Origin of the sequence: uncultured Fibrella sp., from assembly GCF_964250085.1 — a bacterium.
Lineage (GTDB): Bacteria > Bacteroidota > Bacteroidia > Cytophagales > Spirosomataceae > Fibrella.
Map to the genome: position 1 here is coordinate 980,418 of NZ_CAXUEC010000001.1, position 115,343 is coordinate 1,095,760.

A 115,343-nucleotide genomic window follows, 5' to 3' on the forward strand; every position below is an offset into this window, starting at 1 on the left:
AGTTCAGCCATTTCCCTCGTTAGCCTCTCGGCCATTGGCTGGCGTTCGGCCATCAACTCCTTCATTTGTTTGGTGAGCAGCTCAAGTTGCTGCTGAACCGCCCGAAGCCGGGAGGTGTCACCCCTAGTGCTGGAATTGCCTTGCGGACTTGCATATTGAGCTACAAGGTTGATCGATCTACCGTTCACCTTTATGGAATCAATAATCTCTGGCTTAATCGTCGTATCGGGAAGAGCGGGCTTGCCATCAACTCTGGTATTCGAATAGTCAATCCGGGCCATTCCTTCGCTGAGTGCTTTCATACCCGCATCGAAGGCTACGTTCTTCTCGATAATTGTGAGCAAAATGTCGTGGCTTGGTTGTTTCACCACATCCAGCGAAAGCTGTCCGGCCATAACCAGATCGAGTTGGCGTTGCAGGCTGGCCACGCGGGCAGTGGTGAGTTTCTGGCCCTTCCAGATAACGTACCCAATGCGGCGACTGTCGATCATACCGTATTCACTGTCGATGCTCACCGTATGCCGCCGGGTTACTTTAGGCCAGCTAGCCCGAACAGGCGTTGGCTGGTCAACGGGCTGAATGGCATAGACAGACACACTGATCAACAGCATGGTAATCAGCGTCAGACCCACCAAATTGCCGTTCGATACCAGGGGACTTGTGGGAACGCCCAGCATGCGCCGAACGCGCTGGAGCAGTAATTGCCGTTTGCTGGCGAAGGCCACGGCCAGGGTTGGCGCGGTTGCCATGTCACGCTGCCATTCTTCCACACGAGCCAGTGCACGAGCCAATATGCGGGCATCGCCGATGACGGAAACGGCCAGATCGTCGCAGCAATGTTCGCGCTCTTCCCGTATCCGTGCCGATAGCCACCACAACGCCGGATGGAAGAAATACAGCGCTTCCACGGTCGATTGCAGCACATTGAAGAGGTAGTCATGTCGTTGAATATGGGCCAGTTCATGGGCCAGAATAGCGTCTACATCGCCCGCGCTCAGGCCTGCCAGCAGGCCAACCGGCCATAGAACCACCGGTTTCAATATGCCCACAACGAGCGGGCCTGTTAGTTGTGATGTTACCTGTATACGGGCAGCGATGTTCATTTTTCGGGAAATTCGGGCCGTACCGTCCACTAGCAGGGCTGGAACGGGCAGCGTAGCCATGTGTTGTAGGCGTTGCACGTAGGCCAAGCCACCGATAAGCCTGATTCCAAAAACACTAACCCCAAGGAGCCACACCCAAACGACTTCAGACAGGTGTGTAGTCAGGAATGCCTGCATGGCCATCAGCCACGAGTCGTTGGCAGTGCTGAGCAACGGTGCAGGTACGTTGCCGAGCGAATGCGCTACCCTGACCGGACCAGCCACCGAACGCGGATCGTAGTACCAGGCGAACGTACCCAGCGAAGCCAGCACCTGTATGAACAGGCCACTCATGCCAATCCGGTAACGCAGAGCGGCCCGGCTCCGGCGCGCAACGTGCAACAACACGGCGATGGCCAATACCACCGCAAAGCCCTGCCAGAGGGCGTGAATCAGCGTCCAGCCGAGGGCTTCGGCCGTGGGGCTGCTGAGCCAGTTAGTCAGCATCATGTTCCAGGTTATTTAGCAGTTTCTTGATTTCGTCCAGTTCATCGGCACTGGCTCTGTGCCGCCCCAGCACTTGCATGACCAGTTGCGAGGCCGACCCCCGAAACGTAGTTTCCAGAAAGCGGTCGATCATCGTTTGCCGGGCCTCCTGTTCACCCAGTGCCGCCGTATACACGTGCGATTTGGCTTCTTCAGAGCGGGTCAACAGCCCTTTTTCGTGCATAATCTGCATCAGCTTCAGCGTGGTCGTGTAGCCAATCTCACGTTGCTGACTCAGCTCGTCGTTCACTTGCCGTACCGTGCGCGGGCCTTGTTTCCAAAGCACATGCAGGATCTCTAATTCGGAGTCGGTTGGTCGCATAATTTATCTACGAATAATTTCGTAGTAAACCTATACGAATTATTTCGTAGATGCAAGTCGTGCGTAAATTTTTTCGTAGAGGCGCACCCTTGCGTCTCATCTACTGCCATGCATTAGTACACTGATTTGAAAATTACCGCGTTCGATGCGTCACCATAGCCCCATTGTTCCGGGCCGCTATCAGCAACGTACCTGGCTTAGATAGGCCCGTGGCGGTCGGAATGGCCATCAGCCGACGGATGTCGCCGGTTAAGTAAAGGCCGCTTTCGAGGGCGGGTACAGGTACGTAGTTGCCCTTTCCGTCGCCTTTAAGCAGCAGACCCTGACCAGCGTCGCAACGGCCTTGCTGTACGCGAAGGGGGAAATAATTACCGGCCAGCAACACGTCTTCGATTCCATCGCCGGTAAAATCCTGCACCACAAAGCCCTGCACCGGGGCTATTTGCGCCTCGACGGGTAATGGCTTTAGCCTGAACACACCCCGCCCCAGGTTTTCCAACAGACTGCTGTTGAGTGTGTTAACTGTCAGCTCCTCCGCTCTCGCCAACGTACCTGCATCGAACATGGTCTCGACGTTGGCTTTGGCATAATCGGCGTAGCGGACGTACTTTTTGCGCAGCCCGTTGATCTGGTCCAGCAGTTCATCGCGCGAGGCCAGGGGAATATGAACGCCGTCGATACGCTGGCAGATAATCGGGTCAATTCGGCCATCATCGTTGAAGTCGGCGGCGAGTAGGGTCAGGGTGGTGTCGCCTCTGGCTTTCCATTGCACGTTGGTGCCAAGGTTGCCCAGCAGAAAATCGGTATCGCCATCGTGGTCGAGGTCGTTCGGAACGATGCACGTCCAGAGGCCACCGGTTTGGGCGAGGCCCATTGCCTGGGCGTTTGTTGGGGAAAGCTGGTTATTCTGATTCATGAATAACGTTACAGGCATCCAGTCGCCCACGAGCAGTAGGTCAGGTACGTTGTTGCGGTCAACGTCTAGCCAACTGGCTCCGGTCACCATGCCCGGCGATAGCGTCTGGACGACGGTAAAGCCGCCTTTTCCGTTGTTCTTGAGCAAATACGATGGAGCTGCCTTTGGAAATTGACCCGGAATAGCCCGGCCACCAACGAACAGATCGAGGTCGCCGTCGCGGTCGTAATCGGCCGCCGCTACGCAACTGCCGGGACTAGTTTCAACAGGTAACGCACTAGCCGGGGCAAGTGTAAACCGGCCGGCGTTATTCAGGAAAAGCTGGTCCTGATAAGCAGGTGAGCCGGGAGCATATTCATTGCCGCCACGCACAACATACAGGTCCTGATCCCGATCGCCATCGGCGTCGAAAAAGAGGGCGGCGACGGCATCGGCGGGTGGATTCAGGCCTGTTTCGCCCGCATTCCAGCCCAGCGATGGTACAAATTGCCCGTTGGGTTGTTGCAGGAACAACTGCGACACCTGACCGGTTGCGCCGCCTACAAACACGTCTATTAGTCTATCCCCGTTCACATCAGCGCTGGCCAACGCCGGTCCCTGTTTCGACAGTTGGTACGGAATCAGTGGTTCCTGCTTAAAATCGACGTACGGATTTTCTGTATGCACAAACGGAATGATCACATCGGAAACCGGCCTGAACAGGGCGTTTTCCCCCGCTTCAGCAGTATCGTTTAGCGCATCCGGTGGTCGTGCTGTAGCCTGTTGAACCGTCAAAGAACTATTTGGCTGAACCGGCCCAGGTACGTTACTGATTCGGCCGTCGGGCCAACGTACCTGAACCGTGATCGGCCCTGCCAACGACGACGTACCCAGCCCGAAGGTCAGCACCGGGGCCATGGCCGACTGGAATCCGCGCGTAGGTACAAGCTCCTGCGTTTGCGTGAGGTCACCGCGCGTCACCGTCACCAGCGCGCCTACCCCAAACCGGTTGCCGCCATCACCCGCGAGTTTGATGGTCAGGTGCTGGTTTTGCGTCTGTGTTTCGGCGTTATTTTGGTATAGCGAGGCGGGTTCGTTGGTGTTGTTCACCACCAGGTCCAGATCGCCATCATTGTCGAGGTCACCATAAGCGGCCCCGGTCGACACGGCTCCTTCGGCCAGACCCCAGCGGCTGGTGACGTCGTCGAATTGCAGACCATTGCGGTTGCGAAAGGCTACGTTGTCCGTTTTCGTAGCGGGTAGTTTGGCAATCAGTTCAGCCGTTGGCAGGTTGTTTTTAATATCGTCATCGGTGGTCATCGGTTTTCCCTGCGTTGCCAGTTTCGCTTTCGCTTCCTCGACATCATATTTCAGAAAATCCATACTCGTAAAATCGCGCACGATGCCGTTGGTGACGTATAGATCCTTCCGCCCGTCGTTGTCGAAGTCGGCCAGCAGCGCCGCCCAACTCCAATCTGTATTTGAGATACCCGCCAGTTGACCAACCTCCGCGAAGTATGGCAACTGGCGCGGGGGGTGGGGCTTAGGGCCTGGGGTTGCTTTGCTGAGGGATGCCCCTTGCCCTATGCCCCCGGCCCCCGGCCCCTTGTTTATATGCAGCATGTTCCGCATGTGCTGGTAGCCGAAACCACTGTCGACCATGAGGCGGAACCGGTCGTATTCGTCGGGGCCTTTCAGCAATTTCTGCCGTTCCCAGGAGGCGGGCAGCATATCCATCGTAACCACGTCGGGTAGCGCGTCGTTGTTCACATCGGCAATATCGATGCCCATCGTGTTGCGCGACTGGTGGGCAAACGACGCTTCCGTCGACTCGACAAAGTGGCCTTGCTGGTCGTTGACGTAGAAATAATCCTGCTCTTCGTAATCGTTGGCCACATACAGATCGGGCCAGCCATCGCCGGTCAGGTCGCTAACGGCCACGCCCAACCCGAAATTGATACCCCCACCGTGAATACCCGCTTCTTCCGACACGTCGGTGAAGTGAGCCCCTACTCCTTCAGGGAGGGGAACATTCCCGGAAGATGCTGAATCTGTTCGCCTCCCTAAGTGGGTGAGGTTAGGGGCGGGGTGATTTCCGTCATTCCGATACAGCCTGTTTCCGAAATACGGATGTCGTTTGTTGCGGAGTTTGCTGGTATTGAAAAACGGCGAATAGAACATGTTGCCATGATTGACCAGAAACATATCGAGGTCGCCGTCGCGGTCGTAATCGAAGAAGCTGGCCTGGGTGGAGAACGTACCTGGCGCGTCGAGACCATACTCGGCGGCGCGTTCGGTAAACGTGGGTACACCTGGCTTTGCGTTGTTGATAAACAGTTGGTTGGCTCGTGCGGCTGGGTCTTTCAGCGCGGAATAACACACGTAGATATCCAGCCAGCCATCGCCGTTGACGTCGGCGATAGTCACGCCGGTTTTCCAGTGCCCCGGCCGACCCGCTACGCCTGCGGCTTCGGTAATGTCATCGAAAACAAGCTGGCCCGATCCTGCTTTTCCTTTGTTGAGATACAGCTTGTTGGGTACCTGATTTCCCGTGAAATACACATCGGCCAGTCCGTCGTTGTTCAGGTCGCCGATGGCCACGCCGCCGCCGTTGTAAGTGTATTCGTACTGTAACACATTCTGATCGGCCGTTTCGGTGATGGTATTGGCAAAGGTGATGTGCGTCTGGTCGGCGTCAAGGGCCGTGAACAGCGTAGGTTCCGTGTTCCGGCAACTGGCGAATAGAACAATAGCAACAAGAAAGAACGGTAGGCGCATTACGGTTTAGGGCGGAGGATACGCCGCCATCTGAAAACTGAAACTTGAAACCTGATACTTAAATTCATCCCGCGTCATATACCACTTCGTGCGCGTTCCATCGACCGGAATTTTCCATTTCTCACCTCATGCCGGGCCGTCTGCTATTAGTGCCGAGTGGTGCTGGTTCAGGGCGATTCGGCGGGCGGCAAACACGCCAGATGGTAATGTGAAAAGTAAACCACCGTACCTACTATGACTGAATGACTGTATCAAGTATTGAACACCCCAAAAGCTCCGCTGACTATTCAGCAGGCAATGATGATTTTGAACAACGAGAACGAAAAACGTCGCGCCTTCTATGAATGGCTCGACAACGACATGAAGGCAGAGTTCATCAACGGCTAGGTTGTGGTACATTCCCCGCGCTGGATCGCCAAACAGAAGCGGTGATGAACCTCTGTATGCTACTCAACGTGTTTGTCACGAAGAGGGATTTAGGTCTTGTTCGGATGGAAAAAGCGTTGGTGGAGTTGAGCCGCAACAGCTACGAACCGGATATTTGTTTTTGGGGCACTGCTAAGGCTGCGACCATTCAGCCCGATCAACTTTACTATCCGGCTCCTGATCTGGTGGTTGAAGTGCTGTCGAAAAGCACCCAGAAGCACGACCGGGAAACCAAATTTATCGATTATGCTGTGCATGGCGTTGTCGAGTACTGGCTTGTCGATCCGCTCCGCCAGCAGATCGAGTCATTTGCGGTCGATGCCGATACGGATGAATAGGCGGCGGCAGGTACGTATACGATCAAACGAACCATCGTCAGCCGGGCGGTAGCTGGTTTCGCAATTCCTGTTCGGGCCGTTTTTGATAAGCCCACCAACATGGCCGTGCTGCAGTAATTGCTTATACAGTGGCCGTTTTCGGGGCGGTAGAATAGAAAGGGTGAAGGGCTTAGAACAAAGTGAGACAGAGCGGGTTAATTGGGCAATTACCGGGATTCGGTCAATTGTTCATTACACCAAACCAGTCAACGTATATGAAAACGCTTCTTCGCTTCGCTCCAGTGGCCTTTCTGGCCGTATTCTTCACGCTGTTTATGACCAGTTGCGCGGCCATCGGCGATATTTTCAAGGCGGGGGCCTATACCGGTATCATCGGCGTGATCGTCGTTATTGCGGTAGCTATCTGGCTAATTTCCAAGTTGTTCGGCGGTGGCGGTCGAAATAGCTAGATCAGTAGCCTGCCTGTCCAATACAAAGCCGGAATCCTGCGCGGGTTCCGGCTTTGTATTGGACAGGCAGGCTACTGATCAGTGATAAAGGCCCGTTAGTCATGTGTAGCCGACAGGTGGGGCTGTGGTGGATGTACGGGCGAAATTCGGTCTTTTTTGGTCAGAAATCGCCATACGTCAGTTGCCAGCGCCGGGTACACCGTCACGCCAATGCTGTAGTACATGCCGTTAAAATTCTGGTCAATATCGGTCTGGAAAATGGAGTACCGGTAGCCGATCTGAACACTCAGGCCCGCCCAGCGCGTGGCTTTCCAGTTGGTGTACGCACCCACTTGCAACGGGACGAAAAAGCTGCGCTGCGTCCGGTCGATCTGGATGTCCTGCCTGAGGGCATGGGGAATGGCGTAGGCCACACCGCCGCCTACCTCCATCGGGAAACTGACCATCCAGTGCCGATTGTTGGTGATATTCATCCAATACTGAGCGTTTACAAACCACAGATCGGTACGGGTGTAGTAGTTGAGGTTAACCAGCTTGGCGGCGTCGCGGTGCCAGTCGATCAGGCGCAGGTACGTGGCGTAGCTCAACCAGTAGTAACCGAGGGTAAGCTGATGCCGCTTGTGGCCGAACTCAATGCCCGCGTTTACACCCCAGACGTTTACGTGCTGGCGTTCGAGAAACGAGTCCCGAAAGTCGAGATTAAAGGCAAAGGTGGTTTTTGCCCGGCCAGAACGCAGCGTGTCGGCAGGTAGTATGCTGTCGATTGGGGTAGTAAGCAGCAGGGCCGATAGAGCAAGCGCGATCATACTTGCAGACAACAAGCAAAGTGAACCGTAGGTTACGGAAAGAGACTGACAGGCGGCAGATCACGTCAAAACCCTGAAAGCACCGTCAGGCTACAAGATCGCGTTGAGGGTTAGTACGCCAAGTAAACCCACCACGCCAACGATGGTTTCCATGACCGTCCAGGTACGTAGGGTATCGTTGATGCTGAGGTTGAAATACTCTTTGAACAGCCAGAAGCCAGCATCGTTGATATGCGACAGCATAAGACTGCCGGCCCCAATGGCCAGCACCATCAGCTCGGGATGAACACCCGTCTGGCTTTGCAACAGCGGTAGCATAATACCGGCGGTGGTGAGTCCGGCAATGGTGGCCGACCCCACACAGACGCGGATGAGCGCGGCCATCACCCAGCCCAGCACCAGCGGCGGCATGTTCAGTCCGGCGAGTTGCTGGCCGATGTAAACGCTTGTGCCCGAGTCGTTGAAGATTTGTTTCAGTGCCCCTGCCCCGGCAATAACCAGCAGAATGGGCGATGCCGCTTTGATGGCTTCTTCCAGATGTTTCATGGCTTTTTTCATGGGTACGTGCCGGCGTAACATCAGTGCATACACGGCGACCAGCACCGAAATCAGCATGCCCATATACGGTTCACCCAGCAACGTCAGGATCTTGCCACCCAGCGTCTGGCTAAGGCCCTGGGTTTTAATATACCCCCGCAACGGGCCGAAAACAGTCAGCATGATTACGGGGAGCAGGGCCACAAAAAAGCTGATGCCGATACCCGGCAGATCGGTGGCGGGGACTTCGGCCGCATCGAACACCTCGCGGTCGGGTTTGGGGTTGAACCGGCCCAGTGTTTTGCCGAAAATGGGGCCAGCCAGCACAATGGCGGGAATGGCAACGATGATACCGTAGAACAGCGTTTTACCCAGATCGGCCCCCAGTTGCCCCACCAGCGCGGCGGGGGATGGGTGCGGCGGTAAATAACCGTGTGCTACCGACAGGGCCGACAGCATTGGAATCGCTACGGTCAGCATGGGAAGTTTGGTGGAGGCGGCAATGGTGAAAATGAGCGGCACCACAATGATGAAACCAGCATTGTAGAATAGCGGAATGCCGATGATGAAGCCCGCCAGCGCCATGCCCCACCGGATGTTTTTTACGCCAAAGAGGTCGACCAGCATGTTGGTGATGCGGCGGGCGGCACCACTTTCGGCCACCACCCGACCCAGCATGGCACCAAAGCCGATGATGAGTACCAGTTCACCCAGCGTGTTGCCAATACCGGTCTGAATGGATTTACCTACCGCAGGTACGTCCATGCCCGCCGCCAGCCCAATACCGATGGCGACCAGGATGAAGGCGATGAAGGTGTCGAGGTGGAAATAGGCAATAAGGAGTATCAGCGCCAGAATACCGGCAACGGTTAGCAGAAGAGGCATAAAGGAGGAATCGGTTTAGGAGCCCTTAAGATAGGGAGCTTTCGCGAATGCTTGACCTTACTCCCAGCCTCTCTCCTGCTGAGAGGAGAGAAATGTTCCGCAGATTTTACGGTAAAGCTGCTCCCCTCTCAGTAGGAGAGTGTTGTCCCGCGTCCGGGCTGGGGATGGATGAAATGAGTGAGGTACTCCAGCAGCGTTGCAATCTCCTCGTTTAGTGGTTTATCGAGGTCGAACGGGACGACACGGAGGCGAAGGCTGGCATCGTAGCCGAAGAGTTGGAGTGGCTCGCGAAATTGGCTGTGAGCCGGGTAAATCAGCACTAGTTCAGTGGCGTCGTACTTTTTGCCATAGGCGTAGAGTTGATACAAATCGGCCTGCTCAATGCCATAATGCCCCGATTGATCGGTGGCATCCAGCGTTTTCCACTTCGTGTCGAGTACGATTGTACGCTCATCATGCCGTAACAGCAAGTCGGGCCGGAGCCTGAAACGTGGCGTACCATTATGGTCATCGATGAGCCAGGCCGACGATTGCTGAACCTGCACATCGACCCCCGCCCGTTTGAAACCGGCGGCGACGTATTGCTCGAATATACGTTCCATCGGAAACAGCAGGCAGTGCGCCACGTTCGGCCCCGCACACAAACCCGGCCCTTGCCCACGTAAGAGCCAGTTGGCCCAGCGCAGAGCGGGTTCGTAGGTTTTTAAGAGGCGGGTGCTGGTCTGGGTACGTTGCAGGTCAACGGCCAGATTCGTTGGCTCCGAGACGTCGGCGAGGGTAGTCAACAACTGGCGGCAGCGGGTCTGGCTGGCCGTTGCCTGGGTATGTGCCGCCACTAGCTGCAGCGCCTTTTTGAGCACCCGATTCGCGGGTATGTCGGGCGTGTGTTCGTCGTAAGAAACCGCCAGCCGGTCGGGGCGGGGGTAGGGTTGGCGCAGTTGATCCGTCACGCGCAGTTTTCCGCGTAAAGTAGGCAGCGTATCATCGTGCGTCACGTAGTCGCGCGCCAGTCCATGACGGAGCGCCTGGGCTGTTTCCCGCAGAAACGCATTGATAAATAGCTCCCAGATGGGTAGTTGTTGCGCCCCGAATAGCCCCGTATCAAGGTGCCGGAAAGCCAGTTCAGGCAGGTAGCGAAGCAGCGTCGGCAGGTGTCCGGCCTGTGGACGAACTTCTAGTGACAGGCCATTGGTGAAGGCCAGTAACCCCACGTAATTACGCCACATGATTCGTTCGCGGCCCCGGTACAGGTTGTAGGTCAACAGCGCGTCGGCCGTAGTGCTGTCTGTTCGGGTGGCGAGTTGCTTTACGGTGTCGAAATCGGCATCAGGCAACAGCACATCATCGGGTGTCGAAGCCTGATCGGGGAAGTCACTGGCCCGGTGTAACGTACCCCGTTCCGACAGCGTGTAGGTACGTTGCATAGGAGCAAGTTAGGCAAAAAGGCTACAAATGGCTCACCTGAATTTTAACGGGCGATATAACGCGTTGCCCATCGGCTTTCCGTAGGTCAACGCTATAGACGCCAGGTTTGGTCTTTTGCTGATCGAAGTAGAACTGGACATAATCCGGGCTGTATCGGTCGTAGTTTAGCGTTAACTCAACCGGAACGGTGCTGCCAGCCAGCGTTGCATAAATCCGGTAATCGTGCGGATTCCCATCGTACAAATTATTGACCGGCAATTTGACCAGATAAGTCTGATAATAGGTTAGGTTGATCGCCATCGTATCCTTTAGCGCAGGAATTGACTCGAACCGCACAGGACCAGCCGCTTTAAGCTGCAACCGGTACTCTTTGTACAGAGCGGTAGACGAATTCTGATCACGAACCAGCATGCGGAGAGGCTTACTGTTGTCGTATGCCATGACATCAATAGTCACCTGCTTGTCAAGGGGTTGTGTGTCAGTACTATTCACAGGCACCAGAACTGTGTTTGGGCTGGTCTGGAAATGGATGGTCATCACATTACTTCTGATCCAGTTGGGCCTAGCCGAAGCAGGGTATACCGTAACCGTACCAGTGGCGTGATTAATGTCGAAAGTGGTTGCCGGATCGGCTGGCACGGAAGCTTGTAAAATCTGTACCTGTTGATCGGAGTCGACCCCATTCTGATGACAAGCTGTGAAGGGGGCCATCACCAGGCCGAGAAAAATAAGGCTCTTTCTCATAAACATTTTTGTTCTGGTAAGCAAAAATGAATCGCTCATTAATCAACCATCAGTAGCTACTTGACCTTGCTGGTTGAAGCCGTTTCGGGCGTTTCTGTACGGAATGTCATTACGTACTCGCCATTGGCCAGAAGCGTCAGGCGGTCTTTACCAATGCGAAACAGGCTGGCCTGGCCCAGTGCCGACAGGTAGTCATCTTCAAACGGATTGACACATTTTTTCGACGTGGTAGTTCGGATAACAAACTGAACGTGATCGCCATCGGCCTGCACGTCGCCCTTTATTTTGTTGCAGCCGGTTGTGCCTTCCAGCGAGTTATCGCTCAGATTGATCGTGATCTGCGGTAGTTCATGACTTGGAAATTGCCCCGCCCGAACGCGTTGTCCACGTAGGGTTTCAAGTGTCCAGGTGCCGTTGAGCCGGTCGCTGCCTTTAATAAACGCGCCATGCCCGACGTATTTTCGGCCACCCGTTTCAACGCGTACCGTGTAGGCGTAGGTACGTCCCGTCTGGTTGTCGCGCGAGACTACGGGCTCGATATAGACCTTCACACCGCCGGCGCGGGTGGCATATGCTTTTTTGCTTGTCGAGGCCACCAGTGCTCCTGCTTCATTCCGCACCGAACGTGGCCCAACATCAAGCAATACGCCGCTGCTGGCTGAACCAATAGGCTTCGGTTTGGGCATGCTGGCAATAAGAGCAGAGCCACTTAACGGTTTGAAAATGATCTGTTTAGAGAAATCTATATCCATCGACCAGTCGGCTGGCGCGTTACCTGCTGCTACAAAGTCGATGCCTTGCTGTCGCTTCCCACGCCACATCTCTGACTCGGGTAAGGGCGCTACCCGGCTGCGATTGGTAGCCGTTGTACCGGCCGTAGATGCAGGTACAGATGCCCGTTGGCAACTTGTAAAGGATAGGATCGACGCACCTAGCAGACCCAGGAATAATGCTTTTTTCATACGCATTCCCTACAACGTTTATAGAGTGAGTGGTAGTATGACATAAAACCGGGCGTTGGGCGTCATTGTTGGATACCACTTAACAAACACATGATTTTGAGGCCAACCTTTTAGCCTGTTTTGTGTGTTGTGGAGTGAGCCGCTTCACAATGCGGCCTGGCGCATGAAAATTGGTATAGTCTGTTACCCTACATTCGGGGGGAGTGGCGTAGTCGCTACTGAGTTAGGCAAGGCCCTTGCCAAAAATGGGCATCAGGTACATTTTATCACTTACCAGCAGCCCCCGCGCCTCGATTTTTTCAACGAGAACGTATTCTACCACGAGGTCAATATTCCTTCCTATCCACTGTTTCAATATGCCCCCTACGAGTCGGCATTGACGAGTGCGATGGTGAATGTAGTGCTCAACGAAAACGTGGACCTGCTGCATGTTCACTATGCTATTCCGCATGCGTCGGCGGCGTACATGGCCAAAATGGTGCTGAAAACGCGCGGCCGAAACACGCCCGTCGTCACCACGCTGCACGGTACCGACGTGACGCTGGTGGGGAAAGATGCCTCTTACGAACCCGTGGTGACCTTTAGTATCAACGAATCGGATGGGGTGACGGCCGTATCGGAGAACCTGCGGCAGGAAACGTTTCAGCATTTCGACATCAAACGAGAAATCGAAGTCATTCCTAATTTCATTGACCTCTCCCGGTTTCAGCGGCAGCAGAAAGACCATTTTAAGATGGCCATATGCCCCAACGGCGAAAAACTGATTGTACACACGTCTAATTTCCGGCGTGTAAAACGGATCGACGATGCCGTAATGACGTTTTTTCATATTCGCCAAACCATGCCGGTGAAGCTGTTGCTGGTTGGCGATGGCCCCGAACGCGCCCGGATTCAACAGCTTTGCCGCGAGCTGAACATTATGGACGATGTTCGTTTTCTGGGTAAACTGGATGCGGTTGAGGAAGTACTGTCGGTAGCCGATCTGTTTCTGATGCCGTCTGAAAATGAAAGTTTTGGCTTGGCGGCGCTGGAGGCGATGGCGTGCGAAGTGCCCGTTATTTCGACCAACGTGGGGGGCTTGCCCGAACTGAACGTGCAGGGTGTGACCGGTTTCCTGAGTAACCTCGGCGACGTACCTGACATGGTGAAAAATGCCCTCTATGTACTGGATGATGCGCATTTGCCTCAATTCAAAGCCAATGCGCTGGATCGCGCCAAACAATTCGAGATTTCAACGATTCTCCCTCTGTACGAAGCCCACTACGAGCGGGTACTCCAGTCAGTTAACAACGATCAATTATCAATCAATAAGTACTAGTTGCTCTGGCGGTGCTACATTGTGTTGCGGTAAAGAGCAGGAATTGATAACTGATCATTGTTAATTGATAATTGAAAACGGGCCTATGAATCCAAATATTCCTCAAACAGATCGGAAACGCGTAGTCATTGTGGGCGCCGGTTTTGGTGGCCTGAACCTAGCGCGCGATCTGGCTCATCGTAGTGAATTTCAGGTTGTTCTGGTCAATAAATACAATTACCACGAATTTCAGCCGCTCTACTACCAGGTGGCTACGGCCGGTCTGGAAGCCAACTCGATCCTGTTTCCCTTGCGGGCTGCTTTGGGCGATAACCCAAACGTACACATCCGCGTAACGGGCATGACCGGCGTACGTCCCGCCGACAAAGCGATCGACACCGAGATTGGCCCGATCACCTACGACTACCTGGTGCTGGCTATGGGAGCCGATACCAATTTTTTCGGGCAGCAGGCATTTATCGACCGGGCCTTACCCATGAAGTCGGTGCAGGAGGCTATCGCTATGCGGAACCGGCTGCTTCAGAATTTCGAGGAAGCCCTCAGCGTAGAAACCGACGACGAGCTGACCGGCCTGATGGACGTGGTTGTGGTGGGGGGCGGCCCAACCGGCGTGGAACTCTGCGGTACACTAGCCGAATTGCGCAAGACCGTATTACCCCGCGATTACCCCGAACTCGATTTTAAAGGCATGGACATTCACCTCATCGAGTCGGGGGCTGAGTTGCTGGGGCCTATGTCTGTGCAGGCGCAGAAACATTCGCTCGACTATTTGCAGGAACTAGGGGTGCATGTGCGGCTGAAAACCCGCGTTAAGGATTTCGATGGGCGCACCGTATTTATGAATGATGGTACCACCATCCGAACCAATAACCTGATCTGGGCGGCGGGCGTACGGGCCAACACGCCCCTTGGCTTACCGGCCGAAACCGTTGGCCGTGGCGGTCGGTTAATCGTGAACCGGTTTAATCAGGTGCAGGGCTTTACCGATATTTTTGCCATTGGCGACCTTGCCTTAATGGCCGAAGGGGACGTATGGCCGGAAGGGCACCCGCAGGTAGCGCAACCCGCCATTCAGCAGGGGCGGTTACTGGCCAAAAACCTGACGCTCCTTACGCGTGGCGGGCAACCCGTACCATTCACCTACCACGATCTGGGCTCAATGGCCACTATTGGGCGGGGATTAGCCGTGGTTGATTTGTCATTTATCAAATTCAGTGGCTTTTTTGCGTGGCTCACCTGGTTGTTCGTCCACTTGATGGCTATCTTGGGCGTAAAAAACCGGTTGCTTATTTTCATCAACTGGATGTGGAATTACTTAACATACAATCAATCGCTACGGTTGATTATAAAACCGAAGTTACCCAAGGCACCATTGGACGTTCCAAAGGAACGATTAAACGATTCGGTGGAAGTTGCCAAAACTCCGGCTATTTAGTCAATTTGGTTGACCGTTTGGAACATTGAAAAACCAAAATGGGTTATTTTTGCCAGACCCCAATGACTCACATTATGCAACTTGAGGAATACAAAGCCATACACAGCCGTCCTAAAAACAACGGCACCAAGAAGCTGTTCGACAATCCCATTCTGGAGTATTTGTCGCGGACGCACATTTCAGTACCTATTACCATGTGGTTAACCTTGTCGGCGTTTCTGGGTTGGTACTCCTTTACGTATACAGACATGAGCACAGGCCGAATTGCCGGTCTATTTGCCACGGGCTTATTCGTTTTCACCATTTTTGAATACGTTCTGCACCGGTATCTGTACCATCTGGCACCTACCACGCCGCAACGGGCCAAGATTCAGTATACCTTTCACGGTGTACATCACGAATATCCGAAAGACAAAACCCGGCTGGCGATGCCTCCGGCCCTGGCCATATTGGTTGCCGGTGCTTTCTTTACCTTGTTCTTTCTGATGATGGGTGAGGCCGCCTACGCGTTCTTCCCTGGTTTTATGGTGGGCTACACCGGTTATCTGGCGGTACATTTTATCGTACACGCCTACCCGCCGCCGAAGAACTTCTTCAAGCAGCTCTGGATTAATCACAGCATACACCACTACAAAAATCCTGAAAGCAACTACGGTGTTTCGTCACCCGTGTGGGACTATATCTTCAACTCCTTTCAGAAGTAGGGGTAAATAAAATAGGTACGTACCTATTTTTGTACTATATCCTCGATGTCGATATCGTAGGCGCAGCGGAAATGGCCCAGGGGGCAGGTTTTGCGGCCGTGCAGGTTGCAGGGGCGGCACTCGATCAACTCGCGGATTTCGGCAATGCGCGAGTTGTCGGATAGAGGCCCAAAACCGAATCCCGGAACAGTGGAACAGAATACGGCCGTGGTAGGCGCATTCATTGCTGAACAGAGATGCATCGGGGCCGAATCGTTGACGTAGTTCATGCGGGCGCCCTGCATCAACGCTGCCGACTGCAACAACGTTAGCTTCCCGGCCAGATTGACTACTCTGTCGTAGCCTGCTTCGACCCGAATATGTTCGCAGGCACCGACATCGCCCGGCGCACCCAGCAGATACACTCGCGTGGTTGGCAGTTGCTGAATCACCTTGATCCAACCGGAGGCTGGAAATTGTTTGGTGAACCAGACCGAAGTGGGAGCAATGCAGACGTAAGGCTCGTTTTGCCAGTGCGCCACAGTGGCATAATCGGCTGGCGAGGGATATAATTTTGGCCGCAATTTGCTGAAACCGGCTATTGCCAGGGGAGTAAGCAGGTCGTTATTTCGATCAACTTCGTGGCGCATTCCGTGGCGGTGTGGACCAATCAGATGCGGAATTCGGTGACTGAACCAGGCCGAAAACGGATTTTTGTCGAAACCAATGGTCATGGAGGCTCCCGAAAGAGCGGTCAGCAATCCGGTGGCACCAAAGCGCTGAAGGTTTAGTACAGCCTTATAAGGCGTGGCCCGGATTTGACGGAGTAACTGCCATAAGCTCTGGTATTTGCCCGTCTTCTTTTCCCAAATAAGTAGCTGATTTATAAAGGGATGGCCCGAGAAGAGTGTTTCGTTGCCCCGCCTCACCAGCAGGTCGATCTGGGCAGTGGGCCAGGCTTTGTGGAGGTCTTCAAGGAGGGCTGTTGCCAGAATGGCGTCGCCAATAAAAGCAGTCTGAATGATTAGGAACCGGGCTGGCATGGATGGGGTTAATTAACGGCACAAAGTTGTGCTTTTTTTCGCTGAATTTGCCTTTTGGAAGACTATCGCCTGCACACCCTGCCCAACGGCATTCGCATTGCCCACAAGCAGGTTCCGCATACACAGATTGCCCACGTTGGCCTGATGCTCGACATTGGGAGCCGTGATGAACTGCCACATCAGCAGGGAATCGCTCACTTCTGGGAACACATGGCCTTTAAGGGAACTACCCGCCGACAGGCCCATCATATCATCAACCGTTTAGAAAACGTTGGTGGCGAACTCAACGCATATACTACTAAAGAAAAGGTTTGCTTTCACGCCTCGGTTCTGGGAGTTCATGCCGAAAAAGCCATTGAACTCCTGGCCGACATTGCGTTTCACTCAACGTTTCCGGAAAAGCAGATCGAGCGCGAACGAGGCGTCATTCTGGAAGAGATGTCGATGTATTACGACTCGCCGGAAGATGCCATACAGGACGACTTCGACCAACTGGTGTTTCCCAATCATCCGCTTGGGTATAATATTCTGGGGACGGCCGACACAGTACGGTCGTTTACGAAAGAAGCGCTGGAAACCTTTATTCACGACAACCTTGATACCAGCCGCATTGTGTTTGCCTCGGTCAGTAATATGCCATTCGAGAAGGTCGTGAAAATGGCGGAGAAGTACCTGCGCGACGTACCTGAGACCCATTCGGACCGGAAACGACAGGCACCTGTACACTATGCACCGACTCACGAGCGCATGCCCCGGCCCATTACGCAGGCGCAGGTAGCGCTTGGGTTGCCCGCCTACAGCCTTAACGATCCTAAACGACTGCCGTTTTTCATGCTCGTGAATCTACTGGGCGGCCCCGGCATGAACTCGCGACTGAACATGAACCTCCGCGAGCGCTACGGTCTGGTGTACTCCATCGACGCCGGCTACACGCCCTATCTGGATACAGGCTACCTTGGCATTTATTTCGGCACCGACCCCAAGCAGATTGACCGTAGCCTGGCCCTGACCTACCGCGAGTTTAAAAATCTCCGCGAAAATGTGCTGACCACTACGCAACTGCACAACACCAAAGAGCAGTTGATGGGCCAGTTGGCGATGTCGGAAGAGGGCAACAACAGTTTCATGCTGATGATGGCCAAAAGCCTGCTCGACATTGACCGCGTAGAACCACTGACCGACATTTTCAAGGATATTCAGGCAATTACTGCCCGGCAACTTCAGGATGTAGCCGTTGAGATGCTCAATGAACAACGGTTCAGTACCTTGTTTTTTACACCAGAGAAGTAAACAAGTTTGTGGTTTGTCGTTTGCGGTTTGTAGTTGCGCTGCTGATGAACCACACCGCAGATTAGCCGCGCAACCACAAACCGGAAACGACAAACCACAAACCAATTTCATGACACTTCGCAACGCGCAGGATACGGTCGATGACTGGATCAAAACGATTGGGGTTCGCTATTTTGGTGAACTAACCAACATGGCTATCCTGACCGAAGAAGTTGGTGAACTGGCCCGTATTATAGCCCGTCGGTATGGCGAGCAATCAGAAAAAGAATCGGATAAGAACCGCGACCTGGGCGATGAAATGGCCGATGTGCTGTGGGTGCTCATCTGCCTGGCCAACCAGACCGGCATTGACCTGACCGAAGCCTTCGCCAAAAACCTGGAGAAAAAAAACACCCGCGACGCTACAAGGCATCTGGATAACGAAAAGCTGAAATAGTTTACAGTTTTCTGTTGCGCCGATTCGCTCGGGCCGTACTCAGGTACGTTACATTGGTAGCGCAACAGAAGACAGTAAACTGAAGAATCTATTCATAGTTCAGGTACGTTACCTGTGGGCAAACATGGCAGGCGGCGGCACCCTCCTGCATAAACCAACGGCACGATGGTCGAATGCCGCAACTGGGCAGAATTGCTTCCTGTGCCGCCTGAATACGTTTCAGCGCACCCGCAACAACACTGCATCCGCCAGCCCCCCACTTGGCGCAGCCTTTCTCAACGCATTTATTGACGAATCGAAATCGCTCTTCGGCGGGACCGGCCGCAGTAGCGGCTTCCACAAAGTCGGGCGTAACGGCAATCGGTTCAGCCAGTAGGCTAATGCCTCCATCGGGCTTTACAAGGCCCAGTAGCTGCGACCCTTCATAGAGTGGGGCCGACGGGCATAGCGGCCGGGAATCGGCCGACAGAGGCCCGTTTTGTGGCCGCGCGCTCATCCGCCAAACTGCTGTTTGTTCAACGGTTCGATACCGGCCCCAAGCACCAGTTTGTTTTCCAGGCTTTTCTGGAAAATAGTGCCAAAGTCGCGGCGGCTAACGAGGCGCATGATTTCGCCACCGTCGATGCGGATTACTTTGCCGAAGAGACTACCACCGCCGGCGGCTTCGGTGGCTTTACCTGTCAGGTTCACTTCGCCCAGTTTACGCATCAGCGTAGCGTTAAGGGCCAGGCTGATGTCTTCCCGAATAGCGTCGGGTAAGTCAAGGCCCTTCACCTCAAGGGTGAAGGTGGCTGGTTTCATATCCATGTTGGTTGTGGTTTAGGATACGGGTCCTACTCGATTAAAGGATTTTCGGATGCTCCTTGCCAACGGCTGCTACCATTGACGAAGACAAACGTACCGGCTTTAGCTGCCGCCTTTTAGCGTAAAAAAACGCCTTCTTGCGAAAGGCGTTTTCAGGTAATTCAGGAAGGTCGGCCGCGTACTTGTACGGGCCAGCGTACTACGTGTAAAAAAGGGGTTCAACACAAAGAAACAGAGATAACTGAGTTGTCATTCGATTACTAAAATGTCTCTGTGCGTTCTCTGTGACTCTGTGTTAAAACCTTTTTACATCGATTTTTTTCGATTCCAGTAGAAGTAGAAGGGGATGCCCGTTGCCATCAGACCGAGGCCGACGAGCGCTTCTTCGGGGCGGTTGATGAGCGTGTTAATCACCAGATAAGCGCAGAAGGCGATAAACAGGCCCGGTACTACGGGGTAGCCAATGACCCGGTAGGGCCGCTCGGCGTTTGGCATGCGGCGACGTAACACGAAAACGCCTACCGTCGTGGCACCGTAGAAAATGAAGGCGGCGAAGATGAGCATATCCGTCAGCGTATCGAACGAGCCAGACAGGACCATCAGTGTGGTCCAAACGGCTTGCAGCACCAGCGAGCGTGAAGGCGTCTGGAATTTCGGATGCAGGTAGTCGACGCGGCTAAAGAACTGCCCATCTTTCGACATGGCGTAGAACAGGCGCGAGGCCATCAGAATGGTGATGCTGCAACAGTTGAAGGTGGTTACAAGCAGCAGGCAGGAAATGAGCAACGAGCCTACTTTACCGCCCATCAGCCCGGCTACCGATACGGCAGCAATGCTGTTGGGGCTCAGTTTCAGAGCAGCCAGATCATGCACCGGCATTACATACAGGTACACCAGGTTCATCAGCAGATACAACCCCATAATAGACAACGTACCTATGGTTAACGCCCAGGGCAGGTTGCGCGACGGCTTTTCGATCTCTCCACCAATGTATCCTACTGTATTCCAGCCTTCGTATGGCCAGAAAGCGCTCAAGCAGGCCAAGGCCATAGCACTGATCAATGATTTGCCGGTCAGGCCCGTATCCACGGGTTGCAGGTTAACCACACTGCCCACGCTTGAAAACAAACCGAAAACGATGAAGCCCAGCATCACCGTAATCATGATGGCGGTCAGGAATCGGCTGATCGCTTCACCGGTTTTTAAGCCCCGGATATTAAAGGCGGTTTGGCCCCAGACCAGCAGAATGGCCAGCAGCTTCACGCTCAGGTTGTCGAGCGGATGCAGACCCAGCACGTTTATATCGGCCCAGGATGTGGGCGTGACGGGTAGCGCCACCAGCGAATTTACCGACTGCGCGAAGACGTAGGCAATGGAAGCGATAGAGGCCGTGCGAATAACGGCGAAGTTGGTCCAGCCGAAGAAGAAGGCAAAAAAGCGGTTATAAATAACCCGGAAATAAACGTACTCACCTCCTTCGCTCGCCAGCATACTGGCCACTTCAGCGTTGCTCAACGTACCTGCGAGGCTAACCAGCCCGGCGATGAGCCAGGCTGCCAGAACCAGCGTTGGCGAGCCCAGTTCGGCCGACATCGGCACCACTTTTTTGAATACCCCCGTTCCAACCACAGAGCTGATAACGAAGATAATGGCCGACAGTAACCCGATTTTAGGACGGACTAAGGTGGTCGCTGCCGGTTCGGGCGCGGGGGATGAAGAGGTCGTCATGGGTTAAAGATACGTGTAGAGACGCATACTTGCGTCTCATCCGGCGTCAGCAATTTGTAGTAGTACAAAAGATTGCTGACGCCGGATGAGACGCAAGTATGCGTCTCTACACGTATCTTAATTCACCGCACTCAGCACCGTTTCTTTCAGGTCGCTAAAGCTACTTTTGGCTTTAGCTGTCAGGTCGTCTGTTGCGTTACTGGCTTTACTTGTCAGGTTGTCTGTTACGCTACTAATCGCGTCAGCCACGCTGTCTTTCAGGTTGTTGGCTTTGTGGCGGTAGCGCGCTTTCGTATACGATTTTTCTACAGGATTGTAGTTTCTCCAGGCCGACAGTACCACCAGACCAGCAATGGCCAACGCGGCAATGCCCAGGCTCATAGCGATGCTGTGTGATTCTTCTTCGTTGGTGCTCTTCATGTCGCTTCGCGATGAACTGGTTACTGCCGAGTCGGGCAGGAGGTGGGCCATCGCTACGGAGGCTTTGTTGGCCACGCCATGAACCACTTTGTCTTTGCCGCTCATCAGGGCGTCGTAGCCCGTTTTGGCCACGTCGGCAGGTGATGTTTCGCGGGCTTTTTCCTGCGCTTTGGTGTTCGAAGCACCTGCTTTGTTGAAGAAATCCGTGTCGGTTGCGCCGGGCATTAATACCGTCAGTGTGACGTTGGTATCTTTAATTTCGTTGCGGAGTGCTTCCGAAAACGAATAAATGAACGACTTGGTGGCACCGTAAACAGCCATTAGCGGGTTTGGAATAACCGAGGCTACTGACCCCAGCATCAGGATTTTACCCTCGTTGCGCTGCACCATGTCTTTCAGGAATAACTTGGTCAGCTTCACTAACGCAATCACGTTGATGTGAATGATGTCGATCTCTTTTTGCAGGTCGGTTTCAGTAGCAAACAGGCCATATTCGCCCATACCTGCGTTGTTCACCAGCACATCGACCTGGAGGCCCTGCTGTTTCACCTCGTCATATACTTGCTGTCCGGCATCATCGCTGGCCAGGTCTTTGGCAATGAGCGTCGTTTTAATGCCGAACTGATGTTCGTAGCTTTGGGCAAGCTGCTGAAGGCTTTCATCGCTGCGGGCTACCAGAATGAGATTATAGCCGTCTTTAGCAAAAAGGTTAGCGAGTTCGCGGCCAATACCGCTGGTGGCACCCGTGACGAGGGCTGTCTTACCGTTCTTTGTTTCCATTGTTGAGGTTTTTTGATTGCTCAACTAAAACAACAGCCTGCACCGGAAAGGGTTTTTTCAATTATCAATGAACAATGAACAATAGTCAATAGCTCCGCCGTCGACGTACCTGAGCTGAGGCCTTGACTATTGTTCATTGTTCATTGATAATTGAGCCCGGATCTTCGCGGCTGTTTCGGCCAGTTCTTCCTGGCTGGGGCTGATCTTGTGGTTGAAATTCATGTCGGCCAGTGAGTTCATCGGAATCAGGTGAATGTGCGCATGAGGAACTTCCAACCCGATGACCGCTACGCCAATTCGCTTGCAGGGCACGGCTTTTTCGATGGCTGGCGCTACTTTTTTTGCAAAAGCCATCAGGCCAGTGTAAAGGTCATCATCGAGGTTGAAGAGGTAGTCAACTTCTTGTTTAGGAATCACCAGGGTATGCCCCAGTGTGGTTGGCATTACGTCGAGAAAAGCCAGAAACTGGTCTGTTTCGGCTATTTTATGGGCGGGAATTTCACCGGCAACAATACGCGAGAAGATAGAGGCCATAGGGCGAAAAGGTCAGTTGGTTCCTGCAAATATGGGGCAACAATTTCCGAAATTTTGATAGAATGCTGCTGAATCGATAAGCAACTACGCATTGTGAATTGTTCATTATGTATTCAACAGTAGTTTTGCCTTTTCCTTCTAACGAACCGACTATGCGACTTCACCGCGAAGGCACGACCATTATGCTGACCACAGCACTGGTATTGCTGGGACTTAATCTATCTGCTTACTATTTTTTATTTCGCGAAAACACCACCGCCATGTGGTTGCTGGGCCTGGTAAGCCTGGTACTGTTTGTGCTGATTGTGCAGTTCTTTCGCATTCCTAAACGGACACACACGCTCGACGAAAAACTGGTCATCGCACCTGCCGATGGCACTGTGGTGGTTATTGAAGAAACCGTAGAAAGTGAATATTTTAAAGACAAACGGCGGCAGGTATCCATCTTCATGTCGCCCCTGAACGTGCATGTTAACCGCAATCCGTTATCGGGCATTGTGAGTTATTTCCGCTATTACCCCGGCAAATACCTGGTGGCCTGGCACCCAAAATCGAGCACCGATAATGAGCGGACAACCGTCGTTATCAAACAGGAAAACGGCATTGAGGTGCTGATGCGGCAAATCGCCGGTGCCTTGGCCCGCCGGATCATCTGGTACGTGAACGAAGGCGATACGGTGAAACAAACTGAAGAGATGGGCTTCATCAAGTTCGGTTCGCGCGTTGATCTGTACCTGCCGTTGGACGCTAAAATTAATGTGACGATGGGCCAGAAAACGAAAGGCGGTGTAACCGTTGTGGCCGAGTTGAAGTAATAAGTTTATTGTCTGTAGAGTGGTAATAAAAGTAGAGCCACGGCGCGTCTGGATCAGGAACTCCAGACGCGCCGTGGCTCTACTTTTACTACTACCTTCATTCATATTATGCATTTTATTGTCATTTTTGTGCATAAAATGCAGATACCTATGAAGAATCGATTACGTTTATTTGCCTGGTTAGGCTTATTTCTCAGCGTTAATGAAATACAGGCGCAACAGGTTATGTTGCAGGGTTTTTACTGGGATTTCCCCAAACCACCCCACGGACGTACCTGGGCTGATACACTCAGGCTAAAAGCGAATGCCCTTGCGCAGGCCGGATTTACCCACGTCTGGTACCCGCCCTTTGCTGGCAATGGAGCGTATAGCGGTGGCTACGATCCCCGCGATCTGTACATCGGCCCAGACAATACGGTGACCAATGCCGGTACTAAGTTGCAGTTGAAAGCGATGGTCGATGAAATGACGACACGGGGCATTACTCCCGTAGCCGACATGGTGTATAACCACCGCGATGGCGGGGCGCCTGAAGCTAACCCCGCTGTAAAAGATTATATGACCACATATGTGAGCGGCAATAGTGCGTCGTGCGGTTTCAAGCGGCCATTTCCGTCAGACCGTGTACAAATGGTGTTGCCCATTGGCGGTAGTACTGGACTGGGCGCAGGTACGTATACGATTCAGATGCGATCGAAGGGTAACATTTTCAACGGAGCTCAGTATATGTTCTATGCCACCACCAACGTCATTGGTGGCTCGCGCTGGTCGCCGGTAAATGGGAATGTCGTAGACCTGACGACCGATCCGGCTAATCCGTATACGATCGAACTGGGCCGAAACTACCAGACGGTAGTCAACAGCAATGGTGATGTAGATGAGTACACGTTTGTGCTGGCGGCCAACCAGTTTACGGCCGGTGGTGACCGGATTCTCCTCCAGGCGATTAACTACAATTCGGAGTATTCGGATCATCTGCCCATCAGCATTACCTATGATTCGGATGGCGCTGGCCCTATTGCGCCAGTTGAACTGGCCAACTACCTCGATCCGTTTGGGGCTGGCTATAAACTGGAATTTCAGACCTACACCGATTTTACGGCCATGCCCAGCGGACAAGGGGCGTTGAACTGGGACGGTTTTCGGCCAAACTTCGACGGCAGCAGTCTGGCGGGCTGGTCGCAAACCACTTGCCTGGGGCCGGAGTACTCGATGCAAAGTCTCGACTATTTCTACGATTATGACCACAACCGCCCCAGCACCCGCACCGCCCTGGTAGACTGGACTGCTTGGGCGTATGATTACCTGCAATCGAAAGGGTTACGGCTCGACGCGGTGAAGCATTTTGAACCGGAGTTTGTGGCCCATTTGATTCAGCAGATGATATCGAAGGGTAAAACGCCGAACCTGCTGGTTGGCGAATGGTACGGCGAAAACCTGGACGAGTTGAAAGGGTGGGTCGATGCCGTACAGGCCAGTCTGTCGTCGAAAGGGGTGTCTGGTTTCAGCGTGAAGGTGTTCGACTTTTCGTTGCGGGCAGCGTTGAAAGGGGCACTGGATCGGAATGAGAGTCCGCGTCAGGTGATTTTTACCGGGCTAAAAAATGGTAAGGGCGTTAGTGGTTTCAACATTGTTACCTTTTTGAACAACCACGATTTTCGGGAAGAAGGGAATTCAAGTTATAACAGCGCGCTGGTCAATAAAAACCGTGATCTGGCCTATGCGTACCTGCTGACCAACAATCAGTTAGGGGTTCCGCTTGTGTTTTACCCCGATTATTACGGCTACCCCGCACCCAATACAGTGTATAACGGTACTACGATTGGCTACGGCTGGCATCCACAACTGGCGGCCGACCGGGCGGGCCATAAAAATCAGATCGACCAGTTGCTGCAAGTGCTGAAAACGTATATCAATGGGTCGCAGAGTGTAGCGTACCTGAACCATTACGGCGGGCTGGGAAATGGCCCCGGCTCACCCAATAACTTTATCAATGGCTCCGACTACACAAAACTGCTACTCTACCAGCTTAGTGGAACGGGTGCTGCGGGCGGTAAAGATGTGATTGTCGCCATCAATTTTGGCACCAGCCGTATGCAGGTCGACCATGCCATTGCGATTCAAAATGGCATTACGCAGGGAACAACCTTTACCGATATTCTGGGTAATTCAGCTTTTCCAATGGCGGTAGTTGATGGGCAGAGCCGGATCTATATCGACTTGCCGGCCAAAAGCTATTCGGTCTGGGTACGTGGTACGAATCCGCTTATTGCGCTGCCCGTTACGCTGGTCAATTTTCAGGCTAAAGCAGGGCCAACTAAGGTTCAATTAAGCTGGCGGGCCTCCGACGAAACAAAATTTAAGGCCTATATAGTGCAGCGTAGCCTTGATGCCCGTTCGTTCACCAACCGGCAGACGGTGCTTCCCAAAGGAACTGCCAGTGGTCCTGCTGACTATACGGCCGATGACGTACTGGCTGATGATGCCAGTCGGCAACGCTCAGGTACGTTCTACTATCGCCTTCAACTGACGGATCTGGATGGGGCCATCACATATTCGAAAATCGAAGCCGTGACCATCGATCCGCAGGCCATGTACCTGAATGTGACACCCAATCCGGTACATGATACTATTCACGGCGACATCAGCACACCGGACGACACTACGATCGACCTGACGCTGACGGATGCAAGTGGCCGGGCCGTTCGTCGGCAGAGCCTGTCGGCCAGAAGAGGACAGAATGCATTCGAGATGCCGGTTGCCAACCTGCCCACCGGTGCATATATACTGCGTGCGTCTGATGGCGTTCGGCAGGTAACCGAACGAGTGCTGGTGCAGTAACGATTCGCGCCGTCGGTCTCGCGTGGTCGAAGGGCCAACAGCGCGAAATGAATAAAACAGTTATTTACAACTTCCCAACGAATTGATCCAGAAAGGCTTTGCCGAAATCGGAGGCTCTCAGGTCTTTCTGGAGTTTCGGGTTAGTTCTGAAGAAGTCGAATTTGGCGTAGAATGGTCGGCTAAGGTCTTGTGAGTTGGCCAGGATGATGAATGTCAGGTCTTTTTCCGGAACCTTCACCAGCAACGACGAATTACCGGTCCACCAGCCGGTATGCCATAGCAACTTAACGCCTTTTTGGTGTTGCACAAACCAGCCCAGGCCGTAGGGCAGCGTTTTTCCTTTGGGCGAAACGGTAGCGGTAAACATACGATCCCAGGTCTCGGGCTTAAGAAATAGCTTATTGTCGATGGCGTTCGAATAAGCCGCCAGATCGAGTACACACGACATCAACCCCGCCGAGGGGCCAAAATAAGTAGGATAGTCTACAGAGACAAGCTGGTTATGTTGCCAGTCGTAGGCCCTGGCGACTCGCTTCCCAAAATCTGTACGGTTGTAGCCCATGCGGGCAAAATCAGCGGTATCGGCCAGATTGGGCGCTGTGTATTGCAACCGAAGCGGGAGTAGCACATTCTGGGTCAGTAGTTGGCCGAATGGCTGGCCTGACCCCTGCTCAATAACCTGTTTCAACTGACCATACATATCGCCGTTGTACATGAAGCTGTAGCCGGGTTTATAGCCGTTTAGTGCGTTACCCTGGGCGGTGTGGGTCAGTAGATGCCGTACCTTGATGCGCGGATCATTACCCCAGCGAGCGCCCAGGTTGATGCCGTATTTCGTCACCGGATCGTCTAAACTCACCTTGCCCGCTTCAACCAGTTGCATCAGAATAATAGCTCCGAAGGTCTTGGTAACCGACGCCAGATGATACACTGTGTGCTCATCGGGGACTATTTTGTTGACTATATCGGCATAGCCCAGCCCTTTGTGCCAGACTAATCTCTTGCCATGTACGATGCCTATCGATAGCGACGGAATGTGATAGCGCTGACGCAGCCGATCCAGTTTCGCCGCAAAAACGGTCGTATCTGATAAGTCGATAGCCGTAACCTGCGCCGAAGTAGGGATTGAAGCCATCAGCCCACAGACAAGGATCAGTAAACAGGCTGATGTCTTCATACGTGACTTGTTCTATACGGTTACCACCCGAATGCTATTTTTTGCGGTTTCGGCCTTTTCACGCAGCGCCTTCAGCGAGGAATCCAGAATGGTGATGTGGCCCATTTTTCGGCCAGGGCGGGTTTGCGCTTTGCCGTAGAAAAACGGCGATACGCCCGGCATGGCCAGCAACGTACCCAGCCCTTCGTAATGCGCCGGTCCGGTATGGCCGGGTTCGCCCAGCAGATTGACCATGGCGGCGGGGCCGTGGGCCGTAGTGTCGCCGAGCGGCAGGTCGAGGATGGCCCGCCAGTGTTGCTCGAACTGCGACGTCCGGTTAGCCCGAATGGTATGATGGCCGCTGTTGTGCGGGCGCGGAGCCACTTCGTTGATCAGTACAGTACCTTCTTTGTCCAGGAAAAGTTCGACTGCCAGCAAGCCCACAATTCCGTAGGCGTCGGCTACTTGTCGGGCAATTGTTTGTGCCTGTTCTTCCACCTCGGCCGAAATATCGGCGGGGGCAAAGAGGTACTCGACTAGATTCAGTTCGGGGTGAAACACCATCTCGACGGTTGGGAAGGTACGTACCTCGCCGCTGGCGTTGCGAGCCACAATGACGGCCAGCTCTTTCTCGAAATCAACCGCTTTTTCCAGCATGCCCGGTGCTTCGAACGCTTTATTGGCATCAGCCGCCGTGGCAATTCGCTGCACACCGCGACCGTCGTACCCGTCGCGGCCCAGTTTATGAAAAGCGGGCAAAAAGTCCGGCTGTTCGGCCACAATGCGGGCCACGTCGGCGCGGTTATCGGTCAGGATAAAGTCGGCGGTGGGGAGGTTATGGTTGCGGTAGAACTGCTTCTGGGTACGTTTGTCCTGGATTTGCCGAATCACCGATGGTTGCGGATAGACCCGTTTGCCTTCACGTTCCAACGTTTCCAGCGCCTCAACGTTTACTTTCTCGATCTCGATCGTCAGCACATCAACGCCCTGCCCAAACTGGTAAACAGTGTCGTAATCCGTCAGCGAGCCAACGGTAAATTGTGTGCAGATGTCTTTGCAGGAAGCTTGCGGATCCGGGTCGAGGCAGTGGATAACGAGGTTCCAGTCAATGCCCGCCTGAATAAGCATCAGGCCCAACTGCCCTCCGCCGAGAATACCAATTTTTTGTGTCATTTTCAGCATTGTCCAATGTCTAAGGTTCGGAGTCTAAAGTTGCGTCGCTAATTGGTGGAACAACTTTAGACTCTGAACCTTAGACATTGGACTTACTTTAAATTATCAATATTATAATGCAGCCCCCGGTTATCGCGGCGAGCCATTGCGGCTTTGATCACCAGGTACGCTACTTCGATCATGTTGCGAAGTTCGGTAATGGGTACCGACACTTTCGATTGCCGGTACAATTCTTCATGCTCGATGTAGAGCAGTTCCAGCCGGTCCATCGCCCGTTTCAGACGCCGATTGGAGCGCACAATACCCACGTAGTTAGACATGATTGATTCCAGTTCGCGCTTGATCTCCGTCACCAGCACCAACTCTTCGGGGTGCGTGGTGCCCAGGTCGTTCCAGGCTGGAATGTCTTCGTGAATCGTGGTTTGCTCAAATTCGGTAATCGATTTCAGGTACGCCCGGTGGCCGAATACGATGGCTTCGAGCAGTGAATTAGACGCCAGCCGGTTCGCGCCGTGCAGGCCCGTGCAGGCACATTCGCCCACGGCGTAGAGGTGATGGATATTCGTCCGCCCAAATTCGTCGACCCGCACGCCGCCGCACATGTAATGCTGGGCGGGCACAACGGGAATAAAATCTTTCCGAATGTCGATGCCGAGCTTGTCTTTGCAATAGGCCGTGATGTTCGGAAAATGCTCGATAAACTTCTCGTAATTGCAGTGCGTCACGTCGATATAGACATGCTGTGAACCGGATTTCTTCATCTCCGAGTCAATCGCACGGGCCACAATATCACGCGGAGCCAGCGACAGACGCGGGTCGTAATGCTCCATAAAGGTTTCGCCCTTTATGTTTTTCAGGATACCCCCGAAGCCGCGTACTGCTTCGGAAATCAGGAAGTTAGGCTTTTTGCCGGGCTCATACAGCGCCGTGGGGTGGAACTGGATAAACTCCATATCCTTACAAATTCCCTTCGACCGGTAGGTCATCGCAATGCCGTCGCCGGTGGCGATAACCGGGTTGGTCGTATTGGCATATACCTGACCGATTCCGCCCGTTGCCACCATCGTGGTACGCGCCAGAAACCGCTCTACCTGGCCGGTATTCGTATCCAGCACATACGCGCCGAAGCACTCGTTGTTGCTGTCGTAGCGGTGTACGGTTTCGCCCAGGTGGTGGCGCGTGATGAGGTCGACGGCGAAATAATGCGTGAAAATTTCGATGCTTGGGTACTTCTTCACCGCGTCGAGCAGGGCGCGTTCAATCTCGGCACCGGTCACGTCTTTGAAGTGCAGAATCCGAAAATCGGAGTGCCCACCTTCTTTCGCCAGATCGTAATCGCCGTCGTCTTCCTTGTCGAAGCGGGTGCCATAGTCGATCAACTCCTGAATGCGTTCGGGAGCTTCGCGTACCACGATCTCCACGATCTTCGGGTCGCTCAGGAAATCACCGGCCACCATCGTATCATCGATGTGTTTCTCGAACGTATCGTCTTTCGACCACACGCCCGCAATGCCACCCTGGGCGTATTTGGTGTTGGTTTCGTCGGCCTGCACTTTCGTGATCACACCGATGCGGATGGGGTGGTTCTGCTCGTCGTAGTAACGGGCCAGTTTGGTAGCGTAGCTAAGCCCCGCAATGCCGGAGCCGATAATAAGGTAGTCGAATTGATGGGGCATAGGGTACTAGAGTCCAGCGTTTCTTAATCGTTGTTCAATTGTTTTGTCCGTGAGTGTATCGAACTCGCTCTTATCGTAAACAGCAACTAAAAAGACCTCCTCATCAATTATTTTGACACAAGTGATTACTCTGGCTCCTCCGCTTTTACCTTTTTTCTTCGCACGAATGGCAATCCGAACGTTGAAACAATCCTTTCCGAGTGGTTCTCCCTGCTGAGGGTTCTCTTCTGACGAACTGATGAGCGCCTCTAAATCCAGCTTGAACGAGGGATACTTTTTAACTAATTGTTTTACGTCTCGCTTCGCATCCGGGATAATGCTTACGTCAAAACTCATTTAGAAAATCCCTTGCGGATTGAAGTTTCTTTTCACCTTTCAAGTGCGCTTTAACGTCCTCGGAACGACGGTCAAAACTGTCCAGAAATTCACGTTCTTTCTTCTGCTTTGATGTTTCTTTCTCAACGGTTGCCTTGATATTCAATGTTTTGGCCAACTGTTTGATCAAGCGCATTTCCTGATCATTGTGCGGTTGTAACGTGATCTGCTGCATGGCTTTAGGGAAAGAGAGCCCTATAAGGTTTTAAACGGGGGCACCTGGTCCTTACAGGTCTGAGTAATTATTTTGACATCTCCAGCATCCGCAACACCGACGCTTCGGCTTTTACGCGGACATCCTCAGGTACCTGAATTTCGGGGAGTTCGTAGTACAACGTGTTGAACAGCTTTTCGAGCGTGTTCATTTTCATGTACGGGCACTCCGAGCAGGCGCAGGTGTTGTTCTCATTGGCCGGGGCCGGAATGATCTTTTTGTTCGGAACCGCCTGCCGCATCTTATGCAGAATACCCGCTTCGGTACCCACGATAAACTCCGTTTCGGGCTGTTCCACCACGTAGTTCAACAGGGCGGTAGTTGACCCCACATAGTCGGCGTGGATCAAAATGTGCTCCTGGCATTCGGGGTGGGCAATGAACTTGGCGTTGGGATATTTGGCCCGCAGATCGTTCAGCTTTTCGAGCGAAATGTCGATGTGCACGATACAGGCACCATCCCAGAGCACCATATCGCGGCCGGTCTTTTTCGACACGAAACGGCCCAGATTGGCGTCGGGTGCGAAGATGATCTTCTGGTCGGCGGGCAGGCTCTGCACGATCTTCAGCGCGTTCGACGACGTCACGATAATATCAGATAGCGCCTTGATCTCGGCCGAACAGTTGATGTACGACAGCACGATATGATCCGGGTACTGCGCCTTGAACTCGGCGAACTTGTCGGCCGGAGCTGAGTCGGCGAGTGAACAGCCCGCGTTCATGTCGGGGATAACCACTTTCTTGTGCGGCGACAGAATTTTGGCGGTTTCGCCCATGAAATGTACGCCGCAAAACACGATCATCTCGGCTTCGGTAGCGGCCGCCTGCTGGCTCAGGCCCAGGCTGTCGCCCACAAAATCGGCCAGATCCTGAATGTCCTCGTCGACGTAATAGTGAGCCAGGATGACAGCGTTTTTCTCCTGCTTCATCCGCCGGATACCGTCGATCAGTTCCTGTTTATCTTTTGGTGCCGACCGGCTAACGTACCCGATCTGCTTTACTTCTTCTTCAATAGTGAGTGGCATTGTCATGGTCTGACGAATGGATAGTGATCAATGTATGATGGCGCTCCTGCTAAGCTAGTAAAGCACGGAGCGCAACCCCTTTAGCTTGAGAATCGAAAATGGCCTTAACAGGAATAGTGAACTCAGGTAATACAAGGCTGCTGACCGACTGACCCACTTTGAACGTACCCAGGGCGGCGTATTCCTTTGTATCGGCATCAATGCCAAACGTTTCAACAGTTTGGCGTGTCGGATCAATAATCCAGTATTCTTCTACGCCGTGGGCAGCATAATCCTCGAATTTGATGTTCCGATCGTTCTTTTTTGTGCTTTCCGATAATACTTCAACAATTAAATCGGGAGCCGGGTAGTATAGCAGTTCAGGCGTAAGGCCTCCCGCCCTTTCTAGCCCGAAATAGCAGAGGTCGGGTTCGTAACTATTTCGGGTTAGCTCGACCAACGCTTTTTCGATAACTACAACCCCTTCGTTAGAAGTATTAACATAAGTATTCAATAATGTACCTAGCGAAATAACTGCTGCATTGTGGCGGTGTAGAGCTGGTGCATGCATGATGATTTCTCCGTTAATGAACTCAGCCTTTTTACTGTTGCCCATCCATTCATAAAACGACCGGCGACGGTTTTGTTCTTCGTTCAGAATCGCCTGCACCTGTTGGATAATCCGTGGTGCCTGCGACGATTCCAGTAATTGAGCAGCGAGTTCGGTCATGGCAGTAAGGTAATGTACAGTAAACAATGTACCACGGACTTTAGTCCGTTTTCTACTAGTCAAAAAACGGACTGAAGTCCGTGGTACATCAATACGCCTTCAAACTTAGATCCAGACTCTTTACGTGGTGCGTCAGCGCGCCCGACGAAATGTAATCGACACCGGTTTCGGCGTAGGCGCGGAGATTGTCCATGTTGATGCCACCCGACGCTTCGGTAATGACCCGCCCGTTGATGAGCCGAACCATATCACGGAGGTCGGCTGGGGCAAAGTTGTCGAGCAACATCCGGGTGAGGTGACCCACGGCCAGGGCTTCATCTACCTCGGCGCGGTTCCGAACTTCTACTTCGATCGGTAAACTACGGCCCGTTTCGGCCAGGTACGTTACGGCTTGCTCAACGGCTTTGGTGAGGCTACCGGCATAATCGACGTGGTTGTCTTTGATCAGGATCATGTCGTAGAGTCCGAACCGGTGATTGACGCCGCCACCAATTTTTACCGCCATTTTCTCGCAAATGCGGAAGTTAGGCGTGGTTTTGCGGGTGTCGAGCAACTTGCAGCGTGTCCCCTCCAGTACCTGCACCATCTGCCGCGTTTGGGTGGCAATGCCGCTCATCCGCTGCATGCAGTTCAGTACCAGCCGCTCGGCCGTCAGGATATTGCGGGCGTTACCAGCCACCGTCAGCACAATGTCGCCGGGTTTGATGGGGTCGCCGTCGCGCATCAGCACATCGACCTGAAAAGCGGGGTCTACTTCCTGAAAAATAGCGAGTGCCACCTCCACGCCAGCCAGAATACCAGCTTCTTTCACCAGCAACCGGGCGCGCTTCTGCGCATCGGCGGGGATTGTACTCAGTGAGGTGTGGTCACCATCGCCAATATCTTCGGCCAGCGCCAGACGTATAAATTCGGATAGATTCATGGAAGGAAGTTTGTGGTTTGTCGTCTGTAGTTTGTGGTTGCTCTGCCTATCTACGAATAGCATAATGAGCGGAGCAACCACAAACTACAGACGACAAACCACAAACTGATTTTTCCGCCAAATTACGGTTTCAGTACGACTTTAATTAATCCTTTCTCTTTTGCCTGTAGCCGGTTGAACCAGTCGGCCCCTTCGGTCAAGGGTGCTTCGGCGCTCAGGATCGCTTCGACATTGATGCGACCGCTGGCAATGAGCGACAGGGCAGCTTCATATTCGCCGTTGATGGCGCAGGAGCCCTGTAGCCGTAACTGCTGTGTAACGATGGCCTGCAACGGGATTTCGATCTTGGGACTCAGGTTGCCAACCAATGTAACGGTCGCGCCCTTCCGAACGCAACTGATGGCCGTTTGTACAGTAGGCCCAATCCCCACCACCTCAAAGGCTACGTCGGCGCCACGGCCATGCGTAAGTGCCTGAACCTGGCCAGGTACGTTGTCAGAATCGGCGCGGAAAATGTGGGTGGCGCCGAGTTTTTGGGCAAGAGCCAGCCGGTCGTCGTCGAGGTCGATGGCGATGATCTGGCCACAACCGGCAAGTTTCAGCGCCTGAATCACGAACAAGCCAATCATGCCCGCGCCCACCACTACGGCCGAATCATTCACCTGAATCGGCGTAAGGCTCAACGCATGCAACGCCACCGCTACGGGTTCGACCAGGGCCGCCTGTGTGAAACTAACGCCTTCGGGAATGGCGTAAAGAATGTGCTGCGGTACGGTTACGAATTCGGCAAACGCGCCATTACGGTGAAATTGCGGGGTTGACACGCCCACAACTTCCCGCCCGTCAGACAGGTTATACATACCCCGCCGACTGTACCAGTCATCCAGTTTATACACCGTCGAATCGAAGGTGACGCGGTCGCCCACGGCCCAGTCGCGTACATCGTCGCCAATCTCAGCGATGATGCCGGAGGCTTCGTGGCCCATCACAATGGGTGGAATCCGGCGGCCGGTGCTGCCATCCATGCCGTGCACATCAGAGCCGCAGATGCCCACGGCCTGCACCCGGATCAACACCTCGTTTGGGGCGGGTTTCGGTTCAGGTACGTCCTGTAGATCGAACTGGTTGTAGTCAGTTAAAACAAGCGCTTTCATAAAGAGTGAGAGAGGTAAAGAGTAAAAGTGTGCTTCACGTATGCTGGCGTTGTAGTGGGCTTCGCGCTTGTGGCCCTTCGACAGGCTCAGGGTGACAATTCACATCCATATGTTGATGACAAACTTGAGTGAGGCTGTCACCCTGAGCCTGTCGAAGGGCCACAAGCGCGAAGCCCACTACAACGCGAAAGAATGTGCAAAAGCAACTACATAACTATAAACCAGATTGATTTGGCTTTTACCCCCGCTGATAAATTCGCGTAAAAGCCTCGGTGGGGACCTGATCGAACGTACCTGAGAGCAGATGCGGATTTACTTCGTAGGTAGTCACGTCGGGTTGTTCGTCGGGAGATTCGCCGAAGAGGTCGCGCTCCATCGGGGCAGAGTACTGTTTTTTCGTCCAGACAAGGCGTTGGTCGGGTGTTTTGCCCCAGGCGCGGTTATCGCCCAGAACGAGCTGAATTTTCCGCCAGTCGTCGTAGAAATATTCCTGCAATAGCGGAATAATCCGATCCCGGAACGTGGCGCATAAGTCGGCTTTGGTGTCGACACCCATCAGATAGGCATGGCCGATGAGGTGGTCGCGGTCGAACAGGTATTCGATGCGCTCGTTCATCACTTTCAGCAACGTACCCAGCTCAATACCGTCGATGTGGCCCAGCAGGTCATATTGCGGGGCCATTTCCTGAAACGAGAATCGCCGCCGCAACGCCACATCGAGCAGTGCGATGCTCCGGTCGGCGGTGTTCATCGTACCCAGCACATACAGGTTAGCGGGAATGCCGAACCGGTCCTGCGAGTAGGGTAAAGTTAGCCAGAGTTCATCCGGGGCGCCGAGGCGTTTACTGTCTTCAAGCAGCGAGATCAGGTCGCCCAGCACCTTGGCCACATTGGCCCGGTTGATCTCGTCGATCAGCAGCACGTGGGCGGGGGCGCTGGCGAATTTGCGTTGCCGCCGGTCGGGCTGATCGTTCAGGCAGTCGGCCATAGTCGCGTAACCCGCTTTCTGCATCGCCGCCAGACAGGCCCGGTAAAAAATGCCTTTTCTGATCTTGTAACTTACCTGACCGCCAAGTACTTCGGGTCGAATGCCTTCCACGAATTCCTCGTAGCCGTACGACGGGTGAAACGTAACCACATCCTGATCGAAATCACGCATGAGCTGGCGGGCGCGGTAGGTTTTGCCGGTGCCGGGCGGGCCGTAAAGGATCAGGTTTTTGGGGAAGTCGGGGCGGACAGGTACGTAGGCAACCTCATCTTCAGCTACGGTGTCGGCGTTTTCGGCATGGAGTCGTCCGTAGGCGAGATCGGGGTTTTCGGCCACCCGAAGCAGGTCGGTCAGGAAACCTTCGTTCTCGGCGGCGGCGTAAATATCGGCGTTGTGCCGCGCCACGTGCGGCCCGCGTTTGGCCGTTTCAACCAGTTCGAGCAGGCAGTCTTCCCAACAGCGACGCAGCGTCTGGTTGTAGAGCAGATGTGCATTGCTATGCCCGACAATCACCGATACGTAATCGGCTTTTTCGGTGATCGGCGCAAAATCGACTTCGGTCATTGACCGCAGCGTTTCCTGCGCATCGCGTTTGATTGTCAGCCAGTATTCGGCCTCGCCGGTGCGCGGTTTATGCAGCCGCAGGGCCAGAAAGAAGTTGACATCGGCCGAAATGGCTTTGCGGTCTTTACGAACCGAGAACGACAGCCGGGGATCGCCGTTGGGTAGATTAACAATGTCGATCAACTCTTTCAGTAACCCAAAAAAGCGCTTTACAGCTTCGGGTTGACCGATATCGCGTATACGATCAATCAGGATTTGGGACGGTTTTTCGGCAATCATGCTATACTAAGATACGCAGTATTTCGGAATACTGTCTATTTGTACGGGCAAAGCCATCAGTTGATTTGATGTGTGCTGATAATTTCATTAGTTAGCGAATCTAGACCATTCACTCGTTGATTCATGCGTAGACTACTGAACGCGTTGACGCTGGCGACCTTCTTACTTAGCGTTGGCTGCGCTACGTCGGCAGTAGCTCAACCTGGTTTCAAACTGAATTTACCACTGGCGAAGATGCCGGATATTTCCCCTGACCGACTGTTCTTTATCGACTCAGTATACGCCACCTTTCCTGATACAGCCTGCATTGGGCAGATTTACCGGGCGGGAATCGCTGAAACTTCAAAGGCGTATTTTAAAGGTGGACTTAGCAGTAATATGAGCGCGTCTATTTTCTCGCACTTCCCACGGTTAAGCGATCGACACCAGCCAATCCGGTTGCGGGTCGATGGCTTTTCATACGTTGAAGAGCCTGCCCAAGGCGGTAACTTCGATGCTACGATGACGTTTCTGCGGCTCGATAGTCTGTCAGGGTATGTACCTTTTTATACGGCTATCCTGGATGTGGAAATGGCTGGAATGGGCCGGGGGGCGCGTGTACTCGACGAGGTGCTCAGGGCTGTAGAGGGCATGAACACGTACCTGAATAACCCCGCTAAAGAGCCAGCCTACTTGAGCGACTATGAACTGAAACTGAAGAAAGCGGCAGCGGACATGAAGCTGGATTCGAGCCGGTACGGTGAGCGAACGGATGAGGATAATCTGCTGACCTGCCAGAGGCGCCGGGCGGGTATCTACCTGACCGAGACTGAACTCATTACGAATCGTCCTGCTTTATCGGGCGAATTAATAATCGACAGCCGGGACGATTTTGCGTTTTTAATACACTCTGGCAAGCGAAAAGCCCGCTATAAATTTTTCGGTTTTAGCGACGGGCAGAACGTGTACGTCAACACCAGTCAGTACGGTGGCATCCGCACTAAATACGCACGCGTACAGCAGATAGGCCGGTACCTGCTCTGGCGCGATGATTACGTAACCAGCAGCGAGATGTCGACCCGTGCGGCGGCGGTATCGGCTGGTGCAGCAGGCGGGTTGATCGGGGGCCTGCTGGGCGGGTTGGTTGGAGCAGCCGCTACCACCCGTAGAGACTGTATTGCCATTGACGCCCGGACAGGAAAACTGATTCACGTTACACCCGATGCCCTGACGCGTATTCTCGCCGATCAGCCAACGTTACTGGCCGATTACGAAGCGGCTGGTAAGCCCCAAAAATCGGAACGGATATATGACTACATGGTTCGTTATAATCAGGGATCAACGGCTCGATAGATTGCCACATAGTATGATGGAGCCCCCGCAAACCACCCATCGCTATTTTGCGTAGTATAGAGGCTCCATTCACCACTGCGTAATGCGTTTCTATCTATACACCATCAGTTTTATACTTATTGTGTCTCATACAAAGGGGCAAACTGCTGATACGCTGGCGTTGAAAAGCCGAATCCGGGGCGTTGTGGAAATCGGTGGAATGACTAGCTCTGTTGCGCAAACGCCGTTCTGGCTGCGTACCAATCAATATGGTATTGTGTCGCTGGGCGGCTCGGCAGGTACGTTACGGGCCAGTGCTTTTCGGGACTATCGGCCTGTGTCGCCAACGGCAGATTCTGTCGCGAGAAAAGGCCATTCCCGCTTCGACTGGGGCCTTGGGTTGTCGGTTGTGGGCAATACCGGTCCGGTTGATTTAACTAATAATGACCTCACCGACGCCCGGCAGGTGCTGTGGCCGGAGGTGTTCGCCAAAATACGGTTCGGGCAGTTTGAGTTGTTCGGTGGTCGGCGGCGCGAGGTGTATGGGCTGGGCGATACCACACTGACGTCGGGTTTTGTGGCCTGGTCGGGCAATGCTATTCCGTTTCCGAAGATTCAGCTACACACGCCCAATTTTGTGCCAATCAGGTGGCTGCGTAATGCGGTGGCGTTCCGGGTGGGTTACGCGCATGGCTGGTTCACGCAACCCAATATTCAGGGGGCCATGCTGCATCAGAAATACGTGTATCTCCGGTTTGGAAAACCAACTGCTAAACTAGCATTTACAACCGGTCTGAATCACCAGGTGCAGTGGGGCGGGCGAGCCGATTACCTGCGCAATACGATTTTTTCGGTTGATGGCCAACTGCCCGATACGTTCAAAGATTATGTGGCGGTGGTGCTGGCAAAATACCCCGACGCGTTTGCCAATGACCGGTTTACGGAGTTCGACGGAACCAACCGCGTGGGTAATCACGTGGGTAGTATCGACTTCGCGCTGGAGTGGAAAGATGCCCGGCGAAGCTGGCAACTGTATCATCAGCATATCTACGAAGATGCGTCGGGTATCGCGTTTCAGAACGTACCTGACGGGCTTACCGGGCTGCGCTGGCTGAACCGGAAAGTGGACCGTGCAGGTACGTTCCGCCTCACACGCGTAGTGGTGGAGGTACTGACCACGACGGATCAGTCGGGCGATACGTTTGATTTTAAGCGGCGGTTTCAGGGGCGCGACAATTACTTCAATCATGGCCAGTATGTTCAGGGGTGGAGCTACCAGGGGCGAACCATCGGCACACCGTTTATTGCGCCCCGTACTACGTTTACGCAGGTTGTAAACGCCAACGAAGGCGGCGGTTTCTTTCCCAACAATCGGCTGGTGATGTGGTATGCGGGTGCTCAGGCGCAGGTAAAAACGGTTTACCTCACGGCGCGGGTAGCGTGGAGTCGTAATTTCGGGAGCTACGATCAGGCGTTTCCGGTCGTTTACCAGCAAACCTCGGCTATGCTGGCCGGGCAGGGCCGATTGCCCCGACTGCCCAACGTGTGGCTCACAGCTTCGCTCGCTCTGGATCGCGGAGAACTGTATCCAGATACCGTTGGTGGTTTCCTGAGTTTGCAGAAGCGCTGGTAAATCAGCCGTTTATCGTTAGTGCAGCCTTACCTGACCGTTGGCTTGTTTTTTTAATTTTCCTTTAATATCTCAAATCCAGGTGGATGAGTATGCCGTATGAATGACAGCCGGTGCATTGCCGGCCAGTATTTGTATGCAGAGATAAACACTCGACCACTATGCGCATTAATCGATTACCTATCAAGTCATTAGTAGCAGGGTTGTTCCTGCTGTTTGCCGCTACCAGTTGCGATCACCGACAGGAGCCTGACCCCGCTACGCTGCCCAATCAGGTTGTGTATGCCCTCAACAACGCTAACCAGTTGCTCCAGCTCAATATTCGGAGTTCAAACACGCCGACCGCGACCACCACCATTACCGGCGTAGACATGGCAGGCGGAGAGCGCATCGTCTCGATCGACTTCCGGCCGGCAACCGGCCAACTATACGGCGTGAGTAACATGAGCCGCGTGTTTGTGATCAATCCGGCCACTGCGGTAGCTCGCCCTCTGACTACCACGGCGTTTAGTCCTGCAATCTCAGGGTCAATCGTTTCCATTGATTTCAATCCAACCGTCGACCGGATTCGGCTCGTTACAAATACAGGTCAGAATTTGCGGCTAAATCCTGAAACGGGTTTGGTTGTGATGCCTGATGGAGCCATAAACGGCGTGGCAGGTGCTACAATCGCTGGTGTTGCGTATACCAACAGCCAGGCGGGTGCCACATCAACGACCCTGTATGACATTGATCCGGCTACTGATCGCCTCTATATCCAGAATCCACCGAACGACGGAAAACTGGTTGATGTAGGGCCGCTTGGACTTAACATTACCGATGCCGTTGGCTTCGATATCTCATCGACCGATAACACGCAAGGGCTGGTGGCCGTGACGTTTAACGGAGCCTCGGAGCTACAGCAGATCAACCTGACATCGGGCCGTTTGCAGAAACTGGGCAACCTGCCCGGTACCATTATTGGTCTGGCCATTCCAACCACACCCGTTGCCTACGCGATCGATGGCGGAACGAACAACCTGCTGATCTTCAATCCAATGAACCCAGCTACCGTTGTTACCAAAACGATCACTGGTCTTCAGATGGGGGAAACAATTCTGGGCATCGATGCACGACCGCTAAACGGCCAACTGTTTATGTTGGGAAGCTCTAGTCGGCTTTATGTTGTGGGTGTGAACGCCACCACTGCCTGGACCGCTACGCAGGTTGGACTGACCGGTAGCTTTACTTTGTCGGGAACCGATTTCGGTTTTGATTTCAACCCCACCGTCGACCGCATCCGGGTAGTGAGTAACACGGGCCAGAACCTGCGGCTGAACCCCACGGCTATGCCTACCGAAAGTGCGCTGGCGGCCACTGATGTGTCGCTGACGTTCGCTCCGTCATCAGGAACGCCTAACGTATCGGCGAGTGCTTACACCAACAACTTTGCGGGAGCGGGTAGCACTGTCCTGTATGATATCGACGTGCGGGCCGGTGGAGCGGTATTGTTCCAGCAGAACCCGCCCAACAACGGTGTGCTGGTAAACGTTGGCCCGCTGGGCGTTGACGTTGAAAGCGCCAACGGTTTCGATATCGGCGGTACAACCGGAGCGGCCTATGCGCTCTTACGGTCGGGTGGTGTCACACGGGTATACACGATCAATCTGGCGTCGGGTACGGCAACGGCTGGTGCTGCCATACCGGGCAACCCCCTTCCCCGTGGCTTCACACTTGGTTTAGGTTTCTAGCCTAAGTTTATAACTGACGTACCTGAAGGCCAGCGCCGACCCTGTGAAGGGTTAGCGCTGGCCTTTTTTGTGAATGCGGGATTGGTACGGTGTACTGTATGTAGGCCTTGCGGGGGAGGCCCTTCGACTAGGCTTCGGCAATACGCCGTGTGAAGCACCGCACCCTATTCATCGCTTGACGGCTTAACGATGAGTTGCCTGATCGAGACCAGGTGCCCGAACAGAACAATGGGAACGACAAAGGTGGGCAACCAGCTAAACGGAAAATGGGTGATAGCGATGTTGGGCTGGTCAAACGCAAACTGCTGCATAGGTGAGGGGGCCGAGAGCAGTGCGTATCTGACGATGCTCAGCAGTAAACCCAGGCAGACAACATTCCAGAGTAAAATTAGCGGGCGGCTTAGCTTACCTTTCGTCAGGCCGAAGTAGGCAACGAACGGAGCCGAAATGCCGGAGAGTATATCAAAGTTACGCCCCTCGAACGTCATCAGTTCCGGTACGGCTTTGTGGATAAATAGCCAAAACAAGACCAGCTCAACGGGAATACGCAGCACATGCAGGTACGTTATGGTTGTGAGCGGCAGGCTGTCGATGAACCGTCGTCCGGCAGGTGTAGCGAATAGGAGAACGATAGTCAGTACGGTTGGTAAGATGCCGAACAGAATGAGCTTCGGTGGTCCTGCGGTGGCGGCTGCCATGCTGTAGACACCGTTCATCGTCAGGAACGCCTGAGTAAAAAGCCAGCCAATCAGACCGAGTAGAATAAGAGTAGACTGCCGGCGAATCGCCTCGACGCGCGATTGCCTGACGATGCCGTAGAAAAGCAGGAGGGTAGAAAGGGTGATCAGTCCGAAGGCAATTGGAATGTAGGCAGGCAGGTTAGATAACATGATTTTCGCTGGTATTGGTGACTAGGGAGAAAAGGTTGGCTATTGATTCAGCCGGTCGAGCTCTTTGATTGACGGAATAGGTTGAAAAGGAATGGTCATGAATTTTTTCATCGCGTTGAACCAACCCGACCAGCTTGGTTTGGCATACGGCGATTGGTCGATATACCGCCTCACAATTGTCTCGAAATTGTCAGGTTCTTTACCGGTTAATTGCCTGACTATGTCGGTTGGTCCTCCCACGTCAAATCTATTTTGCTGATACTGTTTATTGTAATGGCGGGCCTGAGAAATCTGGAAAGTATCAATGCCAAATTCGCGGCCCATTAAAGAGGCGGCTTTCAGAAACATCCACTCCGGAATAGTGATTGGTCTTATGCGTTTACCCACTACGCGTGACATACTATTGGCCATGTCGACAACCGAAAGTGATTCGGGGCCGGTTGGGTGAAGCCGTTTTCCATAATAAGGCGTCGGGTTTTTTAGTAAGGCTGCCAATACAGCGGCCATGTCCTCGTTAGAAACAACGGGGTTTTTCCCCTCTCCAAATGGAGACGGTAAGAGGCCAAGTTGCACTGCAAACTCAAGGACTACGACAAATGTGTTCTCGGCAAAATAGCCCGGAATAAAGTAGATAACGTTTAGGCCCGATTCCTCAAATTGCCGGTAAGCAGCTTTGGTATCGTTTGTAAAACGGCTTGTCTGATTCTCGAATTCGGCCAGCCATTGCCCCATGTATATGATCGCCTCTATCCCCGACTCCCTGGCAGCTTGAATAAAAAGATTGGTGTTGCCAACCATACCCGGAACAAAGGGATGGCAGTAGTAAACGCGTTGGATGCCAGTCAGCGCTTCTCTAAGCTGCTTATAGTCTGTTAGTTCGCCAAGGGCGATTTCGGCACCGAGTTTTTCTAACTGACGTGCCTTCTCGTTTCTTGACCGAACGAAAATTCGGACAGGGTAACCTGCTTCCAGTAACTGGACGGTTGTTGCATACCCTGTTTTGCCAGTGGCGGTTGTGATTAATATGTGCTCTTTCATTCCTTTTGTTATCGACCGTGAACGATACAAAGGAAGGAGGCACACAGCCCCAAACACTTGGCAAATGACAGGTTCGTACTTGCCAAATGGCAAGAAATCGGACTGTTATTTTTTCTTCGACAGGTCGCGCCGGATTCGGCTCAGCGAGGTGTCGGTGATGCCCAGATAAGACGCGATCTGTTTAAGCTGGGCGTGCTGAAACACCTCTTTATTGGTGCCGATCAGGTCCAGATAGCGTTCTTCGGCACTTTTATTGATCAGCGCCAGGGTACGTTGTTTAAAGGCCGCAAATTCTTTCACGAGCATCAGCCGCCCAAATTCCCTGAATTCGGGCAGAGAATGAAATAGTTTGTTCAGCGTATCAAATGAGATGCAATAGCCTTTACAAACCGCCAGCGCCTGAATGTTTTCCGTTGATGGGATACGCATGAAGAGAGACGAAACATCGAACACGGCTCTGTTGCTGGAATAAAAATAGGTGGTTACCTCATTGCCGTCGGCATCGAGGGTAAATACCCGCAGAAAACCCTCCGTTAGAAAAAAATAGTCATCACTGATAGCCCCAGCCCGGAGCAGATAATCGTGCCTGGGAATTACTTTTTCGTCAAAAAACGAGGCAATGTAGTCCACAACCTCGCTGGTTGCCCTGCTGTTGCTTTGAATGAACGTTACAAGCGATTTCTTATCCATGACTATGACTTGGCCACTCTGTAGTACGTAATCCTGTACGGGTCAGTACCAATAGCTTCCTTTAAAAGTAGGATAAACAGGCGAATGTAGTCACTGATGCCGCCACGCTATAGGCTGATGTTTTCTGCCTTCCGGGCATTACACGCTCATCATGGCGAACAAACGGCGTTCCTGATCTGTCCGCTTCCAGATGCGAACGTCCGATTGCGGACAAATAATAAATGTTATGTAATTGTAATGATCTAGTTATCAATGATTTGAAATTGCGGTATCGGATTTGGATAGGGGTGAGTACTATTGGCACACGGCCTATTTTTTATGCTGACGAACTATCTCAAAATTGCCTGGCGGAGTCTTGTCCGTAACAAGACCAACACCGGTATCAATATTTTTGGTCTTACCGTTGGGCTCAGTTCATGCTTGCTCATTGGCTTATATATTCAGCATGAACTGAGCTTCGATGCCTTCCAGCCAAATGGCAATCGAATCGTGCGGTTGATCATGGAATACGGATTCGATGGGAGCAAGGAGTCGAATCAGGGTAATTTCACCAGCACCAAAGTAGCCCCGGTCTTTGCCCGAACCTTTCCGGAGGTGCAGTCGGCGGTGCGCATGACAGCCAATGCCGTTACTGTGCGGTATGGCGAAAAGCTCGTGCGTGAATCGAATTTTATGTTTGCCGACTCGTCGTTTTTCGACCTTTTCACTGCTCAGTTCCGGCTCGGTAACCCCCGCAAAGCCCTCGACGGCCCCAACAAAGTAATCGTGACCGAATCGACGGCCCAGAAATATTTCGGCACTCAAAATCCGCTCGGCAAAATCCTGCTGATTGGCAGCGACAGTACTGCCTACCAGGTGACGGGCGTCATGGCCGATTACCCCACCAATTCACAACTTAAATTCGACTTTCTGGCGTCGTTCTCTTCGCTGAAAGCCAATCAGGAAGATACGTATTTCAATGCGAACTATACCACGTACCTGCTTCTCAAAAATGAGCAGTCTGTAGCGTCGCTGGAGGCCAAGATCAAGCCGTTCATGCAGAAAGAAATGGCCGGTTCCGGGGCATTTATCACGTTTCATCCAGAGGTGTTCTCCCGTATCCACCTGCATTCCAACTTTCCAGCCTTTGTGCCCAACACCCCTGTCACTTACCTCTACATGCTATCGGGGGTGGCGTTGCTTATTTTGCTCATCGTGGGTTTTACCTATATCAATCTCAGTACGGCCCGCTCGCTGGAACGGGCTCGGGAAGTGGGCATCAGGAAGGTGGCTGGTGCTCACAAAAGCCAGTTGTTCTGGCAATACATAGGCGAGTCGGGGCTTGTTTGCGCCATCGCGCTGGTGCTGAGTCTGCTGGTGGCTGCTATTGCCTTGCCTTCATTCAGGGATTTGACCCAGACTCCCCTTGCGGTGCAGGCATTATTTTCTCCCTCTTTCCTGTCGTTTGCGTTCCTTGCTGCGTTGGTAATGTCTTTGCTGGCAGGTAGTTATCCGGCGCTAGTGCTCACGGCCTTCCAGCCTGTTCAGGTGTTGAAAGGTTTATTCAAGCATACGGGTTCGAGCCGCCGGATGCAGCAATCACTGATCGTTTTTCAGTTTTCTATTGCCATTGCCCTGCTGGTAGGTACGTTCATTATTGAGCGACAACTGGCATTTATCCAGGAAAAGAAGTTGGGCTATGACCGCACCCATGTGCTGGTGCTACCCATCAGCCCCATCATGCAGCGTAACCTGTCGGCCATCAAGCAGGAGCTTAAAGCTAATCCCGATATCATCAGCGCGTCGCGGTGCGTGAGTACACCCGTTAGAATTGAAGGGGGATACAACATGCGCTCAGCCACCATGTCGGAGAAAGCGCAGATGAGCGTGATGGCCAATCCGGTTGATGAAGACTACATAAAAACGGCTGGATTACAGCTTGTTGCGGGCGAAAATCTAACCGAACAAGACGTTCGGGATGTGCTGACGGGCGACCCAAAGGTGCAAAAACAGTATCACTTTGTGCTGAACGAAAGCGCCGCCAGACAACTGGGCTGGACTCCGCAACAGGCCGTGGGGCAACGGATGTTTCTCGACAATTCGCGGCCCGGCCTGGTGCGGGGCGTTGTGCGCGATTTCCATTTCGAATCCTTCCACACGACCATCAAGCCACTGGTTCTGTTTCCAGAGGATTATGGTCGGCAACTGCTCGTCAAGGTCAGCGGGCGCAACCTGCCGCAGACTCTGGCGTTTGTGGAGGCCAAATGGAAACAAATCGCGCCATATATGCCCTTCGAATACCGGTTTCTGGACGATGACTATGCCAGGCTCTATCAATCAGAACAGCAATTGGGCACGGTTATGAACCTCTTTTCGAGTATTGCCCTTTTGCTTACCTGCCTGGGGTTGCTGGGGCTTTCGGCTTATGTGGTGCAGCAGCGCACTAAAGAGATTGGTGTTCGTAAAGTATTGGGTGCCAGTGTGTTTAGTATTGTTACATTGCTCAGCAGCGACTTCATTAAACTAGTGCTGATAGCTATTATGATTGCCTCGCCGCTGGCCTGGTGGGCGATGCACACCTGGTTGCAGGACTTTGCTTACAAGATTGATATTGCCTGGTGGATTTTTGCCGGAGCAGGAGCGCTGGCGGTGGGAATAGCACTCTTGACGGTTTCGTTCCAGAGCGTAAAGGCCGCCCTGATGAACCCCGTGAAGAGTTTGCGGAGTGAATAAACAACAAACACGATGTTCAGAAACTACATCAATATCGCCTGGCGGAACCTGATCCGTAATAAAGCCTTCTCGGCCATCAACATCGTTGGCCTGGCGATTGGGCTGGGTACGTGCCTGCTCATCGGCCTGTTTATTCTCGACGAGTTGAGCTTCGACCGCTACAACGAAAAGGCTGATCGTATAGTCAGGGTCGTGTTCAGGGCGTCGATCAACGGGCAGAAAATCCGGGAGGCGCACGTGATGCCGCCTGTGGCCCAGATTCTGAAAGCGAATTACCCCGAGGTAGAAGCCGCTACCCGCCTACGGGCCGCCTGGCCGTCGCTCATCAGCTACGGCGAAAAATCATTTCCCAACGAGCGCTTCGCCTACGTCGACGCCAATTTCTTTCAGGTCTTCACACTACCCTTGCTCGCAGGCGATGCCAAAATCGCACTGGTCGAGCCCAACACGCTGATTATTTCGCAGGCAGCGGCAGAGAAATATTTTGGTAAAGAAAATCCGATCGGAAAAGTGCTGACGGTCAAAAGCTGGAACACAGCCTTTACCATCACCGGCGTGATGCAGGATGTGCCCGCCAATTCACATTTTCACGGCGATTTTTTTGCGTCGATGGTCAGTTTGCCCGATGCTAAATCAACGTCGATGATGACCTCGGAATACCACACGTACCTGGTTTTGCCCGAGGGGTATGAGTACACCCAACTGGAAGCGAAATTACCGAAGGTGGTGGCTACGTACATGAGTCCGCAATTACAGCAGGCCTTTGGCATGAACATGAGTCAGTTCCTGAAAAAAGGCAACCAGATTGGTCTATTCCTCAACCCCTTAACCGCCATTCACCTTCGGTCAGACTCGACACAGGATCTGGAGCCGGGCGGCGACGTACGGTATATCTACATCTTCGGTGCTATTGCCGTTTTTATGCTGTTGATCGCCTGCATCAACTTCATGAACTTATCCACAGCCGGTGCGTCGAAACGTGGAAAAGAAGTTGGCGTTCGTAAAGTGCTGGGTTCGCTTCGATCGAGCCTGACCAGCCAGTTTCTGACTGAATCACTGCTGCTAACGGCCCTTTCGTTGGTGGTGGCTGTGACGCTGGTCGCCATTACCCTGCCGTTTTTTGATGACCTGACGGGGAAAAAACTTAGCCTGAATCTGCTAAAAACGCCCTGGCTGGTACCGGTTATTCTGCTGCTGGGTACGTTGGTAGGGTTACTGGCGGGGAGCTATCCGGCCTTTTTTCTGTCCTCGTTCAAACCGATTGCCGTGCTGAAAGGAGGTACGTCGCTCAATCGGCTGGGCAAGTCAGGCCTTGGCGTTCGGGGCGGGCTGGTTGTTGTTCAGTTCTTCATCGCCATGCTGTTGATGGTGGGCACTACGGTGGTCTATCAACAACTCAATTATATTCAGAATACGAAGCTGGGCTACGATAGAGACCAGGTGCTGGTATTGCGTGAAGCATGGCGGTTGGGGAAAAATGAAGCGGTTTTTCGCCAGCAACTAGAGCAGGATGCGCGCGTGGCAAACGTGAGCGTATCGGGCTATTTACCGGCGGGACCAACCAATAACAACAACTTCATCTCCTACGCCGACGATAATTCGTCGCAACTGATCACGGCGCTACGCTACGATATTGATAGCCGGTATATGCCAACAATGGGTATGAAACTGGTAGCCGGGCGTAATTTCTCGCCTCAATTCTCAACCGATTCGTCGGCCGTTATTCTAAATGAAACGGCTGCCCGAGCCTATGGCTGGGCGGGTAATGCACTGGGCCACATCATTACTCATCCGGGCAACGGGGGCGAGAAGGTTGCGTACCGTGTCATTGGCGTAGTGAAGGATTTTCATTTCAAGTCGTTTCACGAACGCATTTCGCCGTTGCTGATGGTGCTGGGAAAGGGCGAGGGATCGGTCATCATTAAAGCCAAAACAACGGATGTCAGCGGGTTGCTGGCCAGCCTGAACACTAAGTGGGATGCGTTTAAACCCGAGGTGCCGTTTAGCTATTATTTTCTGGACGAGAGCCTGATGCAGACGTACCTGGCTGAACAAAAAACGGGACGTATTCTGGGCCTGTTTGCTGGCTTAACCATTTTCGTTGCCTGCCTGGGTCTTTTCGGACTGGCCATGTTCACGGCCGATCAGCGCCGCAAAGAAATTGGCGTTCGCAAGGTGTTGGGCGCAACGGTTGCCAGTGTGGTTGGCCTGTTATCGAAAGACGTGCTGAAACCTGTCTTGATTGCGATCGTATTAGCCAGTCCTATTGCCTGGTACACCATGACCCGCTGGCTGGCCGATTTTGCCTACAAGGTCGATATTCAATGGTGGATCTTCGCCCTCGCAGGTACGTTGTCGGTAGTCATTGCTTTGCTGACGGTCAGCTTCCAAAGTATAAAAGCTGCTCTGATGAACCCCGTGAAGTCATTACGATCCGAATAGTCGACGTGCTAACCCACCTAAATACCATCTGATTATGAACAAATTGATAAAGGTATGTGTGGCTGGTTTTTTTATGCTGGCTACGCTTTCCACGAAAGCCCAATCGGCGGCTCAACAACTGCCGGCGTTCAATAAAATCATCAGTAGCCCGCACGTGAGTCTGGTGTTGGTTGAGGGTGATCAGGAAGGCGTTCGGCTACAGTACGAGCATATTGCTCCGGAGAAAGTGAACGTATCAGTTCGGCACAAAACGCTGCATATTTACCTCGACGATGCCCGGATTACGGTCAAAAATCAAAAATGGCAGGAAGGTAATCAGACCTATAAACGACCGATTTATGATCGGAAGGTGAAGGTGATTGCCTACGTGACCTACAAACAGCTAAATGAGCTACAGGTGCGGGGCGAAGAAGTGGTTACTTGCCAGAGCAGCCTGGTTAGCGACGCGTTCAGGTTGCGGGTATACGGGCAGGCAACGGTTAACCTGGCAGGACTGACAACTAAAAAGCTCAAGGCCAAGCTGTATGGCGAAAACAAGGTCACCATTCAATCGGGCCGTGCTACGAAGCAGCGTTACCGTATCTACGGCGAAAACAGGCTAAATACGGAGAATCTGACCGGCGAAATCGTTTCGGCTCATTCCTATGGCGAAAGCCACCTGAGTGTCTACGCATCCGACCGGATCGGTGTAACCGCCTTTGGTGAATCTGACATACGATTTGCTGGTGGTGCTCATCTTCGTAAAGGGCTGGTAATCGGCGAAGTAACTATTCACCGGGCAGACTAAACATCCTAAAGGCCACGCTCCTATGCTCTCGAACTACCTCAAAATCGCCTTACGGAATTTGGCTCGCAATCGGGTCAATACGCTCATCAACGTGGCAGGACTCACGCTGGGGCTGACTTGCTGTTTGCTCATTACCGCCTATGTGCTCGATGAACTAAGCTACGACCGGTTTCACCAAAACGCCAGCCGGATTGTGCTGCTCCAGCAGTTTGAAGGGGCACCCACGAGTGGAGGCAGGCTGGCTACTGATTTTAAACAACGATTTGCGCAGGTGCAAAACACCGTGCGGCTCCTGCGGACACAACCGCTGGTGGGTAGCCGCACTACGTCGGCATACGAAGAAAATTTTGTCTTTGCTGACAGCAGTGCCTTTAGTGTATTCACCTTGCCGCTGGTGTTGGGCAACCCCAAAACGGCACTCATCGAGCGTTATGGCGTAGTATTGACCGAACGCATGGCGCAGAAATATTTCCCAAACCAGAATCCGCTGGGCCAACTGCTCCGCTACGACAACAAATACACGCTCCATATAACGGGCGTTTTGCGTGACCTGCCCAGCCATTCGCACCAGAAGATCGACTTCCTGGCCAACTACGCCAACGCCAACGAAATCCTGCGCTACGACGTCACGACCAACCTCTGGGGCGGCAGCGCCTGGACGTACCTGTTGCTTGCTCCCGGACAGTCTGCATCGGCTACAGCCGCGCTAACGGCGCAGTTTCCGACGTACCTGAAACAACTCGACGACCCAAACGTGAGCGTCTGGAAATTGCGCCTCATTCCGCTCACCGACATCTACCTCAACACCGACCTGATCGCGCCGAACCGGCAAACGTACGTCACCATTTTCTCGGTCGTGGCGCTGCTTATTCTGACGCTGGCGGGCTTCAACTACGTGAATCTGGCCACAGCGCAGGCTACGAGCCGGGCGCGGGAAGTGGGCGTTCGCAAGGTATTGGGGTCATCGTTTGGGCAGCTCTGGCGGCAGTTTCTGGGTGAAACCACCTTGTTTGTGGGCTTGTCGGTGGGCCTCACGTGCCTGCTGGTTCCACTATTGCTACCCGCCTTCAACACCCTGACCGACAAATCAGTAGAGATACCGGACTTAATTACACTGCCCCGGCTGGCGGGTCTTGGCCTTGGGCTACTGGCACTCTGTTTGCTGGCAGGGAGCTACCCGGCGTTTGTACTGGCCCGGTTTCGGCCTGCGGCGGTGCTCAAGGGAGCTTACCAAACGGTGGGGCAACGGCCCAAACTGCGGCAGTTACTGGTTGTGGGGCAGTTTACGGTCTCGATAGTGATGCTCGTGGCTACACTGGTAATTTTTAATCAACTCAGCTATATCCAGCACAAAAACCTGGGCTACAGCCGCGATCAGGTACTGGTGCTGAATTTCCATGACGCTACCGAAACAGCCAAACGACAGTTTAAAGAACGCGTCCAAACCCTGTCGGGCGTGCAGGTAGCATCGCAGAGCTTCAGCGTGCCGGGCAGTGGTATGCTTATCGGCGACAAGCTCGTGAGTGACTACGCTCCCAAAGGGGCTACGGATCTTACTATCAGCCGGTTGACGATTGATGATCACTTTCTGGCAACATTTGATATCCGGCTACTACAGGGTCGCAACCTCGACAATAACCGCTCAATTGATCAGCGCTCATTTCTGATCAACGAAGCGGCGATGCGTTATTTTGGCTGGACCAGCATAAGCGGCAAAATGCTGGGTTACTACACCTTTGAGTACGACGCTACGGGCAGCTACCGTGAGGTGCCACAGCGCGGGCCGGTGGTGGGGGTAGTGGCCGATTATCACCAGAAAAACCTGAAAAACACGATTGCGCCCCTGCTCTTTACCCTCGGTGGCGGTGCCGAAGGATTTCTGTCGGTGAAACTACAGGCAGGTGCTATTCCTGCCACGGTAAAGAGCATTGAAGCACTCTGGCAACGGTCTTTCCCCAATATCCCATTCGACTATGAGTTCATGGATGATTTTTTCACCCGCTCGTACCGGGCCGACAGTCGCGCCGGGCAAGTGATGGGTCTCTTTGCTGCACTAGCCGTGCTGATCTCGTGCCTGGGTTTATTTGGCCTCGCCTCATTCACGGCCGAACAACGCACCAAGGAAATAGGTGTACGTAAAGTACTGGGTGCCAATGTGTCCAGTATTGTTACCCTGCTGAGTAAGGATTTTATAAAACCCGTCCTACTCGCTGTTTTTCTGGCCATACCCGTTGCCTGGTATGCCATGAACCGCTGGTTGCAGGGTTTCGCCTACAAGGTCGACATTCAATGGTGGATCTTCGCCCTCGCAGGTACGTTGTCGGTAGTCATTGCCTTGCTGACGGTCAGTTTCCAGAGTGTGAAAGCTGCCTTGATGAACCCCGTGAAGTCATTAAGATCCGAATAGTCGTCCATAGCTCCAGCTATGGATTCAGATAGACACCCCAAGGCTGGAGCCTTGGACGACTGTATATGCTAACGAACTACCTAAAAATCGCCTTCCGCACACTCTGGCGCAGCCGGGGATACGCCACCATCAACGTGTTAGGCCTTGGTGTGGCGTTTTGTATCACCGTCTTCCTGTTGCTGACGGCTTATCTGCACCTGACGTACGACTCATTTCATAAAGATGGCGACCGGATATTCCAGACCTACCAGTTCGCCAACGACCCCGAAAGCCCGATAAGGAATGGCTCGATGCCGCTGCCACTGACTACGGCGCTCAAGGCCGATTTTCCCGACGTACAGGCTGCCCGCATTGTAGCGGGGCGCAAGAGCCTGGTAGAGGTAAACGGCCGGTACTTCGATAAACTGATCAACTTCACCGACCCCGATTTTCTGAACATCTTCTCGTTTCCATTGCTTGCCGGAAACCGGGAAACGGCTCTGCGTGAGTTAAGTAACGTCATCATCAGCGAAAATATGGCGACCGATTTGTTCGGAACGACAAACGCAGTTGGTAAACAACTTAAAATCGGCAGCCTTGGCAGTCAGAAAGACTATGTTGTGGTTGGGGTGATGAAAGACGTACCTGACAATTCCTCGATCCATTTTGATGCGCTGGTTCGGATCGAAAACTCGCTGATGTACCAACAGGGCAAAGACAACTGGACGGATAACTCTCATTCCGTGTTTATCAAGCTGCCGGAGCAGGTCGATCAGGCCGCTTTTGAAGGTCGGCTAAAACCGTTTACCCAGAAATACTTTCAGAATCAGATCGATGGGCTGAAAAAGAAAAAGGCCCAGCCCGATGCACGCGGTGATGTGTTCGCCCTGCGGTTGCAGAAACTCGCTAACGTGCATTTCAACCGGGAGATGAGCGATAGCAAGGGCACACCCGTTGCCATTATCTATGTGCTGTTGGGAATGGCCTTTTTCATCCTGGCCATTGCCTGCATCAACTTCATCAACCTCAGCATTGCCCGGTCGTTTACCCGGGCGCGCGAGGTGGGCGTTCGTAAATCGCTGGGGGCACTGAAAAGTAGTTTATTCGTTCAAATCTGGAGCGAATCAGGCCTGGTCTGCGTCATTGGCTTTCTGTTCGGTGTTTTACTGACGTACCTGCTGATGCCTGCATTTAATGCTCAATTTGGTGCTAAGCTCAACGTGGATTATATGCTTCAGCCGGGCTTTATTGGCCTTGTTCTGTTTATCGTTCTGCTCGTTACACTGATTGCGGGTGGGTATCCGGCCTGGCAAATGGCGAAGTTCAATACGATCGAGGTACTGAAAGGCAAGGTGTCGACCAGGCGGCCCGGTGTGCTGCGCAACGCGCTCATCGTGACCCAGTTTGCGCTATCCTGCTTGCTGGTTTGCTGCACCGTCATTGCGTTTCAGCAGGTTGGCTATCTGCGGCAGGGGCCGATCGGTTTTGATAAAGAGCAGGTAATCAGCATTCCGGTAGGTACGCAGGTGAATGGCCGACAGGTATTACAGCGGCTCCGCAACAAGCTGGCCAATGACCCGACGGTACTGGCCATTACGGGAACGGATGTGAACCTGGGTAAAGGCAAAGACCGGGTCAGCTCCAGAAGCACAGTGGGTTATACGTTTAAGGGCAGAGACATCACGAGCGACCTGTTGCTGGTTGATTTCGATTACCTGAAAACCTTGAAAATCAAGCCTGTGGCCGGCCGTGATTTCGACCGTGCCTACGCCAGCGATTCAACTAACCGGGTCATTGTCACGGCGAGTATGGCGAAGATGATGGGCGTGGCCAATCCTGTAGGTACGTTGCTGGGCGATGATGGCGACACAACAGGGACCAAATCGCAGGTCATTGGTGTAATTCCCGATTTCAGGCTCTACTCCCTCTCCGACAAAGCGAATCCTATCACATTACACATATCGAATACCGAGACTATCCGCTATGTGTTTGTACGGCTGGCGCCACAAAGCCTGGCCGGGTCGATGGAAAGGCTGAAAACAGTGTGGACAGAAGTGGCTCCACAAGCAGAGTTCATGGGGTCGTTCCTGGATAAAAACGTGGATGAGTGGTACGAGAATGAAGCCCAGCTTTCGCAGGTATTGAGCCTGGCGTCGGGCGTAGCTATTCTGCTGTCGTGCATTGGTTTGTTTGCCATTGCGCTGCTGATGATTGAGCAGCGAACGAAGGAAATCGGTATTCGGAAAGTGATGGGAGCCAGCATTCCCGGTATTGTGCTGCTACTCTCCCGCGATTTTGTGAAGCTGGTCCTCATTGCCCTGCTCATTGCCGTGCCGCTGGCGTGGTTTGGGATGCAGCAATGGCTGGCCAACTATTCACACCGCATCGACGTCAGCCCCTGGGTGTTCGTCGTGGTCGGCCTGTCGGCCATCGCCATTGCCCTGGCAACGGTGAGTTTTCAAAGTATCAAAGCCGCGTTGATGAACCCGGTGAAGAGTTTACGATCTGAATAGGGCATAGGGCCAAGGGTAAAAGCCCCGCTACCCAACCCCCGCGCCCCTGCCTCAAATCCCTGGTTCTTATGCTCACGAACTATTTTACAACTGCTCTCCGCGCACTGAAACGCAACTGGAATTACACGGTTATCAACATCGTTGGGTTGTCCTTTGCGTTGGCATGCTGTCTACTGCTCTTTCTTGCCATTCGCTACGAACTGAGCTACGACCGGCACCATGCAAACGCCGACCGGACATATCGGCTCATTACACGCTACACAAAATCGGAAGGCGAGGGGCGAAACGTGGGCTTACCCTTGCCAGCGATCGCTGCCTTGCGCAACGATTTTCCAGAGATGAAGGAGCAGGTAACGATGGTTTACGGACTATACGATGCATTGGTGCGGGTTCGCGATCGGAAAGCCGGCAAATTCCAGGAAATGGACGGAGTTGTTGCGTTTGTTGATCCGGCCTATTTCAACATTTTCGATTACCGGTGGAAAAATGGAAACGCCAGCACTGCAATGGCCAACCCAAATTCGGTAGTGCTCTCAGAGAAGATGGCGCGCAAATATTTTGGCGATGCCGAGCCGATGGGTAAGACAATCCGGATCGAGAATAAACTGGACTTTACCGTAACCGGCATTGTGTACGATCCGCCCGTAACCAGTAGTGTACCATTTGGAGTGATGCTGTCTTTTGCGTCACTGAAGCCGTTTAGGGCCGACCCAAATCGACCCGACGATGGCTGGACCGACTGGGGGTCGACTTATAGTGGAGCGCAGGTCTACATGGCGCTGCCCCCGTCTGTAACCCAGGCGCAGATGGAACGGCAGTTCATATCATTCATACGTAAATACATAAAGCCCAAAGACGTAAAGAACCTGCTATATGAACTCCAGCCCCTGACGTCTATTCACTTTGATACCCGCACGGAAAACTCGGCGGGGCGCACCGTGAGCCGACAGATGATTTGGGCAATGGCGCTCATTGGCCTGTTCATTCTGATTACGGCCTGTGTCAACTTTATCAACCTGGCCACGGCCCAGGCCATTCGGCGGGCAAAGGAGGTGGGCGTCCGGAAAGTGCTGGGGAGCTCACGTCTACAACTGGTGCAGCAGTTTCTGGGCGAAACCGGGCTGATGACCGCGCTTGCCATTCTGTTCGCTTTTCTGCTGGCCTCGTCGGCGTTGCCCTATGTGGCTGACTTGCTGGATATTAACGCTGCTTCGCTCACACTGTTCGACCCGGGCGTAGTTGGGTTTGTACTGGTGCTGGCGCTGATTACAACAGTGCTGGCTGGATTTTATCCGGCAATGGTGTTATCGGGCTACCAGCCAGTGGTGGCCTTACGCGGCAAAATACGCCTGGTGGGACGCAGTCAGCTCTCCCTTCGGCGCAGCCTGATTGTGTTTCAGTTTGCCATTTCGCAGATGCTCCTCATTGGCACCATCATCGCTTATAGTCAGATGACCTATTTCCGGTCAGCCGATCTGGGTTATGACAAAGAGGCAGTACTGACCATCGATATTCCCGAGAATAAACCGGGTCAGTTGGAGGCATTGAAGGCCAAGCTCATTGGGCAGCCAGTTATAAAGTCGATGAGCTACGGCATTTCTATCCCATCGTCGGATGGTAACTGGTGGACAGGCTTCGCCTTCGAAAACGCCGACAAAGAGGCTGACTTTGGCGCGGTGATGCGCTTTGCCGACACGTCATACATCAGTACCTATGGCCTGAAGCTGATTGCGGGCCGGATGTATCAGCCGGGCGACACCACACGGGAGTTGATCGTGAACGAATCGTTTGCCAGGAAACTGGGATTCCGTGATCCTGCTCAGGTCATCGGAAAATACGTGGCTCTGGGCGGGCTGGGCAATCCGAAGAAACCGATCGTTGGCGTAGTAAGGGATTTTAACACGTTTTCGCTCCATCAGGAAACCAACCCTACTGTCCTTTCGACTCGTTACGACGCCTACCATTTGCTGGGTATCAAACTCTCCACGCAACAGGGCGGTACAGAAGCCATTAGTCGGCTAATTGGTGACGTTGAAACGGCCTGGAATGACACTTTCCCTGATTTTGTGTTCCACTACGAATTCCTCGATCAGCGGCTTGCCGACTTCTACAAAGGCGAAGAACGCATGTATACGCTATTCCGACTGCTGGCGGGCATCGCCATTTTTATTGGCTGTCTGGGACTTTATGGGGTGGTAGCGTTCATGGCCGAAGCGCGAACAAAAGAGGTGGGCGTTCGGAAGGTACTGGGTGCGTCGACGGCCCATATTTTCGGTCTGTTCTCCATCGATTTTGTGCGGCTGGTACTAATCGCGCTGGTCATTGCATCGCCCGTTGCCTGGTATGTGATGAAAAACTGGCTGGCTGACTTTCCTTACAAAATTGATATTTCGTGGTGGATGTTCGCCCTCGCAGGTACGTTGGCCGTGGCGATTGCGCTCGTCACAATCAGTTTTCAAAGCGTGAAAGCTGCGTTGATGAATCCGGTGAAGAGTCTACGATCAGAATAAAAGGCTTGGGGCTTAGAAAATGCTCCGCGCCCTAAACCCTTTACTCTTATGCTAACGAACTACATCAAAATCGCCTGGCGAAGCCTGAATAACCAACGCGGGTTCACCTTTATCAACATTGTTGGCCTGGCTCTCGGCATCGCCTGCTGCCTGCTCATTTCGCTGTATGTGCTGGACGAACTGAGCTACGACCGCTTCAATGAAAAAGCGGACCGGATTTACCGGGTCAATTCCGACATCAAGTTCGGTGGAAACGATATGCACTATGCGGTAGCTCCCGACCCGATGGGGCCAACCCTCAAGGCTAATTACCCGCAGGTGGAGGCGTACACGCGGCTGCATTACCGCGGCAACTGGCTGGTGAAACGGGCTGGCAGCACAGCCAATACCCGTGAGAACGACATTATTTTCGCCGATTCTACGCTGTTCGACGTGTTTACGCTACCGCTCGTAGCTGGAGCCGACCCCGGAAAGGCACTGGCAATACCGAACTCGGTCGTTATCAGTGAATCGGCCGCCCGGCGCTATTTCGGGGCTGGCAATGCGGTGGGGCAAACACTGATTTTCAACAACAAAGATGCTTATACGGTCACGGCGGTCATGCGCGATATGCCCACAAACAGCCACTTTCGTACCGACTTTTTCCTGGCGATGCGTAACGATGACTACCCGTGGGGGCAGTGGTTCAGTGTTAACCATCATACCTACATCGTCCTGAAACCCGGCACCGACGCAACCGCTTTTGCCCGGAACTTCGATCAGGTCATCGAAACATATGCAGGGCCACAGATACATCAGATTCTGGGCAGCAGCCTGGATCAGTTCAGGAAAGCGGGGAACAGCCTGCGGTTCTGGTTGCTGCCCCTTACCGATATTCATCTGCGCTCGAAACAGACCATCGAACTGGCGCCCAACGGCGACATTCAGTACGTTTATATTTTCTCGGCGGTAGCCCTGTTTATCCTGCTTATTGCCTGTATTAACTTCATGAATCTGGCTACGGCCCGTTCGGCTAAACGGGCCAAAGAAGTGGGCGTTCGGAAGGTGCTGGGCTCAGAACGGAGCCAGTTGATCGGGCAGTTTATGGCCGAATCGATCCTGACGGCCGTGCTGGCCCTGCTGCTGGCGTTAACGCTGGTGGCGCTGATTATGCCGCTTTTCAACAGTATTACGGCCAAGGCGTTAACCATCAATAGCCTGCTGACACCGTCCCGGCTGTTTGCTATTTTGTTGCTGCCAGTGGGCGTAGGCTTGCTGGCGGGCAGCTATCCGGCGCTGTTCCTCTCGTCGTTCCGGCCCATTAGCGTGCTGAAAGGGGCGGTGATCAGCCGTGGCACTGGCCTGAAAGCTGTTAGCCTGCGCAGTGGGCTGGTTGTATTTCAGTTTATGATGTCGGTGTTGTTGATCGTAGGTACGTTGGTCGTGTACCGGCAGCTCCACTTTATCCAGACCACAAAAGTGGGCTTCGACCGGGAGCGGGTGTTGACCATTCAGGATGTGTACGGGCTGGGCAAACAGGCCGAGGCGTTTAAGCAGGATGTGCTGCGCCTGCCCGGCGTGACCACAGGTACGTTGTCGAGCTACCTGCCGACGCCGTCGAACCGGGATGATACCAGCTTTTTTCCCGAAGGAAAAACAGACCTGTCGAAAGGGATGAGCATGCAGATATGGGGTGTCGATTATGACTATATGGCCACGCTGGGCATGAGCCTCACAAAGGGCCGCAACTTCTCGCGCTCTTTCGGAACCGACTCGACCGGCATCATTCTGAATGAAGCCGCCGTGAAAATTCTCGGGGTAAAAAACCCCATTGGCATGCACATTTCCCGATTCAACGACTCTGAAAACAAAACCCGCAAAACGTATACGGTTATCGGCGTGATCAAAAACTTTCATTTCGAGTCACTTCGGCGAAACATTGGTGCGCTGTCACTAGTGCTTAGTCCGCAGAGCGGTGCAGTATCATTCCGAATCAGCCAGGCTAACGTACCTGCGTTACTCCGTCAGATTGAAGCAAAATGGAAGCAGTTTGCACCGGGGCAACCGTTCAACTATTCGTTTTTGCAGGATAGTTTCGACCAGATGTACCGGGCCGAACAGCGCGTTGGAACGGTGATTCTGCTGTTCTCGGTGCTGGCCATTCTGATTGCCTGCCTTGGTTTATTTGGCCTTGCCGCTTTCATGGCCGAACAACGAACCAAAGAGATTGGCGTTCGTAAGGTGTTGGGTGCCAGTACACATAGTATTGTTGGGTTGCTTTCCAAAGATTTTCTGAAGCTGGTACTGATTGCCATCGTGATTGCTTCGCCGCTGGCCTGGTATGCCATGACTAGCTGGCTGGCCGATTTTGCCTACAAAGTCGACATTGAGTGGTGGGTCTTCGCGCTGGCAGGTGCGCTGGCTGTTGGTATTGCGCTGCTTACAATAAGTTTTCAGTCCGTAAAAGCAGCGTTAATGAATCCTGTGACGTCGTTACGGTCAGAATAAACAAACGAATTATGAAATACGTCCTCATTGGCCTTTTGCTCTGCCTCAGCGTAGTGGCTATGGCCCAAAACGCGCCTACATCGCTTCGGAAACGGATTTCTGATGATGAAAAAACGCTTTCCATCCAGATAGACGGAATGCAGCATGGAAAACCGGTTCACATCGACCAGTCGTTTGATGTGGCGGGCATGAATCAGTTGCAAAAAGAATGGTTGACGTTACAGACGTTTCAATCGCAGAACGTACCCGTGTCGGTTACCGAAGTGCCGTGGTTGATTTTATTAGTACTTGGCGTGCTCAGTCTGGTGATAACGCTACTTATTATTATTTACCAAACACAGCGCGCTTCGCAGCTAAGTGCGGTTAAGGGGTTTTAGATCAACCGACTATGAAAACAGCATTCACACTTCTAGCCCTACTGGCAGGTACGTTGGCTATGGCCCAACAAACAAGCTACCGGAACGTAAATACGTCGATCAACGACAACGGTAAAGATGAACTGTCTATTCAGATCCAGGCCGACCGGACTGATGGTGACCAACTACGGTACAACCGTACCTTCAACGTAGCCGGGATGACTAAAGCGCAGAAAGATGCCTTGAAAAAGCACGTGCTCGACTCGCTCGGCCTCAGTAGCACGCCCGCACCGCAAGTGACGCTCACGCCGCCAGTGCCTCCTGTGCCGCCAGTTGGCGCGGTGACGGCTGGCATACCTGCACCGCCTGTTCCGCCAGCGGGTCTGGAAACGGTTCGGCTCGTTTGCCCGTCCTGCACCAACAAGATGAAACTCGAAATTTCAGGTACAGGCTACGCGTACTCCCGCTCATCCAGTTCAGATAAAGAGAAGGCATCGTTTTTTCCGATCGATCTACCGCTCGAACCCGGCGACTATAAGTTGAAATACTGGCAGAATGGCGTGCTACAAATGCAAACGCCTTTCACCGTCAAGGCCGGCGAGAAGAACGTGATTGCTGTGAAATGAATGGGGCTTAGGGCTGGGGAATGGGGTTTGCTCGCGCGAAAGCAAACCCCATTCCCCAGCCCTAAGCCCCTGGCCCTTTGTAACCCTATAAACTCCTTACAGACTGACTAAACCTTTACGATCATGGCGCACATCGCTATTCCCATCCCAAACATTCCTGGCAAGCAGGATATCGAGATTGAAGTAACCATCAACGGGCAGAAACAAGCCCTGCATTACCGCGTTGAGTTGTTCTATTGGAGCGACTGTACCGTGCCGACGTTCGATCGGGTCGAGTGTATTCAGCAATTGTTATCGAACTACGATCAGGACTGGGCGCTTTACTACATTGGCGCGCCTACCGATGAGTTTGTGCCCATCACCTTCGTGCGGAAGGAAGATTTGATCAAGCAGCGCCGTCTTCGGCAACTGGCGTAACCGCTACCCTATCTGTTTGTAGTTTTGGTGGGAAGACGTACCTATTTTTAGGCTTCGTTATTCAACCAAAACTACGCATGCATCCCTTTCGAGCATTCATCAACCGGTTTATTCCCCTCACCGACGCCGATTGGCAGCATATTGAACCCTGTCTGATCCGGCGGGTTGTAAAACGGGATGAACTGATTCTGGAAGAGGGTAACGTATGCCGTCATCTCTACTTTCTGGAGCAGGGTCTGCTCCGCTTTTTTATCTGGAAAGACGGGAATGACATTAATAAATTTTTTGTAGACATTCCCTACACGTTCACCTCGCAACGGAGCTTCACAGCCCAGGAACCAGCCCGGGAAAGCATTGAGGCACTGGAAGAGAGCATAGTATGGCAAATGACCCACCGTGATGCCTATGCCCTGCTGACCATCGACGTCTGGGGCACCTTTGTTCGAAGCCTGATTCAGGAAGTGCAGGCAATGACGGAAGAAATTCTGGAAGAACTACAGACCACTACAGCCGAAGATCGCTACCGCCTGCTGCTCGACGCCAACGCGTCGATTGTGCAGCGTGTTCCACTTCGGCACCTGGCAACGTACCTGGGAATTGCTCCCCAATCGCTGAGTCGAATACGAAAAAAGCTGGCTACCACCCGCCGAATTTAACAAAGGTGAAGTGTGGCCGACTGGCCGATGGTGAGTTTTGCAAAAAGAGAAATCGCTATGCAACACACACTCATCATCGGGCTAAGTATCTGGGCACTGACCGCGCCGGTCGACGCGCCTGCCCAACAGTCGAACACCCATTTCAGCCATAGTGTCGAAACAGCCGCCAGGCCAGAGCGAATCTGGCAGATCTGGACCGACGTGCCCAACTGGAAAAAGTGGGACAAAGGACTAAAAGCCGCCGAATTGAACGGCCCGTTTGCCACAGGTACAACCGGCAAACTGACCCCCGACAAAGGCCCATCGTCACGATTCGACCTGGTAGAAGTAGCACCGGGGCAGTCGTACACATTCAGAACCAAACTGCCGCTAGGGTCGCTGTATGTGAGGCGGGTATTGAGCCAGCAGAATAACCGCACGGTATTTACCCATGAGGTCTGGTTCAAAGGGCTCACAAAGGGTATCTTCGGTAAGGTCCTCGGCAAAAACTACCGGCAGATATTGCCCGAAGTGATGGCCAACATCAAGACTATCGCGGAGCAATGAAAGCCATTTACATCGCCAACATTCTCGTGGCTGGCTGGATCAGCATCACGAGCCTGTTCTGGCCCCAAACAGCGTTGAAAACCGTTTTTAGCAACAACTTCGCTTATTCTGAGTCTATTCGGCTGGTGGGCGCATTGTGGATGGCCATCTTTATTTTGTCAATTCTCGGCCTCTTCTACCCGCAGCGGATGAGTATAGTGCTTCTGTTTCAGTTGATTTACAAATCGCTGTGGTTGTTGTTTGCTGCCCTGCCAGCTCAGCTAAACCACCAGCCTTACCCAAAAAGCATGGCGGTGTTTTTTATCGGTTGGGTGGCGATACTTCCTTTCGTTATACCCTGGTCGACCCTGTTTTCGGATTGACCACCAAGTGTGTTGGCTATGCCCACATGCTACCGGGTATAGAGCGATCCTTTGGCAATCGTTGACTCGTATTCGTAGTTGATCGTTTCCAGGAACTTGCCCGTTACCCAGCCAATATCGGCATCGCGGATGAAGACGAACCGTTTGGCTCCTCCCTTGCTGTTGTAGCCGTTGACGGTGGCTTCCAGCAGCAGGACACCGGCGATCAACTGTTTCTGATTTAGTTGGTTCTGAATCTGGCCTATCTCACGAGCAGCTTTATCACGCGTGGCAGGATCGGCGATCTCGTTCAGGTTGGGCTTGGTCAGGGCGGAAAAGTCGTTCAGGGCCAGGTTCTTGAACTGCTCAATATCGGCCCGGCTAATAGCAACGGCCGTGGTCATAGCTTTTTCGGGATGCAGGTACGTTACCAGCGCCTGGGCAATGGCTCCACCTACGCCAACCGTCTGGCGCTGCTGAATACCAGGCAATTGCGGGGTGAGGCTGGCATCGGGCAACGCCTTGACAACCCGTTGCGCTTCGCGTTTGAAGGCGTCGATAGTCATCGTCCGTTTCGGGTCAATCTGATCGGTCAGCGTGTTGATACCAATCGGAAAATTGACGTAATGAAACTTCTTGTTGGTATCGAAATAACCGCCCATGACGCTACTGCCGCCAATATTGAGGGCCGAGGTCGACGGCCACACTTTACGCGGAATAGCCCCAATCGTGAACAGTTCAGCTTCCCGGCCTACGCTGATCGTGGTGTCGATGCGGAGGTTTGTGCCGCTGGGCAATAGGGCAGCCAACTGGTCGTAGAGCCGGTTTTTGTCGATCGGTTTGCCGTTCCGAACATCGCTGCTGAATACGATGAATACCCGCTCGTTGGGGATGTTATACCGCCGGATCGAATCCAGGCACTCTTTCAGCGCGACCCGTCCTTTCTGGAGCGAATTAGACGCGTCGGCCACCAGCGTGACGTCGGGAATATCAATCACCGACCGGATATCTTTTTCGTAAAAATCGCTTTCGTACTGCGTCTTGAAAATGGCCAGTTTAATGTCTGATGCCCCAATCTGAATGCCCGCATACAGGTTCTTGCCCGAAATATTTCGGATTACCTCATTGACGCCCCACGCGCTGGCCACGTACCTGAGCTTGGCGTACTGCGAGCGGGCTTGTTCCAGGTAGCGGAGTGCCGTGGTTGGGTCGTTCAAATCGTTGTAGGAAAGACCCAGTAACTCATTCGTGATCGCATGCCAGTAGAGACTATTTTTCGTGGCAGGCAAAGCGCGTTTCAACAACGAGATCGACTCGTCGGACTTATCGACTTCACGGAGCGTGATCGCTAACTTGACATATTGAATTGCCTGCGTAAGTGACTGGGCTTTCTGCGCGAATCCCGTTGATAAACAGCCAATAAAGAGCAATGAAAAGAGTAGGTGTTTCATGTTGATATGGGTTGTAGAAACTAAAAAGCTCGTTTTTTTCGGTTGAGAAGGTGTTCCAGATCGCTCTCGTCTGGCGGCCGTTCGCTGGAAACAGTAGCCGTCTGAATCGGGGCTTGCGATAGACGTACCTGCCGTTTATACATAACTGCGGATTCTGATTTTGTTGGCATATTGTTCGGCTGTGGGCTCATAGTCAATCGAATAGGTCTATTGCTTTCGCGTAGCTGTGTGGTCATACGCGGTGTAGCTGCTTCAGTGATTGGCATCTGGTCAGGTACGTTGCTATGCAGCGGATCAGTAGTGGCTTTACTGGCAGCGACCAACTGGTTGGTGCGAACGTCGTAAAGACCATTGATAAGGGTCTGAACAATACGGCCATCCGCAAAACGTCCCTTGCCTTTATACTGGGTTATACCGGTTCGCAGGTTGTAATCAAGCTGGGTAGTCGCCAGCACCGACCGGCCGTTCTGCAACACGACGTGCCCGGTCAGAATCGCCTGTTGGCTGGCTCCATCATAGAATAGCGAATCGCTTTTCACCGTGAGCGAATCATTTTGAACGAGCAATACATGACCGCCCGCGCCGACACTGTTCGTTGCCAGCTCGTGAACGGCCCGATCACAAAAGAGCAGCACCGTCTGGTGGCGCAGCCTTACGTAGCCTTTGTACTGGCGAACGCCCGGTGACGATGATGAGATAGCTACCTGCTTGCCGGGCTGTATATCCAGCGTAATAAGGTCAGAGGAACTGGGCAAGCGTGTGGATTGGTATTGCGCCGACGCGGCAATTGGCAAGAAGGTCAAAACAAAGAGAAGCGATGGGTTACGCATATCAATTGATGCCCAGGAAGCACCATGATCCAGGTTTCGTTGATGAGTTGAACATTGACATACTCGAATACCGGGTACTTAGATGTATGTATCTGACTAAAAATTCTAGTTGTATACGCTTCTTTTTTAAGTCTTAACTAGCATGGCTACGAGTCGGGCCGAACACCCACCGACAACTGATCGTACTGATTCGGACGGGCTATTGTCCGAAACTGGACAGAAGCTTGTCGGGAATGATCGTCCATCGTCTGCAAACGCACTTTTTTTGCCGTGGCATGACCCTTGACCAGCCTTATGGAAACCCCTTCGTTATGTTCCGTTCTTACCTAACGCTTGCCCTTCGTCAGCTATGGCGAAACCGGCTATACACGAGCCTCAACGTACTTGGTCTGGCCATTGGGCTGAGTGCCTGCTGGGTTATTTTCCAGATCGTCAGCTTCGAGTTTAGCTTCGACCGGAACCACCCCAACGGCGACCGGCTGTATCGGGTGGTGAGTCGGCTTGAGATAGATGGACAGGAGATAGGCCACTCTGGCGTACCTAAACCATTGGCCGGTGCCATTCAGACCAAAGTTGCCGGGGTTGACCTGACGGTGCCCTTACAAAAACTGTATGAGCCAACCATTGAGGTAGCTCCTGCGGTATCGACCGCAAAGCCGGTTCGTTTCGAGGCGGCTACCTACGTCTGTCGCACCATCCCCGCCTATTTCAAGCTCGTACCCTACACCTGGCTGGCCGGCGATCCGGCCAATGCCCTGGCCGAACCGGGGAAAGTGGTGCTAACGGAAAGCCGGATGCAGCATTATTTTCCGCGGCTGACACCGCAACAGGCCATTGGCCAGCAACTCACCTACTACGGTTTCAATGATACCACCCGAACGGTGGTGGCAGGCGTAATTGCCGACCTGACGTACCCAACTGATTTCGACGGAAAGGAATTTATTTCGTTAGTTGGTGATAAGAGCTACGTGGACCCTGAAGAATGGGGGAGTATCAACTCCGATACCTGGTTATACGTGCTGTTGCAGCCCAACACCAGTCCGGCGCGTCTCAACGAACAGGTTACCCGGCTGACCCGGGCAAACGCGGCCCCGCAGTTTCGGAAGTGGGGCGTCAGCGACATGAACCAGAAAGTGGTCTTTCAGCCGTTGGCCGACGTTCATTTCAACCCCGACTATCAGGGGCGGGCCGACAAGAAAAGGCTGCTCAGTCTGGTGGGTCTGGCCTTGTTTGTGCTCACACTGGCGGTGGTCAACTACGTGAATCTGAGCACAGCGCAGATACCACAACGGGCCCGCGAGATTGGAGTACGCAAAGCACTTGGCAGTGGCCGGGGCACATTGATCATGCAGTTTCTGGGCGAGACCACCCTGGTTACGGTGCTGGCGTTGCTTGTAGCCTGGCCGCTATCGGGGCTATTTATGCAGTCATTCCAGGACCTGATTCCAGAAGGCACCACCAACTACCTGAACACGGGTCGTCTTGCCTTATTTTTGGTTGCTTTGCTTGTTGTTGTCAGTGCCTTGTCTGGAACGTACCCAGCCTGGCTCATTACCAACTTGCAGGCCGTGAACGTACTCAGGACAGGCAAAGGCACTGTCCTGTCGGGCCGAATGGGCGTGCGGATAACACTTCGTAAAAGCCTGATTGTTTTCCAATTCATCATCGCACAGGTATTTATTGTTGGAGCCATCATTGTGGGGCAGCAAATCAGGTTTGCCTTTACCAAAGAACTGGGCTTCAGCAAAGAGGCTGTGGTGCTGGTAAGAGCGCCGATGAAGTATGTCTGGAATGAAACCTCACCATTGCGTAAACGGCATTTCGCCCTCCGCGACACGTACCGGCAGCTTCCTGGTGTGGCTTCGGTAAGCCTTGGCGATGCCCCGCTAACAGGCTCGTATTCGACCGGTGAGGCTCGGATCAAAGGCAAAAAAGGGCAGGAAATTCTGGCTTCTATCCAGCGTAAACACATTGATACAACCTGGCTGGATCTTTACGCGATGAAACTGCTGGCGGGGCGCAAGCTGTACCCGTCCGATACCGCCCGTGAGTGGATTGTGAATGAAACGGCTCTGAAAACGTTTGAGCTGGGTACCCCGGAAGAGGCCATCGGTAAAGTGCTGTACGAAGGCAAGAAGGCTTATCCGGTGGTGGGCGTGGTGAAAGACTTTAGCACACTGGGCATTTCGCGCAAGATTAACCCGGTGGCCCTGATGACCGAAACCCGGACCAACAACACACTCAATATCAAACTTGCCTCGGCCAACCCCGCCGACTGGTCAGGTACGTTGGCCACGATGGAACAGGCCTGGAAAAAAGCGTATCCAGATGATGCATTCAAGTATGAATTTTACGACGACTCGATGCGGCACCTGTATCGGGAAGAGCAAACCCTGGCACGCATTGTCAACCTGGCTACGCTGGTCTCCGTCCTGATCTCGTGTCTTGGCCTGTTCGGTCTGGCAACACTCACGGCTTTTCAGCGCACCAAAGAGATCGGCGTTCGAAAAGTGCTGGGCGCGAGCGTGGCCAGTGTGGTTGCCTTGCTCAGCCGTGAGTTTGTGATGCTGGTGGGTATTGCCATCGTCATCGCTACGCCACTGGCAGGCTGGGGCATGAAGCAATGGCTTAGCAACTATGCGTACCGAATTGACCTGTCGTGGTGGCTTTTTGCCGGTGCCGCCTCTCTTGCGCTGGTCATAGCATTAGCCACCGTTGCTTTCCAGAGCATCCGCGCGGCCATCGCCAATCCGGTCGATAGCTTGCGGAGTGAGTGATCTTATAGCACCGACGCTCCAGCTTCGGTAAAGTAGAACTAGTTCACCACCGAAGCTGGAGCGTCGGTGCCACAGGTCACAGAATATGCTACGTACCTACTTCCTCCTTGCTTTGCGCCAACTGGGGCGTAACCGGCTGTATTCGGCCCTCAACATTGGTGGATTAGCTGTTGGGCTGGCCGTCAGTGCTTATATCGGGCTCTATGTCTGGCATGAGTTCCATTATGATCGGTTCCACCCGCTGGCCGAACGTACCTACCGGGCACTGTCTGTCTCAGATTACGACGGGCAGGAGATGACCATGGCCAACATGCATGAGTCGTTTGGTCGGGAAGCGAAACGCCAATTGCCCGAAGTAGAACAGGTGGTGCGCCTGTCGGAAGGGATGGGGCCTGTTTGGGTGCAGGCCGATGCTGACCACAAGCAAAAACCTAACAATGTAGGCTTTGCCGATCCGTCGTTGCTAACCGTCATGGGTTTCCAGTTAGCCGAAGGTGATCCCCGAACAGCCCTGACCGAGCCGGGGAAGATTGTGTTAGCAAAACCACTGGCCGAAAAGCTGTTTGGCAGTCAAAACCCCGTCGGCAAGACAATTACTTACGACAAAAACTACCCGCTAACCGTCAGTGGCGTGTTTGCTGACTTGCCAACAAACACTATTTTCCGGTTCGACGCACTGGTGTCGCTGGCTTCGGTGCCTACGTTGGGGTCGCGGAAGAAAGAGAGCTGGGCGTATGCTGGTTTTCTGGACACGTACCTGGTGCTACGTCCCGGAACGGATGTGGCTAAAACGGCCGCAAAGCTAAAGGCGGTGAATAAGGGCGTGAAGTTTATGGATGCGAAAGCCACATTTCTGCTCGAAGCTCTTCCCGATCTTCACTTGCACAGCCACTCGGTTACAGCCGGTACGCGTCAGAACCTGTACATTTTCCTGGGTATCGCGCTATTGATCTTGGCGTTAGCGACAACCAACTACGTCAGCCTGACTACTGCCCGTGCTACGCAGCGTGCCCGCGAAGTGGGCGTTCGGAAAGCCATCGGCGGACAACGCCGCGAGCTGGTCGTACAATTCTACACCGAATCCTTTCTGACCACTACCCTTGCCGTTGGCTTAGGCCTGGGCCTGTTGGCTGTACTCTTTCCGTGGATAAACCAACTGCTGGGCATTCGTATGGACGGTCGCGTTTTCGATGACGTCAGTTATTGGCTGTTGCTTACCGGCCTCTGGATTGCCTGTTCGTTGCTAGCCGGTAGTTATCCTGCCTTTTTACTATCAGGTTTCCGGCCGCAGGAGGTCCTAAAAAGTTCGGTGTCGGGCGGCAGGCATGGGGCGGGTATGCGCCGCGTATTGACCACGGGTCAGTTTGCGGCGTCGGCTGGTTTGCTTATGTGCAGCCTGATTTTCTATGCGCAGATGCGCTTCCTGCGTACCAAAAATATTGGCCTCAACCGCGCTCAGGTGGTCTCCATTGCTATCGATAAAGAGATGGCGCCACAGTACGCAGGCTTCCGTGATGCGGTGCGCCAATGGGCTGGTGCCAATCAGGTGGCAGCTACCAATACCCGCTTGTTTACGCCGTTTGTATCAACGTATTTTTTGACCGTGAAAAAGACTAAAAAGCAGTCGATGGTCAACGTACTGACGGTTGATAAATCGTTTTTCAAGACGCTCGGCATTGGCTGGAAATTGCCGCCCGTTGGTTGGGCCACCAAACCCATTACGCAGGAGATACAGGTGTACAATCAGCAGGCAATGAAGGAAGCCGCCGAGACGGTTCGGGTAGTGCCTCATCCCGACCCGTTTGGCTTTAATAATCAGGGTTTGCAGGGCATCACTGCGAATTTTAACCTATTCAGCCTACAGCGCGAACAGTCGCCGATGATGCTTTCAGTGGTGAGTGATACCAGCCGGGCCGTGGTAGAAAGCGGAGGGTATCTGCTGGTGAAACTGAATCCAAAGCAGGACGTACCTGTGGCCTTGGGACAGTTGAAGCTCCTGTACGAACAGGCCAACCCACCCGCCCCTTTCGATTATTACTTTCTCGACGATGCCTACAATAAACTGTACGAAAAGGAGCAGCAACTGGCTATACTGGTCAACGGCTTCACGATACTGACCCTGCTTGTCGCCTGCCTCGGCCTGCTGGGCTTAATGACTTTCACGGTGGAAGCCCGCACCAAAGAGATCGGCATCCGAAAAGTGCTGGGCGCGAGCGTGACTGGTATTGTCGGGCTACTCAGTTGTGAGCTGGTAGCCTTGGTCACCGTCGCCGTCCTGATTGCCAGTCCGCTGGCCTGGTGGGCGATGAATAACTGGCTGGCCGATTTTGCCTACCACATCACCATCGAATGGTGGGTATTCGTGGTTGCGGGCGTTGGTGCTATGCTCGTTGCTTTGTTAACGATCAGTGTCCAGAGTATCCGCGCCGCCGTAGCTAACCCAATCGAGAGTTTACGGAGCGAGTAATGGGAGTGAATGGATGAGGTGATGCAGGCTAAATTTGCCTCTTGTTAGCCGCTATAGATGTCAAAACCGATATGACAGAACAAACTTTCGATTTCAGGATTGTTGTTGAAAAACCAATTGCCGGTGCGGTCTACGGCCTGCAAAAAGGAAGTGGAAAAAATTATGAAACTTTTCAAAAGCAGGAAGCTGGCCCCGGTGCCCTCGTCTTCGATATTACCCTTCCTGCAAAGAGAAACAAAGAAGGTAGCGTGGTATTGTACGGGCCGTTTATTCAGGGAACACCTCAGGGTAGGTTCCTTTATTTGGACATTGGAAGCTATGCTGGCCAGGAAGAGGCACCGCTCAGCGGACGCCTTAAAGTACCTCTCCCTGGAATTTCCGACGAGTTTAGTAGAGAGACCATAGATGGATGGTTCTTTGTAGCCAAAATTTATGGAACAGATGAAAAAACCGGCCGCCCTGCTACGGGAACTGTCAAACCAGTTGATGGCTGGAAAATCGACAAATGATAAAACAACAACTCACGCATAGATCATTTTCCGGGTCATGCCGCCGTCGACGATGAAGTTCTGGCCGGTGATGAAGTCGTTGGCTTCGTCGAGAAGGAACAGGATCATGCGGGCGATATCGTCGGGGCGACCCACGCGGCCGACAGGATGCTGGCTATGATCGACGGGGCGGAGTTTCTCTGGTTCGACATTGCCCTTTTTAAGGCCCGACACGTCGATCCAGCCGGGGCTGATGCAGTTGGCACGTACCTGCGGGCCGAGGCTCATAGCCAGCGAATGAGTGAGCGCAAAAATTCCGCCTTTGCTGGCCGAATAGCCAAACGTGTCGGGTTCAGACTGAAACGCCCGCGTTGAGCAAAGGCTGATAATCGTGCCGTGTTGCTCGCGAAGGTGAGGAACAGCGTATTTAGCACACAGAAACATACCAGTCAGGTTAACGCCGATGGCCCGGTTCCACTCATCGAACGTCAAGTCATCAATGGATTTTTCCTGCATAATAGCGGCATTGTTGACCAGCGCATCAATGCGGCCAAACTGCTTACTGGTTTGTTTTATAGCCCGTTGCACCGACTGTTCATTGGCTACGTCGCACAGCACAAACTGGGCGTTGGGATGCGCTGATGACAACGCAGCTTCCGCTTCAGCAAGGGCTTCAGAATCTTCATCCCAGAGTGATACGGCGTACTGGTGGTTGAGCAGAAATTCGGCGGTAGCCCGGCCAATGCCCTGCCCCGCGCCGGTAATGATAACGGTTTTCATAGCCCATAAACCCGGTTGCTGACTTACCTGGTACCGGTAACTTAGTAACCGGTCAGGTACGTTGCCGCCAAATCTATAAGGTCTACGTAGACCTTATAGGGTCAAAATTACCGGACAACCATCGTCCGCTTTCGGACATTAAGCGTTACGAAATGCGGGTTGAATGGGCTGAAATGGCTTTCTTTAGGGGTTGGCATGGCTGTTGACGTTACCATGTACAACCTATAACTAAGCCTTTTGCTATGTTTCGCCACTACCTCACCATCGCCCTTCGGAATCTGCGTAAAAACCAGGTCTTTACAGTCATCAATGTGGTTGGGCTGGGGCTCGGTATCGCCGCCTTCGGGTTGATCTGGGAATACATTGCCTTTGAACGAAGTGTCAATCAGTTTCATCAAAAACTGCCCAGTCTGTACCGTGTTTTGCTGGAAGATAAATCGGGCGAAACGGGCGAATTTGGGCCCTCGGCGCTGGCCCCCGATGCCAAAGCGATCTTTTCTGAGATTGAGGATGTCTGTCGGCTAGTGACTGGTCCGGCGCAGGGAATTGTTAGCGTGCAGACCGACGGAGGGGAAGTTAAGCCGTTCCGCGAGGCCAATGCGGCGCTGGTCGATGGCAGCTTTTTTTCGATGTTCACGTTTCCACTGGTCAGCGGCAATCCAGCCAGTCTGAAGCAGCCCAATACCGTATTTCTGTCGGAGGCAACCGCCCGGCGGTATTTTGGGAAGCAGGCCGCGCTGGGCAAAACGATCACGGTCAATGGTCAGTTTGGTCAACAACTCTACACCGTCGGGGGCGTATACAAAGACATGCCGGAGAATTCCGACATTCGTTTCGATCTGGTTTATTCACTACAGACGCTGGCCAATCCGGCCAACCTGAATGGCAACACCTGGGCCAGTCTGACCAGCTATAACAACAATTTCCTGCAAACCTGCCTACAGTTAAAACCGGGTACTGATGCTGGCGCGCTGGCCCGCAAACTGACCGCCTTTTACCGGAGTAAAAAGACCGACGAAACAAACACGACCGTGCGGTTGCAATCGTCTATGTATACCCATTTGGGCCAGTCGCTGAGCGATCCGTTTGTGACGGCGGGTAGTTTGGCGTTTGTTTATCTGCTAAGCGGGCTTGCCCTGCTGATTGTGCTTATTGCCTGGCTCAACTACATCAACCTAAGCACAGCCACTGCCCTGACGCGGGCTAAAGAGGTGGGCGTCAGAAAAGTGGTGGGCGCTACACAGGGCCAATTGGTTGGTCAGTTATTGATCGAATCACTGCTGATCAACGCGCTGGGCCTGGTGCTTGGTTTGTTGCTGATCGGTTTGGTACAGCCCGTATTCAATCAGTTTGTAGGGAAGCAACTCAGCGTAGGTACGTTGCTGGCGGGCCGCCCTGGCGAACCTGGTCTGTGGGTCTGGGGGCTGCTGGCTCTATTGGCCGGGGCCATCGTGTCGGGTTGTTACGTAGCCTATGCCCTTACTCGTACTCGTTCGGTGGATATGATGCGGGGTGGTGTGGGCACGCACGGGCGCGCTACCTGGCTGCGACAGTCGCTGGTGGTGGTGCAGTTTGGTATTGCCCTGGTGCTGATTGTGGCGACAATGGTCATGTTTCAGCAAGTGCAGTTCCTTCGCAACCGGCCACTGGGCTTAACTATGGAACGGTTGCTGACGATACGGGGGCCAGAGGTGGGTAAAGAGCAGGCCGATTTCAAAGCCCGTCGTACAACATTCCAGCAACGGGTTACCCAACTGGCGTATGTGCAGGACTGGTGCAACACGGGAAGTGTACCGGGCAACGTCTACAACTTCAACTCGGCGGGAATTACGCGGCAAAATCCCCGGCCCGGCGAAGAGAAACGGAACTACAACATGGTTTTTGCCGACGAGCGCTTTCTGCCCACGTTTGGCATCAGGCTGGTGGCCGGGCAGAATTTTACGCGCACCCAGACTGAAGTCGCTTACGAAAAAGGGGGCGCGATTATTCTGAACGAAAAAGCGGCACTGGACATGGGATTTGCGTCGGCAAAAGACGCCGTAGGTAAAACGGTTGTGTGGGGTAGTAATTTTGAAGTGGTTGGTGTGGTCAGCAACTACCGGCACCAATCGCCCAAGCAGCCGGTAGAAGCGGTGATTTTGATTCCACGCGCCTACAATGGCTACCTGACGGTTCGGCTAGCACCGGGCAACGTACCTGAGCATCTGGCCGAGCTGGAGCGTCAGTACAAGGCCAGCTATCCCGGTAACCCGTTCGATTACTTTTTTGTCGAGTCCACCTATAACGAACAGTATCAGACTGAGCAGCAGTATGGTCAGCTATTCAGCGCGGCGGCGGGCCTGGCCATTTTCATTGCCTGCCTCGGCCTGTTTGGGCTGGCGGCTTTTACGGCGCAGCGCCGCACCAAGGAAATTGGGGTTCGAAAAGTGTTGGGTGCCAGTGTTATGGGTATTGTGACGTTGCTCTCAACTGATTTTCTGAAGCTGGTTAGCGTCGCGTTTTTTGTTGCGGTGCCTATCGCCTGGTGGGCTGCAGACCGCTGGTTGCAGAATTTTGCGGAAAAAACGCCGTTGCACTGGTGGCTTTTTGCGGGTGCGGGTACATTGGTGGCGTTCATTGCCTTACTCACGGTATCGTTCCAAAGCATCCGTGCTGCCCTGGCCGATCCGGTTTCGAGCCTGCGATCAGAATGAATTTGTATAGGTGCTTAAACTAAAGCTTGTCATAGAGGGTCATATAGAATACTATCTGCTTCATAGCCTTATGGTATAAATTCTATTTAGGCTATAGAAAAAGATAGATATTTATTCAGGAGGAAGGAAATGGTCGAAAACTTATCCATAAAATCGCTTTTCATCCAGTAAATTATGGAATCGGTCTACGGAGAAATGACGTATCTTTAGAATTCCTCCGTAACAAAACATACTCTCATGACTTCGTTGCTCCATGCGCCTCCCCCGGCGTTTCCGGTGCTTTCATCGTCAGCTACCGATCAGCAGGCAGATCTACTCCGTGCCATAGTTGAGCATACGGCCTCGGCCAATTCGCTATGGGCACCTGTCTGGAATGAGCAAGGTGCGTTGATCGACTTTCGATACCTGTATGTCAACCCGGCAGCAGCCCGTTATCTTAATCACACCAACGAAGAATTAACCGGGCGATTGGTAAGTGAACTCAATAACGAGTTTCACGAGTCGGGCCATGCAAAACTGTTTGCAGATGTCTATATCACCGCTACGCCCCTTCGTCAGGAGTTGCTACACCCAACCTTACACCGCTGGCTCGACCTGTCGGTTTCGCGGGTAGGGAATGCCTTGCTGATGTCGTTCTATGATATCCACGACCGATATGAGGCCAATCGCCGGGTTCAGGAACAGGCCGAGCTACTGCAACGGGTAGTGGATCAGTCGCCTTCGGGCATGATGTTACTGGAGGCTGTTCGGGATGACAACAAACTGATTGTCGATTTTAAGTATTTGATTACTAATGATTTGAATGCAAAGATGACTGGCTATACCGTCGAGCAGATGACGGGACAGCTTATCTCGGCGCTATTTCCTGGTTATCAAACCCTCGATTTATTCAGTACACTGGTGCATGTAGCAGAGACCGGTGAAACAGTTGAAAACACATTTGCCTACGATCGCTATGGCGTGAAAGGTACATTCGATGGCTACTACATTAAACAGGGCGACGGGGTTTTGTTCACGTTTGTCAACATAACGCGTCTGGCCGAACAACAGCAGCAGCTAACTCAGATGAACCGCGAGCTATTGCACTCCAACGAAAGCCTGCAACAGTTTGCCTACATTGCCAGCCACGACCTACAGGAGCCACTGCGCAAGGTGCAATCGTTTAGTAAGTTGCTAAGTGAACAATATGCTGACCAACTGGAGGGTAACGGGCTCGATATGCTCAGCCGCGTTCAGTCGTCGGCCCGCCGAATGTCGGAGTTGATTCGTGATCTGCTCAACTACGCCCGGCTGACAACGGCCAAAGAACCCTCGGCTGCCGTTGACCTTAATGCCATCATCAGTGAGGCACTTACCGACCTGGATGTGCGCATTCAGGAAACACAGCCAACGATACAGATCGACTCGCTACCAACGGTGCACGGGCGCGCCGTGCAGCTACGTCAGCTCTTTCAGAACTTACTGGGTAACTCCCTTAAATTTCAGCCGCCGGGTCAGCAGCCAATGATTGCTGTCACCTGCCAGATTGCCCACCCTGACGCGCTCCCGGCCGATTTGCCTGCCCGACGTTCCTACTGGCAGATCGACGTGCGCGATAATGGTATTGGCTTCCATCAACAATACACCGACCGTATTTTCGAGGTGTTTCAGCGGCTGCATGGGAAGAACAAATATGCCGGTACGGGCGTAGGGCTGGCCGTTTGCCGCCGCGTAGCCGAAACACACGGCGGCACCATATGCGCCACCAGTCAGCTTGGGAGTGGTGCCACATTCTCGATCTTTTTACCGAAGTAACGCTAAAGACGCAGCGTATCTACTGTCCGTTTTTGGACAGCAAGAAAGTGAAAAATGACTGATAACTAGCTGGTTATAAATATGGACTTTTTTTTGTAGGTACGTTTCAGAGCAAAATTGATAGCCTTATGTTTCGTAACTACCTGCTGGTTTCATTTCGTACGCTATGGCGTAACCGCACGCAAAGCCTGATTAATGTGGTGGGTCTGGCGCTGGGAATGGCCTGTGCGTTGCTGATCGGTATCAACATCGCCGACGAACTGGGATTCGACCGGTTTCATGCCAAAGGCCCCCAATTATACAAGGCGTATAACCGCAATACATTCGAGGGTTCCATTCACTGCTGGCCTACAACGCCCAGTCCACTGGCGCCTGCTCTGAAGGCTGAGTTTCCAGAAATTGTGGAATCGTCCCGTGTGCTTTGGAAACAGCCTTATCTGACCAATTACGGCACCATCCGCATCAATCTTGATGGCAGCTTCATCGACCCCGGTTTTCTCACCATGTTTAGTTTTCCTATGGTGCAGGGCAACCCGAGAACAGCTCTCAATGGCACGAATTCGGTCGTATTAACGCAATCGGCCGCCCGAAAGCTGTTTGGCAATGCCGATCCGATGGGTAAGGTGGTACGGATAGATAATAAAGACAGTTTTGTGGTGTCGGGCGTGCTGAAAGACCTGCCGAAGAATACAGAATTCGAGTTCGAGATGCTGCTGCCCTGGGCTTACCTGTCGAAAACCGGCGACGACTATGCGTACTGGGGCAACAACTACGTCCGCACGTTTGTTGAACTGGCCCCAACGGCTACGCTGGCAGCGGTGAATGCCAAGATCCGCGACATTACAAAGCGTAATTCAAAAGGGACAGAAGACAACGAGGTATTTCTGTATCCCTCATCGAATTGGCATTTGTATGGCTGGTTCCAGAACGGAATCGAACGTGCCAGTGCCCTCGTTTATGTGCGTATGGCGGGCTACATCGCTGGGTTCATTCTGTTGCTGGCGTGCATCAATTTCATGAATCTGAGTACCGCCCGGTCTGAAAAACGAGGCCGTGAGGTAGGCATCAGGAAGGTGGTAGGGGCTAGCCGCTGGTCGCTTATACGTCAGTTTCTTAGCGAATCGTTACTGCTGACTATGATGTCGTTTCTGTTGGCCTTGTTGTTGGCTCAACTGGCCTTACCTCTAGTGAACAAGCTTGCCGAAAAGCAACTGATGATTCCGTATGGAACGGAGCGTTTTTGGCTAGCCTGTCTATTGTTGGTTCTGATTACAGGTACGTTGGCCGGTAGTTATCCAGCCTTGTTTCTGTCGGGAATGCAGCCAATTCGTGTGTTGAAAGGTCGGTTGATAACCCTTCGGGGTAAGGTAGCGCCCAGGCAGGTACTGGTTGTCTTTCAATTTTTGATTACGGTAGGGCTACTCATCTGCACGCTGGTAATAAAGCAGCAACTAGCTCATACCCAGCAGCGTGACATGGGGTATGATCAGCATAACCTGGTCTTCAGCCGGTTTACGGGCGACATTGGCAAGAACTACGCGCTTATTCGTAATGAACTGCTGAATCAGGGTATTGCTACGGCCGTCTGCAAAACCAACAATGCCATTACGGAATCGTATAGTAACACGTGGGGGCTGGATTGGAAGGGTAAACAGCCTGGTTCAAAAATCACGTTCGATCAGTTAACCTGTGCGGGTGATTTTGTGAAAACGATGGGAGTTAAGCTCATCGCCGGCCGTGACCTCGACCAGCAACTGTACCCCACCGATACGGCTGCCTGCCTCATCAACGCCACCGCTGCCAAGGCAATTGGATTTAAAGAGCCGGTTGGACAACTGATTCAGAATGAGGGGACGTCGTTCCGAATTGTGGGTGTTTTTGCCGACTTCATATGGGGGTCTCCTTTCGATAAAGTGCCCCCTATGTTTGTTAAAGGCAGCAACTGGTACAGCACAATCAATTACCGGCTCAATCCGGCCATGCCTACGGAGACAGCGTTGACGAAGACGGCCCGGATTTTCACGCAGTATAATCCGGCGTTTCCATTCGAGGTTAATTTCGTTGATCAGCAATACCAGCTAAAATTCGACCAGATACGTCCTATTGGCGCTATGGCCGGTACGTTTGCCGGACTGGCTATCGTGATTGCCTGCCTCGGTTTGTTTGGGCTGGCTACGTTCATGGCTGAACAGCGCACCAAAGAGATTGGTATCCGGAAAGCGTTGGGAGCCAGTGTGCCAAGCGTAGTGGCTTTGCTGTCGAAAGACTTCCTGAAACTGGTACTCGTAGCGATTTTGCTAGCTGTGCCACTCGCCTGGTGGGGAATGAATGAGTGGCTGAATACCTACTCGTATCGGGTTTCCCTGGACGGCTGGATTTTTGTCGGCGCTGGCTTACTGGCTATCCTGGTGGCCCTGATTACGGTCTCCTACCAAAGTTTGCGCGCCGCCCTCACCGACCCCGTCGACGCGCTACGGGGCGATTAGGGAATTGGTTGATTAGGAATTAAGAAATTGGTTATTAAGGGATTAAGCAAATGGTAGTCTATTAGGAGCCATCAGGCAGCCGTCATTTCCTAATTAACTAATCACCTAATCAGCCAATTACCCAATCCCCAAATATTAGAAATCAGTTGATGCTTTGGTGATGTTTAGCGGCTTGATCCAGACATTGCGGTACATGACGTTATGTCCTTCGGCCTGTAGCTTCAATCCGCCGGGTGTATCGGTAATGCCTTTGCCACCCTCATTACCGCCATCGATGCCTGATTTTGGGCCACCCCAAACCTGGCTGATGAATTTGTTGGTATGCACTTTTTTACCGTTGAAATACATCGTCACCTGCGCCTTTTCGGTCAGCCTACCGTTAGAAAATCGCGCCGCCCGGAAGGTAATGTCATACGCATTCCACTTACCCAGGCCATTGTAGGCACTATAGGGCGAGGCTTCCTCGTTGATCACCGCCGCCATACCGTGGGTAGTGGAGTCGCCATCGAGTACCTGAATTTCGTACCGGTTTTGCAGGTAAACGCCGCTGTTGCCACCCGCAGTTGGAATCAGGAATTCAACGTGAATGCGGGCATCTTTGAACGTGTCTTTCGTAACCAGATCGGCTGACCCGTATTTACCACCCGCCGAAGTGGGGTCGTTGCTACTCATAACCGGACCACCATCAACGGGGTCGGTCATCATGGGCCATTTTATAGGCAATGTTGCCTCCCGGCCCGGCCCATCCCAGTACGTCCATTTGGCATCGCGCATTTTCTGGCTGCCGTCGAAGTAAATGGTAGCCCCTTTCGGAGCTTTCGTGCCGACGCCTACCTGGGCTGTAGCCGTGATGGATAGTGTAAGCAATAGGGCAGCCGGTAGCAGTATGGTAGTTTTCACGGATCTGGAAGTTGACGTTAATCAGAAAAATAGTAAACGTATATCGGCTAGAAAAGAGGCTTCGAGCCTATATATACTACGCATCTGTTTGGAGTGCGCGCACAAAAAAGCCCCGGCACTTGTGGAGCCGGGGCATTCTATATGAACCACAGGTTAGTAATGTAATGACGAGTCACCGATATCGGCGGGCTGATTATCGAGGTTAAACAGGTCGTTCAACACATCGATCAGGGTTTCAGCTTCACCCCGTTTGCAGGCTGCTTTCAATTGCAAGACGGGCAGCTTCAAGACCTTCTGCATAATACCCCGCGTAATCTTGTCTACGCGCTCCGATTCATCAGGACCAAGGTGTTTCAGATGGCGGGCAATCTCTTCTTTCCGAATCTGCTCGAGCGCGTTCTTCAACTTGTTGATCGTCGGCGATACCATCATCTCTTTCGACCAGTCGCCAAACTCGGCGGTGGCCTGTGCTATGATGCCCTCCACCTGCGGAATCGACGCCAGCCGACGATTTAAGGCTTCGTCGGCCCGGTTACGAATATGGTCAATATTATACACCAGTACACCTGGAATCTGCTCAACAGCCGCATCCACGCTACGGGGCACCGACAGGTCGATAAAGTATTTGTAGGTCAGCACGGTCACCTCGCGTAGGAGGGCAGGCGTAAACAGTGGCTCGTCGCGCTGAACGGCCGAAATGATCACATCGGCCTGCTGAATCTCAGCCGACAACTGATCGAAGTCGGCGAAACGTACCTGCAACTCGCGGGCAAGTTCTTCGGCTTTTGAGCGGGTACGGTTGCAAAGCGTAATGTTGGTAACGCCCCGATTGGCCAGATTCCGGCAAACGTCGGCACCAATTTCACCCAATCCCACCACCAGTACGCTCGGGTTACTTCGTTCGCCCAGCAGTTCGTCGATCAGTTCAACGGCGGCGTATGACACCGACGCGGCACCATCCCGAAACGACGTTTCCTGAGCTACCCGTTTGTTGGTAAAGAAGATCGTGTGCATCAACCGATGCAGGAAAGGGCCAGCCAGGTCAAGATCAGCCGACCATTGGTACGACTGCTTTACCTGGTTTGGTATCTGCATATCGCCGATCACCTGCGAGTGTAAGCCTACGCACACCTCAAACAGATGGCGAACAGCCTCCGAGTGGTCGGGTATTTGCTGGAAATAAGGAAGGTAAGCGTCCGTATCGGTCAGTCCCTTTTCAATCAACAACAGGCGCGCAATGGTGTCGTTGTGGTCATCGGATGCCGTGTAATACACCTCGGTACGGTTACAGGTCGATACAACCAGTAGCTCGGAAAGGCCTAGAATATCGCGTAAACGAAGCATTAGCCTCTTGGCCTCGTCTTCGTTGAGTGCAATTAACTCACGTACTGCCAGTGGGGCCGTTTTGTGAGATAAACTGATTGATTTAAAAACGTCAAACATAGCGATTACGCTTAGTCAACAGCTAAACGAAGTACAAAATTACAGTACAAAACAGTCTGCATGGCCGATCGTGTGAGCTAATAGACTATTTAGAATTTATATAAACAGGGAGCCGTTTTTCTTTATAAAATCCTACTGAAACGTCTATTGAAGAAACACCCTTATGTACGTTCAGGTTCTATGATTCGTTACCTTGTAAGGATAAAGAGGGAGGTTCATGCTGAAGTCGTTCGATATATACAGTCAGAATAACGTAATGAAAATCATCGTAGCGTTGAACTTGCTCCTGGTAGGAACGGGGTCAGTGCTATTTACGAACCGGATTATCAACAGACTTGAAGCGCGGGAGGAACAGTACATGCGACTATACGCCAGAGCGCTGGCGTACGCCATTGAAACGGCTGACGAACAGGAAAATCTGAATTTCATCGTGACGGGCATCATCGAGACGAATGAAAATAACGCTATACCCGCCATTTACGTAGACGAGCACCTTGAGCCATCACAATGCCGAAACGTCGATTTTCCCGACAACCTGACTGGCGAAGAGAAGCACGACTTCCTGAAACAGCAGATTCTGGAAATGCGGGCAAACCATCCGCCGATTGTCGTTGATTTGAAAGACGGCGAAAAAGGCCTTATCTATTATAATAATTCGCAGTTACTCAAGCAACTAAGCTATTTCCCCTTTGCTCTGCTAGCCATCCTTACCGCTCTGGCGGTGCTGGCGTATCTGTCGTTCAGTTCGTCGCGCCGGGCCGAGCAAAACCGCGTGTGGGTAGGGCTGGCCAAAGAAACGGCGCACCAGTTAGGTACGCCCCTTTCGTCACTATTGGCCTGGGTCGACTACATGCGCACCGATCCCGACCATTATGAGGCTGAGGTGACCGATGAAATCGAGAAAGATGTACAGCGGCTTGAAACAATTACGGCGCGTTTTTCCAGCATTGGCTCTATTCCGACGCTGAAAGACGAGAATCTGGACGAAGTAGTGACCCAGTTTACTAATTATCTGGCCCGGCGTATTTCGACCAAAGTGAAAATGACGGTCGAGAGCAACCTGCCCGCCACGCTGATGGTGCGCATCAATCGGCTGTTGTTCGAATGGGTCATCGAAAATATCTGCAAAAATGCCGTAGATGCCATGGCGGGCGTCGGCGAGTTGCGTATCCGCCTGTTGCCCCTGCCCAACGATGAAGTAGGCATCGACATTACCGATACGGGCAAAGGCATGAGCAAATCGAGCATGTCCAAGGTTTTCTCGCCGGGTTACAGTACCAAAAAACGGGGCTGGGGCCTGGGACTAACGCTCGCCAAACGGATCGTGGAAGAGTATCATAACGGCCGCCTGTACGTGAAATCGTCGGAGATAGGTAAAGGCACCACGTTCCGTATCGTGCTCAATCGCGAACCGGGCGTATTACCTGAAGTACCCGTGGCCCGCAAAAAAAAGCCCTCACTGCTCACGCTGCGAGGGCCAAAGAAGGTAAGTTAGGCGGAGAAACTAGGAACTTATCGCCCATTCAAGGGTACAGATATCGTGTCGGTTACAATTGTATTGCTGACGTTTAGCGCCCTGTCGCGGATACGTACCTGGAAGCGCACGGGGGCCATGCGGTAGGGGCGTTGGTAGAAAAATACCTGACCAAAGTCAATGTCGCCTTCAACGGCTCCTTTCTGGCTGGTTAAGGGTGAGCGAGGAAAAAAAAGTTTACTATTATCACCAGCCGGTAGCTCTTTGTAGATACCGTTGGCAAACTCAAATGTCTTGATTTCGTAATTTCCCCAGGTTTCCTTGCCAAAGACAACGCGCTGCCGGGTGGTGTCGCGGGTATCTTCGCCAATATCGCCGGTGCCATCCTGAAGCCTGATCGTTAGAATGACCGAATCGCGGGCGGCCTGCCCAACGCCACTACCAGCCGCAAGCGTAACTTTTACGGGTGGGCCAACCAGACTGATGGCGGGCGTATCACTATAATCGGGTTCTGTAAAACAGGCGGTCAGGGCCACAGAAAGGGCCACGGCCAACATTCCCTGATGAATTAGTTGTCTGCGCATGCTGTTAACGTACTGAATTTTTGCAAGCTACTGTGTTTTTATCCCAATCCGACTGGCGGTCTTTGTTACGGCAACGTATTCTCAACGTAACACCCACCGATTTCGAGGCACTGGCCCTGGATCTGTTTCGATACCAGGCCCGCCATAATGCCGTTTATGCCGAGTACTTACGCCATCTTCGGTGCCAGCCTGAGTTGGTGCAGACGCTGGCCGAGATTCCGTTTCTCCCGATTAGCTTTTTTAAAACACATCGGGTACTCATTCCAGACGTACCCGGCGCCACTGAGTTTGCCAGCAGCGGAACTACCGGAGCAACTACCAGCAGGCATCTGGTGCCCGATTTGCCCCTGTACGACGCGGTTTGCCAGCGGCTATTCGAAGACATCTACGGGCCACTCAGCCAGTTTCATATTCTGGGGTTATTGCCGTCGTATCTGGAACGAAATAACTCGTCGCTAGTATATATGGTTCAGCGATTTATGGACCTGTCGGGCTCCGATCAGTCCGGTTTTTTCCTGAATGACCATGCTGAGTTAACAAACCGGCTCCGGTACCTGACCGAACAGGCTACGCAACATAGCGTGCCCGTCAAAAAGGTACTGCTGATCGGTGTTACGTTTGGCCTGCTAGACTGGATTGATCAAACGCCCGAACCGCTAACCTGGGTTGGCACGCACCCGAATCTGGTGGTGATGGAGACTGGCGGTATGAAAGGTCGGCGCCGGGAAATGCTTCGCGAAGAAGTACATGCTGAGTTGAGGACGGCGCTGGGCTTGCCAGCCATTCACTCCGAATATGGCATGACCGAATTGCTGTCGCAGGGGTACTCAACCGGGGCGGGTGTGTTCTCGCCAGGCGCTACCATTCAGGTACGTCTCCGCGATCTCAACGATCCATTTCACAGCTACGTACCTGGCCAAGCAACCGGGAAACAGACCGGTGGCGTAAACGTGATCGATCTGGCAAATCTGGATTCCTGTGCCTTCATCGAGACGCAGGACCTGGGCCAGTACGAAGGCAACTCAGGTACGTTCAGGATCATGGGCCGGTTTGATAACGCCGATGTGCGAGGGTGTAATTTGTTGGTAACGTTATAATTATGTGAGGGAACGGAGCTATTCACAGGCCGCCTAAGTTTTATTGTCTTTATAATCTATAGACTAATAAAACTTTCTTCTAAACCGGCAAACACTTGGCTTTGGGATCGGTTAAGTCTCTGTTTTTCCAACAACAAATCACAACGTATTATGAAAAATGCATTGCTTGTAAGCGCAGGCCTGATCGCTACGCTGCTTACCACAGAATTGACGCAAGCCCAAACCAGCCGGATGGATACTGACATGGTTGGGCGAACCAGTAAAATGGATTTCGACCGTATGAACAAAGAAGGAGCCGCAACGGTGGCTTCAATTACGCCCAACAGCACGAAACTATCGAAAGCGGATGAAGACCTGATGATGCAGGTGGCTATGGGGGGCATGATGCAACTGGAAACCAGCAAAGTGGCAGTTCAAAAATCGACGAATCCTGAAGTGCGCGAGATGGCTCAGGCCGAAGTAGATGAGCAGACCGGTCTGTCGGCTAAATTACAGGAGATTGCCACTGCAAAGGGCGTTACGCTTCCCAGCTCACCAGATGCCAAAACACAGGAGATGGTGGCGAAAATGCAGGGCATGTCGGGAACAGAACTGGACCGGCATTATGTGAAAGAACATGCCGTAAAAGGCCATGAACTGCTCGACAAAACAATGTCGAAAGTAGAAAGTAAAGGACAGGATGCCAACCTGATGGCCGTGGCCAAAGCCGCTCATCCATTAGTAAAAACGCATTTAAAAGTAGCCCGTGAACTGGACACAAAATTGCGTAGTGGCAATTCGATGAGCAGTGGTCGATAAGTATATAGGAACCATAAAAAAAGGTCAACCACAACTGGTTGGCCTTTTTTTATGACCGCTTTACATTTGCAGGTAGCTACGGGCCGCACTGATCAATTGCTTAGGCGTTGCCAACATTCAATTGGATAAGGGTTATAAATAATGGGTTGATGTTGTTTCCTTGTGTGTAATGACCTTACTTCGATTTATTAAAGCAATGGTTGATTGCTGGATCAATTTGATCAGGTAATTGATAAGCGTATCTATCGACTTAGTTTTTTACATAATTTATGGCCAAACTCATCATTATTGATGACGAAAAGAGCATCCGGGCAGCCCTGCGCGATATTTTAGAATATGAGGGCTACGAGGTCGATGAGGCCAAAGATGGCGAAGAAGGCCTGACAATGGTCCTCAATACGCGCTATGATGTCGCCTTATGCGATATTAAAATGCCTAAAATGGATGGGCTGGAGATGTTGCTGAAAGCGAACGAAGCTGAACGAGGCACTCAGTTTATCATGATCTCGGCTTTTGGTAACGTCGAAAACGCTGTTGAGGCAACGAAACGCGGTGCCTTCGATTTCATTACCAAACCACCCGATCTGAATCGCCTTCTGGTGACCGTTCGTAATGCCATCGAGAAATCGAAACTCGTTGCGGAAACCAAGACGCTGAAGAAACGAATCTATAAGATCAATGAGATCGTTGGCGACTCAGACCCAATTCGGAAAGTAAAGGAAACCATCAACCGGGTAGCCGCTACGGAGGCACGCGTATTGATAACCGGCCCCAATGGATCGGGCAAAGAGATGGTAGCCAAGGGAATTCACGAAAAAGGGAACCGGGCCGGTATGCCGCTTATTGAAGTGAACTGTGCCGCCATTCCGGGTGAGCTGATCGAGAGTGAACTGTTCGGGCATGAGCGTGGTGCGTTCACCGGAGCAGCAGCAAAGCGCATCGGTAAGTTTGAACAGGCCGATGGGGGAACGCTGTTCCTGGACGAAATTGGTGATATGAGCCTGTCGGCCCAAGCCAAGGTTTTGCGTGCTTTGCAGGAGAGTAAAATCACACGCGTTGGTGGCGATAAAGAGATCAAGGTTAATGTCCGCGTAATTGCGGCAACAAACAAGGATCTACGCCGGGAAATTGCTGAGGGTAATTTCCGGGAAGATTTATTCCACCGCCTCAGTGTCATCGTTATTCACGTACCTGCGCTGGCTGATCGGAAAGAAGACATTCCGCTACTGGCCGATAAATTTTTGCAGGATATCAGCGTTGACTATAATTCGCCCGTCAAAGAGATAGAACCGGCAGCGATGGTTTATCTCCAGTCGATGCCCTGGACAGGTAACGTTCGTGAACTGCGCAACGTCATCGAACGGCTCGTGATCATGTGTGGCGACGCCATTACCCTCGACGACGTGCAGATGTATGCTTAACTGAAGTCAGAAAAAGCCTGAAGTCGTTAGTCTGGAAAGTCTTTCTGTATTGCTTAAGCGCCAGCCATGTACTTGCGTGAGTAACGCAAAGAAGACTTTTCATACTAATGACTTTTTATTTTCCTGACTTTTAATTTATGAAAGCTGTTCTCTGTCACCAGTTTGGCCCACCTGAATCTCTGACCGTTGATGAGATTGCCTGGCCCGAGGCTGGGCCGGGTCAAGTTGTGATCGCCGTAAAAGCCTGTGGCGTCAACTTTCCTGATACGCTCATTATCGAGGGGAAATATCAGTTTAAGCCTGCTTTCCCCTTTTCGCCGGGTGGCGAAGTAGCGGGTGTTGTGCGGGAAGTAGGCGCGGACGTCACGCACCTTAAGCCGGGCGATAACGTATTTGCGCTAACTGGCTGGGGTGGCTTTGCCGAAGGCGTACTGGCCGATGCGGTCAAGACATTTCCAATGCCATCGGGTATGGATTATGCTACGGCTGCCTCGCTCATGTATACCTACGGCACCTCATACCACGCCCTGAAACAACGCGCGCAGGTACGTTCTGGCGAGACCTTGCTGGTGCTTGGTGCGGCCGGTGGCGTGGGATTGGCCGCTGTAACGCTTGGTAAGCTCATGGGTGCGCGTGTGATCGCCGCCGCCTCGACTGAGGAGAAGCTGGCCCTCTGCCGTGAGTATGGTGCCGATGAAACCATTAATTACACAACTCAACCGCTACGAGACCGATTGACCGAACTGGTTGGTAAAAAAGGTGTAGATGTGGTGTATGATCCGGTGGGCGGCAATTTAGCCGAACAGGCATTGCGTTCGATGGCCTGGGGAGGGCGGTATTTAGTTGTCGGTTTCGCCGCCGGACCAATTCCAAGTTTACCTTTCAACCTGCCACTGTTAAAGGGCTGCTCAGTAGTGGGGGTATTTTGGGGTGCCTTTGCCGAACGTCAGCCCAAAGAAAATAAACAGAACGTGCAGGAGTTGCTCCAGTTCTGGGAACAGGGTCAACTTGTTCCGCACATTCACGCCACGTACCCACTCGAGAATGCCGCTGATGCGCTCAGCGAAATGGTTGGCCGCCGGGTGATGGGCAAGGTGCTGATGGTAATATAATAGGTGATCATGACATCATTTTCATCACATTAAACCAATACTTACTTTTGCGTGCATGAGATCCGAACAACGATTAAACCAGATAGAGCCAGTTCTCGCTGAAGTCCTTCAGAAAGTTGACCGACTAGTTGATGGTCAGGGTGTTATTCTAAACGAAGTAGCTAAAATCCAGGGCATCGAAGAAAAACTTCAACATATGGAAGTTGAGGTAGCCAAGGTTGCGGGTATCGAAAAAGAGGTAGCCAAGATTGCAGGCATCGAAAAAGAGGTAGCCAAGATTGCAGGTATCGAAAAAGAGGTAGCCAAGATTGCGGGTATTCAGAAAGAGGTGGCCAAGATTGCAGGCATTGAAAAAGAGGTAGCTAAGATTGCGGGTATCGAGAAAGAGGTAGCCGAAATCGCAGGTATTAAGAAAGAAGTGGCCAAAATTGCAGGTATTGAGAAAGAGGTCGCTAAGATTGCGGGTATTGAGCAAAATCTATCGTTAACGGCCAAGGCGGTAGTTAACCTAACTATTGACGTTCAGGAATTCAAAGACGAAGTACGGGAAGGGTTCAAACAGGTTGATGAACTGAAAGCAAGCCAGGGGAGACTGGAAAGTACTCAGCAAGAGATTTTGGCTCTTTTGCGTGGACGTTCTCAGTAGTAGCCCCACAGATTACTACCGTCGCAAACCTTGCGACGGCCATAGACACGACTAGTAGTCTGCTTACTGCTCCAGCAGATAAGCCTTAATAAATCCGTCGATGTCACCATCCAAAACGGCTTCGGTGTTGGATGTTTGGTAACCCGTACGGTGATCTTTCACCCGGCGATCGTCGAGCACATAGGAACGGATCTGGGATCCCCACTCGATTTTTTGCTTACTGGCTTCAATCTCAGCGCGGGCGGCATTGCGTTTTTCAACCTCAATTTGATATAATTTCGACTTCAGCAAGCGAATAGCTACTTCCTTGTTCATTAACTGGCTACGTTCCTGCTGACACTCGATGATGAGGCCGGATGGTTTGTGTTTGAGTCGAACGGCCGTTTCAACTTTGTTCACGTTCTGGCCACCAGCTCCTCCCGATCGGAAGGTATCCCAGGTAATATCAGCCGGGTTTACATCAATCTCAATCGTGTCGTCGACCAGCGGATAGGCGTATACAGAGGCAAATGACGTGTGGCGACGGGCATTAGAGTCGAATGGGGAGATGCGTACCAATCGGTGAACGCCATTCTCTGATTTCAGGAAGCCATAGGCAAGTGGGCCGTCAATTTCGATGGTAGCCGATTTGATGCCTGCTGTATCTCCGTCCTGATAGTCGACCTGTTTTACGCCGTATCCGTGCTTCTCTGCCCAGCGCATATACATGCGATACAGCATATCGGCCCAGTCCTGGCTTTCGGTGCCACCAGCCCCCGAATTAATTTCGAGCACAGCCGATAGTTGATCCTCTTCGTTACTGAGCATCTTTTTCAACTCCAGTTCGTCGAGGGTAATCTGAAGTTTACGACTTTCTTCATCGACTTCCTCTTCAGGTACGTCGCCTGCTTCGTAGAATTCGTACAGCGTTTCCAGGTCGCCAAATTCACCAAGCAGCTTTTCGTAGCCCGTAATCCAGCCTTTCAGACCACGTACCTGCTTCATTACGCTTTCAGCGCGGGCCGCATCGGTCCAGAATTCAGGCTGAAAGGTTTGCTGCTCCAGTTCGGCAAGCTGTTGTTTTTTATTGTCGTAATCTAAATAACCCCGTAAAGCCTCAACTCGGCCCCGGATTTCCTGTACTTGTTCAGTAGTCATATCGGCAAATAACCCGCATTTGCGGGTGAGAGATTGGAACGCAGATTTTGCGAAAATACCGGGTTGATGTGGCTCAACGACGTGCTAAAAAGATCAGCGGGGGTCATTTATAGCTGCCTGCTCTGTGTTCCCTATGGTTTGGCAAAGATACAACAAACCGGTGGGTGGGTTTGGTTTTGGGATAAGTCGCGGCTGGTCAACTTTTCAACCTACCTTTGCGTTTTGAAATCGGCGTTTAATCTAACGCCTGACCTCAACTTCGAACAAGTTTTATAATGGCTTCACAGTACGATGTTATCGTGGTAGGAAGCGGACCCGGCGGCTATGTAGCGGCCATCCGGGCTTCGCAATTGGGCTTGAAAACAGCCGTTGTTGAACGCGAAAGCCTGGGCGGGATCTGCCTCAACTGGGGGTGTATCCCCACCAAAGCCCTGCTGAAGAGTGCGCAGGTCTTTGAATACATCAAGCACTCAAAAGATTACGGGATCACCGTGGGTGAATCGTCGGCTGATTTCAGTGCCGTGATCAAACGAAGCCGTGGTGTGGCCGACAGCATGAGCAAGGGCGTAGCGTTTTTGATGAAGAAAAATAAGATCGACATCATCAGCGGTACGGGTAAGGTAAAGCCGGGTAAAAAAGTGGAGGTGACCGCTCAAGACGGTAAAACCACTGAATACGAAGCTAAAAACATTATCATCGCCACCGGTGGCCGGGCTCGTCAACTGCCAAGTGTACCCCTCGATGGCGAAAAAGTGATCGAGTACCGTAAAGCCATGACGCTGGAGAAGCGGCCCGATACCATGCTGGTCATTGGCTCGGGAGCAATCGGCGTCGAGTTCGCGTATGTATACGCCAGCATGGGCACCAAAGTGACCATCATCGAGTTTCTGCCCAACATCGTGCCGGTTGAAGACGAAGATATCTCGAAAGAGTTGCTTCGCCAGTACAAGAAGCTGGGTGTTGACATCTACACCAGTTCAGAAGTGACCAAGGTTGATACCAGCGGAAAAGGCTGTAAGGTGACGGTGAAAACACCCGACGGGGAAAAGTCATTCGACGCTGATGTAGTATTGTCGGCTGCCGGTGTGGTGGCCAATATCGAGAACATCGGCCTGGAGGAAACGGGCATAAAAACAGATCGGGGTAAAATTGTTACCGACGATTATTACAAGACTAATGTTGATGGGTATTACGCTATTGGCGACGTAACGAAAGGGCAGGCCCTGGCGCACGTAGCCTCGGCCGAAGCCATCATCTGCGTTGAAAAGATCGCCGGTCTGCCGCATGTAGAGCCACTGAATTACAACAATATTCCGGGCTGTACGTACTGTACGCCCGAAATCGCGTCGGTGGGTTATACGGAGAAAGCAGCGCGTGAAGCCGGATACGAACTGAAAGTCGGCAAGTTTCCATTCTCGGCATCGGGCAAGGCAAAGGCTTCAGGTACGCCGGAAGGTTTCGTAAAAGTGATTTTTGACGCTAAGTACGGCGAGTTCCTGGGGGCTCACTTCATAGGCAATAATGTGACGGAAATGATTGCCGAAGTAGTAGCGGCCCGCCGCCTGGAAACAACCGGTCATGAAATTCTGAAAGCGGTACATCCGCATCCGACCATGTCAGAAGCTATAAAAGATGCTACTGAGGCGGCCTACGGTGAGGCCATCCATTTGTAGGGAGCAATTCATAAGTAGACAAAAAAAGGCTCTGGTACTATTCCAGAGCCTTTTTTTGTCTTTCATTTAGGTGTAAGCAATATAACTTAGCAATTGTGCCTGGTTGGCATACGCTTTGTGGAGTATTTATCCGATATACTTGCCATATTTTTGTATCTTTTCCAACTACAAACTTGTCTAACCAGAAAAATAAATAACTGAATAATGTACAGATTAACAGCCTCTTATCGCTTTTTTGCCTCTAGTTGCCTGAGCCTGTGATGGAGCGATCACGCATTTGTCGACATACCTGCCTGCTTCTGTTCGGGTTGTACTTTACGATTGGCAGCATTATTGCTCAGTCGCCGCCTACTACTATTTCCTTCGATGGGTATAGAGCGGGATTCGATATAGGCTCTCAAGGTGTTAAGCTATCTGTGATTGGTTTCTATCATCAGGAGGGCAGGTTGAAGTATAAGCTGGTCTACGACCGGCAAGAGACAGTTGGCCTGGTGAAAGGCATGGAGTTGAACAACGGCAGACTGCGTATGGCCGATATTCAGGAAGCAGTAGCTACTGTGCAGGAAATGATAAAAGACGTTAGCGAGACGTTTGGTTTAACTAACCGGGATTTTATCATTTATACATCGTCTGGCGTGAATACGGCCACCAACGTAGCCGACGTAAACGTGCAGACGCAGCGAATACTGGGTATGTCCACCGTGATCGATATGCCTACCAAGGTTGAGGCAACTTATAGTGTCCGGGCGGGGTTGGCCCGTGAGGATTTCGACAAAGCGATTCTAGTCGATGTTGGCGGTGGCAATCTAAAAGGCGGTATCCTGCAACCCTACGTAAGTGCGTCGGGTGCTACGCGTTACACATTTAAATCCTATACTATTGAGTTTGGTGCCCGTCGGCTTGCCGAGCGTATCCTGCTTCGTCGCCCTAGCCAGACAGACTACGCTACCCAGTTGAAGACGATGGTTGAGGACTCTATTGCCCCAATCATCAGAATGTCGTTGAACGACAACCCGGGAATTAAAGACATAAGCCGGTCTACGATTTATCTGACAGGCGGTGCAGCTTATCAATTCATTACCTGGCGTTATCCAGAGAAATTGCAGGAGGAAATCGTTGAGTTTACCCTCGATGATTTCGGGCAATTTGTGGAAATGCTTCACTCGCCAACAGGCTGGATTGACTGGCAAAGCCGTTCATTTGCCATGATTGAAGACCCTAAACTGCGCGAACTGATTGAACGTGACCATGCCAAAGCGACCAGACGCGTGTATAATCGCGAGGGGTGCTTGGCAGGTACGTTGCTGGCGCAGCAGATTTTCCGGGAAATTGGCGGGCTAAACACCAAAACGTTCTACTTCACCCGTGATGCCTACTGGATCAATGCGTTGGTGTTCGACACGTATAAGGGAGAGTTCAAGAAATAGCAGTCAGGTCAACGTTCACATTTCTATTCCAATCGCTTTCATCAACTGGCTGGCATTGAAGCTCTGGCAAACGCCGGGTCGAAGTTGATAATCGAAGGTGACCTTGCCTTCATCAATGTCCGACCGGAAATGGTAGTTCTGTACGAAATCAACGGACTCGCCAAGTTGGCCAAGTTCCAGGTCATGGGTCGACACGAAGCCTGAGGCTCCGGTTCGGTGCAGTTGGCGGATCAGCGCTTCGGCACCTTTATGGCGATCGGCTGAGTTTGTTCCTTTCAGAATTTCATCCAGGAAATACAGAATAGGCAGGTCAGTTGGCAAGGCTACTTCACCGTATACTGTGGGTTGATTGGCCTGCGTAAGCTGAATTAGCGTACGTAGCCGTTTTAGCTCTGCGTAAAACGAAGATGTATTTTCTTCAAGCGAATCTTGTGTACGCATGCTGGTATATACCTGAACAGGCGAACAAACGAACCGCCGGGCAGCTACTACTGCTCCTGCCTGCGCCAACACCACGTTGAGCCCCACTGTGCGTAGAAAGGTACTCTTTCCCGACATATTGGAGCCCGTAATCAAAATTGTTTTTCCAGATCCGTCAAAGGCGAGCGAATTGGCCACCGCCCGTACTGGCGGAATCAGTGGATGGGCTACATGCTGGGCGTCGATGTGTACGCCTGCTTCTTCGACTAGATCGGGTTGCACATAATCAGGATGAGCGTAAGCGAAGCCTGCCAGGCTGTTCAGTGCTTCGGCCTCGGCCAATGCCCCAAACCAATCGGCCAGCGCGGGGCCGTGCTGTTCCCGCCAGCGGTTTAGCGCAACCAGATAGTGAGCGTCCCAAAGTGAAGGCAATCCAATGAAAATGTAGAAGTAAGGATTGCGACGAAAGTTGAAGTTTTCAACCAACCGTGCTAACTGACGTATAGCCACCGAGGCCGTCGCCTGACCAGACTGTAGTTGTTTCCGCAGATCGGCCAACAAAATAGACTCGCCGGGGGTACGTTCAACGAAGCGGAAAAGATCGGCAAAATCAGCCAGCGACTGCGCAATCTCATGCGTTTGTTCGCTTACCTGTTTAGTTGTTTCCTGAAGTGGATTCAATACAACCCCGTGAAAGGCTATGGCCGCAAAGACAGACCAGCCAGGTACGTAGCCCATCACCCAACTGACAAATATTCCCAGTGTCAGAACAGGTAGTATGAATCGGGCAATGTTGATCCAACCGGGTAGAGGCGTGGTGCTGGTTGCCCAGGTACGTATTCCCGCGGTAGGGAGGCTGATCTTTTCATTCAGCATGGCGGTAGCCTCAAAGTCCTGTCGCCAGTTAATGTGCGTTTGCAGCGCCTGAATGGCCTGTTGACGCAAAAAAATGATGTGTGGTTGGGCGGGTTGCAACAGGTATTGGGCCAACCGGGCGGCTCCATCGTGGGTACGTGTCCGGTTGAGGAGGCGGAATAGCGAGTGCTTGCCAAATACGTCCAGGTCATGGGCGTACGCGTGATCGATTGGGGCAAAGGCAAGACCTGTTTCGGGGCGGGTAAACTGCCGGGCAAGCCGTTGCTGTTCGTCGGTATTGATGGTGGCCAGGTGGCGGTTGAGGTCGCTGTGCCGACGAACAGCCCGGTGCCATGTCATCATGCGTGTAAAAACGACCAGACCAACTATACCGGCGATGAGCGCCCAGGTGGACTGTTTGCTGACTATCAATAGCCAAACGGTAGCTACGGAAAAAGCGAACCAGGCGAGACGCCAGATAGCCAGTTGGTTATGCCGTTGCTGATCAGCTTCGGCCTGTTGTTGAAAACCGCGTTCGCGGTCAGAGAAAGAAGTCATTGACGTGGAGATACAAGGCTACAGGCACTCAGGGCAGGTGCCCTGAATGAGCAGATTCGTCTCCTGCCTACTGTAACCGCTAGGCAGGACGATAGCTGGAATCTGAACATCATCCAGACAAGTAGTCTGACCACATTGCTGACATTTGAAATGAACATGGTCGTGATGATGATCGTCTTTACCGCAGGTAGTACGGCAAAGGGCATATTTAGGGTCGCCAGCATCATCCAGCACCTTGTGAACAATTCCTTTATCGAGAAACGTGCGCAGTGTTCGGTAGATGGTTACCCGATCGTGGTCGGGCCCGAGGCGTGATTCAATATCGCCATGCGCCAACGCATGGTCGCTTTGCAGAAACAAATCGAGCATTTCCAGCCGGTTGCTGGTATGCCGCAGATCATGGTCTTTTAAGGTCTGTGCAGGGTTCATGGCGTTTGTTATAAACGAATTGTGCGGCTTTACCCCCAACCCCCCAAAGGGGGCTAAAGCCGCACAATTCATAAGGCATTTTCACTCGTTTCGAACTGCAATTTAACCAGATTCGCATAGAGGCCCTCGTCAAGGGCTGCAAGTTCGTCGTGTGTACCCTGCTCGGCGATCAGGCCATCGCGGAGTACATAAATCTGATCAACTTTACGAATAGTGGCCAGGCGGTGCGCAATAATCAGCGTCGTACGGTTCTGCATCAGCTCATCCAATGCCTCCTGTACAAGCCGTTCCGACTCAGCGTCGAGCGACGAAGTGGCTTCGTCAAGAATCAAAATGGCGGGATCTTTCAAAATAGCCCGGGCAATGGCGATCCGTTGCCGTTGCCCACCCGACAATTTAACGCCACGCTCGCCAACAAGGGTTTTTAGCCCTTCCGGGAATGATTCAATAAACCCAAGCGCATTGGCACGGCGGGCTGCTTCCGCAATCTCAGTGTCTGTTGCTTCAGGCTTACCGTACCGGATATTCTCTTCGATGGTGCCGCCAAAGAGCATTACCTCCTGCGGAACAATGGCGATGTGCTGCCGTAAATTCGTGACGTCATACTCGGTGATCGACTGGCCATCCACCGCAATCTGTCCGCTAACGAGTGGATAATATCGCATCAGTAACTGGGCAATGGTCGATTTGCCCGCACCGCTTTGGCCAACCAGTGCAATTTTTTGCCCGGCTTCTACACGGATAGAAACGCCTTTCAGCACCTCAATATCGGGGCGGGATGGATATGAGAAGCGAACGTTTTCAAACGAGACAGCGCCTCTGATCGGCACTGCCAGTGTTGACGGAGGGGAAACGATGTCAACTTCTGGATTTTCGTGAAGCAGGTCCAGAATGCGTTCCGAGGCACCGATCGTTCGTTGAATTTGCGCGTACAGGTCACCCATACCCGCTACCGATCCGCCAATAAAGGCCATCAGGAACAGGAAGGTGATAAGGTCGGCCAGTACCATTTCGTGGCTTATCACCAGATTTCCGCCATACCAAAGCACGCCGACTATACTGCCGAACAGGGCTGAAATCACAAAGGAGACGAATGCACCGCGGTATTTGGCGGATCGCAGGGCAATGCCCACCACGCGGCTGAGGGCCGAGCCGTATCGCTGTGCTTCGTACCGTTCGTTGGTAAACGCTTTTACCACGTTGATTGCCTGAAGCGTTTCTTCAACGATGACACTGGCATTGGCTAGTTCATCCTGCGCCTGTTTCGACATTTTTCGAATAAACCGGCCAAAAAACATGGCGGCCACAATCAGCAAAGGGAAGGTGGCCAGCATGAACAGGGTCAATTTCCAGGAAAGGTACAGAATGGCCACCGTGCCGAATAAGAGGGTGGCGATCTGCCGGAAAAACTCGGCCAGAGTCAGTGACAGAACATCCTGTAATTGCGATACATCTGACGATAATCGGCTGGTCAGTTCACCCACCCGCCGTTGCTCGAAGAAGGGAATCGGCAGTGTTACCATCCGGTTATACACCGCCCGGCGAATATCGGCCATTGACCGTTCGCTGACCTGCGCAAAGAAATAAATCCGGAAAAAAGAGAAAACGGCCTGCCCAATCAGAACGATGATGAAAAACAGGATGATCTGATTCAGCGTAAACCCTGATTTTCCATCCAGTACATTGGTTACTTCGCGAATGATCAGGCTGAAGCTTAGCGTAGTAGCCGTGGATAGTAGCAGAAACACAAACCCAACCACGTACTGCATGCGGTAGGGTTTCACGAAAGAGAACAGCCGCGCTGCCCGGCGAAGACCTGCCCCGCTTATTTTCTTTTTATCTTCTTCGGAGGCTTCCTCTCCAAAATTTTTACCTCGTTTTGCCATTTCCTCGAAATGTCATTTGCTGCGCTGTCCTTAAGTGGTCATTGATAGCTCAAACGATCAATGACCACTTAAGGACAGCGCAACAAATGACGTTTTATAATTCGTCTTTCTGTCCTTTATAGCCCGATTCCTGGAAAAGTCGTCGGGCATCTGTGGTTTTCATCAGGTCCTGTATAGAAACCTTCTTTTCGTCATAATAGCGACTGGCAATTCGCCAGCCCAGCCAGTCGCCAATGCGGCCGGGGCAACGGTTACCGATCTCAGCCGTAAAGGGTCGCTCACCCATGTATCGCTTCTTGATGTCGGCGTTGGTCTGGTAAAGCAACTGGTTATCAATAAAATGTGCCCAAACCTGGTCCTGTGCATTAAACGTTTCGGTCAGTTGGCGGTCTGTATAGCCGATGATTAAACTATCCGGCACTTCGGGCAACATGGTGCGTGTGAAAACAAGGCTTTTACCGTTATACACCATGTCGGCCAGTAGCGACTGATCGGTTTGGTCCTGCGTATTGAATCGTTCAGAGAGAATGCGAACGATAGTTGGTACAATGTATGGTTGCGCGTAACGGCGCAGGACGTATTGAGGGAACTCTTCGCCACGGGGACGGTATTTCGCCGTTGGACCAGCGAAATAATCCAGGCCAATGATGATCAGACTGTCGGTAACAACCAGGTCTGGCCCCATGAAGCCGGTAACAACGGTGGCCACGCGGGGTTGTTTAAAGGTAGGAAAGTCGCGCTTGATGTTCGTGAAAGCCTCTGAAAGCTCACCCGCTAACCGGTCGGCGTGGCCGAATTCGGTTTGGGTTTGTTCGTAAAGTACCTTCAGTTCCGGGTTGGTGATCCGTGCGGTAAGTTCATTGATCAACGCTGTATCAGAAACGGGGTTCGTCGCGTTAAAGTACAATTGAACCACGTTCTGGTGTTTCGCCAGAAAAGCCTTCACGTCAGCGGGCGACTTGCTGGAAAACAGGGCCTGATCGAGCCGTTCAATAGAGACCGACTCGGGTTTGGTACAAGAATTGACTAATATACATAAAAGAAGGCCCAGGCTGGCTGTCATTAACTGGACAAACCGGCGTGAGCTGACCCTAACTCCCATACAAGGTGGCATTTATAGCTGTCTTTGAAACGTGCAAAATTATGGAAAAAGTTGCAGCCCCCGGCCTGCTTCTTGGGGCATTCGTGGCTCTGCTGATAGCGACACCCGTGCAGGCTCAACTGCGCCGCCCAGGTACCGCACCGGCGGACCGGTTGTCAACAAAACGTCCTGCAGTTGCTATTTCGCGTGATTATGAGGAAGAACGCAACGAACGGCGGACTAACCAGACTTTTGATTTCACAAGGCCGAATGGTCGGCTGATCGAGATGAGTTTCCGGTTTGCTCCGAGCTTTTCGTACAACACGGCTGAAGGAACCGGGTCTTACAGCCAGTTTCAGACAAACGGGGTCGGGGTACGTATGAGCGTTGGCCCGTCGCTTGATTATTTCTTCTTCAGAGACAGATACGCCTTCAGTTCAGGACTGTGGTATACCATCAAACGGTCGTCGTTCGTGATTCCGGGTTCGTTCGGGCAAGATGTGTTTCGGCCTGGCCAGTCGCCCGGCGAATCGGTGTACAATCTTCAATATCTGCAAATTCCGCTGACGGTGAAAATGTATGCCAACGAAATCGGGCCGAGTCTGCGTGGGTACGTTCAGTGCGGTGGCCTGATCGACATTAAACTGGCCGAAAAACCCCTCGATCAGACTACCAATCCGCTGTATAAATACGCTACGTCGGGCGGCAGTTACCAGCGGCAGTATGGTTTTGCGGACGTTGGTGTGCTGCTCGGGGCAGGTGTGCAGTATAAAATAAATGCAGTCAACGCGGTGAATCTGGGGCTGAGCTACCAGCGCGGTCTGGTCAACGTATTTCGAAACAACTCGCTGGAGTCGCGCAATAATACGGTCGCTATCGAGATGGGGTTCAAATTTTAGACAGTAAGCAGTCGTATTTACCTCTAAGTTGAGCTTAACCCCAGCTTGGGGCTAAAGTATGTACCTTTGTGGTATGAATTCAACACCAAGTGAGCCAACGCCAGAGAAAACGCCGTCGTTTGATGACTTTGCGCTCAATCGTCAGTTACTCAACGCCGTAGCCGAAGCAGGCTATACTGAACCGACCCCCATCCAGCAAAAAGCGATTCCAACCATCCTGGGCAACCACGACGTGTTGGGCATTGCGCAGACAGGAACGGGTAAAACTGCGGCTTACCTGCTCCCTGTGCTGATGCGGGTTAAATACGCGCAGGGAACCACTCCCCGGGTACTCATTCTGGCACCTACCCGCGAGCTGGCCATGCAGATTGATCAGGCGATCAGTGAGCTGGCCAAATATACAGATATACGCCACGTAGCACTATACGGCGGTTTGGGGCCGAAAAAACAGATCGAGCAGCTACAGGCCGGGGTTGATATTATTGTGGCTACACCCGGTCGGTTTAATGACTTGTACCGGTCGGGCGAAGTGGTGACGAAAGATCTGAAAACGATGATTCTCGACGAAGCCGACAAGATGATGGATATGGGCTTTATGCCGCAAATCCGGGCCATTTTGGAGGTTATTCCCCGCAAACGCCAAAACTTGCTGTTTTCTGCTACGTTCCCCGATCGGGTAGAGCGACTGTCGTCTGAATTTCTCGAAGCGCCCATCCGGCTTGAGGTGACGCCCGAAACGATGACGGCAAAGATGGTGGATCAGGTCGTGTATGAGGTGCCTAACTTCCGCACGAAGATCAATTTGCTCAACTACCTGGTTACGCAGGAGGCATTCCAGCGCGTGATCGTGTTTGCCCGCACAAAAACCAACGCCGAGAATATCTATAAATTTCTGGCTCGAAAAGTGTTTGAAGCGGGTGAGGTTCGGGTGATTCATGCCAACAAGGGGCAGAATACGCGCATCAATTCGATGGAAGCGTTCAAGGAAGGCAACGTGCGTGTGCTGGTTGCAACGGACGTTGCCGCCCGGGGAATCGACGTAGCCGAAGTATCGCATGTAATTAATTTCGACGTACCTATCATTTACGAAGATTATGTCCATCGAATTGGGCGAACAGGACGGGCCAATCACACAGGCGAGGCTATCACGTTCGTGACGATGGCCGAGTTGTATCATGTCGAGAAGATCGAGAAGATCATCAAGATGAAAGTGCCTCGTCGGCCTATTCCTGCCGAAATTCCGGCGGTGGAAACCCCATTTGACGAACAGCAGGATATGCTGCGCGAAATAGATGAACAACGCCGAAAAGAAGATCCTACTTTTCAGGGGGCATTTCACGAAAAGAAAGAGCATCCTGGTCGGGATCGAAAAGCGAGGGCGGGTGGTGCGGCCAAAAAACGCGATCCAAGTGTTGGTCGACCAGTGAGCGCATTAAAAAAATCGTCGGCACGGCCGGGGGCAAAACCCGCAGGCCGCTCAGGCTCAGCTACGAAAGGACCAAAAAAACCACGGACTGGTCGTCGGTAATCAACGACTATGTACTAACTTCAATGCCCCGTCGTTCTACGGTAGCTATGCAATCTCATCGTAAGCAGTCAGGACTAGTCGATCAGCCATACACGTCAGGTACGTCGTTACGGGCTTGGGAAGCAACTGCCCTGTTTTTGCTGCTGCTACCTGGCCTCGCGTTTGGGCAAGCCCGAACGCCGGTAATGGTTAAAGCGACAAAACAGGCACCGGCGAAAGCATCGGAAGTACATACGCCGGATAGCCACACCGCCGATTTATCGACGGCGCAGGCTATGGCGTCGGTCAATGCCGAGTCGACGAAGAAAGCGGTCGTTGCCGAGCGCGTTGTCGACGCGCGCATCCTGCCACTTTTTGGCGAACGGTCGAAGTCACCTGGTCAGATCGAGGATGAAATTCATTTTCTGAATGATTGCGACCAGAATTTTACGTCGCGGGAAGAAGCGAGTCAGTTTTTCGCTTCACGGGGTTGGGAGTACATTGCCGAGGCGCAACTGGATACGGCGGCTTATCGATTCAATCTGGCTTACATTCTGAACGATAAAAACCCCGATGTGTATTGGGGACTGGGCGTGGTTTCTTACCAGCGCAATCAACTCACAGACGCCGTTCGTATGCTGAAACGGGGCGTAGCTCTATCAGACACGAACGCCATAATGATGACCGATCTGGCCACGGTGGAACTGGAACAGTATCAGGCTAAATCGGATACGGCAAGTCTGGAAGATGCCCGTGAACACCTGCAAAAGGCACTTTTCCTGCGCCCTGATCACGCTACGGCTTATTCAAAGCTATCAATCGCCAGCTACCTGCAGGCAGATTATCGCTCAGCCTGGATGTATCTACACAAAGCGTACAAAATTGAGATTTCCAGCCTCGATCTAACGTACCTACAAGAACTGATAGCCAAGCAGCCCGACCCGCTAGGGATATTTAAGTAGGGTAACACGGACTTGAGTCCGTAAGTAATAGCAATGCAATCAATGGGCTATTACTTACGGACTCAAGTCCGTGTTACGTTATTGGGCTTCTTCTTCCTCGTCGTTAGCGGTGGCTTTCTCTTTGGGACGTTCGTACGTCAGCTTCCCTTTTTCGTCCCATTCAGATAGAACAACAGGTTCGGCATCAGTTTCCCAACGATCGCGGGCGTATTGCGTAACCCGGCGGCGGAACGCGCGGCTACCCGTGGCATGGTACTCTGTCCAGCGGCCTACTTTTACGCCATTATCATATTTGCCCTCTTCGGCCAACTGTCCGTTCTGGTGATACGCCAGGTACGTTCCTTTTAGCTTTCCATATTCGTACGGAAACACTTCTTTCACCTTTGTATGGGCCGAGTCGTAGTACGTAATCTGCGCATCGGCCGGGAAGCCACGGCGGTACTTTAGCTTTTCGATGAGCATAAATTTGGCGTCGTACTTTTCCCAGCGGCCGTCTTTCGCGCCGAGGTAGTAAAACCCTTCCTCCACCAGGTCGCCGTTTTGGTAGCGTTTATAAGGCCCGTGCATCAGGTAAACGCCATTCTGATCTTTTGCTAACGCTCTGATTTTGGCTTCTTTAGGGCTATATCCAAATTTCTCGCGTACGTATGGACTGGGATCCTGCCAGGTTTTAAGTACGTTGAACTCCTCTACGATCGTCCGGTCGCCGGAGCCGATTTTGATAAACTGACGGACCATCGGGAAGCCTTCGTAGTCGGTCTTCGAGACCTTCTTTTTCTCCCGTTTCTCACCTTTGTTCTTTTTAAAGGAGTTGAGTTTCAGTCCTAAATCCGGGATGCTGCTGCCGAGCATGTTACTCAGCATACTACCCGACGAATCTTTCCTGGGAAGTCCCGGCAAACCATACGCTGTTGTCGACAACGGATCGGCCACTACGGCTGACGAAACGCCTGCCTGCTCGGCCACTTTTTTCAGGAAACTGCCTTTCTGTTTTTTAGGAACAGCTACAGGTGGTCCGCCTGCTGTGGTCAATGCAGAGGGAGCTGTTTGGCCAATGGCCACAGACGTTATAAGCAGAAAGAGCAAGAAAAGTCTAAAACGAGACATGAGTAACAATTAATGTGAATAAAACTCCAAAGGCTTGGTTTATGAGCAGACGGGAGTTATTGGGTATGTCAAGCCTGTTAACTTTGTACCGTTACGGATGCAACGCGTTATCATAACGAATATTTCACAAAAAAGGGCCCAACTACACGGAACAGGCCACGGATTCATTCACAGTGGAAAAACAGGCTAAAATTTATGTCGCTGGTCACCGGGGTATGGTGGGTTCGGCAATTGTTCGGCAACTACAGGCGGGCGGCTATACAACTATAATTTCCCGCACCTCATCGGAACTCGACCTTCGTAATCAGACAGCCGTGGCTGACTTTTTTGCCGAAGAAAAACCCGATTACGTGTTTCTGGCTGCGGCTAAAGTGGGCGGCATTCTAGCCAACAACATTTATCGGGCCGATTTTCTGTACGAGAATCTGATGATCGAGGCTAACATTATTCACAGTGCCTATCAGCACAATGTGACTAAACTGTTGTTTCTCGGCTCATCGTGCATTTATCCCAAGATGGCTCCTCAGCCATTGAAAGAAGAGTCGCTATTGAGTGGCTTCCTGGAGTCGACCAACGAGCCTTACGCGATTGCCAAGATTGCGGGCATCAAACTATGCGAATCGTACCGGATTCAGTACGGAGCCAACTTTATTTCGGCCATGCCAACAAACCTTTACGGTCCAAACGATAACTACGATTTACAAGGCTCACATGTATTGCCTGCCCTTATTCGTAAGTTTCACGAGGCCAAGGTGAACGGTCAGCCGTTTGTTGAAGTATGGGGAACGGGTTCGCCGCTACGCGAATTCATGCACGCCGACGATCTGGCCGAAGCCTGCGTATTTCTGATGAACAACTACGATGGCGAGCAGTTTGTCAACGTCGGAACGGGCGAAGACCTGACCATTCGTAGTCTGGCCGAAATGGTGAAAGAGGTGGTTGGTTTTGACGGAGAACTTCGCTGGAACACCGATAAGCCTGATGGCACTCCCCGTAAACTGATGGATGTGTCGCGCCTCCACAGCATGGGTTACAAGCATAAAATCGACCTGCCGGAAGGTCTGAAAAAAACCTACCAGGATTTCCTCAACAACGAGGAAGTGTATGTAGGGTAAAGAAGAGTCCAAAGTTTAGGGTTGAAAGGTCCAAAGTTGCTTCGCAGATTAGTCGAGCAACTTTGGACCCTTGGACCTTGAACATAATTTCGCTTACAATCCCTTCGCCGGGTTGCCGAACACGGTTGTGTTCGCAGGTACGTTCTCGACAACTACTGAACCTGCACCGACGCGGGCGTTTTTGCCAATAGTTACGCCGGAAACCAGTACGGCTCCGGTGCCAATGTAGGCACCTTCTTCCAGGGTAACGCCACTATTAATGATGGCACCCGGCCCCACCTGTACAAAATCGTCGAGGGTAGCCCGGCTGTCGACAACAGCGCCGGTCAGAATCAGACAATGCTGCCCTATCGTTGCCATGGGGTTTATAACCGCCCGGGCAGCAATCAGATTGCCGTGACCAATTGTAGCCAGTGTAGACACTACAGCCGTGTCGTGAATGGCATTGACGGGTTGTGTTTTACGGCGTTCATTCAGCAGTTTCACTAACTTCCGGCGTACCCGCCCGTCGCCAATAGCGATAAAGGCTTCCGTTTTTGGGCCGATCAGTTTCAAAAAGCCATCATCGTCGGTATCACCAAGAACGGATACGACGCCAAACTCCTGGCCGTGCAGCGCTTTATCGTCATCGAGCAGGCCGTAGACAACGACTGAATTGCGTTGAAAAATGTCCAGGGCGGTGAGGCCGAGGTTACCGGCTCCAAAAATCAATACGGGGTTTTCCATGCGTAATAAGTAGGCAATATTGGGACTTATATCGTCTTGATTTGATAATCAGTAGATAAAAACCAGTTCATATGTAGCGGGTAAGTTTGGATCATGAAACAGGCAACGCTGTTCAGGACCATTGTGTTATCCGACCTGCATCTGGGCACGGCCGGATCGAAGGCTAAAGAGGCGACGGATTTTCTGAAATACCATTCGTGCCAGAAGCTTATTCTGAACGGCGACATTATCGACGGCTGGCAACTGCGTCAGCACGGGGTCTGGAAGAAAAAGCACACTGCTTTTTTTAAGGTCGTTTTAAAGCAAATCGTTCATCACGATACCAAAGTCATTTACCTCCGGGGTAATCACGACGACTTCCTTGATCAGGTATTACCCCTACACGTCGGTCGCAATTTTCGCATTCAGCGGGATTACCTGCTAAAATCACCCAGCACTACTGGCGAACGCAGTTTTTATGTCACTCACGGTGATGTATTCGACTCGATCACCTCGCATATGAAGTGGCTAGCCTATCTGGGCGATATGGGCTACACTTTCCTGCTTTGGGTCAATAAGCTGTATAATCAGTACCGTAGCTGGCGGGGGCTGCCCTATTATTCACTGTCGCAGACGGTGAAGCAACGAATCAAATCGGCGGTTAGCTACATCTCTGATTTTGAGGAGAAACTGACCGAATTGGCCCGCGCCCGCCATTGCGACGGTATCATCTGCGGACACATTCACCAGCCCGCCATTCGGCAAATCAACGGCCTTATCTACATGAATTCTGGCGACTGGGTGGAGTCGCTCAGTGCGCTGGTTGAAGATCATGACGGTAACTGGAATTTACTGTATTACTCATCAGATATGGCCGTGGGCCCCGGTAACGTACCTGACGATACCGACGAAGGTATACAAGTGGCTGATGATGAGCCAATTCAGCAAGTAATTATAAGCGAAGTATTTACAAAACGCTAACCAACTATGCGCTTCCTATTTGTTATTCAGGGCGAAGGCCGGGGGCACTTGACCCAGGCAATTTCGCTGGCCCAAATTCTTCAGGCGGCTGGCCATGAGGTGATACGGGCCATGGTTGGTTTAGCCGACAGGCGGCCTATTCCTGCTTTTTTTGCCGAACAGTTTCCCGCTCCGCACACACCCTTGACGACACCTGAGCTGATTTATTGCCCCAACACGAACCGCCTGAATGTAGGCGCAACCGTGCGTCGGGCGTTTACGCAGCTAGGTACGTTCCGAAGCAGTATGCGGCAGTTGCACGAAACCATTGAACGCGAACAGCCCGATGTGGTCGTCAACTTTTTCGAGTTGCTCTGTGGCTTGACCTATGCGTTTCATAAACCGACGGTTCCGGTAGTCAGCGTAGCGCACCAGTTTATGGCGCTGCACCCTGATTTCCCATTTCCAGCTAAAAAATGGCTCGACAAATTGTCATTTCTGGCGCTGGTACGCCTGAATGCCATTGGCTCTACGGAGCTACTCGGTTTATCATTCGATCAGCAGGCCGACGTACCTGAGCGACGTTTGCGGGTGGTGCCACCACTGTTGCGCAATGAAATTGGCGCACTCAAATCAACCAGCGAGTCTTTTTTTCTGGCCTACACTACACAACCTGGTCTGCGTTCGGTTGTATATGGTGCTCACCATCAGCAGCCTGGGCAGGCGTTGCGTTACTACCACGCTGGTATTGGTAATCCAGAAGAACAGGTCGACGATACGCTAACGGAATGCCAGCTTGATGGGCAGCGGTACCTGACCGATATGGCGCGGTGCAAGGCGGTGATTACAACGGCTGGTTTTGAATCTGTTTGTGAGGCTATGTATCTTGGCAAGCCTGTATTGATGATGCCGCAGCCCAATCACTATGAGCAGGCTTGTAATGCCCTCGACGGACAGCGGGCAGGAGCAGGGGTAGCGTCAGATACGTTCGATTTAACGCGCTTAATCGGTTACCTGTCTCAACACGACGCCAAGTCCACCAAACGGTTCCGGCAGTGGCAAAGCCGGGTTAGTGGCTTGTTTCTTGCTTCGCTGAGCCGCGTAGCCAGCCCACAGAAAACGGGGCAGTCGCAACAGAATACGGTTATCAGTTATCAGTGATTTTAAAGTCGTACATGGCACCAGCCGTGTAGCAGAGTAAGCGAGCTGAACGTGCTTATTTTTCTGATTACACGGCTGGTGCCATGTACGACTTTACCGTCACTTATACTTGATAACTGACAGGAATTGCGCAATTTTGGCCGAAATCGGTCAACCTCCTATGCGAATCCTGAAAGCCCTACTTTCCATCGTTATTGCCATTGCGCTTATTTATTCCCTCAATCGTAGCTGGGGTGCCGTTCCAGCAGTTGGGCCGTTGCTTAGTCCGTTTACCGGTTTCTGGCAAAATGCCGAAAAACCGGATCAGCTTCAGGAAGCTGAACTGGAGATTGACGGTACGCGCGAGCCCATTGAGGTTGTCTTCGACAGCCTGCACATTCCGCACGTCTTTGCAAAAAATGACTACGACGCCTACTTCGCGCAGGGGTATCTGACGGCCCGCGACCGATTGTGGCAGATGGAATTTCAAACGCACGCCGCCGCTGGTCGCCTTTGCGAAATTGTGGGTGACCGGGCACTCGAACTGGATCGCTACAATCGTCGCCTGGGTATGGGCTTCGCCGCCGAGAAATCGGCTGCATTTATGATGGACGACCCACGCACTAAAGAGACTGTTGACGCGTATACGGCTGGTATCAACGCGTATATTGCCCAGCTTAAGCCCGCAGATTACCCACTCGAATACAAATTGCTTGGGTATGCACCCGAGCCCTGGAAGCCAATAAAATGCGCTTATTTCCTTAAATACATGTCGGGCGTGCTGGCATTGGGGGCTGATGACGTAGCCATGACCAACATATTGGCTAAATACGGCCCTGATGTTACCCGCGACCTGTTTCCCGATTACCCGCGCAAAGAAGATCCGATTATTCCGGTTGGGACGAAATGGAATTTTCTGCCGGTTTATTACCTGAAGTCGCCGATGAACCCCAAGCCGGGAAAAGGTGATTTCGCGATAAATTGGCCTCGCCATGACCCGGCAATTGGCTCAAACAACTGGGCGGTTGGGGCTGAAAAGTCGGCCACTGGTTACCCCATCCTGGCCAATGACCCTCACCTGTCCCTTAGCCTTCCGTCTATCTGGTATATAATTCAGCTACACACGCCGACCATGAACGTGATGGGAGCGTCGATGCCCGGTTCTCCCGGTATCATTGGAGGCTTCAACGAACATATTGCCTGGGGAGAAACCAACGTAGGGTCTGATGTACTTGACTTCTATAAGATCAAGTTTAAAGACAATTCCCGTCAGGAATATTGGCACGATAACAAATGGAAGCCCGTTACCCGTCGCATCGAAACGGTGAAGATCAAGGGTAAACCCGATGTGGTCGATACCGTATTATATACGCACCACGGCCCTGTCATGTACACGCAGGGGCAAAAATCGTACGCGAAAAATTTCCCCGTTGGGTACGCGGTACGCTGGGTCGCTCACGACGCGGCCAACGAACTATTGACATTCTACCTGCTTAACCGGGCCAAAAACCACGACGATTATCAGGCAGCGTTGATTCCCTATGGTTCGCCGGCACAGAATTTCGTGTTTGCCGACGTAAACAAAGACATTGCCATTTCGCCAAATGGTCGGTTTCCGCTGAAGAAAAAAGAGCAGGGCAAATTCCTGCTCGATGGCACCAATCCGGCTGATGACTGGGTGGCTTATATTCCTGCCGTTCATAACCCGCATGTGAAAAACCCACCGCGCGGTTTTGTGTCCTCGGCCAATCAGTCGTCGACCGACCCAACGTACCCATATTATCTGAACTGGCAGTTTGCGCCGCCAGAGCGTGGCATGCGTATCAATCAGCGGCTGACCGCTATGGGCAAAGCGACCGTCGATAGTATGGCAAAACTCCAATATGATAATTACAACCTGCGTGCAGCTACGCTATTGCCTAAATTACTGACTCAGGTACGTCCAGGTACGTTGTCGGCACAACAGCAGCAGGCGTTGAAAACGGTGCAGCAGTGGCGGTTCAACAACGACATTGCCGAAGTGGGAGCCACCATTTTTGTTGAATGGGAAAAACGATTTATGGATGCGCTTTGGGCTGATGATATGCCGGATGCCGACACGCTGCCCATGAAAATGCCCTCGGCCGACCGGACGATGCGCCTGATAGATGAGAATCCAACGGCTAAATGGGTTGATGATACCCGGACGCCTGCCCGCGAAACTCTGGCCGATATTGTGACCCGAAGTTTCCAGATTACAATCGATACGCTCACCAGGCGGCACGGCCCGCAAGGGCAGAAGTGGCAATGGGCCACTACTAAGGCTACCCGTATTGCCCACTTGGCTCGGCTCGATGCGCTGAGTGCTATGAACGTTCAGGTTGGCGGGGGCACGTCGGTGGTGAATGCTACGACTACGCGCACGGGGCCTTCGTGGCGATTGGTCGTGGCGCTGGGGCCAACTCCACAAGGATACGCTGCCTTGCCCGGTGGTCAGTCAGGAAACCCGGGAAGCCACTATTATCTGAATATGCTGGAGCCCTGGCGACAAGGCAAGCTTACATCCCTTCAATTTTTGGCGGTACCTAAAGCCACAGGTATCTCTGTTCACTGGACATTGAAATAAAAGAAACTCATGATTCCTATTCTCTTACTTGCGCTGCTTAGCCTTCTTGCACAACTGGTTTTGCCCTGGTGGAGCATCGCTCTGGTGGCGTTCGCGTTTTGCTTTGGCCGCCCGATGAGTGGCGGGCGTGCTTTTCTCTATAGTTTTTTGGGCATTGGGCTTGTGTGGTTGGTGTATGCGCTGTTGCAGCATCTACAATCGGGAGGAATTCTGACAAGCCGGATGAGCGAGGTAATGAAGTTGCCTGCCAGTCCTATCTATTTGCTGGTGATTACGCCTATACTCGGTGGTCTGGTTGCCGGTTTCTCTGGAATGGCGGGTTACTGGGTACGTCAAACCGTATTACCGACCGTAGCTGTAAAGTCGTAGCTTTGTCAGTACAAACCATCTCATAATCATTTAGCTCGTGAAGAATGCATCTCTGGCGATCAATGTTGTGCTCGCCATCGCCGTAGCCGTACTGTATTACCTCCATTTCAAGGAGCATAGCTCGGATACTGACCTGAAAGAAACCGCCAAAGTTGTTGAAGGCCGCAAGATCGTTTACGTCAACATTGATTCGCTCGCCGGCAATTATGACTACTTCAAAGACACCAGAAAGGTGCTTGAAAGCAAGCAGTATCAGTTGGAAAACGATATCCAGAGCCGTGGCCGGTCGCTACAGAATGAAGTAGCCTTCTTTCAGCAACGCGCCCAAACGATGACTCAGGAGCAAGGGCGTGCTGCTCAGGCATCTCTTGAGAAAAAAAATCAGGATCTAATGGCTTATCGTGAGCAGGCCGCCCAGGGGTTGGCGGTTGAAAAAGCCAAAAAAGATGAAGAACTGTATAATCAGATATTCGACTACCTGAAGAAGGTGAACGGCCAGAATAAGTATGAACTCGTACTCGGTTATCAGAAAGGAGGAAACATCCTTTTTGCCGACGCCGGTAGCGATGCAACCAAACGCATCATCGACGGTCTGAACAAAGAATATAAAGACAAGCAGGCTGCTGCTAAAAAGTAAGCCAATGACTGTTTAATCTTTTTTGTAAAAAAAAGCCAGCCTGTTTCCGGGCTGGCTTTTTTTATGGCATACATTTTGTGACACATTGATGTCGATTACATAAAGGGTAAGTGGTTTGATTTTTCATATAAAAATGGTCATTTATTGGCTTTAATGCTGGAATTAACCGGTTATTGACCGGTTCGGCATTGTTTTTGCCTAAAAATTAATGCCTCCGTTGCTATCTCCAAGAGATCAACGTCTACATCGCTTTGGCTGGTCAATGCCGTATTGGGTCCTGAGGCTGTGGCTTCAATGCCATAGTCAAGCGCAAGTTTGGCTATGAAACGTTGGCCAGCCGAGCGACTTTCTAACGGTTTAGCGAGTATTTGGTAAACTTTCCGAACCCTGGTCCCATGACCGGGGTTCTTTTTGTTTACAGGCCGTCCAGGTACGTTGTCCCTGCATACAAGACCTGCTTCGGTTTTTAATCGATTACATTATTACCACCTACTGATCTCCTATAAATGGCCACTACATCGATTGTTAAACAGGTTGATATCCGAAACCGAAGGGCTTCTTTCGAATATGCGTTTCTGGAGACATACACAGCCGGTCTTGTGTTGACCGGTACGGAGATCAAATCGATTCGGCAGGGGAAAGTAAACCTTCAGGATGCCTACTGTCTGTTCCTGGGCGACGAATTGTATGTCCGCCAGATGAGCATATCTGCTTATACGGAAGGAACGTACAATAATCATGAGCCGCTGCGGGATCGTAAATTGCTGTTAACCAAGCGTGAACTGCGGAAACTATCGGAGAAACTGAAAGATCAGGGGCTAACAATTGTGCCAGTCCGATTGTATACTAGTCCAAGAGGTTTTGCTAAGCTCGACATTGCCCTGGCTAAGGGTAAAAAGATGTACGATAAGCGCGACAGCATCAAAGAGCGTGATGTTACCCGAAACATACAACGTGGTGAGTATGATGTGTAGATAAGGTCGAGGGCAAACAGAAATTTTACGGAGCGTCGGGCTTTGGTAAATGTGGATAAGTATGTAAATTGCTACGAAACAGAGGACTTACAACCGACACATGGGCAGGAAAGTTTTAGTCTTAAATCAAGATTACAGTGCGCTTAGCATCTGTTCCGTTCCTAAAGCGTTTTTGCTGGTTTACCTGAGCAAAGCCGAACTTGTCGCCGAATCGGAGGCGCTATTTCTCCGCACCGTTGATAAGGAGTTTCCAATGCCAACTGTTATCCGACTTCATCGTTATGTACACCTGCCTTATAAAGGTGTTATGTTGACCCGGCAAAACATTTTCAGGCGTGATGGTCACCTATGCCAATACTGCGGCACTACCGATGACCTGACACTTGATCATGTGGTTCCCAAATCGAGAGGCGGAAAAACGAATTGGGACAACCTGCTGACAGCTTGCAAGCGTTGCAATTCCCGGAAAGGAGATTTTACACCGGAAGAGGCAAACATGCGGATGCGCCACAAACCATTCAAGCCTTCCTTTATCGTTTTCCTTCGCGAGTTTTCGGGCGTATTGGATGATAGCTGGATGCCTTTTCTGAGCAATAAGCGAGAACGCATGTATGACTGATCGAAAAACCCGGCCTGAAGCCGGGTTTTTTATTGACCGTGAATTAGTTAACAAATTCAACGTTCCGAACCTTTTCTGCGTCAGACTTGCTATCTTTGCAGTCCTTTTCGCAAGGAAACCGTTTAAGGTAACCGTAGGTACGCTGGCGGTGAGTTATGTTTAATCAAATTTCAGTTTGCCCTGACCTGGCATTCTGATGTAAAAGTGGGTCGCTTTATACTTTTTTATGAGCAAATCGCAGCAAACTGCAAACTTGCCCGAATTTGATTGGGATCGGGCAGACAACAAAGGATTCGGTAGCGGCTATTCCGCCGACGAGCGGTCACGTATGGAGGAGATGTACGGAGGTACTCTCACCGAAGTAAACGAAAAAGATGTAGTAACGGGTACGGTCGTAGGGATTACTGACCGCGAAATTCTGTTGAACATCGGCTTTAAATCGGACGGCCTCGTGCCATCATCCGAATTCCGGGATCTGCCTGACCTAAAAGTTGGCGATCAGATTGACGTGTACATCGAAAACCAGGAAGACACGAATGGTCAACTGGTATTGTCGCGTAAGAAAGCCAAAGTAATCACTGCCTGGAAAAACATCCAGAAAGCGCTGGACGAAGACCTCGTTATCGATGGTTTCGTAAAACGCCGGACCAAAGGTGGTTTGATTGTAGATATTTACAGCATTGAAGCCTTCCTGCCAGGCTCACAAATCGACGTTAAGCCGATTCGTGACTTCGACATTTATGTTGGCAAGAAGATGGAAGTGAAAGTGGTGAAAATCAACTACGCGAATGATAACGTAGTGGTTTCGCACAAAGTCCTGATTGAGAAAGATCTGGAAGCACAACGCGCTCAAATCCTGAACAACCTTGAGAAAGGTCAGGTACTGGAAGGCGTGATCAAAAACATGACCAACTTCGGTGTCTTCATCGATCTGGGTGGTGTTGATGGTCTGTTGCACATCACCGATATTTCGTGGGGCCGTATCAGCCACCCATCGGAGGTGCTTACGCTGGACCAGCGCGTAAACGTGGTGGTACTTGACTTCGACGAAGAGAAGAAGCGTATTTCACTCGGTATGAAGCAACTCCAGGCTCACCCCTGGGATGCGCTGACCGAAGACATTCAGGTTGGGTCGAAAGTGAAAGGCCGGATCGTGAATGTGGCCGATTACGGTGCGTTCCTCGAAATCATGCCGGGCGTAGAAGGGTTGATTCACGTGTCAGAAATGTCATGGTCTCAGCACCTGCGTAACCCGCAGGAATTCCTGAAGGTAAATGACGAAGTTGAAGCCGTTGTGTTGACGCTCGACCGTCAGGATCGCAAGATGTCGCTAGGCATTAAGCAACTGACTGCCGACCCCTGGACTCGTCCAGACCTGACGTCGAAATATGCTGTTGGTACTCGCCACACGGGTATCGTTCGTAACCTGACCAACTTTGGCTTATTCCTGGAACTGGAAGAGGGAATCGACGGCCTGGTACACGTATCAGATCTGTCGTGGACCAAGAAGATCAAGCATCCGTCGGATTTCACCAAAGCTGGCGAAAACCTTGATGTAGTTGTTCTTGAACTGGATGTCGACAACCGTCGTCTGGCTCTTGGTCACAAGCAGCTTGAAGAGAACCCATGGGATACGTTTGAAGATACGTTTACTCTTGGTTCGGTTCACCGTTGCACCATCCTGTCGAAAAACGACAAGATGGCGACGCTCGAATTGCCATACGGTATTGAGGGCTTCTGCACCCTGCGCAATCTGGCCAAAGAAGACGGTACAATCGCTGAAGTAGGTGAGTCGCTTGATTTCCGGGTAACTGAGTTCTCGAAAGAAGACAAGCGGATCATGCTATCGCACACACGTACCTGGCAGGATAAGAGCGAGTCTGCGAAAGAAGCGAAGCCTAAAGCGGCCAAGACTACACAGTCGACCTCAGCTCAGCCTGAGCGTGGTGCTACGTTGGGCGACCTTAGCTCACTTGCTGCGTTGAAAGAGCAGATGGAAAGCAAAAACTAATCGCTTTATAATCTGATCTGATTACGAGTTAAAAAGGCGTCTTTCACAGAAATGTTGAGAGGCGCCTTTTGTTATTTAAGGCGAATGGCGTACGTTTGCAGTCCCAAACCAACAGGGTTCCGTGGCCGAGTGGCTAGGCAGAGGTCTGCAAAACCTCGTACAGCGGTTCGAATCCGCTCGGAACCTCATTATGAAGTAGCCGCTAAGTAGCTAATACTTAGCGGCTAATTTTTTATAACAGACTTGCTGAACATACTGTTAGTACTACAGAAAAGATAGACTTTAATTAGGTCTAGTATAGATTGAATCTAAGTAGAAAAAGTGGCCTTAAATAGCTTGGAACGGACTTTTGTATTCTGGCGATCGTGGCTTACTTTTGTGGGCCGATGAGGTACATAGGTCAATTATGAAGGTGAAATTTGATTATAAATTAGTCGTTATGAGCCGTTTATCTAAGTTTTGCGGAGCGTTGACACTGGCAGCTTTCCTGTTATTTCAAGGTGGGCAGATGAACGCGCAGGACTCTACAGCAGCTCAAGGGGGCGGGGGCCCGGCAGCAGCTACGCCAGCAGCGGGTGCTGGTGGGGGTGGAGATGTAGCCAAAGGCAAAGAGTTGTTTGAGAACAACTGTAAAACTTGCCACAATGCAAATGCTGAAGCACTGGTAGGCCCCGGCCTGGCGGGTGTTCGGCAACGTACCCCCGGCGATGCCTGGTTACAGAAATGGATCCGGAATTCGTCGGCCTTGATTGCGACAGGTGATGCCTACGCGGTCAAGATCTTTAATCAGTACAATAAGACCCAGATGACCTCATTCACCAACTTCTCAGATGGTGATATCAAGAGCATTCTGGATTACATTGATTCTGAAAGCGCGCCAAAACAGGCAGCTTTACCAGGTACTGTAGCACCGGCTGGTGGAGGACCAACTACAGCGGCAGCGTCGTCGGGACCATCTGAGTTGTTCACGTTTGTACTGGTTGCACTCCTTGTTGTGATGTTGCTGGTACTGGGCGTTTTACTCGTCATCGTGACAATCCTATCTAAGGCCGTTACGCCTCAAACGGGTGATGCTCTTGTCGGTACGCAGACAGCACCACTTGTGCAGCGGTTACGCAATGGTCTGGTCGGTGCCGTTAACAACTCAACCATACGCTCTGTTGCGATCTGGTTGTTCCTGTTTGTAGCAACGAAGATGTCGATTGATGGCCTTTATTCGATTGGCATTCAGCAAGGCTACGCGCCTAAACAGCCAATTGCTTACTCGCACAAGCTTCACGCAGGGCAATACAAAATCGACTGTAACTACTGCCACGTTGGCGTCAACAAAGGGAAGTCGGCTACTATTCCTTCGGCCAACATCTGTATGAACTGCCACGGTGTAATCAAGAAAGAGTCGCCTGAGATTCAGAAGATTTACGCCGCTATTGAGCAGAACAAGCCTATCGAATGGATTCGGGTGCATAATCTGCCTGATCTGGCTTACTTTAACCACGCTCAACACGTGAACGTTGGTAACGTTCAGTGCCAGACCTGTCATGGAGAAATCCAGAAGATGGAGGTAGTTGAACAGCGTTCATCATTGACGATGGGCTGGTGTATCGACTGCCACCGCAAAACGGAAGTGAATACGAAAGACAATGCCTACTACGATAAGTTGGTTGCATTGCACCGTAAAGAGACAAAAGAACCATTGAAGGTTGCCAACATTGGCGGCCTGGAATGTTCAAAGTGCCACTATTAATTTCTCAATCACTACGAAGTATCAGCCAAACAGAGATTCTCTGACTGGATTAAGTATATGGAACAAGTAACCAAACGGTATTGGAAGGGTGTTGAGGAGTTGCGCAATGACGCTACGTACGTTAAAAACGCACAATCAGAGTTTCCTGAGCCTTCGGGAAGCGATCTACAAAGCCTGCTTGACGGTACCAATGCTCCCCGCCGGGACTTTTTGAAAACGTTAGGTTTCGGAATGGCAGCCGTTTCACTGGCTGCCTGTGAAACACCCGTACGGAAAGCTATTCCGTACTTGAATAAGCCTGAAACGACATTTCCTACAATTTCTGACTATTATGCGTCATCGTACACAGATGGTGGTGATCACGCCAGCATTTTAGTTGAGACACGGGAAGGCCGACCTATCAAAATTGAAGGCAACCCCCTGTCGAGCATTGCTAAGGGAGGTACCACGGCCCGCGTTCAGGCATCGTTATTATCGTTATATGATAATGAAAAACTGAGAGGACCGAAGCGTGGCGAAACAGATATTGACTGGGCAACAGCTGATAAGGAAATTATCAGCCAACTGGCCACTATTGCTGCTCGCGGTGGTGCCATTCGGATTGTTACATCAACAATCGCCAGCCCATCAACTAAGGCGGTTATCGCTGATTTTGTTG

General features: G+C 52.2%; 94 protein-coding genes and 1 tRNA gene (2 of these 95 cut by a window edge). 55 read left to right on the forward strand and 40 right to left on the reverse strand.

Annotated features, from left to right (window positions below; all coding sequences use genetic code 11):
• The 3 genes from ACFE8Q_RS03900 to ACFE8Q_RS03910 form a co-directional block, all read right to left on the reverse strand.
• Nucleotides 1-1,592, reverse strand: partial view of a M56 family metallopeptidase gene (locus ACFE8Q_RS03900; RefSeq protein ID WP_375444044.1) — the 5' portion only. 637 nt of this gene lie to the left of the window's left edge; only the first 1,592 of its 2,229 coding nucleotides appear in the window; it begins with the start codon at nucleotides 1,590-1,592; the stop codon falls past the left edge of the window.
• Nucleotides 1,579-1,950: a BlaI/MecI/CopY family transcriptional regulator gene (locus ACFE8Q_RS03905; RefSeq protein WP_375444045.1), complete on the reverse strand. Its 372-nt coding sequence runs from the start codon at nucleotides 1,948-1,950 to the stop codon at nucleotides 1,579-1,581. The genes ACFE8Q_RS03900 and ACFE8Q_RS03905 overlap by 14 nt, the downstream gene beginning before the upstream one ends.
• Before the next feature lie 133 nt (nucleotides 1,951-2,083).
• Nucleotides 2,084-5,623, reverse strand: coding sequence for a VCBS repeat-containing protein (locus tag ACFE8Q_RS03910; RefSeq protein WP_375444046.1), 3,540 nt, complete (start codon nucleotides 5,621-5,623; stop codon nucleotides 2,084-2,086).
• 258 nt (nucleotides 5,624-5,881) lie between these two features.
• Here ACFE8Q_RS03910 and ACFE8Q_RS03915 point away from each other — a divergent pair, with 258 nt between their 5' ends.
• The 3 genes from ACFE8Q_RS03915 (at nucleotide 5,882) to ACFE8Q_RS03925 (ending at nucleotide 6,836) form a co-directional block, all read left to right on the forward strand.
• On the forward strand, nucleotides 5,882-6,010 hold the full coding sequence (locus ACFE8Q_RS03915) for a hypothetical protein (RefSeq protein WP_375444047.1): 129 nt from the start codon (nucleotides 5,882-5,884) through the stop codon (nucleotides 6,008-6,010).
• A 44-nt stretch (nucleotides 6,011-6,054) separates the two neighbouring features.
• Nucleotides 6,055-6,387: a Uma2 family endonuclease gene (locus ACFE8Q_RS03920; protein ID WP_375444048.1), complete on the forward strand. Its 333-nt coding sequence runs from the start codon at nucleotides 6,055-6,057 to the stop codon at nucleotides 6,385-6,387.
• Between the two features lie 254 nt (nucleotides 6,388-6,641).
• On the forward strand, nucleotides 6,642-6,836 hold the full coding sequence (locus ACFE8Q_RS03925) for a hypothetical protein (protein ID WP_375444049.1): 195 nt from the start codon (nucleotides 6,642-6,644) through the stop codon (nucleotides 6,834-6,836).
• Between the two features lie 95 nt (nucleotides 6,837-6,931).
• On the opposite strand, the gene ACFE8Q_RS03930 is transcribed toward ACFE8Q_RS03925, so the two are convergent.
• The 5 genes from ACFE8Q_RS03930 to ACFE8Q_RS03950 all read right to left on the reverse strand — a co-directional run bounded on the left by ACFE8Q_RS03930 (nucleotide 6,932) and on the right by ACFE8Q_RS03950 (nucleotide 12,195).
• Nucleotides 6,932-7,642: a hypothetical protein gene (locus ACFE8Q_RS03930; RefSeq protein WP_375444050.1), complete on the reverse strand. Its 711-nt coding sequence runs from the start codon at nucleotides 7,640-7,642 to the stop codon at nucleotides 6,932-6,934.
• 90 nt (nucleotides 7,643-7,732) lie between these two features.
• A complete protein-coding gene (locus tag ACFE8Q_RS03935) occupies nucleotides 7,733-9,064 on the reverse strand; it encodes a gluconate:H+ symporter (RefSeq protein ID WP_375444051.1) in 1,332 nt (443 codons plus the stop codon).
• Between the two features lie 128 nt (nucleotides 9,065-9,192).
• Nucleotides 9,193-10,488: an McrC family protein gene (locus ACFE8Q_RS03940; RefSeq protein WP_375444052.1), complete on the reverse strand. Its 1,296-nt coding sequence runs from the start codon at nucleotides 10,486-10,488 to the stop codon at nucleotides 9,193-9,195.
• Nucleotides 10,489-10,510: 22 nt separating this feature from the next.
• Nucleotides 10,511-11,233: a hypothetical protein gene (locus ACFE8Q_RS03945; protein ID WP_375444053.1), complete on the reverse strand. Its 723-nt coding sequence runs from the start codon at nucleotides 11,231-11,233 to the stop codon at nucleotides 10,511-10,513.
• A gap of 56 nt (nucleotides 11,234-11,289) precedes the next feature.
• Nucleotides 11,290-12,195 (reverse strand): META domain-containing protein, encoded by a 906-nt coding sequence (locus ACFE8Q_RS03950; RefSeq protein ID WP_375444054.1) that lies wholly within the window; start codon nucleotides 12,193-12,195, stop codon nucleotides 11,290-11,292.
• 163 nt (nucleotides 12,196-12,358) lie between these two features.
• Between ACFE8Q_RS03950 and bshA the strand changes: the two genes are divergently transcribed.
• The 3 genes from bshA (at nucleotide 12,359) to ACFE8Q_RS03965 (ending at nucleotide 15,652) form a co-directional block, all read left to right on the forward strand.
• Nucleotides 12,359-13,513, forward strand: a complete 1,155-nt coding sequence (gene bshA, locus ACFE8Q_RS03955) for an N-acetyl-alpha-D-glucosaminyl L-malate synthase BshA (RefSeq protein WP_375444055.1) — start codon at nucleotides 12,359-12,361, stop codon at nucleotides 13,511-13,513.
• Between the two features lie 85 nt (nucleotides 13,514-13,598).
• A complete protein-coding gene (locus ACFE8Q_RS03960) occupies nucleotides 13,599-14,948 on the forward strand; it encodes an NAD(P)/FAD-dependent oxidoreductase (RefSeq protein ID WP_375444056.1) in 1,350 nt (449 codons plus the stop codon).
• A 74-nt stretch (nucleotides 14,949-15,022) separates the two neighbouring features.
• On the forward strand, nucleotides 15,023-15,652 hold the full coding sequence (locus ACFE8Q_RS03965) for a sterol desaturase family protein (RefSeq protein ID WP_375444057.1): 630 nt from the start codon (nucleotides 15,023-15,025) through the stop codon (nucleotides 15,650-15,652).
• Nucleotides 15,653-15,675: 23 nt separating this feature from the next.
• Here the strand turns inward: ACFE8Q_RS03965 and ACFE8Q_RS03970 are convergent, their stop codons facing one another.
• On the reverse strand, nucleotides 15,676-16,674 hold the full coding sequence (locus tag ACFE8Q_RS03970) for a glycosyltransferase family 9 protein (protein WP_375444058.1): 999 nt from the start codon (nucleotides 16,672-16,674) through the stop codon (nucleotides 15,676-15,678).
• Between the two features lie 54 nt (nucleotides 16,675-16,728).
• Here ACFE8Q_RS03970 and ACFE8Q_RS03975 point away from each other — a divergent pair, with 54 nt between their 5' ends.
• Together ACFE8Q_RS03975 and ACFE8Q_RS03980 are read left to right on the forward strand one after the other, a co-directional pair.
• Nucleotides 16,729-17,964 carry a M16 family metallopeptidase gene (locus tag ACFE8Q_RS03975; RefSeq protein WP_375444059.1) on the forward strand — a complete coding sequence of 412 codons (1,236 nt, stop codon included), beginning with the start codon at nucleotides 16,729-16,731 and terminating at the stop codon, nucleotides 17,962-17,964.
• A gap of 109 nt (nucleotides 17,965-18,073) precedes the next feature.
• The gene (locus tag ACFE8Q_RS03980; protein WP_375444060.1) at nucleotides 18,074-18,400 is read left to right on the forward strand and encodes a nucleotide pyrophosphohydrolase; all 327 of its coding nucleotides are present in this window, start codon (nucleotides 18,074-18,076) and stop codon (nucleotides 18,398-18,400) included.
• Between the two features lie 88 nt (nucleotides 18,401-18,488).
• Here ACFE8Q_RS03980 and ACFE8Q_RS03985 read toward each other — a convergent pair whose 3' ends face one another.
• From ACFE8Q_RS03985 to ACFE8Q_RS04005, 5 genes are all read right to left on the reverse strand, one after another.
• On the reverse strand, nucleotides 18,489-18,896 hold the full coding sequence (locus ACFE8Q_RS03985; protein WP_375444061.1) for a hypothetical protein: 408 nt from the start codon (nucleotides 18,894-18,896) through the stop codon (nucleotides 18,489-18,491).
• On the reverse strand, nucleotides 18,893-19,207 hold the full coding sequence (locus tag ACFE8Q_RS03990; protein WP_375444062.1) for a hypothetical protein: 315 nt from the start codon (nucleotides 19,205-19,207) through the stop codon (nucleotides 18,893-18,895). The genes ACFE8Q_RS03985 and ACFE8Q_RS03990 overlap by 4 nt, the downstream gene beginning before the upstream one ends.
• A 303-nt stretch (nucleotides 19,208-19,510) precedes the next feature.
• The gene (locus ACFE8Q_RS03995; RefSeq protein WP_375444063.1) at nucleotides 19,511-20,932 is read right to left on the reverse strand and encodes an APC family permease; all 1,422 of its coding nucleotides are present in this window, start codon (nucleotides 20,930-20,932) and stop codon (nucleotides 19,511-19,513) included.
• Between the two features lie 117 nt (nucleotides 20,933-21,049).
• Nucleotides 21,050-22,132 (reverse strand): SDR family NAD(P)-dependent oxidoreductase, encoded by a 1,083-nt coding sequence (locus ACFE8Q_RS04000; RefSeq protein WP_375444064.1) that lies wholly within the window; start codon nucleotides 22,130-22,132, stop codon nucleotides 21,050-21,052.
• A 126-nt stretch (nucleotides 22,133-22,258) separates the two neighbouring features.
• On the reverse strand, nucleotides 22,259-22,666 hold the full coding sequence (locus ACFE8Q_RS04005; RefSeq protein ID WP_375444065.1) for an HIT family protein: 408 nt from the start codon (nucleotides 22,664-22,666) through the stop codon (nucleotides 22,259-22,261).
• A gap of 152 nt (nucleotides 22,667-22,818) precedes the next feature.
• Between ACFE8Q_RS04005 and ACFE8Q_RS04010 the strand changes: the two genes are divergently transcribed.
• Together ACFE8Q_RS04010 and ACFE8Q_RS04015 are read left to right on the forward strand one after the other, a co-directional pair.
• On the forward strand, nucleotides 22,819-23,481 hold the full coding sequence (locus tag ACFE8Q_RS04010; RefSeq protein ID WP_375444066.1) for a phosphatidylserine decarboxylase family protein: 663 nt from the start codon (nucleotides 22,819-22,821) through the stop codon (nucleotides 23,479-23,481).
• 150 nt (nucleotides 23,482-23,631) lie between these two features.
• Nucleotides 23,632-26,322 (forward strand): T9SS type A sorting domain-containing protein, encoded by a 2,691-nt coding sequence (locus tag ACFE8Q_RS04015; protein WP_375444067.1) that lies wholly within the window; start codon nucleotides 23,632-23,634, stop codon nucleotides 26,320-26,322.
• A gap of 64 nt (nucleotides 26,323-26,386) precedes the next feature.
• On the opposite strand, the gene ACFE8Q_RS04020 is transcribed toward ACFE8Q_RS04015, so the two are convergent.
• The 10 genes from ACFE8Q_RS04020 to ACFE8Q_RS04065 all read right to left on the reverse strand — a co-directional run bounded on the left by ACFE8Q_RS04020 (nucleotide 26,387) and on the right by ACFE8Q_RS04065 (nucleotide 36,556).
• Complete coding sequence (locus ACFE8Q_RS04020) at nucleotides 26,387-27,499, reverse strand: serine hydrolase domain-containing protein (RefSeq protein ID WP_375444068.1); 1,113 nt, start codon at nucleotides 27,497-27,499, stop codon at nucleotides 26,387-26,389.
• Between the two features lie 12 nt (nucleotides 27,500-27,511).
• The gene (locus ACFE8Q_RS04025) at nucleotides 27,512-28,651 is read right to left on the reverse strand and encodes a 5-(carboxyamino)imidazole ribonucleotide synthase (RefSeq protein ID WP_375444069.1); all 1,140 of its coding nucleotides are present in this window, start codon (nucleotides 28,649-28,651) and stop codon (nucleotides 27,512-27,514) included.
• Between the two features lie 92 nt (nucleotides 28,652-28,743).
• Nucleotides 28,744-30,327, reverse strand: coding sequence for an L-aspartate oxidase (nadB, locus tag ACFE8Q_RS04030; RefSeq protein ID WP_375444070.1), 1,584 nt, complete (start codon nucleotides 30,325-30,327; stop codon nucleotides 28,744-28,746).
• Between the two features lie 6 nt (nucleotides 30,328-30,333).
• Nucleotides 30,334-30,663 carry a hypothetical protein gene (locus tag ACFE8Q_RS04035; RefSeq protein WP_375444071.1) on the reverse strand — a complete coding sequence of 110 codons (330 nt, stop codon included), beginning with the start codon at nucleotides 30,661-30,663 and terminating at the stop codon, nucleotides 30,334-30,336.
• Complete coding sequence (locus tag ACFE8Q_RS04040) at nucleotides 30,653-30,877, reverse strand: hypothetical protein (protein ID WP_375444072.1); 225 nt, start codon at nucleotides 30,875-30,877, stop codon at nucleotides 30,653-30,655. Before ACFE8Q_RS04040 ends, ACFE8Q_RS04035 begins: the two co-directional genes overlap by 11 nt.
• A gap of 67 nt (nucleotides 30,878-30,944) precedes the next feature.
• Nucleotides 30,945-31,946 carry a quinolinate synthase NadA gene (gene nadA / locus ACFE8Q_RS04045; protein WP_375444073.1) on the reverse strand — a complete coding sequence of 334 codons (1,002 nt, stop codon included), beginning with the start codon at nucleotides 31,944-31,946 and terminating at the stop codon, nucleotides 30,945-30,947.
• Between the two features lie 43 nt (nucleotides 31,947-31,989).
• A complete protein-coding gene (locus ACFE8Q_RS04050) occupies nucleotides 31,990-32,649 on the reverse strand; it encodes a Uma2 family endonuclease (protein WP_375444074.1) in 660 nt (219 codons plus the stop codon).
• A gap of 88 nt (nucleotides 32,650-32,737) precedes the next feature.
• Nucleotides 32,738-33,571, reverse strand: a complete 834-nt coding sequence (gene nadC / locus ACFE8Q_RS04055; RefSeq protein ID WP_375444075.1) for a carboxylating nicotinate-nucleotide diphosphorylase — start codon at nucleotides 33,569-33,571, stop codon at nucleotides 32,738-32,740.
• Nucleotides 33,572-33,693: 122 nt separating this feature from the next.
• A complete protein-coding gene (locus ACFE8Q_RS04060) occupies nucleotides 33,694-34,725 on the reverse strand; it encodes a galactitol-1-phosphate 5-dehydrogenase (RefSeq protein WP_375444076.1) in 1,032 nt (343 codons plus the stop codon).
• Between the two features lie 238 nt (nucleotides 34,726-34,963).
• Nucleotides 34,964-36,556: an McrB family protein gene (locus tag ACFE8Q_RS04065; RefSeq protein ID WP_375444077.1), complete on the reverse strand. Its 1,593-nt coding sequence runs from the start codon at nucleotides 36,554-36,556 to the stop codon at nucleotides 34,964-34,966.
• A 123-nt stretch (nucleotides 36,557-36,679) separates the two neighbouring features.
• Here ACFE8Q_RS04065 and ACFE8Q_RS04070 point away from each other — a divergent pair, with 123 nt between their 5' ends.
• The 3 genes from ACFE8Q_RS04070 (at nucleotide 36,680) to ACFE8Q_RS04080 (ending at nucleotide 41,227) form a co-directional block, all read left to right on the forward strand.
• Nucleotides 36,680-37,888 carry a DUF6563 family protein gene (locus ACFE8Q_RS04070; RefSeq protein ID WP_375444078.1) on the forward strand — a complete coding sequence of 403 codons (1,209 nt, stop codon included), beginning with the start codon at nucleotides 36,680-36,682 and terminating at the stop codon, nucleotides 37,886-37,888.
• 82 nt (nucleotides 37,889-37,970) lie between these two features.
• Nucleotides 37,971-39,500 carry a capsule assembly Wzi family protein gene (locus ACFE8Q_RS04075; RefSeq protein ID WP_375444079.1) on the forward strand — a complete coding sequence of 510 codons (1,530 nt, stop codon included), beginning with the start codon at nucleotides 37,971-37,973 and terminating at the stop codon, nucleotides 39,498-39,500.
• Nucleotides 39,501-39,658: 158 nt separating this feature from the next.
• Nucleotides 39,659-41,227 carry a DUF4394 domain-containing protein gene (locus ACFE8Q_RS04080; protein WP_375444080.1) on the forward strand — a complete coding sequence of 523 codons (1,569 nt, stop codon included), beginning with the start codon at nucleotides 39,659-39,661 and terminating at the stop codon, nucleotides 41,225-41,227.
• Nucleotides 41,228-41,391: 164 nt separating this feature from the next.
• Here ACFE8Q_RS04080 and ACFE8Q_RS04085 read toward each other — a convergent pair whose 3' ends face one another.
• The 3 genes from ACFE8Q_RS04085 to ACFE8Q_RS04095 are packed head-to-tail and all read right to left on the reverse strand — an operon-like array spanning nucleotide 41,392 to nucleotide 43,845.
• Entirely contained in the window at nucleotides 41,392-42,117 is a 726-nt protein-coding gene (locus tag ACFE8Q_RS04085; protein WP_375444081.1) for a hypothetical protein, read from the reverse strand.
• Between the two features lie 39 nt (nucleotides 42,118-42,156).
• The gene (locus tag ACFE8Q_RS04090; RefSeq protein WP_375444082.1) at nucleotides 42,157-43,248 is read right to left on the reverse strand and encodes an NmrA family NAD(P)-binding protein; all 1,092 of its coding nucleotides are present in this window, start codon (nucleotides 43,246-43,248) and stop codon (nucleotides 42,157-42,159) included.
• Between the two features lie 12 nt (nucleotides 43,249-43,260).
• Entirely contained in the window at nucleotides 43,261-43,845 is a 585-nt protein-coding gene (locus ACFE8Q_RS04095; RefSeq protein WP_375444083.1) for a Crp/Fnr family transcriptional regulator, read from the reverse strand.
• Nucleotides 43,846-44,163: 318 nt separating this feature from the next.
• Between ACFE8Q_RS04095 and ACFE8Q_RS04100 the strand changes: the two genes are divergently transcribed.
• The 13 genes from ACFE8Q_RS04100 to ACFE8Q_RS04160 all read left to right on the forward strand — a co-directional run bounded on the left by ACFE8Q_RS04100 (nucleotide 44,164) and on the right by ACFE8Q_RS04160 (nucleotide 62,645).
• Nucleotides 44,164-46,557, forward strand: a complete 2,394-nt coding sequence (locus ACFE8Q_RS04100) for an ABC transporter permease (protein WP_375444084.1) — start codon at nucleotides 44,164-44,166, stop codon at nucleotides 46,555-46,557.
• Nucleotides 46,558-46,569: 12 nt separating this feature from the next.
• Complete coding sequence (locus ACFE8Q_RS04105) at nucleotides 46,570-48,999, forward strand: ABC transporter permease (RefSeq protein ID WP_375444085.1); 2,430 nt, start codon at nucleotides 46,570-46,572, stop codon at nucleotides 48,997-48,999.
• Nucleotides 49,000-49,033: 34 nt separating this feature from the next.
• Nucleotides 49,034-49,786 (forward strand): GIN domain-containing protein, encoded by a 753-nt coding sequence (locus ACFE8Q_RS04110; RefSeq protein ID WP_375444086.1) that lies wholly within the window; start codon nucleotides 49,034-49,036, stop codon nucleotides 49,784-49,786.
• Nucleotides 49,787-49,808: 22 nt separating this feature from the next.
• The gene (locus ACFE8Q_RS04115) at nucleotides 49,809-52,193 is read left to right on the forward strand and encodes an ABC transporter permease (protein WP_375444087.1); all 2,385 of its coding nucleotides are present in this window, start codon (nucleotides 49,809-49,811) and stop codon (nucleotides 52,191-52,193) included.
• Nucleotides 52,194-52,258: 65 nt separating this feature from the next.
• Nucleotides 52,259-54,685 (forward strand): ABC transporter permease, encoded by a 2,427-nt coding sequence (locus tag ACFE8Q_RS04120; protein ID WP_375444088.1) that lies wholly within the window; start codon nucleotides 52,259-52,261, stop codon nucleotides 54,683-54,685.
• A gap of 68 nt (nucleotides 54,686-54,753) precedes the next feature.
• Nucleotides 54,754-57,195 carry an ABC transporter permease gene (locus ACFE8Q_RS04125; protein ID WP_375444089.1) on the forward strand — a complete coding sequence of 814 codons (2,442 nt, stop codon included), beginning with the start codon at nucleotides 54,754-54,756 and terminating at the stop codon, nucleotides 57,193-57,195.
• Nucleotides 57,196-57,243: 48 nt separating this feature from the next.
• A complete protein-coding gene (locus ACFE8Q_RS04130; protein WP_375444090.1) occupies nucleotides 57,244-59,682 on the forward strand; it encodes an ABC transporter permease in 2,439 nt (812 codons plus the stop codon).
• A gap of 11 nt (nucleotides 59,683-59,693) precedes the next feature.
• A complete protein-coding gene (locus ACFE8Q_RS04135; protein ID WP_375444091.1) occupies nucleotides 59,694-60,059 on the forward strand; it encodes a hypothetical protein in 366 nt (121 codons plus the stop codon).
• Between the two features lie 11 nt (nucleotides 60,060-60,070).
• Complete coding sequence (locus tag ACFE8Q_RS04140; RefSeq protein ID WP_375444092.1) at nucleotides 60,071-60,664, forward strand: hypothetical protein; 594 nt, start codon at nucleotides 60,071-60,073, stop codon at nucleotides 60,662-60,664.
• A gap of 123 nt (nucleotides 60,665-60,787) precedes the next feature.
• On the forward strand, nucleotides 60,788-61,081 hold the full coding sequence (locus ACFE8Q_RS04145) for a hypothetical protein (RefSeq protein WP_375444093.1): 294 nt from the start codon (nucleotides 60,788-60,790) through the stop codon (nucleotides 61,079-61,081).
• 77 nt (nucleotides 61,082-61,158) lie between these two features.
• Nucleotides 61,159-61,737 (forward strand): Crp/Fnr family transcriptional regulator, encoded by a 579-nt coding sequence (locus tag ACFE8Q_RS04150; protein WP_375444094.1) that lies wholly within the window; start codon nucleotides 61,159-61,161, stop codon nucleotides 61,735-61,737.
• A gap of 57 nt (nucleotides 61,738-61,794) precedes the next feature.
• A complete protein-coding gene (locus tag ACFE8Q_RS04155) occupies nucleotides 61,795-62,283 on the forward strand; it encodes an SRPBCC family protein (protein ID WP_375444095.1) in 489 nt (162 codons plus the stop codon).
• Nucleotides 62,280-62,645 (forward strand): hypothetical protein, encoded by a 366-nt coding sequence (locus tag ACFE8Q_RS04160; protein WP_375444096.1) that lies wholly within the window; start codon nucleotides 62,280-62,282, stop codon nucleotides 62,643-62,645. The genes ACFE8Q_RS04155 and ACFE8Q_RS04160 overlap by 4 nt, the downstream gene beginning before the upstream one ends.
• A 29-nt stretch (nucleotides 62,646-62,674) precedes the next feature.
• Here the strand turns inward: ACFE8Q_RS04160 and ACFE8Q_RS04165 are convergent, their stop codons facing one another.
• On the reverse strand, nucleotides 62,675-64,075 hold the full coding sequence (locus ACFE8Q_RS04165) for a tetratricopeptide repeat protein (RefSeq protein WP_375444097.1): 1,401 nt from the start codon (nucleotides 64,073-64,075) through the stop codon (nucleotides 62,675-62,677).
• A gap of 20 nt (nucleotides 64,076-64,095) precedes the next feature.
• Nucleotides 64,096-64,905 carry an OstA-like protein gene (locus ACFE8Q_RS04170; protein WP_375444098.1) on the reverse strand — a complete coding sequence of 270 codons (810 nt, stop codon included), beginning with the start codon at nucleotides 64,903-64,905 and terminating at the stop codon, nucleotides 64,096-64,098.
• Between the two features lie 311 nt (nucleotides 64,906-65,216).
• Between ACFE8Q_RS04170 and ACFE8Q_RS04175 the strand changes: the two genes are divergently transcribed.
• The 3 genes from ACFE8Q_RS04175 to ACFE8Q_RS04185 all read left to right on the forward strand — a co-directional run bounded on the left by ACFE8Q_RS04175 (nucleotide 65,217) and on the right by ACFE8Q_RS04185 (nucleotide 70,658).
• Entirely contained in the window at nucleotides 65,217-67,682 is a 2,466-nt protein-coding gene (locus ACFE8Q_RS04175; RefSeq protein WP_375444099.1) for an ABC transporter permease, read from the forward strand.
• A gap of 85 nt (nucleotides 67,683-67,767) precedes the next feature.
• On the forward strand, nucleotides 67,768-70,149 hold the full coding sequence (locus ACFE8Q_RS04180; protein WP_375444100.1) for an ABC transporter permease: 2,382 nt from the start codon (nucleotides 67,768-67,770) through the stop codon (nucleotides 70,147-70,149).
• A gap of 71 nt (nucleotides 70,150-70,220) precedes the next feature.
• Entirely contained in the window at nucleotides 70,221-70,658 is a 438-nt protein-coding gene (locus tag ACFE8Q_RS04185) for a DUF5990 family protein (RefSeq protein ID WP_375444101.1), read from the forward strand.
• A 12-nt stretch (nucleotides 70,659-70,670) separates the two neighbouring features.
• Here the strand turns inward: ACFE8Q_RS04185 and ACFE8Q_RS04190 are convergent, their stop codons facing one another.
• Nucleotides 70,671-71,417: an SDR family oxidoreductase gene (locus ACFE8Q_RS04190; protein ID WP_375444102.1), complete on the reverse strand. Its 747-nt coding sequence runs from the start codon at nucleotides 71,415-71,417 to the stop codon at nucleotides 70,671-70,673.
• 242 nt (nucleotides 71,418-71,659) lie between these two features.
• On the opposite strand from ACFE8Q_RS04190, the gene ACFE8Q_RS04195 reads away from it, so the two are divergent.
• The 3 genes from ACFE8Q_RS04195 to ACFE8Q_RS04205 all read left to right on the forward strand — a co-directional run bounded on the left by ACFE8Q_RS04195 (nucleotide 71,660) and on the right by ACFE8Q_RS04205 (nucleotide 78,390).
• Nucleotides 71,660-74,110 (forward strand): ABC transporter permease, encoded by a 2,451-nt coding sequence (locus tag ACFE8Q_RS04195; protein ID WP_375444103.1) that lies wholly within the window; start codon nucleotides 71,660-71,662, stop codon nucleotides 74,108-74,110.
• Between the two features lie 237 nt (nucleotides 74,111-74,347).
• Nucleotides 74,348-75,904: an ATP-binding protein gene (locus ACFE8Q_RS04200; RefSeq protein ID WP_375444104.1), complete on the forward strand. Its 1,557-nt coding sequence runs from the start codon at nucleotides 74,348-74,350 to the stop codon at nucleotides 75,902-75,904.
• 128 nt (nucleotides 75,905-76,032) lie between these two features.
• The gene (locus ACFE8Q_RS04205; protein ID WP_375444105.1) at nucleotides 76,033-78,390 is read left to right on the forward strand and encodes an ABC transporter permease; all 2,358 of its coding nucleotides are present in this window, start codon (nucleotides 76,033-76,035) and stop codon (nucleotides 78,388-78,390) included.
• Between the two features lie 135 nt (nucleotides 78,391-78,525).
• On the opposite strand, the gene ACFE8Q_RS04210 is transcribed toward ACFE8Q_RS04205, so the two are convergent.
• Both ACFE8Q_RS04210 and hemA read right to left on the reverse strand, forming a co-directional pair.
• A complete protein-coding gene (locus ACFE8Q_RS04210; protein ID WP_375444106.1) occupies nucleotides 78,526-79,290 on the reverse strand; it encodes a DUF1080 domain-containing protein in 765 nt (254 codons plus the stop codon).
• A 153-nt stretch (nucleotides 79,291-79,443) separates the two neighbouring features.
• Nucleotides 79,444-80,733 carry a glutamyl-tRNA reductase gene (gene hemA / locus ACFE8Q_RS04215; RefSeq protein ID WP_375444107.1) on the reverse strand — a complete coding sequence of 430 codons (1,290 nt, stop codon included), beginning with the start codon at nucleotides 80,731-80,733 and terminating at the stop codon, nucleotides 79,444-79,446.
• Between the two features lie 217 nt (nucleotides 80,734-80,950).
• Between hemA and ACFE8Q_RS04220 the strand changes: the two genes are divergently transcribed.
• Nucleotides 80,951-82,228 carry a PAS domain-containing sensor histidine kinase gene (locus tag ACFE8Q_RS04220; protein ID WP_375444108.1) on the forward strand — a complete coding sequence of 426 codons (1,278 nt, stop codon included), beginning with the start codon at nucleotides 80,951-80,953 and terminating at the stop codon, nucleotides 82,226-82,228.
• A gap of 17 nt (nucleotides 82,229-82,245) precedes the next feature.
• Here ACFE8Q_RS04220 and ACFE8Q_RS04225 read toward each other — a convergent pair whose 3' ends face one another.
• Nucleotides 82,246-82,791, reverse strand: a complete 546-nt coding sequence (locus ACFE8Q_RS04225) for a hypothetical protein (RefSeq protein WP_375444109.1) — start codon at nucleotides 82,789-82,791, stop codon at nucleotides 82,246-82,248.
• Nucleotides 82,792-82,811: 20 nt separating this feature from the next.
• Between ACFE8Q_RS04225 and ACFE8Q_RS04230 the strand changes: the two genes are divergently transcribed.
• The 5 genes from ACFE8Q_RS04230 (at nucleotide 82,812) to ACFE8Q_RS04250 (ending at nucleotide 87,865) form a co-directional block, all read left to right on the forward strand.
• Nucleotides 82,812-83,888, forward strand: coding sequence for an acyl transferase (locus tag ACFE8Q_RS04230; RefSeq protein ID WP_375444110.1), 1,077 nt, complete (start codon nucleotides 82,812-82,814; stop codon nucleotides 83,886-83,888).
• 150 nt (nucleotides 83,889-84,038) lie between these two features.
• Nucleotides 84,039-84,686 carry a DUF4142 domain-containing protein gene (locus tag ACFE8Q_RS04235; RefSeq protein WP_375444111.1) on the forward strand — a complete coding sequence of 216 codons (648 nt, stop codon included), beginning with the start codon at nucleotides 84,039-84,041 and terminating at the stop codon, nucleotides 84,684-84,686.
• Between the two features lie 269 nt (nucleotides 84,687-84,955).
• Nucleotides 84,956-86,107 (forward strand): sigma-54-dependent transcriptional regulator, encoded by a 1,152-nt coding sequence (locus tag ACFE8Q_RS04240; protein ID WP_375444112.1) that lies wholly within the window; start codon nucleotides 84,956-84,958, stop codon nucleotides 86,105-86,107.
• Nucleotides 86,108-86,244: 137 nt separating this feature from the next.
• Entirely contained in the window at nucleotides 86,245-87,219 is a 975-nt protein-coding gene (locus tag ACFE8Q_RS04245) for an NADPH:quinone oxidoreductase family protein (RefSeq protein WP_375444113.1), read from the forward strand.
• Between the two features lie 55 nt (nucleotides 87,220-87,274).
• Entirely contained in the window at nucleotides 87,275-87,865 is a 591-nt protein-coding gene (locus tag ACFE8Q_RS04250; protein WP_375444114.1) for a hypothetical protein, read from the forward strand.
• A 63-nt stretch (nucleotides 87,866-87,928) separates the two neighbouring features.
• Here the strand turns inward: ACFE8Q_RS04250 and prfB are convergent, their stop codons facing one another.
• Nucleotides 87,929-89,002, reverse strand: a complete 1,074-nt coding sequence (gene prfB / locus ACFE8Q_RS04255) for a peptide chain release factor 2 (RefSeq protein WP_375444115.1) — start codon at nucleotides 89,000-89,002, stop codon at nucleotides 87,929-87,931.
• Between the two features lie 275 nt (nucleotides 89,003-89,277).
• On the opposite strand from prfB, the gene lpdA reads away from it, so the two are divergent.
• Both lpdA and ACFE8Q_RS04265 read left to right on the forward strand, forming a co-directional pair.
• On the forward strand, nucleotides 89,278-90,675 hold the full coding sequence (gene lpdA, locus ACFE8Q_RS04260; protein WP_375444116.1) for a dihydrolipoyl dehydrogenase: 1,398 nt from the start codon (nucleotides 89,278-89,280) through the stop codon (nucleotides 90,673-90,675).
• Nucleotides 90,676-90,935: 260 nt separating this feature from the next.
• Entirely contained in the window at nucleotides 90,936-92,102 is a 1,167-nt protein-coding gene (locus ACFE8Q_RS04265; protein WP_375444117.1) for a hypothetical protein, read from the forward strand.
• 15 nt (nucleotides 92,103-92,117) lie between these two features.
• On the opposite strand, the gene ACFE8Q_RS04270 is transcribed toward ACFE8Q_RS04265, so the two are convergent.
• The 4 genes from ACFE8Q_RS04270 to ACFE8Q_RS04285 all read right to left on the reverse strand — a co-directional run bounded on the left by ACFE8Q_RS04270 (nucleotide 92,118) and on the right by ACFE8Q_RS04285 (nucleotide 97,352).
• Nucleotides 92,118-93,935, reverse strand: coding sequence for a DNA mismatch repair protein MutS (locus tag ACFE8Q_RS04270; protein ID WP_375444118.1), 1,818 nt, complete (start codon nucleotides 93,933-93,935; stop codon nucleotides 92,118-92,120).
• Nucleotides 93,936-93,953: 18 nt separating this feature from the next.
• Entirely contained in the window at nucleotides 93,954-94,364 is a 411-nt protein-coding gene (locus ACFE8Q_RS04275; protein ID WP_375444119.1) for a Fur family transcriptional regulator, read from the reverse strand.
• Nucleotides 94,365-94,432: 68 nt separating this feature from the next.
• Nucleotides 94,433-96,250 (reverse strand): ABC transporter ATP-binding protein, encoded by a 1,818-nt coding sequence (locus tag ACFE8Q_RS04280; protein ID WP_375444120.1) that lies wholly within the window; start codon nucleotides 96,248-96,250, stop codon nucleotides 94,433-94,435.
• Nucleotides 96,251-96,344: 94 nt separating this feature from the next.
• The gene (locus ACFE8Q_RS04285) at nucleotides 96,345-97,352 is read right to left on the reverse strand and encodes a gliding motility protein (RefSeq protein WP_375444121.1); all 1,008 of its coding nucleotides are present in this window, start codon (nucleotides 97,350-97,352) and stop codon (nucleotides 96,345-96,347) included.
• Nucleotides 97,353-97,393: 41 nt separating this feature from the next.
• Between ACFE8Q_RS04285 and ACFE8Q_RS04290 the strand changes: the two genes are divergently transcribed.
• The 3 genes from ACFE8Q_RS04290 (at nucleotide 97,394) to ACFE8Q_RS04300 (ending at nucleotide 100,699) form a co-directional block, all read left to right on the forward strand.
• Nucleotides 97,394-98,230, forward strand: a complete 837-nt coding sequence (locus tag ACFE8Q_RS04290) for an outer membrane beta-barrel protein (protein ID WP_375444122.1) — start codon at nucleotides 97,394-97,396, stop codon at nucleotides 98,228-98,230.
• A 73-nt stretch (nucleotides 98,231-98,303) separates the two neighbouring features.
• The gene (locus ACFE8Q_RS04295; protein ID WP_375444123.1) at nucleotides 98,304-99,758 is read left to right on the forward strand and encodes a DEAD/DEAH box helicase; all 1,455 of its coding nucleotides are present in this window, start codon (nucleotides 98,304-98,306) and stop codon (nucleotides 99,756-99,758) included.
• Between the two features lie 47 nt (nucleotides 99,759-99,805).
• On the forward strand, nucleotides 99,806-100,699 hold the full coding sequence (locus tag ACFE8Q_RS04300) for a tetratricopeptide repeat protein (RefSeq protein ID WP_375444124.1): 894 nt from the start codon (nucleotides 99,806-99,808) through the stop codon (nucleotides 100,697-100,699).
• A gap of 78 nt (nucleotides 100,700-100,777) precedes the next feature.
• Here ACFE8Q_RS04300 and ACFE8Q_RS04305 read toward each other — a convergent pair whose 3' ends face one another.
• Complete coding sequence (locus tag ACFE8Q_RS04305) at nucleotides 100,778-101,806, reverse strand: toxin-antitoxin system YwqK family antitoxin (RefSeq protein ID WP_375444125.1); 1,029 nt, start codon at nucleotides 101,804-101,806, stop codon at nucleotides 100,778-100,780.
• 173 nt (nucleotides 101,807-101,979) lie between these two features.
• Here ACFE8Q_RS04305 and ACFE8Q_RS04310 point away from each other — a divergent pair, with 173 nt between their 5' ends.
• A complete protein-coding gene (locus tag ACFE8Q_RS04310) occupies nucleotides 101,980-102,921 on the forward strand; it encodes a GDP-L-fucose synthase family protein (RefSeq protein WP_375444126.1) in 942 nt (313 codons plus the stop codon).
• Nucleotides 102,922-103,014: 93 nt separating this feature from the next.
• Here ACFE8Q_RS04310 and ACFE8Q_RS04315 read toward each other — a convergent pair whose 3' ends face one another.
• Nucleotides 103,015-103,647 (reverse strand): acetyltransferase, encoded by a 633-nt coding sequence (locus ACFE8Q_RS04315; RefSeq protein ID WP_375444127.1) that lies wholly within the window; start codon nucleotides 103,645-103,647, stop codon nucleotides 103,015-103,017.
• Nucleotides 103,648-103,740: 93 nt separating this feature from the next.
• On the opposite strand from ACFE8Q_RS04315, the gene ACFE8Q_RS04320 reads away from it, so the two are divergent.
• From ACFE8Q_RS04320 to ACFE8Q_RS04370, 11 genes are all read left to right on the forward strand, one after another.
• Entirely contained in the window at nucleotides 103,741-104,607 is an 867-nt protein-coding gene (locus ACFE8Q_RS04320; protein WP_375444128.1) for a UDP-2,3-diacylglucosamine diphosphatase, read from the forward strand.
• 6 nt (nucleotides 104,608-104,613) lie between these two features.
• A complete protein-coding gene (locus ACFE8Q_RS04325; RefSeq protein ID WP_375444129.1) occupies nucleotides 104,614-105,747 on the forward strand; it encodes a glycosyltransferase family protein in 1,134 nt (377 codons plus the stop codon).
• A 160-nt stretch (nucleotides 105,748-105,907) separates the two neighbouring features.
• Nucleotides 105,908-108,331 carry a penicillin acylase family protein gene (locus tag ACFE8Q_RS04330; protein ID WP_375444130.1) on the forward strand — a complete coding sequence of 808 codons (2,424 nt, stop codon included), beginning with the start codon at nucleotides 105,908-105,910 and terminating at the stop codon, nucleotides 108,329-108,331.
• A 9-nt stretch (nucleotides 108,332-108,340) separates the two neighbouring features.
• Nucleotides 108,341-108,700 (forward strand): hypothetical protein, encoded by a 360-nt coding sequence (locus tag ACFE8Q_RS04335; protein ID WP_375444131.1) that lies wholly within the window; start codon nucleotides 108,341-108,343, stop codon nucleotides 108,698-108,700.
• 37 nt (nucleotides 108,701-108,737) lie between these two features.
• Complete coding sequence (locus tag ACFE8Q_RS04340) at nucleotides 108,738-109,337, forward strand: OmpH family outer membrane protein (RefSeq protein WP_375444132.1); 600 nt, start codon at nucleotides 108,738-108,740, stop codon at nucleotides 109,335-109,337.
• 506 nt (nucleotides 109,338-109,843) lie between these two features.
• Complete coding sequence (gene smpB / locus ACFE8Q_RS04345) at nucleotides 109,844-110,311, forward strand: SsrA-binding protein SmpB (protein WP_375444133.1); 468 nt, start codon at nucleotides 109,844-109,846, stop codon at nucleotides 110,309-110,311.
• A 100-nt stretch (nucleotides 110,312-110,411) separates the two neighbouring features.
• Complete coding sequence (locus tag ACFE8Q_RS04350) at nucleotides 110,412-110,930, forward strand: HNH endonuclease (protein WP_375444134.1); 519 nt, start codon at nucleotides 110,412-110,414, stop codon at nucleotides 110,928-110,930.
• Nucleotides 110,931-111,156: 226 nt separating this feature from the next.
• The gene (gene rpsA / locus ACFE8Q_RS04355) at nucleotides 111,157-112,941 is read left to right on the forward strand and encodes a 30S ribosomal protein S1 (RefSeq protein ID WP_375444135.1); all 1,785 of its coding nucleotides are present in this window, start codon (nucleotides 111,157-111,159) and stop codon (nucleotides 112,939-112,941) included.
• 115 nt (nucleotides 112,942-113,056) lie between these two features.
• A tRNA-Cys gene (locus tag ACFE8Q_RS04360) sits at nucleotides 113,057-113,127 on the forward strand.
• A gap of 253 nt (nucleotides 113,128-113,380) precedes the next feature.
• Nucleotides 113,381-114,685 (forward strand): c-type cytochrome, encoded by a 1,305-nt coding sequence (locus ACFE8Q_RS04365; RefSeq protein ID WP_375444136.1) that lies wholly within the window; start codon nucleotides 113,381-113,383, stop codon nucleotides 114,683-114,685.
• A gap of 57 nt (nucleotides 114,686-114,742) precedes the next feature.
• Nucleotides 114,743-115,343 carry the start of a TAT-variant-translocated molybdopterin oxidoreductase gene (locus ACFE8Q_RS04370; protein WP_375444137.1) on the forward strand. Its footprint extends 2,513 nt past the window's final position, so only the first 601 of its 3,114 coding nucleotides appear in the window; it begins with the start codon at nucleotides 114,743-114,745; the stop codon falls past the right edge of the window.

Excerpts from the sequence above, each read along its gene's own strand:
- ACFE8Q_RS04120 (WP_375444088.1), top strand. The coding sequence starts at position 52,259 with ATGCTAACGAACTACCTAAAAATCGCCTTCCGCACACTCTGGCGCAGC.
- ACFE8Q_RS04085 (WP_375444081.1), bottom strand. The coding sequence starts at position 42,117 with ATGTTATCTAACCTGCCTGCCTACATTCCAATTGCCTTCGGACTGATC.
- ACFE8Q_RS04185 (WP_375444101.1), top strand. The coding sequence starts at position 70,221 with ATGACAGAACAAACTTTCGATTTCAGGATTGTTGTTGAAAAACCAATT.
- ACFE8Q_RS04010 (WP_375444066.1), top strand. The coding sequence starts at position 22,819 with ATGCGACTTCACCGCGAAGGCACGACCATTATGCTGACCACAGCACTG.
- ACFE8Q_RS04325 (WP_375444129.1), top strand. The coding sequence starts at position 104,614 with ATGCGCTTCCTATTTGTTATTCAGGGCGAAGGCCGGGGGCACTTGACC.
- smpB (WP_375444133.1), top strand. The coding sequence starts at position 109,844 with ATGGCCACTACATCGATTGTTAAACAGGTTGATATCCGAAACCGAAGG.
- ACFE8Q_RS04070 (WP_375444078.1), top strand. The coding sequence starts at position 36,680 with ATGCGTAGACTACTGAACGCGTTGACGCTGGCGACCTTCTTACTTAGC.
- ACFE8Q_RS03920 (WP_375444048.1), top strand. The coding sequence starts at position 6,055 with ATGAACCTCTGTATGCTACTCAACGTGTTTGTCACGAAGAGGGATTTA.
- ACFE8Q_RS04190 (WP_375444102.1), bottom strand. The coding sequence starts at position 71,417 with ATGAAAACCGTTATCATTACCGGCGCGGGGCAGGGCATTGGCCGGGCT.
- ACFE8Q_RS04335 (WP_375444131.1), top strand. The coding sequence starts at position 108,341 with ATGATTCCTATTCTCTTACTTGCGCTGCTTAGCCTTCTTGCACAACTG.
- ACFE8Q_RS04315 (WP_375444127.1), bottom strand. The coding sequence starts at position 103,647 with ATGGAAAACCCCGTATTGATTTTTGGAGCCGGTAACCTCGGCCTCACC.
- ACFE8Q_RS04060 (WP_375444076.1), bottom strand. The coding sequence starts at position 34,725 with ATGAAAGCGCTTGTTTTAACTGACTACAACCAGTTCGATCTACAGGAC.
- ACFE8Q_RS04150 (WP_375444094.1), top strand. The coding sequence starts at position 61,159 with ATGCATCCCTTTCGAGCATTCATCAACCGGTTTATTCCCCTCACCGAC.
- ACFE8Q_RS04035 (WP_375444071.1), bottom strand. The coding sequence starts at position 30,663 with ATGAGTTTTGACGTAAGCATTATCCCGGATGCGAAGCGAGACGTAAAA.
- ACFE8Q_RS03910 (WP_375444046.1), bottom strand. The coding sequence starts at position 5,623 with ATGCGCCTACCGTTCTTTCTTGTTGCTATTGTTCTATTCGCCAGTTGC.
- ACFE8Q_RS04125 (WP_375444089.1), top strand. The coding sequence starts at position 54,754 with ATGCTCACGAACTATTTTACAACTGCTCTCCGCGCACTGAAACGCAAC.
- ACFE8Q_RS04180 (WP_375444100.1), top strand. The coding sequence starts at position 67,768 with ATGCTACGTACCTACTTCCTCCTTGCTTTGCGCCAACTGGGGCGTAAC.
- nadC (WP_375444075.1), bottom strand. The coding sequence starts at position 33,571 with ATGAATCTATCCGAATTTATACGTCTGGCGCTGGCCGAAGATATTGGC.
- ACFE8Q_RS04305 (WP_375444125.1), bottom strand. The coding sequence starts at position 101,806 with ATGTCTCGTTTTAGACTTTTCTTGCTCTTTCTGCTTATAACGTCTGTG.
- rpsA (WP_375444135.1), top strand. The coding sequence starts at position 111,157 with ATGAGCAAATCGCAGCAAACTGCAAACTTGCCCGAATTTGATTGGGAT.
- ACFE8Q_RS04140 (WP_375444092.1), top strand. The coding sequence starts at position 60,071 with ATGAAAACAGCATTCACACTTCTAGCCCTACTGGCAGGTACGTTGGCT.
- hemA (WP_375444107.1), bottom strand. The coding sequence starts at position 80,733 with ATGTTTGACGTTTTTAAATCAATCAGTTTATCTCACAAAACGGCCCCA.
- ACFE8Q_RS04240 (WP_375444112.1), top strand. The coding sequence starts at position 84,956 with ATGGCCAAACTCATCATTATTGATGACGAAAAGAGCATCCGGGCAGCC.
- ACFE8Q_RS04100 (WP_375444084.1), top strand. The coding sequence starts at position 44,164 with ATGCTGACGAACTATCTCAAAATTGCCTGGCGGAGTCTTGTCCGTAAC.
- ACFE8Q_RS03995 (WP_375444063.1), bottom strand. The coding sequence starts at position 20,932 with ATGACGACCTCTTCATCCCCCGCGCCCGAACCGGCAGCGACCACCTTA.
- ACFE8Q_RS03905 (WP_375444045.1), bottom strand. The coding sequence starts at position 1,950 with ATGCGACCAACCGACTCCGAATTAGAGATCCTGCATGTGCTTTGGAAA.
- ACFE8Q_RS04300 (WP_375444124.1), top strand. The coding sequence starts at position 99,806 with ATGCAATCTCATCGTAAGCAGTCAGGACTAGTCGATCAGCCATACACG.
- ACFE8Q_RS04245 (WP_375444113.1), top strand. The coding sequence starts at position 86,245 with ATGAAAGCTGTTCTCTGTCACCAGTTTGGCCCACCTGAATCTCTGACC.
- ACFE8Q_RS04295 (WP_375444123.1), top strand. The coding sequence starts at position 98,304 with ATGAATTCAACACCAAGTGAGCCAACGCCAGAGAAAACGCCGTCGTTT.
- ACFE8Q_RS04220 (WP_375444108.1), top strand. The coding sequence starts at position 80,951 with ATGCTGAAGTCGTTCGATATATACAGTCAGAATAACGTAATGAAAATC.
- ACFE8Q_RS04135 (WP_375444091.1), top strand. The coding sequence starts at position 59,694 with ATGAAATACGTCCTCATTGGCCTTTTGCTCTGCCTCAGCGTAGTGGCT.
- ACFE8Q_RS04110 (WP_375444086.1), top strand. The coding sequence starts at position 49,034 with ATGAACAAATTGATAAAGGTATGTGTGGCTGGTTTTTTTATGCTGGCT.
- ACFE8Q_RS03985 (WP_375444061.1), bottom strand. The coding sequence starts at position 18,896 with ATGAGCGCGCGGCCACAAAACGGGCCTCTGTCGGCCGATTCCCGGCCG.
- nadB (WP_375444070.1), bottom strand. The coding sequence starts at position 30,327 with ATGCCCCATCAATTCGACTACCTTATTATCGGCTCCGGCATTGCGGGG.
- ACFE8Q_RS04025 (WP_375444069.1), bottom strand. The coding sequence starts at position 28,651 with ATGACACAAAAAATTGGTATTCTCGGCGGAGGGCAGTTGGGCCTGATG.
- ACFE8Q_RS03950 (WP_375444054.1), bottom strand. The coding sequence starts at position 12,195 with ATGAAAAAAGCATTATTCCTGGGTCTGCTAGGTGCGTCGATCCTATCC.
- ACFE8Q_RS04290 (WP_375444122.1), top strand. The coding sequence starts at position 97,394 with ATGGAAAAAGTTGCAGCCCCCGGCCTGCTTCTTGGGGCATTCGTGGCT.
- ACFE8Q_RS04050 (WP_375444074.1), bottom strand. The coding sequence starts at position 32,649 with ATGACCGAACTCGCTGCTCAATTACTGGAATCGTCGCAGGCACCACGG.
- ACFE8Q_RS04175 (WP_375444099.1), top strand. The coding sequence starts at position 65,217 with ATGTTCCGTTCTTACCTAACGCTTGCCCTTCGTCAGCTATGGCGAAAC.
- ACFE8Q_RS04005 (WP_375444065.1), bottom strand. The coding sequence starts at position 22,666 with ATGGCCTCTATCTTCTCGCGTATTGTTGCCGGTGAAATTCCCGCCCAT.
- bshA (WP_375444055.1), top strand. The coding sequence starts at position 12,359 with ATGAAAATTGGTATAGTCTGTTACCCTACATTCGGGGGGAGTGGCGTA.
- ACFE8Q_RS04200 (WP_375444104.1), top strand. The coding sequence starts at position 74,348 with ATGACTTCGTTGCTCCATGCGCCTCCCCCGGCGTTTCCGGTGCTTTCA.
- ACFE8Q_RS04165 (WP_375444097.1), bottom strand. The coding sequence starts at position 64,075 with ATGAAACACCTACTCTTTTCATTGCTCTTTATTGGCTGTTTATCAACG.
- ACFE8Q_RS04130 (WP_375444090.1), top strand. The coding sequence starts at position 57,244 with ATGCTAACGAACTACATCAAAATCGCCTGGCGAAGCCTGAATAACCAA.
- ACFE8Q_RS03990 (WP_375444062.1), bottom strand. The coding sequence starts at position 19,207 with ATGGATATGAAACCAGCCACCTTCACCCTTGAGGTGAAGGGCCTTGAC.
- ACFE8Q_RS04195 (WP_375444103.1), top strand. The coding sequence starts at position 71,660 with ATGTTTCGCCACTACCTCACCATCGCCCTTCGGAATCTGCGTAAAAAC.
- ACFE8Q_RS04020 (WP_375444068.1), bottom strand. The coding sequence starts at position 27,499 with ATGAAGACATCAGCCTGTTTACTGATCCTTGTCTGTGGGCTGATGGCT.
- ACFE8Q_RS03945 (WP_375444053.1), bottom strand. The coding sequence starts at position 11,233 with ATGAGAAAGAGCCTTATTTTTCTCGGCCTGGTGATGGCCCCCTTCACA.
- ACFE8Q_RS04015 (WP_375444067.1), top strand. The coding sequence starts at position 23,632 with ATGAAGAATCGATTACGTTTATTTGCCTGGTTAGGCTTATTTCTCAGC.
- prfB (WP_375444115.1), bottom strand. The coding sequence starts at position 89,002 with ATGACTACTGAACAAGTACAGGAAATCCGGGGCCGAGTTGAGGCTTTA.
- ACFE8Q_RS04280 (WP_375444120.1), bottom strand. The coding sequence starts at position 96,250 with ATGGCAAAACGAGGTAAAAATTTTGGAGAGGAAGCCTCCGAAGAAGAT.
- nadA (WP_375444073.1), bottom strand. The coding sequence starts at position 31,946 with ATGACAATGCCACTCACTATTGAAGAAGAAGTAAAGCAGATCGGGTAC.
- ACFE8Q_RS03935 (WP_375444051.1), bottom strand. The coding sequence starts at position 9,064 with ATGCCTCTTCTGCTAACCGTTGCCGGTATTCTGGCGCTGATACTCCTT.
- ACFE8Q_RS04155 (WP_375444095.1), top strand. The coding sequence starts at position 61,795 with ATGCAACACACACTCATCATCGGGCTAAGTATCTGGGCACTGACCGCG.
- ACFE8Q_RS04205 (WP_375444105.1), top strand. The coding sequence starts at position 76,033 with ATGTTTCGTAACTACCTGCTGGTTTCATTTCGTACGCTATGGCGTAAC.
- lpdA (WP_375444116.1), top strand. The coding sequence starts at position 89,278 with ATGGCTTCACAGTACGATGTTATCGTGGTAGGAAGCGGACCCGGCGGC.
- ACFE8Q_RS03980 (WP_375444060.1), top strand. The coding sequence starts at position 18,074 with ATGACACTTCGCAACGCGCAGGATACGGTCGATGACTGGATCAAAACG.
- ACFE8Q_RS04080 (WP_375444080.1), top strand. The coding sequence starts at position 39,659 with ATGCGCATTAATCGATTACCTATCAAGTCATTAGTAGCAGGGTTGTTC.
- ACFE8Q_RS03925 (WP_375444049.1), top strand. The coding sequence starts at position 6,642 with ATGAAAACGCTTCTTCGCTTCGCTCCAGTGGCCTTTCTGGCCGTATTC.
- ACFE8Q_RS03965 (WP_375444057.1), top strand. The coding sequence starts at position 15,023 with ATGCAACTTGAGGAATACAAAGCCATACACAGCCGTCCTAAAAACAAC.
- ACFE8Q_RS04365 (WP_375444136.1), top strand. The coding sequence starts at position 113,381 with ATGAGCCGTTTATCTAAGTTTTGCGGAGCGTTGACACTGGCAGCTTTC.
- ACFE8Q_RS04115 (WP_375444087.1), top strand. The coding sequence starts at position 49,809 with ATGCTCTCGAACTACCTCAAAATCGCCTTACGGAATTTGGCTCGCAAT.
- ACFE8Q_RS03960 (WP_375444056.1), top strand. The coding sequence starts at position 13,599 with ATGAATCCAAATATTCCTCAAACAGATCGGAAACGCGTAGTCATTGTG.
- ACFE8Q_RS04095 (WP_375444083.1), bottom strand. The coding sequence starts at position 43,845 with ATGGATAAGAAATCGCTTGTAACGTTCATTCAAAGCAACAGCAGGGCA.
- ACFE8Q_RS04320 (WP_375444128.1), top strand. The coding sequence starts at position 103,741 with ATGAAACAGGCAACGCTGTTCAGGACCATTGTGTTATCCGACCTGCAT.
- ACFE8Q_RS04330 (WP_375444130.1), top strand. The coding sequence starts at position 105,908 with ATGCGAATCCTGAAAGCCCTACTTTCCATCGTTATTGCCATTGCGCTT.
- ACFE8Q_RS04170 (WP_375444098.1), bottom strand. The coding sequence starts at position 64,905 with ATGCGTAACCCATCGCTTCTCTTTGTTTTGACCTTCTTGCCAATTGCC.
- ACFE8Q_RS04270 (WP_375444118.1), bottom strand. The coding sequence starts at position 93,935 with ATGACTTCTTTCTCTGACCGCGAACGCGGTTTTCAACAACAGGCCGAA.
- ACFE8Q_RS04040 (WP_375444072.1), bottom strand. The coding sequence starts at position 30,877 with ATGCAGCAGATCACGTTACAACCGCACAATGATCAGGAAATGCGCTTG.
- ACFE8Q_RS04275 (WP_375444119.1), bottom strand. The coding sequence starts at position 94,364 with ATGAACCCTGCACAGACCTTAAAAGACCATGATCTGCGGCATACCAGC.
- ACFE8Q_RS04250 (WP_375444114.1), top strand. The coding sequence starts at position 87,275 with ATGAGATCCGAACAACGATTAAACCAGATAGAGCCAGTTCTCGCTGAA.
- ACFE8Q_RS04000 (WP_375444064.1), bottom strand. The coding sequence starts at position 22,132 with ATGGAAACAAAGAACGGTAAGACAGCCCTCGTCACGGGTGCCACCAGC.
- ACFE8Q_RS04225 (WP_375444109.1), bottom strand. The coding sequence starts at position 82,791 with ATGCGCAGACAACTAATTCATCAGGGAATGTTGGCCGTGGCCCTTTCT.
- ACFE8Q_RS04105 (WP_375444085.1), top strand. The coding sequence starts at position 46,570 with ATGTTCAGAAACTACATCAATATCGCCTGGCGGAACCTGATCCGTAAT.
- ACFE8Q_RS04285 (WP_375444121.1), bottom strand. The coding sequence starts at position 97,352 with ATGGGAGTTAGGGTCAGCTCACGCCGGTTTGTCCAGTTAATGACAGCC.
- ACFE8Q_RS04265 (WP_375444117.1), top strand. The coding sequence starts at position 90,936 with ATGGAGCGATCACGCATTTGTCGACATACCTGCCTGCTTCTGTTCGGG.
- ACFE8Q_RS04075 (WP_375444079.1), top strand. The coding sequence starts at position 37,971 with ATGCGTTTCTATCTATACACCATCAGTTTTATACTTATTGTGTCTCAT.
- ACFE8Q_RS04145 (WP_375444093.1), top strand. The coding sequence starts at position 60,788 with ATGGCGCACATCGCTATTCCCATCCCAAACATTCCTGGCAAGCAGGAT.
- ACFE8Q_RS03940 (WP_375444052.1), bottom strand. The coding sequence starts at position 10,488 with ATGCAACGTACCTACACGCTGTCGGAACGGGGTACGTTACACCGGGCC.
- ACFE8Q_RS04350 (WP_375444134.1), top strand. The coding sequence starts at position 110,412 with ATGGGCAGGAAAGTTTTAGTCTTAAATCAAGATTACAGTGCGCTTAGC.
- ACFE8Q_RS04065 (WP_375444077.1), bottom strand. The coding sequence starts at position 36,556 with ATGATTGCCGAAAAACCGTCCCAAATCCTGATTGATCGTATACGCGAT.
- ACFE8Q_RS04235 (WP_375444111.1), top strand. The coding sequence starts at position 84,039 with ATGAAAAATGCATTGCTTGTAAGCGCAGGCCTGATCGCTACGCTGCTT.
- ACFE8Q_RS03970 (WP_375444058.1), bottom strand. The coding sequence starts at position 16,674 with ATGCCAGCCCGGTTCCTAATCATTCAGACTGCTTTTATTGGCGACGCC.
- ACFE8Q_RS03930 (WP_375444050.1), bottom strand. The coding sequence starts at position 7,642 with ATGATCGCGCTTGCTCTATCGGCCCTGCTGCTTACTACCCCAATCGAC.
- ACFE8Q_RS04160 (WP_375444096.1), top strand. The coding sequence starts at position 62,280 with ATGAAAGCCATTTACATCGCCAACATTCTCGTGGCTGGCTGGATCAGC.